We start from the raw sequence: 115,343 nt of genomic DNA, 5'->3' as shown, positions 1-115,343 counted from the left end.
GACGGTCCGATACCCGAGGTCACGCCTTGGGTATTGGATCAGCTCGATGAGTTAGGGATCAAGGCCACGTTCTTCTGCGTGGCGGATAATGTGCGACGCTACCCCGAGCTCTTCGAGGAGATACGTCGCCGTGGTCACACGGTAGGCAATCACACCTACCATCATATCCAGGGTATCTTCCACTCGACGAAGGAGTACATGCGCGACGTGTATGATGCGCATGAGCTCATCCACTCACGCTACTTCCGTCCGCCACACGGGCACCTGCGCTTCTCGCAGAATAGGGAGCTTAGTCATAGCTTCGAGATCGTGATGTGGGACGTGGTGACGCGCGACTACAATGCCGAGCTCAGCCCGGAGACCATCGTCGGCTACGTGAAGCGCTATGCGCGCAACGGCTCGATCATCGTCTTCCACGACTCGCTCAAGGCGGAGAAGAATATGCGCGTAGCGATGCCCGAAGCCGTGCGCTGGCTCCAAAGTGAGGGCTATCACTTCCTGCGTATCGGCGATGCCCCTTGATATATGGCATGGGATGAAGATCGTAGAAGGTCTTGGTATGGGTATAAAAAAAGCGGAGCTGACTTCCCAGCCAGCTCCAACCTATTAACCAAAACCTTAACTATGAAAAATCTTACATTTTCATTGCAAATATACAGATAAATATATTATCTCCAACTGCGGGAGAAGTCCCTTCTTAAGAAGGTCTACGCACCTCCCACCATCACTTAAGCAATTCATATAGTTCATGACCAAGATCGAGCCCGCCCAGAGCGCTCAGCCTTCGACCGCCACCGCCCGCCGCGTCTATATAGAGACCTATGGCTGCCAGATGAATGTCGCCGACAGCGAAGTCGTCGCATCCATCATGCAGATGGACGGCTTTCACCTGACCGAAGACCCTGAGTTGGCCGATGCTATCTTCCTCAATACCTGCTCCGTGCGCGACAATGCCGAGCAGAAAGTCCTCAACCGCATCGCGTACTATCACTCCATCCGCCGCAAGAAGCGCCGCCGTATCATCATCGGCGTCCTCGGCTGTATGGCAGAGCGTGCCAAGGGGGAGCTGATCGAGAAGCACCACGTCGACCTCGTCGTCGGCCCCGATAGCTACCTCGACCTGCCGAATCTCGTCGGCGCTGTCGAGCGCGGGGAGAAGGCGATCAACGTACAGCTCTCCACCACCGAGACCTACAAGGATGTCCTCCCGCTGAAGATCGGCGGGCTCAATCTCTCGGGCTTCGTCTCCATCATGCGTGGGTGCAATAACTTCTGCTCCTACTGCATCGTGCCCTACACTCGTGGTCGCGAGCGTAGCCGTGAGTTGGAGAGCATCATCCGTGAGGTGAAGGACCTCGAGGCCAAGGGCTATCGTGAGATCACGCTGCTCGGGCAGAATGTGAATTCTTACCGCTTTGTGGACGGGGATCGCACGTATGACTTCGGTGACCTCCTCGAGCAGGTGGCCCTCGCTGTGCCTAAGATCCGTATCCGCTTCACCTCGCCTCACCCCAAGGATATGGACGACAAGGCCATCGCTGTGATGGCGAAGTACCCGAATATCTGCAAGCATATCCACCTGCCAGCACAGTCGGGCAACGACCGCATCCTCAAGCTCATGAAGCGCAACTACACCCGTGAGTGGTACCTCGAGCGTGTCGCGGCTATCCGCCGTGCTATGCCCGACTGTGCCATCACGTCGGATATCTTCTGCGGCTTCCACGACGAGAGCGAGGAGGACTTCCAGGATACGCTGAGCCTCATGCGTGAGGTGGTCTACGACAATGCCTTCCTCTTCAAGTACTCCGAGCGCCCAGGGACGTATGCTGCCAAGTACCTCATCGACAACATCCCTGAGGACGAGAAGATCCGCCGCCTCAACGAGATGATCGAGCTGCAGACCCAGCTCTCGCTCGAGAGCAACCTGCGTGACGTGGGGAAGACCTTCGAGGTCCTCATCGAGGGCTTCAGCAAGCGCTCTCGCGAACAGCTCTTTGGCCGTAGCCAGCAGAATAAGGTCGTCGTCTTCGACAAGCAAGGCTACCGCGTCGGTCAGTACGTGGACGTACGCATCGAGTCCGCCACGGCAGCGACCCTCATCGGGAAGCCTGTGCGCCCTGCCGAAGGCTATACGCCCGAAGCCGAGTAAGCGCCTCCAGCTTCTCCCCGAAGCAAAGAATCAAGCATCGCCCCCACAGATTCCGCCGAATCTGTGGGGGCGATGTCGCTTTACTCCCGTAGTGCAAGCGGCTTCGCTTGACTATTCGGACTACTCCCAGCGAGCGCAGGAAAACTTCCCGCGCACCTCGTGGAAAACTGCATACCACTACAGAGAAACCTTTGTCTACGTACGTGGTCGTTAAATCTACGTACGTGGATTATAGGATTTACGTGCATAGACTTTATGACCACGTGCGTGGATGGAGGATTAGGCGTAGTGCTGGACGCCTTTTCTTCGGCTCTATGGCAAGAAGTCCTGTGCTGGTCTCGAGTCGAGCGACCGCAGGAATGGACAGCGTCGCCGTAGGAAGTGGACGGCTAAATATGGCTAATCTTCAGGCTGATTATATCTTTGCAGAGGAATAGTCGGCTCCATTAATGCAGCCTATCGATCCAAGTTAATTATGGCGAAGAAAGAAGCACAAACAGATATATGGGTACACGAGCTACTCAAGTCAGCTCAGATCACGCTTTCCTATCAAGGCTCAGATATCTCTGATCTGGACAAGGCACTGAAAACCGCCTCTAAGGCGGACACAGGGAAGGTGGGCAAGCCTGAGTTTATCGGTGTCGTGAAGGACTTTGTCCTCGTCATCGAGAACAAAGCAGAGACCTCTCAGCATGCATCTCGAGACAAGGATGGTAACTTGCTGGAAGATACTGCAAGCAAACAAGCCTATGCTCTGAATGGTGCACTGCATTATGCGCGGCATATTATCAAGCATACAAGTTATAGGAAGGTCTTCGCTATCGGTGTTTCGGGAGATGAGAAGCGCCATTTGATTACTCCTATTTTTATTGATGATAGCCTCTATTCAAGGGAGCTTCCAAATGTAGAGACCTTTGTCTCCTTCAATGAAGCCAATATTGATTACTACTACCACCGTGAGGTGCTTAAAGAAACCAGTGCGGAAGAAAAGACCACTGCCGAGATTCTCAAAGATGCAAAGACTTTGCACGAGATGCTGTGGAAGGGCGGGCTGACCAATCAAGGGAAGCCCCTTGTTGTGTCGGGAATCTTGCTTGCTCTGCGAGAGGAGAGCTTTAAGGGGTTTTCTGTTGACGACTTGACTGGAGATACTATCAAGTCTGATGGGCAGAAGATTTATGATGCGATTAAGGCTAATCTGATGCGTGCCGATGTGTCGCCTGAAACGAAGCGTGATAAGATTCTCGCTAAGTTTGCTGTGATACGCGATACGCCTAAGATTAATTACAAAGACCCGAAGACTCAGCGTACACTCTTGAGAGAGTACACGGAGTTCTTACGCACGAGTATTCATGGCTCTATCCGATATGCTCAGTCTGCGGATGATTACCTCGGCATGTTCTACGGAGAGTTTATGTCCTACTCGGGGGAAGATGGACAGAGCTTGGGCATCATCCTTACACCAAAGCATATCACCGAGCTCTTCTGTGATCTCATTAGCCTAAAGCCAACAGACCGAGTGCTTGACCCGTGCTGCGGGACTGCTGGCTTCCTGATCGCAGCGATGCACTCAATGCTTAAGCAAACCGATGATGAGGTGGAGCAGCGAGCCATACGCAAGAAGCGTCTTATGGGCATTGAGTTGCAGGACTACATGTTTACCATTGCCACGACCAATATGATTTTGCGAGGCGATGGCAAGAGTAACCTACATAACTTCGACTTTCTTGCCGAGCCTGCATCTAAGATCCAGAAGGATATGCCTTGCACCGTGGGGATGATGAATCCCCCCTATTCGCAAGGGAGCAAGGAGGATCCTGATAAATATGAGATTGCCTTTACGGAGCACTTGCTGGATTCGCTCTGTGAAGATGCACGAGCTGTTGTCATTATACCCCAGTCTGCCGTTACGGGGAAGACTACTAAGGAGAAGGAGATTAAGAAGAATATCCTCAAGAAGCATACACTTGAGGGAGTGATCACCCTCAATACGAATACCTTCTATGGTGTCGGGACGAATCCCTGTATAGCCATTTTTACCGCCCATGTTCCCCATCCACCGCAGAAGAAGTGTAAGTTTATCAACTTTGAGGATGATGGATTTGTCGTAGCTAAGCACGTTGGGCTGGTCGATAATGGGACGGCTACCGACCGCAAGCAGCACCTGCTCGATGTGTGGCATGGACGCACTGAGAGTGAAAGTAAGTTCTGTGTAGAGACCACCATTGAAGCGGAGGATGAATGGCTTCATTCATTCTATTATTTCAATGATGAAATCCCCAGTGAGGAAGACTTCCGTAAGACGATGGCGGACTATCTTACCTTCCAGTTCAATATGATTACCCACGGAAGAGGCTATCTCTTCGACAACGAGAAATGATGAGTAAGGAGTTAAAGCTGACGGATAGGGAGTGGGGAGAGTTCTTTGTTAAAGATCTGTTTAGAGGTATTTCAAGAGGTAGTAGACTAAACCAAAGAGATCGAGAAGAAGGGGATATTCCCTTGATTACAGCCGGAGAAGAGTTTAATGGGATCTCTTCATTTATATCTAATGTAGCACAGAGAGAATTTTGTCCAGCAATCACGCTTGATATGTTCGCAAATGCCTTTTATCAAGGATATAAGTTTAAGTGTGATGACAATATCTCTGTGTTAAACTTAGATAACTCGGTTTCCCAATCTAAGTATATCTATCTTTTTCTTGTTGTAGCTTTATCTCGTCTGAAGGAGAAGTATTCGTATGCTAAGCAAGTTAGGCCTCATCGCTTAACCCGAGAGCGCCTGCTCCTCCCCATTCAATCAGATGGCACGCCTGACTGGGAGTTTATGTCAGCCTTTATGCAGCGAGTGGAGCATGAGACTCTCAGCAAAGCCGTAGCATTCTTCAGACTGAAGGAGTGTGATAATATGTTAATGGGGGGGGGGGTAAATGTTGCCCTTCTACATAGGAGATGTTCTATCTATTGAGAATGGCGTACGCCTCACCAAGGCCGATATGCGCGAGGGTATAAGACCTTTCATTGGGGCTTCTGAATCCAATAATGGAGTGACGGGCTTCATTGATAATACGAACTCCAGTCAGGCAAGCAATGTCCTTGGGGTGAATTATAATGGTAGTGTTGGCTTCTCCTTCTACCATCCTTACGAGGCTCTCTTCTCGGATGACGTGAAGCGTGTGCGCTGGAAGGATGAAGAGGCAAACAATAAGTACACCTTACTCTATCTGTCCACAGCGATCTCACAGCAGAAAGGGAAGTATGCGTACGGCTACAAGTTCAATGCGCAGCGGATGAAGCGCCAACTTATTCTACTTCCAGTCCTTGATGATGGTACCCTTGATTATGCTCTGATGGAGCATACAATGAGGGTAATGGAGTATGAGGCGCTCCGTAAATATATGAGCCAAATGGCAGTGTGATGAAGGTCTTGCTCTCGAGAAGGTGCTGTATAGTATCGGGAATACTGTTCTAATAAATCGTAGCCATCTACGCCGATTTCGGGGTGATAGCCCTCCTTCTTGTGCGATCAGCAGAGGAGGCTTTTCCCAGAATAACGAAGCTACGTGGGATGGCGAAGCCTACGAGTAAGCCCGCATGATGAGCGTCCTATGAATACAAATAAGCTGACCATCCTCGAGCGCTTTGCTGAGAAGCCCGAGCCGTCCCCTCGCGTGTGGGAGTGCTATGGTAGAGAGCAGGTCGCTCTGGAGATGCAGGCACGCTTTTGTCGGCAAGAAATGTCCCGAGAGGAGGCGGATCGCTTGCGGTCCTATCCATACGCTGGGACTACCTTGTCCTATCCCCTCCCCAATCAAGGGGTTACTGAGCTTTGCGGCCCTGCGGCTATTGCCTACGATCTGATGCTCACGGATCCAGTGGCTTATATATCCGCTATGCTCTCCCTCTACGAGACGGGGATATGTGCTGTCGGGGACCTCTATCTGCAGGCAAGCAAGGGACTGCGAGGGAGTTCCCGTGAAGGGATCTCGGGCATCGACTGGATGTTCTTAGGCGCGATGCGAGAGGGGCGGAATATGCTCTTCGGGGTGGATGGCAAGGCTGGGCCGTTAGCGCTATTTAGTCCGCCGAAGGATATGCTGTATTGGCTGAGGAGCATCTACCCGAATGAGCACTTTGTACAGAGGTTGAGCTTCGTGGGGTGGGGCTCCGAGAGAGCGCATCGCAAAGCCATTATCGAAGCGCTGAGGAAGCCGACCCGATCGTTTCTGCTCATTGACTCGAAGCTGATCAAGGCGGACTCCAAAGGCAACCGCATCGCTCGCCTTCATTGGATCGTCATCAAGCCCGGGACGGCGGTATGGTCAGACGACGGGGAGCGTGTATCGTTCACCTACTTTACTTGGGGAGCCGAGCGGGTAGGGCGCTTCCGCATGAAGGACCTCATCAAGTATCTATACGTCACGATCGTGAGGGAGTAGCCTTCTCCCAATCATATACACGCCAAGAGGCTGGAGAGTGGATGCTCTCCAGCCTCTTGGCTATTCGTGTGTCGGGGCGATAGGGTCGGCTACGACCTCGCTCTGCGATTGCGGGGGTGATAGCGCTCGACCTGCTCGCGGAGCTTGGTGCGGTCGATGTGGGTGTAGATCTCCGTCGTCGCTACATCCTCGTGACCGAGGAGGAGCTGAATAGCTTGGAGGTTCGCGCCGCCCTCGAGGAGCGCTGTGGCGAAGCTGTGACGGAAGGTGTGGGGGCTGATCTTCTTCTCTACGCCCGCCATCTCGGCGGCTTCGCGCACCATGACGAAGACGGTGATGCGGGAGATGGCTTGCCCACGACGGCTGAGGAAGACGTAGTCCTCTTGCCCACGCTTTGGGGTGGCACGGTCGGGATCACGGAGGTAGCGGGTAACCTCGGCGATGGCGGAGTCACTCAGCGGGACGAGGCGCTGCTTGCTCCCCTTGCCCTGTATGCGCAGATAGCCCTCGTCGAGGAAGAGGTCGGGGAAGGTCAGGTGGCACAGCTCGCTCACACGTAGCCCGCAGCTGAAGAGCACCTCGATGATGGCACGATTGCGCTGGCCCTCGACACCGCCCTTGCTCCCTGCGGCCTCGATGATGCGGTCGACCTCGGCGGTCGTCAGCACGGTCGGCAGATAGCGCCCCTTGCGTGGCACCTCGAGGAGTGCTGTGGGGTCGCTATCTACATAGCCCTCGAGGAGGAGATAGCGCCCGAAGGAGCGGATACCCGAGATGATGCGCGAGATCGACGTCGGGCCGATGCCCAGATCATGGAGCGTGGCGATGAAGTGCTGCAGTCGTGGATAGTCGATGGCTTCGATGCTAAGACCTTCGACGTCCATGTAGCTGAGGAGTTTATCGACGTCGCTGAGGTAAGCCTCACACGTATTCTCTGAGAGGCCGAGCTCGAAGCGTAGGTGCGAGAGGAACTGCGTGCGTATATCGTCAGGGAGCATTCAAAAAGTGAGAATTTTAATTTATCTTTGCAAAGGTAAGAAGACAATAGGAATACCCCCGAAATAACGAATGTGGATAGAGATCATTAACGGGCCGAACCTTGCTCGGATCGGCCAGCGTGAGCCCAGCATCTACGGCACGATGTCGATGGACACTTGCCTGGAGCAGCTGCACCAGCGCTATGATCACCAGCTTCGTCTGACCTATTTCCAGTCGAACCATGAGGGGGCGCTCCTTGACAGGCTCTATGAGCTGCACGATGCCGGTGCTGACGCCATCATCCTCAATGCCGGTGCCTATACCCATACCTCCTTGGCCTTGGCCGATGCCCTCCGGGCTATCACTCCCCCCACTATCGAAGTCCATATATCCAATATCTATAAGCGTGAGCCTATCCGCCAGCGCTCCCTCATCGCAGAGGCCTGCCGAGGGACGATCTCGGGCTTCGGTCTCGATGGATACCGCTTAGCCATCGAAGCCGTGTGTGGGGGCTTACCTCTACCGACCCACGAATAAATTACTCCAATTAAGCATTATGAAGAAAACTAAGATTGTAGCTACTATCTCGGATCTGCGCTGCGACGTAGAATTCATCCGTCCGCTCGTCGAAGCTGGCGTGAACGTCGTACGTATGAACACCGCCCACATGACGAAGGAGGGTATCACCCAGGTCATCAACAATACGCGTACTGTATCGCCCAGCGTCGCTGTCCTCCTGGACACGAAGGGTCCCGAAGTCCGCACGACGGTCCTCGAAGGTGACGCAGAAGTCAAGCGCGAATTCCACGCTGGTGACAAGGTCATCTTCCAGGCTAACCCCGAAGCAAAGACCAACAACGAAGTCATCAACGTGAACTACGTGAACTTCGTCCACGACGTACCCGTAGGTGCTCGCATCCTCCTCGACGACGGTGCTCTTGCCTTCGACGTAGAGAAGAAGGAAGGCGACAAGCTCTTCACGACCTGTCAGAACAACGGTAAGCTCGGTAGCCGCAAGAGCGTCAATGTCCCTGGCGTACGCATCGACCTGCCCTCACTCACCGAGAAGGACCGTGGCAACATCCTGCACTCTATCCCCCAGAAGATCGAGTTCATCGCTCACTCTTTCGTCCGTAACAAGAAGGACATCGAGGAGATCCAGACGATCCTCGACGAGCACAAGAGCGACATCAAGATCATCGCTAAGATCGAGAACCAGGAAGGTGTCGACAACATCGACGAGATCATCGACTCTTGCTATGGTATCATGATCGCTCGTGGTGACCTCGCTATCGAAGTCCCCGCTGAGAAGGTCCCCTCCATCCAGCGTATGATCATCAAGAAGTGTATCGCTGCTAAGAAGCCCGTCATCGTCGCTACGCAGATGCTCCACACGATGATCGACAACCCCCTGCCTACGCGTGCAGAGGTCAGCGACATCGCTAACGCTGTCTACTACCGCACCGACGCAGTCATGCTCTCTGGTGAGACGGCTAATGGTAAGTACCCCCTCGAGGCTGTCCAGACGATGGCAAGCATCATCCGTGAGGCTGAGAAGACCCTCGAGCGCGAATACAACGACGAAGTGCCTTACTCTAAGGAAGTGAGCACCACGACGGCCTTCCTCTCTAAGCAGGCTGTACGTAGCGTCGAGCAGATCGACACGCAGGCTATCATCACCGATAGCTTCACCGGTCGTACGGCTCGCTACCTCTCTTCCTTCCGTGCTACGGTCCCCGTCTGCGCTGTCTGCTATGATCCTACTCTGGCTCGTCAGCTGGCTCTCAGCTACGGTGTGACGGCTCACTACGCTGAAGACGCTGCTTGCCCAGGCTCACGTCTGGCTGCAGGTATCAAGAGCTTCATCGAGTCAGGCCTCATCAGCGAAGACACGCAGGCTGCTTATATGAGCGGTACGATCGGTCAGTCGGGTGCTGCTCACTCGCTCGAGATCGACACGGTCAAGGAGATCCTCGCTAAGAACGCTAAGTAATTCGGCACTTCGCTGAATACCTCTTTACGGGGCCACTACCGAAAGATATCGGTAGTGGCCTCGTCGCTTTCTCCTCCTGTGAGTAGCCGCGTTCCCACCGCATCCCTCGTGCTGTGGATAGCTCCATGGTCCGCTTTAGGGGAGGCCGTAGGCACTATGCCCCGATGTATTCAAGTATGTACTATATTTGCGTCGAGAAAAGTAGAGTTATGCCTTCCCTATGAGGAGCTGCCTCGCCTGTCCAATACGTATATATATTAAGTCCCCCCATTTCATAGAGATGAAAGCACTAAGGAACTCCTCCTATTTGGCTTTGGTTGCCTTGATGGCTCTCAGCATTAGCTCCTGTAAGGAGAAGGATGATCCAGACCATCCATCACCAGATCGGAAGATCGCATCCGAGGGTACTTACCCCAAATTCACGTACCTCCGTGCGGTAGAGCCTAAGACCTTGCCAGCAGAGCGCTATCTGGGGCAGTGCTTCGACCTTGTAGGACATACGGCTAATGATGCTGGGGGCTTTACGCGGCGGAGTGTCTTGGATGAGAAGCGCATCGCTTCTAATGATCCATGGTCTCCTTTTGGTCGGGCTATTACCCCTACACTTCGTGTGCCACGGCATACCGAGCTTAATGTCCTGCCTGAGGAGCGCTCCTTTAAGCGGACTTATCAGTCCTCCGCGGATAAGCCATTCAGTGACTCAATGGTCGTAGCGGTAGGTCCGGGCTACGAGAAGGTGACTTGCTCTTATGGCAATAGGAGATACTCTGTAGGGAGCCTGCAGCGGTATGTCTATCGCTATACTACGGGGTATAAATATCTCTACGAGCGATATGAAGTAGCAGATCCGATGGACTATGAGTTCTATCTGAGTAAGCGTTTCGTGAGAGATCTTAAAGTGCTTTCGGCAGCTGAACTGGTGGAGAAATATGGGACGCATGTCGTGACTTCATATTCCACGGGTGCCTCTCAAGACTTGGCCGTGGCTGCTAACTCATCACTATTCACTGAGAGTGAAGTCATGGCTATTCATGGTGCGCTTTGGGTAGGAGGGGGGATTCTATCTCCTGAGCTCCAGAAGAAGGTGAGCAACAACTATTCGCAGTTGGGGGTAACCTATCTACAGTCTGGCAGTAAGTACGAGCCAAACCTCAGCTCACTCATAGATCCAGGCTATACGGTGGGGCAGTATGATCAGCGTCTCTTCCAAGAGCAGATCAATGCCAATGCGCACACGACGTTCTTAGAGCTTGAAGAAGGGAATCCTTCGATCCCCTCGCTTATCTCAGATATTCCGCTGAAGGTAAAGTACTTCTCTGGGATCTTAGACTTGGTGCGACCTAGCAAACTGAGGAGTACGATGTATGTCTTATCTAACCCCGAGACCTATGAGACGATCCCTTACCAGTCGACCAGTCTGAATGTAATGCTCCCTCGCTATGAGAGTACTCAGGCCTATATCTACATCGGCCCGGACTCCCATCGTACTTTAGATGAGCCTGATCAAACACCAATTAGATGGAGGGCTACCCTCCAGCAGTCGGGCTTGTGGACCTTCCAGAGTCTTAAGTCCTCGAAGTATCTGTGCCGAGACTTCGTCCAGCGAACGGAGCAGGAAGATACAGGTAATTTGCGCTTCTGGGGGCTTAACCCTATAGTTTCTACTGGTGCAAAGAGCTGGGTTTCTTTGGCAAATCTCCTCATTCGTAAGAGCTGATTATTCACTCCTAAATAGTGCTTCACCCCCCTATTGCTATGCTTGCTATAGGGGGGTGAAGTGCATCTAATAGCAGAGGGAGAGTGGGTGTTGGTATTGCCTTGGCGGCACAGCGAATGCGGCGGCTCGAGAGGAAGCCGCGGCATTGTCGTATCTTTGATAAGATTATTACATTTGGATAAGTAGCCTCCGTGCCGAAGCTAAGCCCAGTAAAAGCCCTCGGTACGTGAGCCCTAAGATGCATAGATGAAAGATATATTCATGTTGATCCGCCGCTTCATCGCTCCTTATTATAAGGGGTACTTGAGCCTTGCGGTGCTCTTCAACATCCTGAGCGCTCTGCTCAATCTGGTGGCCTTCGCCCTCGTGATGCCCATCCTCAATATCCTCTTCCAGATCGAGGAGCGGGTGACGACTTATATCCCCTTCAGCTCGCTTGACCTCACCACTCAAGCGGGTTGGTCGCAGATGAAGGAGGTGGTGACGAATAACTTCGGCTACTTCGTCTCTCAGCTCATCGAGACCGAGGGAGCCTCCTACACGCTCATCATCCTCGGTATCTATCTGGTGCTGATGACGCTCCTGAAGGTCGGTGCTACCTACCTCGGGGGCTTCTTCCTGGTGCCTATCCGTACGGGGGTCGTCCGTGACCTGCGCAATCAGCTCAATGCAAAGATCTTGGCTCTGCCACTGGGCTTCTTCAGCGAAGAGCGCAAGGGTGACGTGCTGGCTCGTATCACGGGGGACGTCGGGGAGGTGGAGAACTCCGTGATGAGTTCGCTCGATCTCCTTCTGAAGAACCCTATCCTCATCTTTGTCTACCTCGGCTCGATGCTCGTCATCAGCTGGCAGCTCACCCTCTTCGTCTTCCTCGTCCTGCCCATCGCGGGCTTCGTCATGGGACGCGTAGGGAAGTCGCTCAAGCGCACCAGCCTCGAGGCACAGAACCAGTGGGGGCAGCTCATCAGTCAGGTCGAAGAGACACTCGGCGGGCTGCGTATCGTCAAGGCCTTCACTGCGGAGGAGTTCGTCGACAAGCGCTTCCGTGACTCCAACGAGGAGTACCGCCAGACGGTCATCGGTGTGAACCGCCGTCAGCTCCTCGCGCACCCCGTGAGTGAGCTCCTCGGTACAGCGACCATCGCTATCGTGCTGTGGTATGGCGGCTCGCTCATTCTCAATCGTGATAGCAGCATCGATGCCTCGACCTTCATCTACTATCTCGTCATCTTCTACAGCCTCATCAACCCGCTGAAGGACCTCAGCAAGGGTGCCTATGCTATACGCCGTGGTATGGGCTCGATGGAGCGTGTCGACCGCATCCTCCAGGCCGAGAGCACGATCACAGACCCCGCTCAGCCTAAGCCCGTCGTCTTCAACGATGCGATCCGCCTGGAGAAGGTCTCCTTCCGCTACGCTGAGGAGTGGGTGCTACGTGACGTAGACCTCACGATCCGCAAGGGGCAGACCGTCGCACTCGTCGGGCATTCGGGCTCGGGGAAGAGCACGCTCGTGGACCTCATCCCGCGCTTCTACGATGTCGTCGAGGGGCGCATCACCATCGATGGTACGGATATTCGTGAGGTCGCGGTAGCTGATCTGCGCCGCCTCATGGGGAACGTCAATCAGGAGCCCATCCTCTTCAATGCTTCGGTCTTTGAGAATATCGCCTTCGGTGTCGAGGGCGCTACCCTCGAGAAGGTGCGTCAGGCTGCCGAGGTCGCGCATGCCGATGAGTTCATCAATGAGATGCCCGCAGGCTATGATACCAATATCGGCGACCGTGGGGGTAAGCTCTCCGGTGGCCAGCGTCAGCGCCTCTCTATCGCCCGTGCCGTCTACAAGAATCCCCCGATCCTCATCCTCGACGAAGCTACTTCGGCCCTCGATACCAAGAGCGAGCGCCTTGTGCAGAGTGCCTTGGATCACCTCATGGAGGGCCGTACGACCATCGTCATCGCCCACCGCCTCTCGACGATCATCCATGCCGACGTCATCTGCGTCGTCGATGACGGACGTATCGTCGAGCAGGGTACGCACGACGAGCTCCTCGCCCTCGGAGGGCACTACGCCAAGCTGCATGCTATCCAAGTCAAATCCTAAGCGGACACAGAGATGAAGCGTAATCCTGTCAAGTACAACTATACCGATACCTTCCGCGCGGCCCTCGAGCTCGCTGCCGAGCACGCCAAGGAGCTGCGCTGTGGTGAGATCACGAATGACCTCCTCCTGTGGGGGGTGCTCAGCGAAGGCACCAGCGCCGCTATCCGCTTCCTGATGGATCGTAATATCTCCGTGAAGGAGGTGCTACGCGAGGTGGACGAGCATATCCAGTCCGACGATAAGGAAGATCCCGCACACGTCTTCTACAGCATCGAAGCGCATAGCACGCTGGCGCGTGCGGCGCAGATCTCCACGCTCCTCGGGGCGCAGGCCATCAGTGCGCTGCACCTCCTCTATAGCCTATACTTCTGTTCGCCCCCGACGCTCCTCACGCATTACCTCGTCGCCCACCGCATCAACGAGCATACCGACCCCCAGCTCCATCGTGTCGCTATGCTCCTTGAGGGCAGTAAGACTACCGCTGAGGAGAGTGCTCCAAAGCTCGTAGAGCCCAAGCCAAGCCAGCCCGCCTCGGATAAACCTTCAGCGCAGGCCCAGGCGATCGTCTTATCCCAAGACCGCGTCCGCCGTATCCCCATCCGCATAGATCTGGCGCAGATGAAGGGATCCTCACTCGGTGGCGATGGCGAACTGCCACCCAGCGACGAACTCCTGCAGGCACTCGCTGAGAGCATCAGCACGCAGGTCGACCGCATGCTCGGTAAGCTCCCTGAGGGCGAAGAAACCCCGAAGGATGGGAGCTTCCCCTACGCTGACTTCGGTCGCCGTGTGACGAGCACTGCCCCCACGACCCATGAGGGGAAGGTGGAGCCGATGCCCTACGACGATGAAGCGCGTGACCTCATACAGATACTCTCCCGCGAGAGCTACCCCTCGGTGGTCTTGGTGCACGAGCTCCATGACAGCCCCGAGCCTATCATCAAGGCGCTCGTTCGCCATATGGACCGCCGTGCTGAGCTGGATGCTAAGGGTGGCAGTGCGAGTGTAGCCGATAAGCTGAGTGCCACGCCACAGGGCTTCCGCTACCAGTCGGTGCTGGAGCTTGACCCGCTGCGCTTAGCCTCTGCGAGCCAGATGATGGGTGGGGCAGAGCAGTACCTGCAGTCACTCTTTGAGCGACTCAAGGCCGATCCCTCTGTACTCCTATATATCGGTGATCTCAGCCTCCTGAAGCCCCTCGGTCGTACGGGTGGTGAAGTCTTGGAGGCCCTCTTTGTGGGGCTTGCGAAGCGTCGTATGCAGTGTATCGCTCACGCTACTCCCGCTACCTACAGTCAGTCGGTCGAGCGCAGTGAAGCTGCTTCGCTTAGTACGGCGAAGTATATCATCAAGCCCCTCGAGGGTGAGGCACTCCGTAAGGCCTACGAGCGACGCCGTGCCTTCCTCGCGGATTACCACTCGGTGAGCTATCAGACGCCCTATGAGGAACTGCTGGCACTCGCTCAGCGCTACTTCCCGCAGGAGCCAGCGCTCTACGTCCTCGGAGAGATCCTTGATGCTGCTGCCAGCGAGACGCGTCGCCGTCTGCATCGCCACTTCTATGGCATGACGAGCGGCACGCGAAGCAAGGGGACTGTCAGCCGTGATGACCTCTTGCAGGGCCTGGCTCGTCGCCTCAATATCCCCGTGGAGCAGATCGAGGACAAGACCGAGCTTCAGCGCCTACGTGAGCTCCCCGCGAAGCTCCGCAGCCGCATCATCGGGCAGGATAATGCTGTGGCGGTCGTCAGCCGTGCCGTGCAGCGTGCCCGTCTTGGGCTGCGTGACGGACAGCATCCCATCGCTTCCTTCCTCTTCCTTGGCCCGACGGGCGTAGGGAAGACCTATCTGGCGAAGGCGCTGGCGAAGGAAGTCTTCGGCAGTGAAGAGGCGCTGGTGCGTATCGATATGAGTGAGTTCGCTGAGCGTCATAGCGTCTCCCGACTCATCGGCCCTCCTCCTGGCTACATCGGCTACGGCAATGGTGGCGAGCTCACGGAGCCCGTGCGTACCCGCCCCCATCGCTTGGTCCTCCTCGACGAGATCGAGAAGGCCCATCCCGATATCTATAACCTCCTCCTGCAGGTCCTCGACGATGGCCGTCTGACGGACTCGGAGGGGCGTACGGCGGACTTCCGCAATACGATCATCATCATGACGAGCAATGTCGGTTCGCGCGAAGCGAAGGACTTTGCCCGCTCCGTCGGCTTCTCCGGCCTTAGCAATGGGCAGGAGCGTAGCGAAGGCATTGTCCGCAAGGCGCTGGAGCGCACCTTCAGCCCCGAGTTCTTGGGTCGTCTGGACGGTACGATCGCCTTCGAGAGCCTCTCAGATGAGTCCCTCCTGCAGATCGTCTCGCTGGAGCTGAAGCCTATCGTAGAGCGCCTCGCTGCCTCGGGCTATGGCCTGACGCTCACTGAGGAGGCCAAGCGCTTCGTCGGTATCGATGAGGCGCATCGCGCTCTCGGAGCCCGCCTCGTGCGCCGTCGTCTGCAGCAGCTCGTGGAGGATCCCTGCGTCGAGCACATCCTCGAGGAGAAGCTCCATGCGGGTGAGACCTTCGTCGTCAGCCTCGGGAAGGACGGCGAGCTCGTCTACGCGATCCAGCCCAGCCGTACTGCCGACGCCCCGACGCGAGCAAAGAAAGCTCCTGCTACCCTGAAGTCAAAGAAATCTTGACGATGCCCCAAACACTTGTCACTGAAGAGGAGCTCCAGCGTGCGCTGGCTGACCCGGAGCGCCGGCGAAGCGCCTTCACCACGGTCGTGCGCCTCTACTCGCAGCAGATCTACTGGCAGATACGCCGTATGGTCTACAACCACGACGATACCGATGACCTCGTGCAGAACGTCTTCATCAAGGCCTGGGTGGCTATCGAAGGCTTCCGTGGCGAGGCGAAGATCTCCACGTGGCTCTACCGAATCGCCCTCTACGAAGCCCTGAACTTCCTCAAGAAGCGTCGTCACGAAGAGGAGAACGTCATCTCCCCCTCGGAGGAGGGTGACTCGCTCTACCTGCTGGATCGCCTCACGGCCGACGAGTACTTCGATGCCGATGAGGCAGAGGTGCGCCTGCAGAAGGCTATATTGAGCCTACCTGCCAAGCAGCAGTTGGTCTTCCGCCTGCGCTACTACGACGAGATGCCCTACGACCAGATGGCCGCACTTACCGGCACGTCTGAGGGCGCGCTCAAGGCCTCCTACCACCACGCGATGAAGAAGGTAACCGAAGAACTTCAACGCAGCGAATAAACCTTTTCCCCTACCAGTTGTCACACAGAGTGAAGCCCCGATAAGGGCGCATGTATTTAGAGATGAATAAGCAAACCAACCTACCTACTCCCGCCGAGAGTCGTGGGCACTATAGCGTCCCCGAGGGCTACTTTGATAGCCTCGAGGAGCGTATCATGGCGAAGATCCCCGAGGAGACCCCCGAGGAAGTCGCCGAAGCTCCTCGCGTCAGTCTATGGATGCGCCTGCGCCCCATCGCTTATCTGGCGGCGATGTTTGTCTCGATGAACCTCATCTTCCGTGCCTTCGCACCGAAGACTGCCGAGGATAAGTCCGTCGCTACGGCCCAGACTGAGGTCAGTAGCGAAGATGAGTATGCCAACTACTACGCTGACTACGGTGAGCGCATGACGGCCGTAGCAGGCTATGACTCCTACTACAATTCGCTCCTCTCCGACTTCGGGACGATGACGAATACCTCCTTTACTACCACCCGCTAACCCCTACGAAGACAATGAAGCGAATCCTTTATATCCTTTGCTCCATCCTCCTCCTGACGGGTGGGCTGTCCGCGCAAGCCAAGAAGAAGGGCGCCGACCATCATAAGGATATGCGCGAGAAGGTGCGTGCTGAGAAGCGTGCCTTCCTGATGCGTGAGCTCTCCCTCACCGCTGGCGAAGTCGATGCACTGATGCCCGTGCTAAACGAACTTGACGATAAGCGCTTCGCTCTATGGCGCTCGACCGAAACCCTCGGCCGCCGTGTACGTCAGGGCGACAAGACGCTGACCGAAGCCGAGCTGAATACCTTCCTCGAGCAGATGCTGGACTTCCACGTCCGCGAAGCCGAGCTGGAGCGCACCTATTACCTGCGCTGTCGCTCCTCACTCCCCGCAGACAAGCTCGTGCGCCTACCGATGGTCTGCAAGGACTTCGCCCGCCGCTTCTTCGAGCGTCACAAGCGATAGCACCCGCCTCGCTCCCTCCTTTATTGTATATAGAGAAGTTGGCACCCATCTGCGGGTGCCAACTTTTTTTGTGGCCGTGTGCAAGCTGTGCACTTCCCTCATGGGGTGGTGCGAACCTATATGAGACTGTTGCGGCAGAGTCCTACCCTCTATTTTTATTGTGCTAAGGCATCGCACGCCCAGCTCCCCGATATGCCTCTCTGAAGTGATACGCAAGCCCTTCGCCTTATCGCGAGTATTCCTCTTATCCAGCGGAGGGAAAAGTGTCCTTCTTGTGAAGAAAAAAGCGCCTTCCCGTAGTGTTTTTTTCGCATCTACGTACGTAGTCTTAAAGACCAGGCACGTCAGTCCAAATATCCACGCACGTAGATTTATCGTCCACGTACGTAGTCCAAACTTATCTGCTACTCGTCCACAACTTTTATCCCTACGCGGAGTAGCAGCCTAATATAGGTCACTTCACAATGCTATATAGCTTGCTGCGCCATCCTATATAGGTCGGTGATGCAACCAATATAGGTTCACTCACTGACCTATATAGGTTCACACCACCCACCACTATTGGTTAGTATCCGCTCCTTGCAAACTAGCTGATGCTGAGGAGGGCTTATTCTCTTCTTCTGAAGCTCACTGCTTGACGGCAATGGTGGATAAGTTTGCAAACTCCCTCACGAAGCGATCCCGTGAGCTGTCGGAGGTGGTGCGAGTGACGAGGGATATACCTTGAGTAAAAAGCCCCACGTTATTAAGGTGAATGCGCCCAACACCTGAAGCTCGGAAGGGCAGAAAGTAGGTCGGGGACTGCACAGATACTGCGCGCTTGTGCAGTGTTGGCGTTTGTATCTATTTGGTTATCTTTGCATTTGTCGCATGGTGTATGCTTTGCATCCGTGCACACCGACGGGAGGCGCGCTCCCGCCAGGTATTATCATTAATGTAGTATCAAAAGCTGGTATGACAAGAAAAAGAATGCGACTGTTATGCGCATCTCTGTGTCTGGCTGCCACGACACTCCCTGCCTGGGCTGCAACGCCCCCCTCAGGGAAGGCCCAGACACCGAAGAAGGAGACACGCACGACAGCCGGTCAGCAGGCAAGCACCACTGGTGAACACCTGCTCCTGGCCGACCGACTCGAGATCAAGAATCGTCTCTCCAAGGAGAAGCAGCGTCGCGAGGCTGATCTGAAAGCTAAGAAGCAAAACGAAGATCTCGAGGCACCGGCCTCCGAGCTCTACGGCGAAGAGTCCTGGGGAAGTCACGTAAACCCCTTCGCAGGTATGTCGGTCAACATCCCCGACCGCCAAGACATCGACCTGCAGGAATTCGTGATGCCCATCGCCACCCACCAAGTCACCTCGAACTACGGCTATCGCCATAGCTTCGGGCGTATGCACTACGGGACGGACCTCAAGCTGAGCCACGGGGACACGATACGTGCAGCCTTCTCTGGGAAGGTGCGTATCAAGTCCTACGAAGGTGGAGGCTACGGCAACTACGTCGTCATCCGCCACCCCAATGGTCTGGAGACGGTCTACGGACACATGAGCCGCTCCATCGTCCGCGAAGGGACAGTCGTCCGCGCTGGTGACCCCATCGGTCTCGGCGGTAGCACGGGCCGCTCTACTGGGCCCCACCTCCACTTCGAAGCACGCTTCATGGGTATCCCCATCGACCCATCGGACCTCTTCGACTTCCAGGCAGGTGTCCCACGCTACGACATCTTCGCCTTCGTCAAGGGTGCCTATCGCACGCCTCGCTCTTTCGCAGTAGCTAAGGCAGCTGCCAAGCCTAAGAAGAGTGGCGAGGCGAACGAAGAGCAGTTCAAGACGCACCGCATCAAGAAGGGCGAGACCGTCCGCGCTATCGCAGCTCAGTATGGCGTCTCGGTAAGCAAGCTCTGCCGCACCAACGGCATCTCCGCCCGCGCCAAGCTCTCCACAGGGCGTACCCTCCGCATCCCGAGCTAAAGCCTACCGCACCGTCGTAAGCTATGCTCGCCGACACACTACAAGGCCTCACCGCTTAGAGCCCCCGGCTCTGGGCAGTGAGGCCTTGCCTTTTTCCGTATCTTTGCTCATAGGAATGGGGCTCCGTGCCCCAGCTCCCTCTGCTTCGATCTCCTCAGGATCACATCCCTCTTACGACAATATTTATAGTCTCCGAATGATTACTCTCTTTAGGAAGCACAGCTCCCCCGTGCTTTATGTCGTGGAGAGCACGGCGCCCTTGGCTGCCGAAGCCCTCGATCGCCTCACCTGGCTCTTTGGTGGGGCTACTTTGCTTGATACCCCTGCCCTCAAGGGCTTCTTCGTCGGGACGCGCCGTGAGCTCGTCACGCCCTGGAGCACCAATGCGGTGGAGATCGTGCGCAATATGAACATCCCCACGGTCACGCGCATCGAGGAGTTCTGCGAGGTCTCGGGGCCCGATGCGTCCTTCGACCCCATGCTGCAGGCCCTCTATGAGGGGATCGATGCTACGGTCTTCGACACGCACATCACGGCAGCGCCTATCGAGCATATCACGGACCTGCGTGCCTACAATGACGCCCACGGTCTGGCTCTCAGCGATGAGGAGATCTCCTACCTCGAGGGGCTCAGCGAGCGTCTCGGGCGTCCACTCACCGACAGCGAGCTCTTCGGCTTCTCGCAGGTCAATAGCGAGCACTGCCGTCACAAGATCTTCGGTGGTACCTTCGTCCTCGATGGGGAGGAAGAAGAGCGTAGCCTCTTCTCGATGATCAAGGACACGAGTGCTGCGAACCCCAATCACTTAGTCTCGGCTTATAAGGACAATGTGGCCTTCATCGACGGCCCCAGCGACCTTGAGCAGTTCGCCCCCGCTACGGGTGACAAGCCCGACTTCTTCGTCCGTAAGTCCATCGACAGCGTGCTGAGCCTCAAGGCTGAGACGCACAACTTCCCCACGACCGTCGAGCCCTTCAACGGCGCTGCTACCGGTACTGGTGGTGAGATCCGTGACCGTATGGCTGGTGGTCGTGCCAGCGTGCCTCTGGCTGGGACGGCCGTCTACATGACGAGCTATCCCCGCACAGCAGCCGATCGCCCCTGGGAGCAGCACAGTGCTGCCCGCCCTTGGCTCTACCAGACGCCCCGCCAGATCCTCACGAAGGCATCCAATGGTGCGAGCGACTTTGGGAATAAGTTCGGTCAGCCACTCATCTGTGGCTCGGTGCTGACCTTCGAGCACGAAGGCAAGGCCGACGAACCTACCTACGGCTTCGACAAGGTCATCATGCTCGCTGGTGGTGTCGGCTACGCCCGCCGCAGCGATGCACAGAAGGGCACTCCCGAGCCTGGCGAAGAGGTCGTCCTGCTCGGTGGTGACAACTACCGCATCGGTATGGGCGGTGGTGCCGTCAGCTCTGTGAATACGGGGCAGTATGCTGGCGCTATCGAGCTCAACGCCGTACAGCGCTCTAACCCCGAGATGCAGAAGCGTGTCGAGAACGTCATCCGCACGCTCTCGGAGAGTGAAGACAATCCCATCATCTCCATCCACGACCACGGGGCAGGGGGGCACCTGAACTGCCTCTCCGAGCTCGTCGAGACGACGGGTGGACACTTTGACCTCAGCACCTTCCCCATCGGTGATGAGACCCTTTCGTCGAAGGAAATCATCGGCAACGAGAGCCAGGAGCGTATGGGCCTTCTGGTCAAGGGCGACGCCGTAGAGCGTATCGCCCGTATCGCCGAGCGTGAGCGCGCTCCGATGTACGTCGTCGGTCGCACCACGGACGATATGCACCTGACCTTCGAAGAGGCAGGTGGTGATAAGCCCATTGACCTGGCGCTGTCGGATATGTTCGGCTCGGCGCCCAAGACCTACATGGTCGACAAGCATATCGACAAGACTTATCCCGCCCTCAGCTATGACGCTGCTCGCTTCGAGCACTACCTCGATGAGGTGCTGCAGCAGGAGGGGGTCGCTTGTAAGGACTGGCTGACGAACAAGGTCGACCGCTCCGTCACGGGCCGTGTAGCTCGCCAGCAGTGTCAGGGTGAGATCCAGCTGCCCTTGAGCGACTGCGGTGCTATGGCCGTCGACTTCCGTGGCCGTGCTGGTATCGCTACCTCTATCGGTCACGCTCCCGTAGCAGCGCTGGTAGACCCCGTCGCTGGTAGCCAGCTCGCCATCGCAGAGGCACTGACGAACATTGTCTTCGCGCCCCTTACCTACGGCCTCGAGGGTGTTTCCCTCAGCGCCAACTGGATGTGGCCCTGCCGCAATGAGGGCGAAGATGCTCGTCTCTACGACGCGGTAGAGGCTGCTTCGGACCTCGCCATCTCGCTCGGTATCAATATCCCCACGGGTAAGGACTCGCTCTCTATGACGCAGAAGTACCCCAACGGTGAGAAGGTCCTGAGCCCAGGCACCGTCATCATCAGCGCTATCGGTGAGGTCTCTGACGTGAAGAAGATCCTCTCCCCTGTGCTCGTCGCGAACCCCGCATACCCTGTCTATCATATTGACTTCAGCTTCTCTCCGCTGGCGCTCGGTGGCTCTGCTCTGGCACAGGCCCTCGGTCAGCTCGGTGATGAGACGCCCCGCATCGAGGAGCCCGAATACTTCCGCGAAGCCTTCACGGCTGTGCAGGAGCTCATCCAGCGCGGTGTGCTGACGGCTGGTCACGATATCTCGGGCGGTGGTCTCATCACGGCGCTCTTAGAGATGTGCTTCCCCTCTACGAAGGGTGGGCTGTCAGTTGACCTCACGGCCTTCCCTGAGGACGATATCGTCAAGCTCCTCTTTGCCGAGAACCCAGGTGTGCTCGTGCAGACCTCGCATCCCGAAGTCCTCGAAGAGGTACTGCGTGATGCCAGCATCGGCTTCGCTCGCATCGCCACGCCTACGGCCGACGGGCGCACGCTCTCAGTAAGCTACGGCAAGAAGTCTACGCTCACGCTCGACATCGATGCCAAGCGCGACCTCTGGTATCGCTCCTCTTATCTGATGGACAAGTATCAGAGCGGCGAAGAGCTGGCTAAGGCTCGCTACGAAGGCTATAAGAATCAGCCCCTCCGCCTCACGGCTCCTAAGGGCTTCACGGGTAAGCTCGCTGACCTCGGTCTCGATCCCGATCGCACAGCGAAGGCGCCTGTCCGTGCTGCCATCCTCCGTGACAAGGGGACGAATGGTGAGCGTGAGATGGCTTATGCCCTCTATCTCGCTGGCTTCGACGTCAAGGACGTGCATCTGACCGATCTCATCTCGGGTCGTGAGACGCTCGATGATGTACAGCTCATCGTCTTCTGCGGTGGCTTCTCGAACTCAGACGTCCTCGGCTCGGCTAAGGGCTGGGCAGCAGGTATCCTCTTCAATGAGCAGGCGAAGGCTACGCTCGACCGCTTCTACGCTCGCCCCGACACGCTGAGCCTCGGTATCTGTAATGGCTGTCAGCTGATGGCCGAGCTGGAGCTCCTCTATCCTGAGCACGAGCTGAAGCATAAGATGGCGCACAACGACTCACACAAGTTCGAGAGCTCGTTCGTCAGCCTCACGATCCCCGAGAACCATTCGGTGATGCTCCGTGATCTGGCTGGTGCGTCGCTCGGTGTGTGGGTAGCTCACGGCGAAGGGAAGTTCGACCTCCCCTACGACAGCGACCGCTACCACGTCATCGCACGCTACGCCTATGATGCGTACCCCGCGAACCCCAACGGCTCGCCCGACGCTATCGCAGGGCTGTGCAGCTCTGATGGCCGTCATCTGGCCCTCATGCCTCACCCCGAGCGTGCGATCTTCCCCTGGCAGTGCGCTTACTACCCCGAGGCTGACCGCCGTGAGCACGAGGTGACTCCATGGATGAAGGCCTTCCGCAATGCCTACGACTGGTGCTGTGAGCACAGCCGTTAGGCTACGGTAGCTACCAAACGACCGAGCCCCGATCTCCCACGTGGGAGATCGGGGCTCGGTCGTTTAGCGGGACTCGCTCGGCCTTAGAGCGTGTAGTCGAGGCCGATGGAGAAGATCTGATTCTTGCGCGAAAAGACCTCGCTACCAGGGAGGGCGATGCCAAGGGCGGGCTGAGCCGCGTAGGTGCTGACAGCCTTCTTGTGATCGCCGTAGCTGGAGATCATGTAGGCGAGGTTCAGCTGGGCTTCCTTCGTGAGGTGCAGGCCGACGCCGAGACCGTAGGATGTGGAGCTCATGTCGAAGTGGATGTTGCTCTGATAAGCATCGCTCACCCCCTTGCGCGTGATCTGCACACCACCGCTGACGTCGAGCCAGTCGAGGGCGTTCCACTCGACGCCGAAGAGGTATTCGTTCGTGTTGCCCTTGAGGGTCTTCTGCTTGTCACCAGCCATATTCGCAGACTTCTCGAAGAAGTGATTGTAGCTGACTGCAGCCGTCAGCGTGGGGAGGATGCGGTACGAAGCCCCTACACCGAGTACAGCGGGCAGATCATTGGCGACCTTAGCACCGTCGGCGAACTGCTCCATGCCGGAGTCATTGGCCTTAGTCGTGTTCTTCACGCGGATGGCGGTGCGGAACTCATAGCGTGCCCCTACGTTCAGCCCTTCGTAGTTGAAGTTCAGCCCGACGATAGGCGCCAGACCGATACCCGTCTGCTTGACCTCGATGCGCTTGTCGAGGGTCGTCTGTGCCAGCTGACCAGGGACGGCGAGGACAGGCTGTACCTGTTGCTTGAGCCCTTCGGGCAGGTTGTTGACGATAGGCTCGGCAGCCTTAGCCCCTACGGCGATAGCGCCGAAGTAGGTAGGAGCGTGGTGCATAGTGCCGTCAGCACCGCTGACCTGGATGTTACGGATGTAGCCCGTGTAGGTGTTGTAGGCATAGCTCAGACGCGCACCGAGGTAGGCACTCAGATGCTGGTTGATCTTGTAGCTTGCACCAGCCTGCAGGCCGAAGACGTACTGGAGCCCCTCGAGCTTGCTATCTACGGAGTACTTGTTGGCAGCCTTGATCGGGTCAATGAACTTGGCAAAGCCTGCCTGAGCTTGTGGGGAGAGAGCCCCTGCGGGGAGGGTAGCGATCATGGCGGTAGCCTTCTGAGCGATGGCCTGCGTGATCGTGGGGACGAGTGCTACGTTCGCCTCGAACTGAGGGAGCCCGCTCGTGAAGCTGGCCTTACCACCACCGCCGAAGATGCCTGCGACAGCTGAGAATGCCCAGTCACCCTTCTTATACGAAGCCATGATCGTGGGGACGATGGGCGCGGTGGCCTTCCCCTCGAAGCGCTTGGTCGCTACGGTCTCCTGACTGGAGTAGGGACCCGTGTAGTTGGCTGAGTAGGCGAAGGGTGCGAAGGAGGCTGTGATGTCACGGCGCTGGAGTACGGTCTGGCTGTTGACCGAGAAGCGCCAGCCGTCGGGTGTGAAGACAAGACCTGCGGGATTGTAGTAGGTCGCGTCGATAGCGAGCGAGGCATTCCGCGCGAGGCTACGCAGGTAGAGGGCGTGGAGACTGGTATTGTTCAGCAGACCCCCAGCGTGTGCTGCGGGGGCGGCGGTGAGGGCGATGAGGCCCAGGAGTAGCGTTTTCTTCATTGCTATATAGGATGATTTGTCGCCCCGTAGTGGGGGGCTTGCCTCACGGGAGGCAGGACAAAGATAGAGAAATATGCACACTTCGCTCAGATGTGTGCGTATTTCTCGGTGTGTTCATCGTATCAAGGCAAAGAAAAAGGGCTCCCGTAGTGCGCACTACGGGAGCCCTCTAAGGGGTAGGTCAGTGACCTAAATGCAAGAGGCTTGGCCTAGTACTCGTCAGAGACACTCAGCTTAGCACGGCCCTTGGCACGGCGAGCAGCCAGTACGCGACGACCGTTAGCCGTAGCCATACGTGCACGGAAACCGTGCTTGTTCTTTCTCTTGCGGTTCGATGGTTGGAACGTTCTTTTCATCTCGTTTGTCTAATATATTAGTTGCTTATACTTTGCTATGTTCTGCAATTTGAGCCACAAAGATAGGGAATTTTATCCAACCATAATTCGCGGGGGGCGTCTGACCCACAATATTAGGGGGTGGTAGTGACCTATATTGGTCATCGAGTCAACCTATATCGGGGACTGTTGCCGAGAGTCCTGTTCTCTATTTGTCCTGCTAAGGCATCGTACGCCCAGCTCCACGATATACCTCTCCGAAGTGATACACAAGCCCTTCGCCTTATCGCGCGTATTCCTCTTATTCAGCGAAGGGAAAAGTATCCTTCTCGCGAAGGAAAAAGCGCCTTCACGTAGTGGTTTTCTTCTATCTACGTACGTAGTCTTAAAGACCAGGCACGTCAATCCAAATATCCACGTACGTAGATATTAAATCCACGTACGTAGACCAAGCTTATCTCCCACTCATCCACAACTTTTCTCCCTATGCGGAGCAACAACCTAATATGGGTCAAGATGCGGACCAATAATAGATTCGCCCGCTGACCCATATAGGTTGACTTAGCTCTGGGCATAGGTACGTCGTACTTCCTCCGCTAAGACACTTGCTCTAAGAGGCGCTCGATGAGTACGGGGAAGGCGTAGCTACTGCGCTCCGTGCTCGGTATATGCTGGTAGGGAAGCTCCGCACTGAGGCCCTCGGCTTCGATGAAGAAGAGGCGAGCATAGATAGCACGGTGGGAGAGCTTGTGCGAGCACTGTGCTATGGGCGTGGGGTGGAAGGTCGGGCGCTCGAGTGCTGCGATGAGGTCACCGAAGGCGGGGAGCTTCGTCAGCTCTTCGACGGTGACACCCGTCTCTCCCGTCTCGATGAGGGGGAATTCATACAGTCCCTGCCAGATGTCGCCAGCACCACGACGGCGAATGAGTAGGCCTTCGCCCCCTGATGCGAGGGGGAGGCGGATGAGGAAGTAGTCCATATGGCGGGGGAGGACCTTCGTCTTGCCCTGTTTGATAGGGAGCTGCTCCTCGATGCCGGCGCGATGGGCGAGGCAGTGCATAGCGATGGGGCACTCGTCGCAGTGCGGACGACGGGGCGTACAGCAGAGGGCACCCAGCTCGATGACGGCTTGGTTGTGGCGGCTGGGATGCGCCTTGTCGAGGAGGGCCTCCGCCAGATCCCAGTAGGAGCGTACGCCACGTGTCGTGTCGATGGGCTCGGTAGAGCCGAAGAGGCGACTCAGCACGCGGTAGACATTGCCGTCCACGGTGGGGTAAGGGAGGTTGTAGGCGAAGGAGAGGATCGCACCGCGCGTATAAGGGCCGACACCTGGTAAGCGGCTCAGCCCCTCGGGGCTGTGGGGGATCTCTCCGCCGAAGTCCGAGACGATGATCTGTGCGGCACGCAGGAGATTGCGCCCACGAGAGTAGTAGCCGAGACCCTGCCAGAGGAGGAGTACCTCGTCTTCGCTCGCTGCGGCTAAGTCTTGTACGGTGGGGAAGCGCTCGGTGAAGCGATGATAATAAGCCATCCCTTGGTCCACGCGCGTCTGCTGGAGGATGATCTCGGAGAGCATGACGTGGTAGGCCGATACATCTTCGCGCCAGGGGAGGGCACGGGCATGCTCGTCGTACCAGCTACCGAGGCGGCGCTGCACATCACGAAGGTCGATGCCTTCGGTGGATGGGGTGGGATGGGTCTTCTTCATCGGGCGCAAAGATACGCCATTACGCACGTAGCCCCTGCATCCCGAGTGATGCAGGGGCTACGCTTATATAAATACGATTAGTGAAGTGCGGGGGATTACTTCGTCTCAGCGCGGAGGACCTCGACGGCCTTCTCGATCTGTGTGTCGACGCCCTGCAGGACCTTCGTGGGATCAAGAGGCACGACGACGTCGGGCTCCATCTGGGTATTCTCCAGATAGCGACCATCGAAGAGACGGAAGCCTACGGCGGGGATACCGAAGTAGACGCTGGGGTCGAGGAGCGTCACCCAGTTCACGCTGGTCATCGTACCAGCTACGGGCATACCGACGACCTTACCGACCTTGAGGTGCTGATAGACCCAAGGCGTACCGTGGGCATTGCTGTAGTCAGCTTCGCAGGTGACGAGGACGGAGGGGCGATTCCAGCGGCGAGAGGACATCTCCGAGTACTGGCGGTCACGGACGACCTGGTCAGCGTAGTGCTTACCCGTGAAGAAGGCTTCGATATCCTCGTGGAGGCGACCACCGCCGTTGTAGCGGATGTCGATGACGATACCCTTCTTCTGGTAGTACTTGCCCATGACATCGGAGTAGACCGTGCGGAAGCTGGGGTCACCCATCGAGGGGATGTGGACGTAGCCGAGTGTGCCCTTCGATACGCGCTCTACCTCTTCGGCGCGCTGCTTGACCCAGCGCTTGTAGAGGAGGTCACTGAGGGCAGAGGAGGAGATGGGGCGGATGACTTCGTCGACCTGCTCACCTGAGGCGGTGCGGAAGGAGATGAGGAGGCGCTTGCCTACCTTATCATTCAGCAGAGGGAAGTAGTCCTTACCTGCCTCGAGCTTCTCGCCGTCGATAGCGGTGATGAGGCTGCCCTTCTGCAGCTTCGTGCGGGAGTTGTCGAAGGGACCACCTGCCACGATTTCGTCGACGTGCAGGGCACCAGAGCCTGCTACAGGTGAGACGAAGACGCCGAGCTCAGCCGTGGGGAAGGCCGACGATGAGCTGCGAGCACCAGAGCCCGTGTGGGATACGTTCAGCTCGCCGAGGAGCTCGCTCAGCATCTCGGCGAAGTCCTGATTGTTGTCGATGTAGGGGAGGAAGGTGCGGTAGTGGTCGGTGAGCTTCTTCCAGTTCACGCCGTGCATATCCTTGCGGTAGAAGCGTGCTTCTTCTTCACGGACGACTTCTTCGTACATGACCTCACGCTCGCGGATGCGGTCGATGTGGCGGTGGCCAGCCATCGTGATGGGCTTTGTGGCATCCGTCTTGGGATCGAGCGTCATGGGTGAAGCGCCGAGGATGAAGAGCTTCGTGCCCTTCTTGTCCGAAGCGAAGAAGGGAGAGGAGAGGTCCATCTTCTTCTGCAGCTGCGTCGTGTGCTTGCGCATATCATAGACCCAGAGGTCTTGGCCTGCTTCGGTAGCGGAGAAGTAGAAGAGCTTCTTGTTGTCGGACGAGAGGATGTAGTCACCGAGGCGCGAAGAGGTGGGGGTGATGCGTACGGTGCGCAGGTCAAGGTTGTCCCATTCGATGACGCCGTTGGTGCTCTTGGTGGGCTGAGCCTTCTTCGTCTTCGTGGTGTCGGCCTTGGCTTGCTTCTCGGCTTCCTCGAGGAGAGCGAGGTCTTCGTCGTTCATGCGGAACTTCTCATAGGCCGCGCGATTGAGGAAGACCGCCATAATATCATTCATAGAGCCCCACGAAGCGTGGTTGCGCATACCATACTTATCGGTAGCGTAGAGGAGGATGTTCCCATCGGTAGACCAGCGAGGGTTGCTGCTGAAGTAACCGCTGTTCGTGAGGTTCTGGATGGGTTGGCCACCCTGAGCGCTGACGATACCTACGTCGGTGTAGGGCCCACGGCCGCGGGAGACGTAGGAGAAGGCGATCCACTTCCCATTGGGTGACCATACGAAGTCGGGATCAAGCGTCTGCTTGCCGTCGGTGATCTGACGAGTCTGGCGGGTCTTGAGGTTATAGACCATGAGCTTCTCACGCTGGTAGAGGAAGGCTACCTCATTGCCATCGGGGGAGAAGGAGGGGTACATCTTCTCGCCCTTGAGCGAGGGGATGAGCTTCTCGTCACTGATAGCCATGGCGTTGGGGAAGTTCTGATCTTCGCCACGCTCGACCTTAGCGATGTAGAGATCCCATGAGCCGTCCTTGGTGCTGGCGTAGACGACGGACTTGTTGTCCGCGCCAAAGGTGACACCACGCTCGGCCTGTGAGCCCTTCGTGATCTGACGGGTCGTGGTGTAGTCGGTAGCGGTGACGAAGACGTCACCACGCGAGAGGAAGGCGATCTGCTTGCCATCGGGAGAGACAGCCGAGGAGCCGAGGCTACGACTCATCGAGAGGTGCAGCTCTTCGTCGGGAGCCTGGTCCTTGGAGATATGGATGGGTACACGCTGCTCGCTGCGACCAGGGACGAGGGTGTAGATCTCACCGGCATAGCCGAAGCAGAGCAGGCCGTCGGCTGAGCTGGAGAGGAAGCGTACGGGGTCACCCTTGAGCTGGGTGAGTGCCTTGGCTTCGGTGGCGGGGCCAGCGAGGTTGCCTTCGTAGATATTCATCGAGCCACCATTGCGCTCGCTGAGGAAGTAGAAGGACTTACCTGTGGGGGAGTAGACGGGATCGCGGTCTTCGCCATCGTGGCGGGCGACGAAGCGGTAGGTCTTCTTGTCGAAGTCGTACTCGAGGAGGTCGCGTGAAGCAGAGGAGGTGTGGTGCTTACGCCACTCGTTCTCGAAGCTCTTGATCTCCTGATAGAGGATGCGACGGCCATCACGGCTGACATTCACTGCTTCGGCGGGTGTAGCGAGGATCTGCTCGGGGCGACCACCCGTGACGGGCACACGGTAGAGCTCGGTGAGCAGGGAGTTGGGGAAGAGGGCGGAGCTGGCAGGGTCCTGGATGTGTGCCTTGAAGATCAGGTAGCGGCCATCGGGAGTGAAGGCCTGGGGAATCTCACGTCCCGAGTGGGTCGTCAGCTGACGCGCCTTACCGCCACCTGCTGGCATGATGTAGATGTTGACGCCAGAGGAATTGCGGTCGGAGGTGTAGGCGATCTGCTTGCCATCGGGTGACCAGACGGGGTAGCACTCGTAGGCTTCGGTCGAGGTCAGGCGACGGGCTTCACCACCCACGGTGGGCACGGTGTAGATGTCGCCTTGGTACGCGAAGGCGATCGTCTTGCCATCGGGGGAGATAGCAGGATAGCGCAGCCAGAGCGGGCGCTCCTGTGCAGAGGCGGAGAGTGCCGCCGCACCGAGGAGAAGCCCACAGAGAAGGGGGTTCTTTATATCCATTGCTTATAGTGATGATTGTGTATGTGGTTCGAGACCATGTATATGCTCAAAGATACGATAAATAGAGGGAAGGCGTAAAGGAGGCGAATGTGTCCATGACGCACATCCCAAGTGGTGGGCAAAGAGCACCCTGCCGAAGTGTGTGTAGAGGGGGCGCGTGGAGGGGGTAAAAGTAACCAGTACTGGTCGGCGATCGGACCAGTACTGGTCACACCGCAGAGCAGTACTGGTCACTAATGCCTACCAGTACTGGTCGATGCAGTGACCGGTACTACTTCATTTTCCCTCCTCGGTGGACAGGGGCAGTGAGCGTGGCGATTTGCTTGTGTGATAGTGGCCTAAGCAGTGGTGCCAAGGCATCGTGATTTCGGCTGCGGAAGTAGGGGAGAGGTTATGGCTTTTCAGGCTGTTTGGAGGGGCTGTTTGTCCCGCATTTGCACTGGAAAAGCGGCTTAGGTGAATGTGCGGTGCACGAATTAGGGGAAAATGTGTACTTTTGCCCGTATTTATAACGCTCGTGTGGAGGCCTTTCCTCCACCTCTAATAAGAGCTCTATTACTATAGGTGTCCGGGCTGTGGCGCTCCTTGCGATCGCAGCTCCCCGACCCAGTCCGCCCATCGCGCACTCCATGGTGAGAGCGCCCGTGAGGTGCCCGTTTCGCACTATGGGCGGATGCTTGACCGATATAAGATGAACTTACTTGAGCAGAAATTAGCATCCTTTACCGAGCCCCAGAAGGCTCAGGCTGCAGGGATTTATCCCTACTTCCGAAAGATAGAAAGCGACCAGGATACCGAGGTCGTCATCGATGGCCGTAAGGTCCTCATGTTCGGGTCGAACTCGTACCTCGGACTGACGAACCATCCCGAGATCAAGGCTGCTGCTATCGCCGCTACGGAGAAGTATGGTACGGGATGTGCAGGGAGCCGCTTCCTCAACGGTACCCTCGATACGCACCTCGAGCTGGAAAAGCAGCTGGCTGCCTTCGTCGGCAAGGAAGATGCCATCATCTTCTCCACGGGCTTCCAGGTCAACCTCGGGGTCATCTCCTGCCTCCTTGGCCGTGAAGACTATATCATCTGGGATGCACTCGATCACGCTTCGATCATCGAGGGTATCCGCCTCTCTCCCGCTAAGAGCCTCCGCTACAAGCACAATGATATGGAAGCTCTCGAGCGTCGCCTCAAGCAGTGCGACCCCGATCGCATCAAGCTCATCGTCGTCGACGGTGTCTTCAGCATGGAGGGTGACCTGTGCAATCTCCCCGAGATCGTGCGTCTGGCGAAGAAGTACAACGCCTCGGTGATGGTCGACGAAGCTCACGGCTTCGGCGTACTCGGTGACCACGGTCGCGGTACGTGTAACCACTTCGGTCTGACTGATCAGGTCGACCTCCTCATGGGTACCTTCAGTAAGAGCTTCGCCTCTCTCGGTGGCTTCATCGCTGGTAGCAAGGTACTCATCAACTATCTCCGCCACCACGCTCGCTCCTATATCTTCAGCGCCAGCTGTACGCCTGCCTCGACGGCTGCTGCCTCCAAGGCTCTGGAGATCATGCTTCGTGAGCCCGAGCGTGTAGCATCGCTCCGCGAGAAGACGGCTTACTGCCTGGATCGCTTCCGTAAGCTGGGCTTCGAGATCGGTAATACCTCGACGCCTATCATCCCCCTCTTTATCCGTGATAATGAGAAGACCTTCCGCGTGACAGCTCTGCTCTTCGAGGAAGGTGTCTTCGTCAATCCCGTCGTGGCTCCAGCTGTCGCTCCTGGCGATACGCTGATCCGCTTCTCGCTCATGGCTACCCATACCTATGAGCAGCTTGACCGCGCTATCGAGGCGCTCGTCAAGGTCTTCAAGGCCCTGGACATTCCACTCCATCCTCAGGCTTAGAAACAAGCGTCGCTCAGAAGAAAAAGATTATTACGGGTATCCTATCGAAATAAATTCGGGGGGATACCCGTTGATCTTAGTAGATAGCTCATCTATCGACGATGTATGACTACTTCAAGCGCCCACCTAACCTCCCTCTTAGCTTTTATTGCTCTTGTCCTGCTTAGCCCCAGCTGTCGAGCTGCCCACGATGGGCAGAATGGTGAAGAGGGTGATCAGGCTCGCGAGGGAGTCGTCAGCTATACCGAAGACTACTCTAAGGTCCCGCTCCCCCCGCATACTTACCGCCTGACGCTCCCACATGCCAGCCCCCTCGAGGACTTCCGAGTGGAGATCGTACCGGCTCTTCCCAATACCGACCCGACGCACACCAGCCTCGATGGGCGCTTCGTACCCAGTACCCAGGTGGATGTCTTCTCCTCCTACCGCTATCAGCATGGCGAGGGGATTATCTCAGCCTTCGACAAGCCTATCAAGGGTCTGGATCCTAAGCCCTTCCTCTATGGTGAGCCCCTCCTTCTGCCCTTCCGTGGTAATAAGGAGCTGGCTATCACGATCAATGATAGTGTGCGTGTCGTCTACCGTATCTGGCGCGCTATGGGCAAGGCGACGAAGGTCAGCCCAGACTCCGCGGCCAGTAAGCTTCCCCGCAAGCGAGGCTATACGGCCTACGTCATCACCGCTCCCGAGCGTCATAAGGGCAATAGCCCAGACTACTATATTGAGCTGATCCCGTGCATACGGAAGAAGGTCGACTGCAATATCCATGTACTGAGCGGAAAGTTCGAGCTCGATATGGAAGCTGAAGGGCTGAACCTTCCCTACATCTTCAAGAGTGATGGCAAGACCATGTCCACTCGCATGGGCTGCCCTGATGCTCGACTGGAAGAAAAACTCATCCGGCACATGGGCCTCGTGGTCCTGCGTAATGCTGGCGAATCGGTCACGGTGTATATACCCGATCGCTTCACGTTGCTCACTCGCTGCTATCGTCCAGAGGGCAAGCGCGAGCTGCTGACCAGCGACAGACAGCCACAGCGCAATCTGAGTGCGCAGATGGATGGTGATCAGAGATAATATCGTATCTTTGTAAAGGCGTTGTGCCTGACACGCGGAGATCTGTGTGCTGTGTGTCGGGCTTAAAAGGGAATCGAGTGAGAATCTCGAACAGTCCCGCTGCTGTATGTGCATCATACTGCTCCCTGCCGAGGGCTATGTCGAAGCCCTGACCACTGGAGGTTCTGTGTCTCTGGGAAGGGTGGCTGGGAGACAAGGTGCACGAGTCAGAAGACCTGCAACGCTCATTCAAAATGCTTCGAGGAAAGCTACAAGTGTGGGTCTCCATGCTTGGAATTTATTCCCCAAAGAGGATGTCCGCTCTTTTGAATAAAGTGGGCAGTGGTACTTTTGCCGTAATGATTTAGTGGATATGCCTCAGGTGGCGTCCAGGACGGTGGGGAAACTCGCGGGTCAGGACTCCTGCCTGAGGCTTATTCGTTGTGATGCCTCCGGATGCTATATCTTTGTACTATAGCAGATGTCTAATAAGTAATCATCGACGTGGTAGATTCGACTTTGCCCAAGGAATTTTCGGTAGCTCTAAAGGGAGCCCTCTCCTTGTTTATTGTAGGGACGCATATCAGCTCGCTGTGCCAGCCTGATGAGGCGCTCCTGTGGCTACGTGTGTGTAATCTCCTTACGCCGCTTGCCCTGGTCTTCTTCTTCTTCCTCTCGGGCTATGGGCTGATGACCCAGCTGCGTCTGCGTACCCTTCGTACACCTACTACGTCTCCAGCAGCTCTCTGGACGGGCTGGCTCCCCCGAAGACTCTGGGGACTCCTGAAGCCGTTCCTCTTCTTCTATGCTGTGGCACTCTTCTTCCTCTTTGCAGGGTTTGGTTTTGACCATATTCCCCAAGCGCTGGCACAGCTCAAGGTTAATTTCATTATTTGGAAGGTTGGTATTCCTGGCCCCTTGACCGCTGCTTGGTATCTCTTGGAGCTGATGGCGCTCTATGTCTTCTTCTATTTCTCCTTCCGGTATGTCCGTCGTTGGGGTAGGGCTATGCTCGTGCTCATTTTGCTTACGCTCCTTCTTGTGTTAGTTGCATGGCAAGTCGGCTTCGGGTACTACTGGATCCGCTATCCTCTTTGTTTCTCGGTGGGTGTGGCCTATGCTATCTATGAGAGGAGTCTATATAAGCAGATAAAGGCGTATCGCATCCTCTGCCTTCCTGCAGTATTACTCTTGATGGGGGTATATATATGGAGTGTGCTGATCTTCCCGAATCATCCCATCATGCTGATGCTCGCCAGCCATCTTGCTTACTTCGCCCTACCCGTGATGCTTACCGCGCTTAGCAAAGTCTGGGGGGAGACAGATCTCTTTATGCGACGTGCGCACGGCCCCGTTGGGAGTGCTCTGATGTGGCTCGGTGGTATCTCGCTTGAGACCTACCTTCTGCATATGTCCTTCGTGAACTTCTTTAGGAGCCCAGTCATCTATATTCAGTCGCCACTACTTTACCTTGTAGTGGTTTATACTGCCACTATATTCGGCGCCTATCTCATTGCTCGCTATCTCCGCGTCTTGGTGCGCGCTTGAGGTAGTCTCGTTTTTACTTTCTCCCCCTCTTTTCTCTTCGCTGATACAGCGATGTGGTTAGCTACATATAGGTAGGTAGCCACACCGTGGTGCGCCAGTTTTGTGGTGCATATACCTACTATGGGGTATGTGCAGTGGTAGGATTATGCCTTTTTTTCGCTAATGTTAGTACGGCATATACCTAATTAAGCTATCTTTGTACCGTGCATTGCATGAGGTGGTGCGTCCCGACACAGCTATGGGGCGCCCTAATGTCTTGCACGATAGCAATATATCTCTACAAGAAGGCAATAACATAGAATCAATTAAATAGCAACTTTATGTCGTGGTTAATTAAATCTTCGATCGGGCGTAAGCTGGTCATGAGCATCTCAGGCCTCGCGCTTATCCTGTTCCTGACCTTCCACATGTCGATGAACCTTGTGGCGCTCTTCTCTGAAGAAGCCTACAACGCCGTGTGTGAGTTCCTCGGGGCTAACTGGTATGCCCTGGTCGCTTCGATGGGGCTGGCAGTCCTCTTCATCGTCCACATCGTCTATGCCTTCATCCTGACGCTTCAGAATCGCAAGGCTCGCGGTAACGACCGCTATGATGTCGTCGACAAGCCTAAGGGTGTCGAGTGGGCGTCGCAGAACATGATGGCTCTCGGTGTCATCATCGTCCTCGGGATCTTCCTGCACCTCTTCAATTTCTGGGCTAAGATGCAGCTCGCAGAGATCATCGGTCAGCATGACCTCGGTATCAATGGTGTCACTGGTCCTACGGACGGCGCTGGTCTGATCCGCTACACCTTCTCTAATCCCATCTTCGTAGTCCTCTACCTCATCTGGCTCGGGTCACTGTGGTTCCACCTGTCTCACGGCTTCTGGAGCTCACTGCACACCATCGGCTTCAACAACCGCATCTGGTTCGAGCGTCTGCGTTGCATCTCCAACATCTATACGACGGTCATCGTCCTCGGCTTCGCTGTCGTCGTGATCTATTACTTCATCCAAGCCCTCTGCGGGGGCTCCTTGTGGTATTGCTAACCACAGTTCATCCCACAAGTAAGCTATCCATACCTCTAAGATTATGTCTAAGATAGATTCGAAGATCCCCGCCGGCCCATTGGCCGAGAAGTGGACCTCCTATAAGGACCATCAGAAGCTCGTCAACCCTGCAAACAAGCGCCGCCTCGACATCATCGTCGTCGGTACGGGCTTGGCTGGTGCCTCCGCTGCCGCCTCGCTCGCTGAGATGGGTTTCAACGTCTTGAACTTCTGTATCCAGGACTCTCCCCGTCGTGCACACTCGATCGCTGCTCAGGGGGGTATCAATGCCGCTAAGAACTACCAGAACGATGGTGACTCCGTCTACCGCCTCTTCTACGATACGATCAAGGGTGGTGACTACCGTGCTCGCGAAGCAAACGTCTATCGTCTGGCCGAAGTGGCTAATAGCATCATCGACCAGTGCGTCGCTCAGGGTGTGCCTTTCGCTCGCGAATACGGCGGCCTTCTCGACAACCGCTCCTTCGGGGGTGCACAGGTCTCTCGTACCTTCTACGCTCGTGGTCAGACGGGGCAGCAGCTCCTCCTCGGTGCCTACTCTGCACTGAGCCGTCAGGTCGGTAAGGGCACGGTGAAGATGTACACCCGCCATGAGATGCTCGACGTCGTCATCATCGACGGCCGTGCTCGTGGTATCATCGCCCGTAACCTCGTCACGGGTAAGATCGAGCGCTTCGCCGCTCACGCTGTCGTCATCGGTACCGGTGGCTATGGTAACGCCTTCTTCCTCTCCACGAACGCTATGGCCTCTAACGGCTCAGCAGCTTGGCAGTGCTACAAGAAGGGTGCTTACTTCGCTAACCCCTGTATGGCACAGATCCACCCCACGTGTATCCCCGTCCACGGCGAATTCCAGTCTAAGCTCACGCTGATGTCTGAGTCGCTCCGTAACGACGGCCGTATCTGGGTGCCCAAGAACCTCGAAGACGCTAAGAAGCTCCAGGCTGGTACACTTCGTCCTACCGATATCAAGGAGGAGGATCGTGACTACTACCTCGAGCGCCGCTATCCCGCCTTCGGTAACCTCGTGCCTCGTGACGTCGCCAGCCGTGCTGCTAAGGAACGCTGCGACGCTGGCTACGGTGTCAACAACACGGGTCTGGCTGTCTTCCTCGACTTCTCCAGCGCTATCAAGCGTCTGGGTAAGGATGTCGTAGAAGCTCGCTATGGTAACCTCTTCCAGATGTACGAAAAGATCACCAACGACAATCCCTACGAGACGCCGATGATGATCTATCCCGCTATCCACTACACGATGGGTGGTATCTGGGTGGACTACGAGCTCATGACCTCTATCCCTGGCCTCTTCGCTATCGGTGAAGCTAACTTCTCCGACCACGGTGCTAACCGCCTCGGTGCTTCGGCTCTGATGCAGGGTCTCGCTGACGGTTACTTCGTACTGCCCTACACGATCCAGAACTATCTGGCTGACCAGATTCAGGTGCCCCGCTTCAGCACGGACCGTCCTGAGTTTGACGAAGCTGAAAAGGGTATCCAGGATCGTATCGCTCGCCTGATGAGCATCAAGGGTAAGCAGTCCGTCGACAGCCTCCACAAGAAGCTCGGTCACATCATGTGGGACTTCGTAGGTATGGGGCGCGAGCGCGAAGGCCTCGAGAAGGCTATCGTCGAGCTCAAGGCTCTGAAGAAGGAGTTCTGGAGCGACGTCCGTATCCCTGGTAAGGCTGATGACCTCAACGTGGAGCTCGAGAAGGCTCTTCGTCTGGCTGACTTCATCGAGATCGGCGAACTTATGGCTCGTGACGCTCACGACCGTGAAGAGAGCTGCGGTGGTCACTTCCGCCTCGAGCACCAGACGCCCGAAGGTGAAGCCCTGCGCCACGATGATCAGTTCGCTTACGTCTCCTGCTGGGAGTACCAGGGCGAAGATCAGGATCCCGTCCTTCTGAAGGAACCTCTGGACTACGAGTTCGTCGTACGTCAGCAGCGTAACTATAAGAACTAACCCCAAGCCAACATCCACAATGGACAAGAATATAAATATCAAGGTTAAGGTCTGGCGTCAGCGTGGCCCCGAGGTAAAGGGTGCGTTCGAAACCTACGACCTGCAGAATATCTCTCAGGGTAGCTCCTTCCTGGAGATGCTCGATATCCTCAACGAGCAGCTCGTACGCGAAGGCAAGGAGCCCGTTGTCTTCGACCACGACTGCCGCGAAGGTATCTGCGGTATGTGCTCGCTCTACATCAATGGGCACCCCCACGGGCCCGATGATAGCATCACGACCTGTCAGCTGCACATGCGTCGCTTCAACGATGGCGACACGATCACCATCGAGCCTTGGCGCTCGGCTGGCTTCCCCATCATCCGTGACCTCATGGTAGACCGCTCGGCCTACGACAAGATCATCCAGGCTGGTGGCTTCGTGTCGGTCAATACCGGTGGTGTACCCGATGCTAACGCTATCCCCATTCCTAAGGCTAACGCCGACATGGCTATGGACGCTGCTGCTTGTATCGGTTGCGGTGCCTGCGCTGCAGCTTGTAAGAACGGCTCGGCTATGCTCTTCGTCTCTGCTAAGGTCAGCCAGCTGGCTCTCCTCCCACAGGGTCGTGTCGAAGCTGCCCGTCGTGCTAAGGCTATGGTCGCTAAGATGGATGAGCTGGGCTTCGGTAACTGTACGAACACTCGTGCTTGCGAAGTCGAATGCCCCAAGAACATCTCGATCTCCAATATCGCTCGTCTGAACCGCGAGTTCCTCGCTGCTAAGTTCAAGGACTAAGCTCCGAGGCGAATCCCTCTCTTCGGCCTCCTGTGGCGGCTTCTCCCCCTTCGCGGGAGAAGTCATACGGAGCCGACTACCATCGCTCTCTTCAGGATTCACCTCCTGGATTGAATAGGTTAGATTGGTGTAGTATCGCCCGCCCTCCTGAGCCCACGGCTCCTGAGGACGGGCGATCGCATTATAGAGCCTCCCTGCGCTTCTTCTGCGGGGAGGCTTCTTTGTTTTCTCTGAAAGGTGTTGACCGTACCCATAGAGGAGGGGGGTGCGAAGCTATATAGGTCGGTAGGCTATCATTGTGAGGTGTTAGCAGTCCGTCATATATAGTGTATGTCCTTCGCTTCGGCGCTCGGTATAGACGGAAGCGTGGACCTCTCTGAGATCTCTGCCTTTGCGCATCCGACCGTCCCTGCACACGGCTACATAGATAGTCCGAGGCCCTGCCGTGCATCGCACGGCAGGGCCTCGGACTGTATGGATAGGGCGTATCTCAGCCTCACCCACGGGGAGAGAGCAGCGGGGCCTTACTTCATGATGAGGCTCTCGGAAGAGCGGAGGAAGGCGATGACCTGCTGGACTTCGGGGCCGTCAGGTACCTGCTCTTCGATCTGCAGGATGGCGTCGTAGAGGCTGATCTTACCATTGAAGACCAGGCGGTAAGCCATCGCGAGATGGCGCTGTGTGCGCTCGTCGATACCCGCCTTGGAGAGCATACCCGCATGGATCCCAGCGTAGACGGCAGGGTTGTCCTTGACGGTGATGAAGGGCGGTACGTCCTCGCCGAAGCGGCAGCCTGTGAGGATGAACGCCAGATCGCCGATGCGACAGCGGGGCTTGGCCGTGACGCCGCTGCTGAAGATCGAGCGGCTGCCGATGGTGCAGTCGCAGGCGATCTTGACCGCGTAGCCGAAGACATTCTGATCACCCACCTGACAGTTGTGCGAGATGTGGGTACCCTCCATAAGGATGTTCCCACTGCCGATGACGGTGGAGACGTCGCTGCGGGAGGCGCGGCTGATGACCACGTTCTCACGGATCACGTTGTTGTCGCCGATGATGAGTGTGGACTTCTCGCCCTTGTAGGAGAAGTCCTGGGGCGAGGCACCGAGCACGGCATTCTGATAGATGGTGTTGCCACTACCGATGTGCGTGCCATTCATCAGGCTGACGTGCGGGTAGATGGTGCAGTCGTCACCGATGACGACGTCGTCCTCGATGTAGGCGAAGGGATAGATCGTCACACGGGCGCCGATCTGGGCGCCAGGTGCGATGAAGGCTTGTGGACTGATCATAGCGATAGGGGATTACTGGGCACCTCCGCCGAGGGCATTATAGAGGTTCACGACGGCCTGCATCTTGCTGAAGCGGTCGCGTATCTGGGAGAGCTGAGCCTGCAGGAGTGCCTGCTGGGCGGTGATGACCTCGAGATAAGAGGAGGTCTTCCCCGTCTTGAAGAGGGTCTCGACGATCTCGACATTCTTCTCGAGGCTCTCGATCTGTAGGGTCTCGGCCTTGATCTTCGCCTCGGAGGCCTCATAGAGGGCGAGGGCATTGCTTACCTCAGCACCGGCATTGTAGAGGCTTTGCTGGAACGCCAGGCGTGCCTTCTCTTCCTCAGCCTCAGCGACACGAAGGCCTGCGACGAGCTTGCCACGGGCGAAGATAGGCTGTGCCAGCGAGCCAAGAGCCGAGGCGATGAACTTCATCGGGTTCGATACGGCCTGCCCAAGAGCGCCCGTCCAGCCTGCGCTCCCCGTGATGGTGAGCGAGGGGTAGAAGGCGGCACGTGCGCCATTCGTCTGATAGTAGCAGCTGGCCAGTGCCATCTCCGCTACGCGCACATCGGGGCGTGCCGAGAGTAGCTGAGCGGGTACGCCGACGGCGAAGGTGCTGGGGAGCTGCTGTGCCTCGAGCGTGGAGCGGCTATAGGCACGGGGCGACTCACCGAGGAGGAGGGCCAGCGCATTCTCCGTCGTGGTGATCTGGCGCTCGATCTCGGGGATGGAGGCCTCTACCTGATGGAGGTTGGCACGGGCGGACTGCACGGAGGACTCCATAGCACGGCCGAAGTCCTTCTGCGCCTGCATCACCTCGAGGGTGTGGGCGGCGAGCTCGGCAGCCGAGCGGGTGAGCTGGAGCTGGCGGTCAAGCATCAGCAGCGTGTAGTAGCTATTCGCCACGCTCGCGATGACACGGCTACGGACGAGCTGCTGGTAGGCCTGAGCGCGGAGGAGCTGGGCCTGCGTCGAGCGGGAGGCATTCAGTAGCGAGCCGAAGAGATCCACCTGCCAGCTGGCTTGCACGGGCAGCGTGTAGCTGTAACTGGCGGGTACGCCCTCGGTCTTACCTGCTGAGATCGAGGGAGCGAGCGTCAGCGAGGGGAAGAAGGAGAGGCGGGCGGCCTTGAGCTGGGCCTCAGCCTGCTGGGTGGAGAGGTTCGCCGAGAGCAGGTCGACATTCTGCTGGAGGGCCTTCTCGATGAGTGCCTGCAGGGGCGCATCGGTGAAGAGCGCACGCCAGGGCGTCTGCCCGAAGGACGTGGTGTCTTGGCTCAGCGTGTCGATCTTGTCGCCACGGTAGATGGAGGTATCTACCGTGGGACGCTGATACTTCTTGTAGACGCCACAGCCTGTGAGTGTGAGGCTGAGGGCGAGGAGGGGAAGGCTATGCTTGAGCGTCATCTTGTGAGTCGGTCTTGGAGGTGTTGGAGAACTGAAGGATCTCACCCGAGGGCTTCGAGGTGATGATGTCGTCGAAGCGTAGGGGCTTGAAGCGCTCCTGCAGGCTCTGGAAGACGACGAAGAGGGTGGGGACGATGAAGATCTGCAGGATCATCCCGATGAGCATCCCGCCGACGGTGCTGGCACCGAGCGTGGAGTTCCCGTTAGCCCCGACACCACTGGCGAACATCAGCGGGAGGAGCCCCACGATCATCGCGAGCGAGGTCATCAAGATCGGGCGCAGACGAGCCACCGCCCCGAGGATCGCACTCCACGTGATCGCCATACCTGTGCGGCGGCGGTCCAGAGCGAATTCGACGATGAGGATGGCGTTCTTCGCCAAGAGACCGATGAGCATGATCAGAGCGATCTGCATATAGATATTGTTCGTGTGCCCGAAGACATTCGAGAAGATGAAGGCACCCGAGAGCCCGAAGGGGATGGAGAGGATGACCGAGAAGGGCAGGAGGTAGCTCTCGTACTGTGCACTCAGGATGAGGTAGACGAAGAGCAGACAGAGGCCGAAGATGAGCGCTGTCGTATCCGACGAGCCCTGCTCCTCACGCGTCAGACCCGAGTAGTCGTAGCCGTAGCCTGCCGAGAGCGTCGAGCTGGCGACCTCGGAGACGGCCTTCAGCACGTCCCCTGTGGCATAGCCTGGGGCGGGGGAGGCCATCACGTCGATAGAGGTGTAGAGGTTGAAGCGGTTCACGCTCGCAGGGCCGTAGACCTTCTCCGTGGTGATGAAGGAGGTGATAGGCGCCATCTCACCCGTGCCGGTACGCACATAGATATTGCTCAGGGCGTTGATGTCGAGGCGCTGCTCGGGGGCGGACTGCAGGAGTACGCGGTAGAGCTTACCGTAGCTGTTGAAGTTCGCCACGTACATCCCCCCGAAGTAACCCTGCAGGGTGGAGAGGACGGTCTGCGGTGTCGTGCCGGCACGCATCGTGGCGGCTACGTCGACGTCGATGACGTACTGGGGGAAGCTGGGGTTGTACTGCGTCATCGCATAGGCTACCTCGGGGCGTGCATTGAGTGCGGCGAGGAACTTCTGCGTCTCGGCGAAGAACTTATCCAGCTCGCCACCCGTCTTGTCGAGCATCGTCAGCGACACGCCCGAGGCCATACCATAGCCCGGGACCATCGGTGGGGTCATCGCCAGCACGGAGGCATCCTTGATGGTAGCGCCATAGGCGAAGAGCTTGCCTGCGATCTCACTCGTCGTCGTCTTACGCTCACCGAAGGGCTTCATGCGGACGAACATCGAGGCATAGTTCGAGCCCGAGCCACCTATGAGGCTGAAGCCCGAGATGCTCATGACCTGCTCCACGCCGTCCTGTGCCTTCGCGACGTCGGCGACGTCCTTGAGCACCTTCTCCGTCTTCTCGCGGCTGGTACCTGGAGGTGTGGCGACGGTGACCATCACCGTACCCGTATCTTCCTGGGGCACGAGCTCGCTACTGGTGAACTTCATCAGGACGACCATGATGACGATACTTACCAGCACGATGATGCCCGAGGTGACGCGATGGCGCACGAAGAACTCGACCCCCTTGCGGTAGGGGCGCAGGACGCGATTCTCATACACAGCGTTGAAGGCCAGATGGAAGCGGTCGATGAAGCTGAGCTTCTTCCCCTCGTGACCCTTGTGGGGCTTGAGCAGAAGGGCGCAGAGCGTGGGGCTAAGCGTCAGAGCGTTGACGGCAGAGATGACGATAGAGACGGCCATCGTGACCCCGAACTCACGGTAGAACGTACCGCTGATCCCCGAGATGAACGACACGGGCACGAAGACCGCAGCCATGACGAGCGTGATGGAGATGATAGCGCCCGAGATCTCATGCATGGCGTCCATGCTGGCTGTGCGGGCGGAGTCGTAGCCCTCGTCCAGCTTGGCGTGTACGGCCTCGACGACGACGATGGCGTCATCCACGACGATAGCGATGGCGAGCACCAGTGCCGAGAGCGTGAGGAGGTTCAGCGAGAAGCCGAAGATCTGCAGGAAGAAGAACGTACCGACGAGCGACACGGGTACCGCGATGGCGGGGATGAGCGTGCTTCGGAAGTCCTGCAGGAAGATATATACGACGATGAAGACGAGTAGGAAGGCCTCGAGGAGCGTCTGGATGACATGCCAGATGGAGGCGTAGAGGAAGTCCGTGACGTCGAGGACGTAGGTCATCTTCATGCCGGGAGGGAAGTCCTTCTCCAGCTCCTGGATCTCGGCCTTGATGGCGGTGACGATGTCGTTAGCGTTGGAGCCTGCGATCTGCGAGACCATCCCCGTGACAGCGGGGTTGCCATCGGAGAGGGAGTTGATGCTGTAGCTGAGGGAGCCCAGCTCGATTTTCGCCACATCCTTGAGGCGGATGATGTTGCCCGCGTCGTCGGACTTGATGATGATGTTCTCGTACTCGGGGATGCTCTTCAGACGGCCCTTGTAGCGGAGCGAATACTCATAGGTGCGGTCACCTGATTCGCCGAGGCTCCCTGGGGCAGCCTCGAAGTTCTGTGCCGAGAGGACGCCTGAGACGTCGCTGGGGACGAGGGAATAGGCGCGCATCTTGTCGGGGTCGAGCCAGAGGCGCATGGCGTAGGTGCCTTGGCTGAAGGTATTTGCCGAGCCGACACCAGGCACACGCTTCAGCGCGGGCAGGATGTTGATGTCGGCGTAGTTCGCGAGGAACTGCGCATCGTAGCGCCCGTCTTCGCTCGTCAGCGAGTAGACGAGGAGCATGCTTGACTGGCGCTTCTGCGTCGTCACCCCGACGCGCACGACGTCAGCGGGGAGGAGGGCCTGAGCCTGCTGTACGCGGTTCTGCACGTTCACCGCTGCCATGTCGGGGTCGGTACCTTCCTTGAAGTAGACGGTGATGGAGGCGCCGCCCGAGTTCGTGGCGGTAGAGGTCATGTAGGTCATGCCTTCGACCCCGTTGATCTGCTCTTCGAGGGGGATGATGACGGAGTTGAGCACCGTCTGGGCGTCCGCACCTGCGTAGGCTGTGGAGACCTGTACGGTGGGCGGTGCGAGGTTGGGGTACTGCTCGATAGGCAGCTGTATGAGCCCGATGACCCCGAGGATGACGATGATGATGGAGATCACCGTCGAGAGCACGGGGCGGGTAATAAATCTATCGAAATTCATTGCTCTATATGCTTCCGGTTAAGGCGGTGAGGGCTTAGTGCTTCTCAGCAGCGCCGCCCTTGCCCATCATCTGCTGGCGTATAGCCTCCTGCTGCTTGGCATAGGCTTCTTCGGTGAGGGGCTTGATGACCTCGCCCTCCTTGACGCCCGTGGTGCCGGCGACGAGGATGCGGTCGCCAGCCTTGAGGCCGCTGGTGACGGTGTAGCTCTGCCCATCATCGACGGGGCTGACGGTGATCTCGGTGAAGGTCAGCTTGCCGTCCTTGTCGACGGTGTAGACGAACTTCTTGTGGAGCAGCTCAACCGTGGCACTCTGGGGCACGAGGATAGCCCCTGCCGTCTGGGTGGGGACGAGGACCGTACCTACCGAGCCACTGCGGAGCTTGCCCTCAGCGTTGGGGAAGTCGACACGCAGCGTGATCGCACCCGTGGTCTTGTCGACGACGCCGCTGACGCCCTGGATCGTCCCTTCGGCGGGGTATTCGCTGCCGTCGGAGAGGCGCAGGCGCACCTTGGGAAGGCTCTTTGCGGTCGTGCCATCCCCCACGAGGGTCTGCATCTCACGCTCAGAGACGGAGAAGTAGACGTAGGCCTGACGCGTATTTGATACCTGCGTCAGGGGCGAAGCACTCTGGGGGCTGACGAGGTTCCCCACGCGGTAGTTGATGGAGCCGACGACGCCCGAGACGGGGCTGGTGACAGTGCAGTAGGAGAGGTTCTCGCGTGCCGAGACGAGGGCGGCCTTGGCGACGGCGACATTGGCCTCAGCGCTCTTCAGGGCGTTGGAGACCTCTTCGTAGTTGCTCTGGCTGATGATGTTCTTGGCTAAGAGATCCTGGCTATTGCGCTGGTTGAGCTGCGCCGTGGCGAGTGAGGCCTGTGCAGCGGAGAGGCTGGCGGTAGCCTGCGAGACGGCGGCGCGATAGGTGACGTCGTCAAGGTGGAAGAGGGGTTGACCTGCCTTCACGCTCTGACCTTCGGTGACGTAGACCTTGGTGATGAAGCCCGATACCTTGGGGCGGATCTCGGCATCGTCCTCGCCTCGGATGACGGCGGGGTAACTGTTGTCGGCGGAGAAGTCGCCTGCGGAGAGGGTGCGTACGGGGAGTTCCTGAGGGCCTTGAGCTTGTCCCTGCTGAGCCGACTGACTGGAGCAGGCGGGCAGGAGCGTGATCCCTGCGGTGAGGAGCAGGAGGCTAAGGCACGAGACGGTAAGGCGTTGATGCGTCATAATTCTTGTGGGGTTGTATTGTTGGTTTGTCTTTTGATGAAGAGTGCCCCGTGGGTGGGGCTGTCGAAAGGGACTTCCCGCCACTTCGTCACCGCTGGTGGTGCGGGGCAAGTAGGGCGGGATAGGGGTATGTAAAGATACTATAAATCGAGAAGATACTATAAATCGAGGCTGTGAGGTCAGCCGTCTGGCTTTTCCCTGGGCTATGAGCCTCGCTTCGGGTGGGTGTGGCGGAGCATTTGCCCGCTCTCCCTCGCGCGTACCTATTATATTATTATATTAGGAGCTTTGCTTCGCATATATATATAGAGTCCCGTCCCTCCCGAAGGTTTATTCTCCCCGCCAAATTTCTCCTGCACCCTCCTCCCGAAGGGGGTGCTATGAACCTATATTGGTCGCTGGGTGAACCTATATAGGTCGCTTCATCGACCAATATAGGTCGTCACGTGGACCTATATAGGTCAGCCCGCCGACCTATATAGGTTGCTATTCCTCCCCTCGGCGCCTCTCTTGATGCCTTGCCCATACCTATTATATGTAAAGGTATGGGGGTAGCCGTGAATCCCCTGAATAGTGGCCAAAGTAATCCCATGAAAGCAGCAAGCTAACCAAAGTGAACAGAGTTTGTCTCACCCCCGTGGCTGGGCGCTCTACCTTTGCAGTGTCCTCCAAGAGATAGGAGGGCACAAGTACGTTTTATTCACTTTTATTCGTATCCATTATGGGAACCACAAAGCAAGCTCTCGGCTACACGCTTCGCAATGCCGAGATGAAGATCGGCAAACTTGCCGGCAAGACCGTCACCATCGCTACCGCCCGCACTCGAGGCCGCGTATCCTTCATGCGCTTCTGCGATATGGTGGCAGGGCACACGACCTTCAACTATATGGAGGTAGCCTCTATCCTTAACCTCGCAGCCGATACGGCGCGTGCTCTGGTCGCAGGCGGGGAGTCTGTCGAGTTCGGGCGTCTGGGGAGCCTCTCACCCACGCTCCGCAGTAAGGCCGTAGCCCAGGGTGAGGAGTTCAATGCGATGACGCATATCTCAAGAGCACGTGTACGCCTTCGCCCCAATCCTAAGTTCTTCCGTCTGGATGATGTAGCCTTCGAGCGCATTGCTCTGGAGAAGAAGGCCAAGGGGAAGAAGGGTAAGGGCGCACAGCCGAAGGAAGGCGGCCACCCTGCCGAGGGGACTCCTGCCGAGGGGACTCCTGGCGCAGGCGGTCATGTAGGTATCTAACCTCTGCCTTCGGCGCTTAGCCGCTCCACTCACGGTGCTCCCCCGCCTTAGCTCAGCCTAAGGCGGGGGAGTCCCCTCGTATGAGGCTGTTTGTCGCAAGCGTATGGAGTAGGGGATTTGCACAAATAAAAAGTTTGCTTTACCTTTGTAGCCGAAATCAAAAGCCGTCGCTCACCAAGGCGAGGAAAAACGGCCGAGATCGGAATGACTCTGTAGCTCAGTTGGTAGAGCAAGTGACTCTTAATCACTGGGTCGTGAGTTCGAGCCTCACCGGGGTCACCAGTCAAGCGGGTATTGCTTCTCTCGAAGTGATACCCGCTTTCTTTTTGTCAGCGGAGCGCGGAGGGTACAGGCGACGTGCCTTGCACTCCTCGTGGATAAGTCCCTTTATTTATCGTATTTATCGTATTTATCGTACCTTTGCACGACAAACTAAGTAATCAATCTGTATAAGAATGAGCTCAATGATAAAAGTCACGTTCCCTGACGGCAGTCAGCGTGAGTACCCTGTGGGTACGACCTCGTGGGATATAGCTGGCAGCATCAGCCCCCGCCTGCAGCAGGATGTGCTGGCCGCTGGTGTCAATGGCCAGATCTGGGACCTTATGCGTCCCCTCAAGGAGGACACCGAGCTGAAGCTCTATAAGTGGGAAGATCCCGAAGGGAAGTATGCCTACTGGCACTCCAGTGCGCACCTCATGGCCGAAGCCCTTCAGGCGCTCTATCCTGGTGTGAAGTTCGGTATCGGTCCTGCTATTGAGAATGGCTTCTACTACGATATTGACCTGGGCGAAGGCGTGCAGCTTCGCGACGCCGACCTCGCAGCCATAGAGGCTAAGATGGCGGAGTTCGCTGCCCGCAAGGAGCCTATCATCCGCCGCGACATCACGAAGGCTGAGGTGACGAAGTTCTTCGAAGAGAAGGGCGACGAGTACAAGCTGGAGCTCATCGCAGACCTCCCCGACGGGTCGATCACGACTTATTCGCAGGGCGACTTCACGGACCTGTGCCGTGGCCCTCACGTGCCTAATACGGGCTATATCAAGGCTATCAAGCTGCTGAGCGTAGCTGGTGCCTACTGGCGCGGTGACGAGAAGCGCAAGCAGCTCACGCGTCTCTACGGGATCACCTTCCCCAAGAAGAAGATGCTCGATGAGTACCTGACGCTGCTGGAGGAAGCCAAGAAGCGCGACCACCGTAAGATCGGTAAGGAGCTCGGCCTCTTCTCCTTCTCGCAGAACGTCGGCTCAGGGCTGCCCCTGTGGCTGCCTCGCGGTACGCAGCTCCGTCTGCGTCTGGAGGACTTCCTCAAGCAGATCCAGAAGCAGTTCGGCTATCAGCAGGTCATCTCCCCACATATCGGCTCGAAGCAGCTCTACGTCACCTCCGGTCACTGGGCTAAGTACGGTGCGGACTCCTTCCGCCCCATCACTACGCCTCAGGAGGGTGAAGAGTTTATGCTTAAGCCTATGAACTGCCCTCACCACTGTGAGATCTTCAAGGCTCTCGGCCCTCACTCCTATCGTGACCTGCCCCAGCGTCTGGCTGAGTTCGGTACGGTCTATCGCTACGAGCAGAGCGGTGAACTCCACGGGCTGACGCGTGTACGTGGCTTCACGCAGGACGACGCGCACCTCTTCTGCCGCCCCGACCAGATCAAGGAGGAGTTCTGCAAGGTGATGGATATCATCTTCATCATCTTCAAGGCGCTGGACTTCGAGAACTTCGAGGCTCAGATCTCCCTACGCGATCAGGTGAACCGCGAGAAGTACATCGGTAGCGAAGAGAACTGGGAGCGCGCCGAGCAGGCCATCATCGAGGCTTGTGCTGAGAAGGGCCTTCCCGCCAAGATCGAGTACGGTGAAGCAGCCTTCTACGGGCCTAAGCTGGACTTCATGGTCAAGGACGCCCTCGGCCGCCGCTGGCAGCTCGGTACGATCCAGGTAGACTACAACCTGCCTGAGCGCTTCGACCTCGAGTACACGGGTGCCGACAACAAGAAGCACCGCCCAGTGATGATCCACCGTGCACCCTTCGGCTCTATGGAGCGCTTCGTCGCTGTCCTCATCGAGCACACCGCAGGGCACTTCCCCCTCTGGCTCACGCCTGACCAGGTCGTCGTGCTGCCTATCAGTGAGAAGTTCAACGACTACGCTCACGAGGTAGCCGCCACGCTCAACGCTCAGGATATCCGTACGCAGGTCGACGACCGCAACGAGAAGATCGGCCGTAAGATCCGTGACAATGAGCTCAAGCGTATCCCCTACATGCTCATCGTCGGGGAAAAGGAAGCCCAGGAAGGCGAAGTATCTGTACGCGTGCAAGGTGAGGGTGATAAGGGTTCAGTGAAAATTGCTACCTTTGCCGAGCAAATTGCCGAGGAGGTACATCGCCAGATCAACGCCTGGCAGGCCGAAGCTAAGTAGTCCACCTCACTCGCTAAGCATACAATCAACACATACTGAATGGCAGTAGACAACAAACAAAAGTTCCAGTACCGCATCAACGAGGCTATCCGCGTAAAGGAAGTACGCCTCGTCGGGGACAATGTAGAGCAGGGAGTATATACGATACAGCAAGCTCTCCGTATCGCTAACGACCAAGAGCTTGACCTCGTGGAGATCTCTCCCAATGTCAATCCTCCAGTATGTCGCGTCGTCGACTACCAGAAGTTCATCTTCCAGCTTAAGAAGAAGCAGAAGGAACAGAAGGCTAAGAGCGTCAAGGTCGTCGTCAAGGAGATCCGCTTCGGACCTCAGACCGATGACCACGACTACAACTTCAAGCTCAAGCACGCTAAGGGCTTCCTCAGCGAAGGCTCGAAGGTCAAGGCTTATGTCTTCTTCCGTGGTCGATCCATCCTCTTCAAGGATCAGGGTGAAGTGCTCCTCCTGCGCTTCGCTAATGACCTCGAGGACTACGGTCGCGTAGAGAGTATGCCCGTCCTCGAAGGGAAGCGCATGACCATCATGCTCGCCCCTAAGAAGGCCGCTGCCCCCGCCCCTAAGAAGGGCGCTAAGGAAGAGGCTTCGGAAGATGCCTCCGACGAAGACTAATCAACGTATCCCCCATCCCAGCACCTCGCGCATAGGCTGCGTCAGTGGAGCTGGGTCAATGAAATAACTTATATAAACAAGAAAGAAAATGCCTAAGCTGAAGACAAACTCCAGTGCTAAGAAGCGTTTCGCGCTCACTGGCTCTGGTAAGATCAAGCGCAAACATGCCTTCAAGAGTCACATCCTCACGAAGAAGACGAAGAAGCAGAAGCGTAACCTCACCTACTTCACCACTGTGGACAAGGTAGACGTACGCGAAGTCAAGGAACTTCTCCGCCTCCGCTAAACGGCAAGTTAGCACAACGATTATTTCAGTAACAGAGAGGTAAGCCAATCAAGTATCTGCTCTCCGCTCTCTCGGGAGAGAGGCAGATCGCTACCAATCACAAAGAAGAAACATCATGCCAAGATCAGTCAATCATGTAGCTTCTCGCGCTAAGCGCAAGCGCATCCTTAAGCTCACGCGTGGGTACTATGGTGCTCGCAAGAACGTCTGGACCGTAGCCAAGAACACTTGGGAAAAGGGTCTGACCTACGCCTTCCGCGATCGTAAGAACAAGAAGCGTAACTTCCGTGCTCTGTGGATCCAGCGTATCAACGCTGCTGCTCGTCTAGAGGGTCTCTCTTACTCTCGCCTGATGGGTGCCCTCCACGCTCAGGGTATCGAGATCAACCGCAAGGTCCTCGCTGACCTCGCTGTCAACCATCCCGAAGCCTTCAAGGCTATCGTCGCTAAGGTAAAGTAAGGCGCTCTCCAGCGTAACTACTTAAGCGCATAAACAGAAGCCCTACCTGATGAGGTCATTACCTCTCAGGTAGGGCTTCTTGCATTTGGCGTGCTCCTTGTGTCAAGTGCCTGGGGCGAGTAGTGGGGGGATTGTCAGCTCGCTCGTCGCTTGTCACCAGTCGTCTGCGTGATTTTCTATCCGTATCTTTGTTGAGCTAATGAATGCGGAACATTCTCCCACTTAGCTTGTTGTAGTTTCACAAGTCTAATTATTCTTATCCATCCGAATATATGCCCACCGAGATTACGAAAGAAGCCGCGCTGCGCTACCACGAAGAGGGACGCCCCGGCAAGATCGCTATCGTCCCTACCAAGCCGCACAGCTCGGCCTATGACCTCTCTCTGGCTTACTCCCCTGGGGTAGCTGAGCCTTGCTTGGCTATCGCCGAAGACGCCAGCGCTGCCTATCGCTACACGGCGAAAGGTAACCTCGTCGGCGTCATCTCCAACGGGACTGCCGTCCTCGGACTGGGCAATATCGGTGCCGACGCCAGCAAGCCCGTCATGGAGGGTAAGGCGCTGCTCTTCAAGATTTATTCGGGTGTAGACGCCTTCGATATAGAGGTCGATGCTACCGAGCCCGAGGCGTTCATCGCTGCGGTCAAGGCTATCGCCCCCACCTTCGGCGCTATCAACCTCGAGGATATCAAGGCGCCTGAGTGCTTTGAGATCGAGCGCCGTCTGAAGGCTGAGCTCTCTATCCCCGTGATGCACGACGACCAGCACGGTACGGCTATCATCTCGGGTGCAGGCCTGCTGAATGCGCTGGAGCTCGTCGGCAAGCCCATCGAAGACGTGCGTATCGTCGTCAGCGGTGCTGGTGCTGCCGCCATCGCTTGCGCTAAGCTCTACTGCGATCTGGGTGCCAAGCACGAGAACATCGTGATGACTGACTCGAAGGGTGTCATCACGGTTGACCGCACCGACCTCAATGATATGAAGCGTGAGTTCGCTACCACACGCACCGAGCTCCATACGCTCGCCGATGCGATGCGCGGGGCTGACGTACTCGTCGGGCTCTCCAAGGGCGGTATGGTCTCGCAGGAGATGGTACGCTCGATGGCTGCACGCCCTATTATCTTCGCGCTGGCTAATCCCACGCCTGAGATCTCCTACGAGGAGGCGAAGGCAGCTAACCCCGAGGTGCTGATGAGCACGGGGCGTACCGACTACCCCAATCAGATCAACAACGTGCTGGCCTTCCCCTACATCTTCCGTGGGGCACTCGACACGCACGCTACGGCTATCAACGGCGCTATGGAGCTGGCCGCTACGCGCGCTATCGCTGCGCTGGCTAAGCAGCCCGTGCCCGACTATGTGAACGAAGCCTACGGGACGACGGGCCTCACTTTCGGTCCAGACTACTTCATCCCGAAGCCCGTCGACCGTCGTCTCATCGTCGAGGTCTCTACGGCTGTGGCTCGCGCCGCTATCGAGAGTGGGGTAGCGCGCCACACGATCACCGACTGGGACGCTTACGCGGAGCACCTCACCTCGCTTCTCGACTAAGGCGCCAGCATATATAAGGATACAAAAGATCCCGCCCCGACTTCTCTTGATGGGAGAAGTCGGGGCGGGATCTTTATTGCTGTAAGGGCGAAGGGGTGCGCTTAGGCTTCCTTCACACGACCTACGTACGAGCCATCACGCGTGTCGATGGTGATGAGTTCGCCTTCGTTGATGAAGAGGGGTACGCGTACCTCTGCACCCGTCTCGACGGTAGCGGGCTTGAGGGTGTTGGTAGCGGTGTCACCCTTGAGGCCGGGCTCGGTGTAGGTGACGCGCAGGTCGACGTGAGCGGGGAGCTCGCACGTCAGCACCGTCTCGGAGGCTGCATGCACCATTGCTTCGACGATATCGCCTTCCTTGAGGAACTGGACGCCATCAATGACAGCTTCGGGGATGGAGATCTGCTCGAAGGTCTCAGGGTGCATGAAGTTCAGGCCCATCTCGTCCTTGTAGAGGTACTGATAGGGACGACGCTCGATGCGTACTTCTTCGACCTTCACCCCGCTATTCCATGTCTTATCGAGCACGCGACCCGTAGCGACGTTCTTGAGCTTTGAGCGAACGAAAGCGGGACCCTTACCGGGCTTTACGTGGAGGAATTCGACGATGAAGTAGTACTGCCCGTCGATGTCGAGGCACATACCATTACGGAAGTCTGCTGTAGTAGCCATATAAAATGATTGATTAGAGATTGTTTTTGCTTGAGTACAAAAATAGGAAAATATGGGGAGATGCCTCAGGCTAAAGGCCGTACTTCTGGTGCAGGGCATCGAAGCGTGCCAGAGCGGCCTCCCCGTGCTTGCTGAATCCACTACGCACGCGCTCCAGCGCCTTGCGCTGCCCCAGCTTGGTCTTGGAGTAGAACTTATCCGCGTAGCAGATCAGCTCCTCCTCGGGGCACTGCGGTGTGTAGATGCCTGGGGGGAGGGGGATGGCGCGTGCGGCGATCTCCTCGGGAGTAAGTCCGCTACCCGTATGGCGCTCAGCGACCCAAGCGTGACGGGGTAGGCCCAGCGAGCGCAGGAGCTCGGCACCGAGGTAGCCGTGCAGGATGTAGGGAGCTTTGCCCGTGCAGAAGATCTCGGGTGCACTGGTCTGATAGATCCCGATGTCGTGGAGCATCGCCGCCTCTGCGACGAACTCGCGGTCGAGCCCCATCTCGGGGTGCGCATCGACGAGCTCGAGGGCCAGGCCCGTGACGTCCTCGGCGTGCTGGCGCAGTACGCGCTCGATGTCGCTACCCTCGGGGTAGTAGCGATGGATAATGGCGAGGGTGTCTATCATTTGCTTGCGGGGGTGGCTTCTGCGGGAGCTTCGGTGTCGGTGGTCTTGCTGTCGTCGCCTCCGAAGAGGAGGGACTTAGCATGACGAATATCCTCTACCGACTGCATGAGGCGGGGGTAGAGGTAGGAGGACTGGCGTGTCGTCGGGGGCGTGGAGCTGCTGGCGTTGTACTGCTCCATGGGGAAGATGCCCTCGAAGAGCAGGCAGGCATAGCCCATGAGGTAGACCCCGACGAGGAGGCCCAGCACGAGGCCGACGATGCGGTCAATGACGGAGAGGAACGTGCCCTTGGTGAGCGAGCTGAACCAGTTTCCCACGAGGCGGATACCGATATATATAAGGGCGAAGGCGATGAGGGGGACGATGAAGCCCCAGCCACCGATGCTCTGCCCGTCACCTCCGCCCAGCACGCTCTCGACCCAAGGGGCCAAGCGCCACGCTTCGCGGAAGGCGATGATGAGTGCAGCTATCTGGATGACGCGGCGTACAGCGCCACCGAAGAGTCCCCCGAGGGCGAAGAGCAGGACGACTGCCCCCAGGAAGAGATCAAGTTGATTCATATATTGCTTCTGTCTTTTCCTGCAAAGGTACTGCATCCCGCCCTATTCCCTCCCACAGGCTTTTCTCCTCGATTCTGAGTGGGCTTTGTACGTAGTCCACTCTTGGGCCTATATAGAGGGGTGGTATGAACCTATATTGGTCAGCGGGCGAACCTATATAGGTTGACGCCCCGACCAATATAGGTCACGATGACGACCAATATAGGTTCGCCCGCTGACCAATATAGGTCGCTATCCCGACCTCAGGGCTGACGCATCATACACAGTTGGAATTCACCAGAGCTCAAGGGCGGATAACAGCATCGGGATGAGCTGCACTCGCGGTATTCTATGCGAGAGGAGAAAATCAACCAGTACTGGTCGCCGATGTGACCAGTACTGGTCAGTGGTAGTAACCAGTACTGGTCGAAGGCGCGACCAGTACTGCTCCGATCGGTGACCAGTACTGGTTCGTTTTAGCTCCCCTTGCGAGAGGTTTTTTGTAAGTCCTCTTGAAGGGGGCTATCTTGCTATGCAATCGGTCGTTGCTCCTCTGTGTGAGGCGGTGCTCTTCGGCTGACGTTTGTGGGGAGTTGTACGGGCTTCGGTGGCGGAAAGCTGCTCCTTTTAGGCTAATTGAATTTGTTTTATATCTTTGCAGGCCGAAGGGCGGATTCTCCTTGAGGCATATCTTGGGAGCCCAGCCCAAATCGCTATAACAAATAAAACAAAGAATGAAAACAACTAGACTCGTATGGGGATTGATGGTGGTTCTATCTGCCATTTCTTCTTGTCGAAAGGAGCAAGATGTATTTGGGCCTTCGGTCGATGTACATGGTGGTAGCGGGCGGGAGTCCGTGGATCTGCTTGTGTTCCAGAACAAAGAACAGCTTGAACTAGCTGTCAAACAAGGGAAGGGCATCGATTCCCGAGGCCGAAGCCTAGCACATCCTGCGGATCAGCTTAAATCTAATCAACCAAGGACTTTGAGTGGGGACTCTATCTCGAGCTTGTCCTACTCAGTGATGGTGCCAGAAACGGCATTCCGAAAGCTCCTAAATGAGCGTGGTGAAATTCAGGTAGGGGATACAATTTATTGTATTACACCTGCGGGAACCTTCTATGCACCGAAGAAGGCTTTGCAAGAGCTTAGAGCCGTAGCTAAGGACTATAAGCCTGGAGCAGGTGAGCTTGTTCGTGAGCATTTGTTCAAGGTTGGACAAGTATACTTGTATGAGACTTTTGCAAATGCCGAATTCTCTAAGGATGACGTAGATGCTCCTGATTCTCAGGAAGAAGTCGGAGATAATGAGGCGAGGAGTATCGGTCCTGTTTTGGCGGGGAATATACCACTTCCAGACTTAAACTCATTTCCCAAAGAACGAGGTCGAAGAATAACTTGGGCAGGAAAGATATTTCAGAGTATATCCGTTCGAAAATCACACGTGGCAACTTTCCCTGCGAATCCCCGTCGTCGTGTGAACTGTGCTGTATATGACTTTGATTATCTTGTGTATCACTCGATAGGTATCACTGCGAAAGTACAGAAGAAGATGTTTTATCCAGGATGGGCGAAAATGAAGTATTGGCCTAAAAATACGATCCTTGTGGGTTATCGATATGCCTTGGTCAAGTATCCATATCCAGATAATACTATGTATGCGGCGCTCAAGGAGGCATTTGCAAAGATTCCTAATCCATCTCCCTATGAGCTCTATGCGGCAAGCCAGAGTGACTATTTATCTCGTCTTCCCTATCCATCATGGTTTAAGACGGAACTAGGTCTCACGGAGCCACTGCTGGGCTTATTTAAGGCAAAGCTCACCTATCAAGATGTTCTTTCAATAGCTGGGGATAAGATTAAAAGTCTTATTCGCTCTCAGGCTGGGGCATCGTGGGAGCGTCAGAGATTTGCAGATCATGATATCTTCACCTCGAAGAAAGATAAAGCGGAGCTGGAGAGAACGATACAAGCTCTAAAGATGGATGATTTCGTCCCTGGTGCAGTTCCTATTTATGCCCAAGATGGTATCTATATATTCTATTCAGGTGGCTGGATGACAAATCGTCAAGAAGACCAGCCGGAAGTAGACTTTAAATTAGATGGTGGATATGGGAATTTCAAGATCGAGTATCAGGGGCAACTAAACAAGTTCGGCTTTGACTTCTCTAGACCCCACTTTGATCCCAATGTCAGCTTCAACTTCCATACGTTTACGCCATCAGTAGAAGGTGTGAATATGGGAGCTGGTAATATGAATCTCTCAATTACCTCAAGTAAAAGAGCTGGTACTCTCGTTGGTGGAGACTTCTATGCCATCGCATATAATGGCAGCTGGGAAGGGTACAACTTGTCATGGTAACTCTTATATGAACATAATGAAGAAGCTGGTATTTCTATCTATGGCCCTCTTCCTTGTTGGGGTGGGCACGGCAACAGCTCAGGTGCGTCAGCGCTCCTTGGGTATCGAATTGGGTTCGCATAATGCGGCGGTCTATGACCTGACTCTTGGTCGACATTTCTCTGTCACGGCTAAGGCGGGGCTGGTCCTTGAGGCTGGTTTTAGTGGCAAGAAGGATGTAAATGGCAAGCGCTTCAGCTTCGGTGGGTTTACTCCCTTCGCGAGTCTGGAGCCCCGCTGGCACTTCTCAGGAGAGTCCGCGAGTGATCTCTTCCACACGGGCGGCTACTTAGGCGTCCGCCTGAATGGCGCTTGGGATCGTGCGACGATCTTCGGGCCGTCCTATCCCAAGGGGTATGATCGCCCACTGTACACGCTGGGCTTTAGCCCACGCTTCGGCTGGGTCTTTGGTGTGAATGAGAACTCTTACATCGGACTCTCCGCTGGCCTGGAGTTCTTCCGTACCAAGATGTCCTATAATGAAGGGGGGAGCCCCTGGCGTACACCCAGAACGGAGGGTGTGATCCCTGTGAGCTTGGAGATGACCTACGGGATTCGCTTTTAGAGCAACTCATTCGGTGAAGTAGGGGATGCCCCGCTCATCGATCTCCCCAAGTGTGGGGCAGTATCCAAGCGCTTGGATACTGCCCCACACTCTTTTTATTCGCCAGCTACTTTATTGATTCGCGCTGGCGGGTGGCTTGCCTCGGGTGCTTTTTATTTTTGCTCGTCTGCTTCATGTGGGGGGATCCGTGTGGGGTGGGGTGTGTACCAATCGGAGGCGGTCGTCCGTTCATCTATTGGCTCGTGCCCTGGACTTTATGGGTTCAGCGTCAGAGGACTATAGGGTGGTGACGCATCCGCATAGTGCTTCGCACCTGCTCGGTGCGCCTCTTCTTCCCCCATTCTTCTCATACGATTTGTGCCAAATGCGCCCATTTACTCCACGCCTCTTTGGGTGTAGTGGTAGGGAACTGTGATAATTCGGAATGAAGTGTGAATGTGTGAAAAAATGATATTGCGTATCTTTGCACCCAATTTGGTATGACTCCTGAGCTATCCATCCTCTTGGAAGTAGCTCACTCCCAATGAAATTTTATCAGAACGTTCAGCAAATGATCAGACGAATAGCCCTCCTACTCGTCCTCGCCTTCGTGGGTGCGACTGAGGGATTACATGCACAGCGCTTCGCCGTGAGCGCCAACCTCCCCGCCCTACTTACGGGGACCATCAGTGTGGAGCCGTCGGTGGCGCTCGGTGATCGCACTTCGCTCCAGCTCTCCTTCTCGGCTCGCCCAGGCCTCTTCAAGCTCCCCATGCCCGTCGGGCTTATCAATACCCTCTACGGTCATCTGGGTAATGTCGGCTTCAGCGAGCGCCTGAAGTGGGGCTCGGTAGAGCACGCCGAGATGGCGGCCTTCAGCCCAGCCCTGCGCTATTGGACGAAGGGCGTCTACAACCGTGGCTTCTTCGTCTCGGGGCATGCTCTCGGGATGGTCTACCGCTTTGGCGGGGGCAGTCTCTCCAGGACGTACTCTGAGGGCTTCCTCGTCGGGGCTGGGGGCTCTATCGGCTACAGCTATGAGCTTGCGCCCCACTGGAACCTCGAGGCAGAGGTCGGTCTGGCTGGTGTATGGACCCACTACGATGAGCGCTACAGCGCTAAGCAGGTGCGTACGGCAGATAAGAGCCGCGTCATGGTCCTGCCCTCACGTATCGGCCTGAGCCTGGCCTATGTCTTCTAACGCAATCTCCAGATAGATGAATCGAACGAAAATATATACCCTTGCCTCCGTCCTCTTGGCGGGGCTCGTCCTCGGCTCGTGTGCTCAGCCGCTGACGAAGAAAGTTTACTTCACCTCGGCACGCCCCCATGCCTACCTGCCTACCGACAAGGAAGAGAAGGCCGGCCGTACAGGTATGCTCTCCGAGATCGTCACCTATTCGCAGAAGGCCGACACGATACGCCGTGCCACCAAGGGCGATGAGAAGCCCAAGGAAGACGGCATCAAGACACAGGTCATCGAGGCGGTGACCGTCACCGCTGAGCGCCCCCGTGTGAAGATCTCCACCCTGCGTAAGGGTCGTATCAACCTCACCTTCCTCGTCACCGTGCCTCGTGCGCTGATGGACGAGCGCTACCAGGTCGTCCTCTCCCCACGCCTCCTCACCGAGGACACGACGATGACGCTACCCCCTGTCGTGCTGAAGGGACGTGAATTTAAGGCGGCTCAGGACAAGGAGCAGAAGGCTCTGCTAGCCTTCCAAGAGAGCATCGTCGATCCCTCGAAGTATGATAGCGTCTTCTTCAATCGCAAGGCCCATCGCTCCTTCATGGGACGCCTGCAGCAGGACTACTATTCGGCTTACCGCCGTCAGTTCTCCCTGCAGCTGGCTTATGAGCGCTGGCGCCGTATCATGGAGGAGCGCTACCTCAATGCGAATGCCGCTCGTGCAGGGGCTTATGACACCAAGTACCACGCGAAGGCCCTCGATATGCTCGGGGCGGCCTACCGCGACGAACTCTCAGGTCGCGACAGCGTCGGCCAGCGTAAGGGCTTCGATATGCTCTATAGTCCCGAGCGCCGTGCCGCCTATCTGGCACGTGGCGAGCGTCAACTCGACAGCACGAACGTCCCTGGGAAGTTCCGTATGCTCTTCGAGCGTGGCTGGACGATGGACTCCATCGAGAATAAGTCTTTCACCGAGAAGGACTCCCTTGAGGTAGCCCAGCATACGTACAACTTCCGTGCTATCGCTCACAACGAGAGCCGCCGCACGAACGCCGATACCTACCGTCGCCACATCGTCCACTTCCCCCTCATCGAGGAGACGCAGTATGAAGCTGGCGTCACCCCTGACAAGGACTTCGTCTATCTCTATAGCCGTGACCTTGAGGTGACTCCACAGATGAAGAAGCGTATGAAGGTCATCGTCGACTCGCGTATCTCAGCTATCGACCAGAGCACGTGGATGCAGCGTGGTGTCGATACCCTGACCTTCGTCATCTCGGGGATCAATGACCTCGTCGATGCTACCCTCATCGATCGCCTCAACGAGAAGCCCGAGGCGGCTGCCGAGTACAAGCTCGGTCTGGAGCGTATGGCCGCCCGTGACTACCGTGGTGCCCTCGAGTACCTCCGTAAGTACCCCGACTATAATGGCGCACTGGCGCTGGCTGGTATGGAGGAAGATGAGCGTGCCCTGATGGTGCTCAATCAGCTCGGTGCCAACGGCAAGGTCGAGTACCTCAAGGCGATCTGTCTCACCCGTCTCTCACGTCACGAAGAGGCGAAGGCTGCCCTCCTGCGCGCAGTGAAGCTCCAGAGCTTCCTCGTCTACAAGGCGGAGACTGAGGCGGCATTGGCTCCGCTGATGACGGATCCCGCCTTCGTCCGAGAGCTCAAGAGTGGAGCCGAAGAGCTGGACGAATAAGCCCGCCCTTCCCCTCCCACAAGACTACGACGAAGCACCATGCACCCTCTCCCGGCTGCATGGTGCTTCGTTGTATAGGGGGAGAGATACGTGCGAGTTCACTACTTTTGCAGGCAATGAAGAAGCTAAAGATCACGGAGATGGAGCGCCTCACGACAGAGGCCTTCCGTCGTGAAACGAAGCTCCCCATCGTCGTCGTCCTCGATGATGTGCGGAGCATGAATAATGTCGGGTCGGTCTTTCGCACCGCTGATGCCTTCCGTCTGGAGGGACTCGTCCTCTGCGGGATCACGGCTCGTCCTCCCCATCCTGATATTCACAAGACTGCCCTCGGTGCCGAGGATTCGGTCGCTTGGACTTATGCTGCCGACAGCGTCGAGGCGGTCCGCGAGCTTCGTGCTGCGGGCTACGAAGTCCTGGCGCTGGAGCAGGTCCACGACAGCGTATCGCTGGAGACCTTCGTCCCTCAGCCTGGGGTGCGCTATGCTCTGGTCTTAGGCAACGAGGTGCGCGGTGTGCGTGATGAGGTGATGGCTGAGGTCATGACCTCGCTGGAGATCCCCCAGCACGGCACGAAGCACTCCCTGAATGTCAGCGTCGCAGCAGGTATCGCCCTCTGGCAGCTCGCTGCGCCTTTGCTCCCCACACTCAGCCGATGAGCCACGACGCTACGCCCCTTGTCGAGACGACCGAGGACGGGAGCCTCACGCTCTTTGCTCCGACCTTTGGCGAACACTATCACTCGACGCATGGCGCCGTGCAGGAGAGCCTACATATATATATAGGTATGGCACTCGAGGAGCGTCTCCGTGCGGAGCGAGGTGCGACGGAGCCCCTCAGACTCTTCGAGGTCGGCTTCGGCACGGGGCTTAATGCGCTCCTCACTTGGCAGCGAGCCGAGGCAGAGCGCAGGCCCGTACATTACTATTCCATAGAGAAATATCCCGTCGGCCCCGAGGTCTACGAAGCCCTCCACTATGAGGGTGTGACGGGGCCACTGGATCCGGGCGAAGCCCTCGGCGCACTCCATACCGCTCCGTGGGGCGAGGCGGTGGCGCTTAGCCCCTTCTTCACCATCGAGAAGCTCCACAGCGACCTCACCGAATGCACCTTCCCCGAGGGGCTGTCGGTCATCTATTACGATGCCTTCTCCCCCGATAGCCAGCCGGAGCTATGGGCAGAGGAGCTCTTCGCTCGCCTCTTTGCTGTCGCCCTCCCCGAAGCTGTCCTCACGACCTACTGCGCCAAGGGCGAGGTGCGCCGTCGCCTCCAGCGTGCGGGCTTCCTCGTTGAGCGTCTCCCTGGCCCTCCGGGGAAGCGTGAGGTGCTCCGTGCTCGTGTGCCGAGGTAGCCTCTCATATCATTCTCTCTTACTATCCCTCCGCTTGTCCTGCGTATGTTCCTACTTATCTCCCCCGCCAAGACTTTTGCGACAAAGGCTAAAGTACCTCGTGACCTCACGATGACCTCGCCCCGCTTCCTTGAGGAGGCGTGTACGATCATGGCCTCTGTCCTTCGCCTCAGCCGTGAGGAGCTTGCCTCGATGCTCCAGCTCAGCCCCAAGCTCCGTGACGAGGTCTATGCCCGTCTGCGCACCTTCTTCGATCCCGAGGTCACCGAGATGCCCGCAGCGCTGAGCTACACGGGGATGGTCTTCCGTAAGCTCTCGCCCCCTACGTTCACAGCGGAGGACTGGGCTTATGCGGCCGAGCATCTGCGCATTACCTCCTTCGTCTACGGGCTGCTCTCGCCCGAAACAGCTATTCGCTACGACCGTATGGAGGGTGCGGTACAGCTCCCTGATCTCTTCGATGGGCGGCTCTTCGACTACTGGCGTGACCGCCTGACGCCCTACCTCATTGAGGAGGTGAAGCGTGCTGGCGGTACGCTCCTCTTCCTGGCGAGTGACGAGATGCGTGGGCTCTTCCACTGGGCGGAGGTCGAGCGTGCCGTGCGTGTCATCACGCCGTCCTTCCTCGTGCGCCAGCCTACGGGACGCCTCAAGCAAATCGTCGTCTACACGAAGATGGCGCGTGGGGCGATGGCGGGCGAAGTCATTCGTCAGCGCCTCGAGGATGAGGAAGCCCTGCGTGCGCTCACTCCCGAGGGCTTTGTCTTCGCGCCCGAGGAGTCGACCGATCGCGACTGGACATTTGTCTTAGGCTAAGCCCTTCGCCTCGCATATCCATAGGAGAAATAAAAAGTACCCAGCAGTAGACTACTATGAGGTCTATCTGCTGGGTGCTTTTATTTATGCCTGTCGGGTGCGTGTGTCGAGCTATGTAGGATGGTGAAGAATGCTATATAGCTTTGTGAAGTGATCTGTATTTAGATTGTTGCTCCGCGTAGGGATAAAAGTTGTGGACGCGTGGCAGATAAGTTTGGGCTACGTGCGTGGACGATAAATCTACGTACGTGGATATTTGGATTTACATGCCTGGTCTTTAAGACTACGTGCATAGACAGATGAAAAGCACTACGTGAAGGCGCTTTTTCCTTCACGGGAACAGCACTTTTCTCTCCGCTGGATAAGGAATACTCGCGATAAGGAGAAGGGCTTATGTATCACTTCGGAGAGGCATATCGGGGAGCTGGGCGTGCGATGCCTTAGCACCCTAAGTAGAGGGCAGGACTCGCGGCAACAGTCTCAAGTGGCTCGAAGGGCCGAACTAAGGGCGCGAAGAAGGGGGCGGTTGATGCGATCAGCCGACTTCGCTTCGTGCGAAAGTGAGCTGCCGAGAGGGGGGTGTTCTCTGTCGTTTGTCTTGATTTGTAGGTGCGATATGGGGATAGGGTAGCGCTTATCCTGTCAATATCACACACCGAAGTGGCAGGGAAGGAGGGTGCGAGTGCGCATCATTAAGTATTTTATTAAGCTATCTTCTAATGCTTTATCTGAGGCACTTCCGAAGGGGTAAATAAAAGCTAAGCGAAGGGCTTGCTATTCATCTTTTTATTGATAACTTTGCTACGAGCAGAGGCGATGATCGCAGCGTGCAGGTCGCCAGCTGCTCGCATATAGATGCTCCTATAAATATTCATCCACAAATATCTGCTCTTATGAAGAAGCACAATTTCTCGGCTGGGCCATCGATCCTCGACGAGAGCGTAATCAGAGATGCTGCTGGTGCAGTCCTTAACTACCAGGGAACTGGCCTCTCTATCCTCGAAGTTTCTCACCGTGCTAAGGAATTCTCCGCAACGATGGAGGAAGCACGTAACCTCATGAAGGAACTGCTCGATGTACCCGAGGGGTACGAAGTGCTCTTCCTCGGTGGTGGTGCCAGCCTGCAGTTTGCACAGGTTCCTATGAACCTCCTCAAGAAGAAGGCTGCCTACGTCGATTCAGGTACGTGGGCAAATAAGGCTGCTAAGGAAGCTAAGGCCTTCGGTGAGGTCATCACCTTCTCCTCTAAGGACGACAACTACATCTGGTACCCCAAGCCATGGGAAAAGAATGAGGTACCCGATGACGTGGACTACCTCCACATCACGAGCAATAACACGGTCTATGGTACGGAGCTCCGCTACGATCCCGATGTAAAGGTCCGTCTCGTAGGGGATATGTCTTCTGACATCTTCACGCGTCCTGTCGATGTATCTAAGTACGACCTCATCTATGGTGGTGCTCAGAAGAACATCGCTCCTGCTGGTGTTACCTTCGTCATCGTACGTCGCGACGCTGTAGGTCACATCGAAGACAACCGCATCATCCCCACGATGCTGAAGTACGACACGCACTTCAAGGACTCTATGTACAACACGCCTCCTGTCTTCCCCGTCTACGTAGCTCTGCAGACGATGAAGTGGTACAAGGAACTCGGTGGTGTCAAGGTCCTTGAGCAGATGAACCTCGAAAAGTCAGCTCTGCTCTACGATGAAATCGACCGCAACCGCCTCTTCCGCGGTACCGTCAATACCGAAGACCGCTCGATCATGAACGTATGCTTCGTCCTCAACGACGAGTACAAGGAGCTCGAACAGGAATTCTACGACTTCGCAGTATCTCGCGGTGCATACAGCTTCAAGGGTCACCGCTCTGTAGGTGGCTTCCGAGCTTCTCTCTACAACGCTCTGCCTAAGAGCAGTGTCCAGTTCCTCGTCGACCTGATGCAGGAATTCGAACGTAAGCACTAAGCTTCCCTCGCTTTAAGAAGATAAACGTAACGGCACAGACCACCCCGACCCTCATCGCTGTGGGCGAAGAGTGGTCTGTGCCGTCGCTTATCTCTACCCCATCTCACACGCTTCAAATACACATCTATACATCATGTCAAAGGTTCTTATTGCCACCGAAAAACCCTTCGCTGCTCCCGCAGTAGCTGGTATCAAGCAAATCCTCACCGAAGCTGGCTTCGAAGTAGTCCTCCTCGAAAAGTACACGACTAAGGCCGAGCTCCTCGCAGCTGTCGCCGACGTCGAAGCAATCATCATCCGTAGCGACATCATAGATGCCGAGGTCTTCGACGCTGCTAAGCAGCTCAAGATCGTCGTCCGCGCTGGTGCCGGCTACGACAATGTAGACCTCGAGTCCGCTACCGCTCACGGCGTATGCGTGATGAACACTCCTGGACAGAACGCTAACGCTGTAGCTGAGCTCGTCTTCGCTATGCTCCTCTTCGGCGTACGCAACCGCTTCAACGGCACCTCTGGTACTGAGCTCAAGGACAAGAAGCTTGGTCTCCTCGCTTATGGTAACACGGGCCGCAACGTAGCTCGCATCGCTAAGGGCTTCGGCATGGATATCTATGCTTACGACCCCTTCACGCCTGCCGAAGTCATCGAGAAGGAAGGTGTACACGCTGTCGCCAGCCAGAAGGAACTCTTCTCTACCTGCGACATCGTCTCCCTCCACATCCCCGCTACGCCTGAGACTAAGGGCTCTATCGGCCGCGAACTCGTGAGCCTCATGCCTAAGAAGGGTATCCTCGTGAATACCGCTCGTAAGGAAGTTATCAACGAACCCGAGCTCATCGCCCTCCTCAAGGAACGCGAAGACCTCCGCTACTTCGCTGATATCCGTCCAGGCGCTCACGAAGAATTCGAAGCTGCTGCTGGCGACCGTTACTTCTCGACCCCCAAGAAGATGGGTGCTCAGACGTCTGAAGCCAACACCAACGCTGGTCTGGCTGCTGCTCGTCAGATCGTCGGTTTCATCAAGGAAGGCAACGAACGCTTCCGTCTGAATAAGTAGTCCGACTACCTTACGTCACTATCTTCCCACCTTAGATAAGACTTAACCTCCATGGCTATCATCAAACCTTTCCGTGGTATCCGTCCTCCACAGGACCTTGTAGAGCGTGTAGCTTCTCGTCCATACGACGTACTCAACAGCGAAGAAGCCCGTGCTGAGGCTGAAGGCAATGAGATGTCTCTCTATCATATCATCCGCCCCGAGATTGACTTCCCCGTGGGCACCGATGAGCACGAAGAGAAGGTCTACCAGAAGGCTGCTGAAAACTTCCGCCTCTTCCGTGAGAAGGGCTGGCTCGTACAGGACGCTAAGGAGAACTACTACGTCTATGCCCAGACGATGAATGGCAAGACGCAGTACGGTCTCGTCGTCTGCGCCGCTGTAGAAGACTACATGAGCGGTGTGATCAAGAAGCACGAGCTTACCCGCCGCGATAAGGAAGAAGACCGCATGAAGCATGTCCGCGTGAACAACGCTAACATCGAGCCCGTCTTCTTCGCCTACCCCGCGAAGGATGAGATCAATAAGATCGTCGCTAAGTACACCAAGGAGACGCCCGTCTACAGCTTCATCGCTCCTCTCGATGGCTTCGGTCACGAGTTCTGGATCATCGATGATGCTGCCGACATCCAGCGCATCACGGAGCTCTTCGCAGAGATGCCCGCTCTCTACATCGCTGACGGCCACCACCGCTCTGCGGCTGCTGCTCTCGTAGGTGATGAGAAGCGTAAGCAGAACCCCAATCACACGGGGAACGAAGAGTACAACTACTTCATGGCTGTCTGCTTCCCTGATGACCAGCTGACGATCATCGACTACAACCGCGTAGTCAAGGATCTCAATGGCCTGACGAAGGAAGAACTCCTCCAGAAGCTGGAGAAGAACTTCATCGTCGAGGACAAGGGTACGGAGATCTACACGCCTAAGGGGCTGCACAACTTCTCCCTCTACCTCGGGGATCACTGGTATTCACTCACGGCTAAGCCCGGTACGTACGATGACAACGACCCCATCGGCGTGCTTGACGTGACGATCTCTTCTAACCTCATCCTCGATGAGATCCTCGGCATCAAGGACCTCCGCTCTGACAAGCGTATCGACTTCGTCGGCGGTATCCGTGGCCTTGGTGAGCTGAAGAAGCGCGTCGATAGCGGTGAGATGAAGTTTGCTCTCGCACTCTACCCTGTCTCTATGAAGCAGCTGATCGATATCGCTGACTCGGGCAATATCATGCCTCCTAAGACGACGTGGTTCGAGCCTAAGCTCCGCTCAGGTCTCATCATCCACGAGCTCGTCTAAGAGACTGCCCCTCCCTTTCGCACCAGCCCCCGAAGCCTTCCCTCCTGGGAGTTCTTCGGGGGCTGTTGCTTTTTCCCTTCTTTTACCACCCAACCCATCCATCATGAGCTACACATTACCCCTTGGTGCGCCTATGCGGCGTGCCCTTTCCTTGTCCCTCTCCCTTCTGCTTCTCGCTGGCTGTAGTGCCCGAGATAATGGCTTGCCTCTGCCTAAGCCCCAGCCTAAAGAAGGCTCGTCAACCCTGCACCTCTCGGTACGTGCCCCACGGAGCATTGCCCTGCGCGGACTCGACGAAGAGGATCCGATGCTCCAGATCTCCACGCTTCACTTTGCCTTCTATTCAGAGGCGACTCAGCTCTCCACCCAGCTTCGTGAAGTGAAGGTTACCTCTACCGAGCAGCTGAAGGACATCAATCTCTCCCTGCCCGAGGGGGCTTATAAGCTCGTCGTCGTGGCGAATGCCACCCGTCCCCTGCTGGAGCAGATCGCTATCGGCCGGCCGCTGAGCGCCGTCACGGGCTACATGACCCTCTTTGTAGATGGGCTCTCTACTGCTTCGGGCTCTAAGCTTACCGTCTCCCAGCTCAATGAGCAGGGGGCTATCTCGGTGCCTGCCTCCGCCTTCGGAGCGTCAACGCCTCAGCTGCAGGTGACTCTGGAGCCAGCTCTCGCACGCGTCTTCGTCTATGGTGAGCCCGAGCTCCCCTCGGGTGTCACACGGGGGAGTGCTCCTGCGGACTATCTGGTGACGGGTGTCACGCGCTATACGGCACCACTCCGTCCGCTGGGACTTCTGCGCTCGGGCGTCAAGGAGACGGCGGGCGATGGCTCGGCTGCTGCAGACCGCTATCCCTCGAGTTACCTCTATGAGAAGTGGTCGACCGCAGCTCCGACGAACTTCGGCGAGTACCTCGCTCACTATACTCAGGACATGATCCTCGGGAAGACATCGGTGGTGCTCCCACGTGCTGCCTTCCTCGCGAATGAAGCTGCCTTCGATGCGGCACGTAAGAGCCAGCCTTATTACATCCGCGAGACGACCGTGCCTCCTACGGCCTACCTCGTTGGCGGTGTCCCCACGGTCATCCTGCGCTTCCCCTATATCCCTGCGGGGCTTAGCCTGCAGGGCGATGAAGGCTGGTTCAGCTTCGATGGCTTGTACTATGCTGAGCATGAGCTACGCCAAATCATCAAGACGGGGAAGGCGGATAATGCACGTCTCCAGCAGGCTGTCCAAGAGGCTGCGCTGACGGAGGGCTCGCTGTCTGCACCCTTTGAGTCACATGGTATCAGCTTCCACCATCGTGGCTACTGCTACTATACGATCCCCATCCGCCACTTCGATGATAGCGAAGCTCCCGAGAAGACAGCGCATGGGCGCTACGGGCTGGTGCGTGGTAATGAGTACCGCATCCATCTGACACGTATCCTGCGCCCAGGCTCTGCATTGCCCCCTGACCTGTCGAAGGATCAGCGCCCACTGACTGAGGAGCGCGATCTGCGCTCGGTCGTGCATGTGAGGCCAGTCGTCACCCGTTCGCATGAGGCGCATCTGTAGCTGCTCGTATTCATCCGAGTAAAGTATAAGCCCCGCACCACAACTGATGCTGAGTGCGGGGCTTCTCTCTATGAGAGGTGGGGATGGATCAGATGATGAGTATGGACGTTATAGATAGAAAGCGGCCTCAGCTCGGAAGGAGGAAGAGCTGAGGCCGTACAATCCATGTGTATTTGTCAGGCGCTGGTCCGGTGAGGTGACCGTTAGATTTGAGGCACGATAAGATTGCTTCGAATTGGTAAAACAAAGGTGTGAAGTTTCTTGCGCAAAAGCAAGCAATTTCGCGCCGCGGAAAAACTTTAATCTCCCTTTACATGTGTCCCCGCGGATAACCAGTAAAAGGCGGGTTTAATAGTAAAAAGGATGGGGTATCTCCATCCTTTTTTACGCTTTGCATCAGCGAGATAGAGCGATGTTTTGCCCAGAGAATACTAAAATATTTAGCGAAGGGTGTCCCGGCTTCATCGATTGGATGGAGTTGGGCTTTTCTATTGTGAAGGGATGGGAGCTCCTTGGAGTCCCCCCTTCTCACTCGTGCTTTTCTAAGGGTAAATAGCCCTTGTTTTCGGGGCTCTATGCGATGGAGGTATATGCCTTTGTGTAGGGGAGTAGGAGTAACCTATATTGGTCAGCGGGTGAACCTATATAGGTCCGCGCGCGAAGCAATATAGCTTACTATTGGTGACCTATATAGGTTCGCTCATCGACCAATATAGGTCGCACCGCGCCCTTCTCGAGGGGCGGTGTGAAGCGTATGTATGTGGGGGGATTGTGCGTGGCGCTTTGCGCTGGTAGGCTGGGCGCAGAGCTGGTGGTGTTCTCGGGGGAGAGGATTGGGGATGCGGGGCTATTTCTTCAGCCCCTTGATGCGGGAGGGATTCTGCTTGACGAAGTCTGCCCAGTTCTTCGTGGCGCCTGCAGAGGCGGAGCGTAGGGGAGAGGAGGTGAGGAAGTGGTGGCAGAGGGCGGCGGCGAGGCCGTCGGTGGCGTCAAGTTCGCGGGGCATCTGATCCTGCGGGATCTTCAGATAGCGCTGTACCATGCCCGCGACTTGCTCCTTGGAGGCGGCGCCGTTCCCTGTGATGGCCTGCTTGATGCGCATAGGGACGTATTCGGTGATGGGGATGTCGCGCGTGAGAGCTGCTGCCATTGCCACACCTTGGGCGCGGCCGAGCTTGAGCATACTCTGGACGTTCTTCCCGAAGAAGGGAGCTTCGATAGCCAGCTCGTCAGGGTGGAATTCATCGATGAGGCCCTGCACCCGCTCGAAGATGCGCTTGAGGCGGAGGTAATGGTCCTCGTACTTGCTGAGGCTGATGACCCCGAGAGCCAAGAGACGTGCCTCCTGCCCACGGACCTCGATGAGGCCGTAGCCCATGACGATGGTCCCGGGGTCGATGCCCATGATGATGCGCTCTGACATAGCTACTCCTTATATACGGTATAGTTCGGTGGCAGATGATTAGTCGACCACATGCATGATCGTGCTGAAGCCTAAGACCGCTTCGCCGAACTGCTTGGTGAGGAGATCGGCTAGGCGGAGCCCCGTGTTTGAGAGGATATCCTGCAGGTGCACCTCGCCCTCGGCGTAGAAGTGCAGGGCATAGGAGAGTGCCTCGGGATGCTCTTCGTGTGGGACGATGCGGTGCAGGCGGGGGTGCTGTACGAGGCTATCAGCATGGAGTGCAGGGAGGTAAACCTCACGCATGAATGCGAGGAAAGCCTGCTGAGTCTGAGGGGCAAGGACGAAGGTCGTATTGTATAGGATCATCGGAATGGTCGTGGGGAAAGAGGGTGGTGAGTGCGAGATTTTTTTCGCTCTCTTATTGGGGCAAAGATACTTTGAAATAAAATATTTACTACCTTTGCACCGACAATGAAGATCAAGCGGATCTCGTCACACTTATATATATGGGGTATTAGCTCATCTGGCTAGAGCGCGACACTGGCAGTGTCGAGGTGAGCGGTTCGAGTCCGCTATACTCCACGCAGCTCTGAGGGTGCTTCACAGCCCCCTTGTCTGTATAATACTGCGAAGGCGCACAGGAGGTTGCCTAATGAGAAAAAGGCCCTCAACGACGCTTGTCAGCGGGTGGGTAACGGAAGAAATCCCCTGCGATCACGGTAGCTCAGACGTCTTGGCTTATTGCCGAAACGGATTGTTGCCGTATATTTGCAGTGTTATTCATTACGAATTCGAAATCAATAACTAATTAACGTAAGAAAGAAAGATGAAGAAGTTTTTCGCATTCGCATTTGTAGCTGTAGCAGCTGCTTTTGCTTCATGTGCAGGTAACAACGAGCAGAACGCTCAGGACTCTACGGCTATGGACAGCGCTACGATGGTTGAAAGCGTAGTTTCTACGGTTGACAGCGCTGCTGCTACTGTAGACTCTGCAGCTAAGGCTGTTGTTGACTCTATCGCTAAGTAAGCAATAGGTCCGACCTACTGATTAGCCACGGGCACGATGTCTCCCTCGGAGATGTCGTGCCCGTGCGCCATTATAGGGGTTGAGGTGCCCTGCCTCTGGGTGCTCTTCTCCCTTTAGGCTATGGGCAAGATGCCGTATCTTTGTATAGCTAATTAGGATAGATATGATCACAGTAGAGCGCTACCACGATATCAGTATGGGTCACCGTGTCGTCGGGCACGAGAGCAAGTGCCGTCATCTGCACGGGCACAACTATCGTATCCACTTCGTCTGTACGGCTCCCGAGCTCGATGGGGTAGGGCGTGTCATTGACTTCTCCGAGATCAAGGAGCGTCTATGCGAGTGGCTTGAGGAGAACTGGGATCACAAGATGGTGCTCTGGAGTGAAGACCCACTGCTCGCCGAGCTGCGCCGTCTCGTACCTGAGGATCTGTGCGTCGTCCCCTTCAATCCTACGGCTGAGCAGATCGCCATGCACCTGGTCTCCGTCGTCGGTCCTCAGCAGCTCGAAGGGACGGGGATTACACTCGTGGCATGCCGCGTCGAGGAGACCCGTAAGTGCTCCGCTTCCTATCAGCTTTAGTGCCCCGGAGAAGCCGGGACATTGACTATCTTTGTAGATAGGATCGACTACTACTCACACTATAACTAAGCAATGATGAACATCCGTACGTTAGCTTTACTTGCTATGGCGACCACCACCCTCGCGGTGACTGAGCTTCCCGCGCAGGAGCAGCACCGTAGCCCCACCCTCGAAGAATATACGCTTGGCTCGCCCAAGGCGCTCCGTCGTACCTCGCTCCGCTCCCTTCGCTGGCTCGGTAGCGACTACGTGTACATCGATAGCACGCGCCTCGTGATCGGCACGCCGACAGCCGCTCACCCAGAGAAGACCCTGCTGAGTCAGGATGAGTTCCTCGCGATCATCGGCGAGGCGACAAAGGGCGCGGGGGCTAAGTACTTCACGCCCTTCTCCGTCGTAGATGAGGGGCTCCTCATCCCCTTCGGTAAGAAGCATTACCTCATCGATCCACAGACGAAGAAGCAGCTCGCAGCCTTCGAGCGCGCTGGCCGTGCTGAGCAGGCCTTCGCTCTGGCTCCTCGTGCTAAGCACGCTGTGGCTGTACGAGACAACAACCTCTTCCTCCTCCTCCCCGATGGCTCGTCGAAGCAGCTGACGACCGATGGCACGCCCACCCTCGTCTACGGGCAGAGCGTGCATCAGAATGAGTTCGGGATCAATGGCGGGCTCTTCTGGAGCCCCGACGGGAGCCGCCTGGCCTTCTATCGCATGGACCAGAGCATGGTGACTCCTTATCCCCTCGTTCATATCAATACCCGCAAGGCTACCGAGGAGAAGCTCTATTACCCCATGGCTGGTATGCCCAGCCACCACGTGACCCTCGGGATCTATGACGTGGCTTCGGGGAAGACCACTTACATCAAGACGGGTGAGCCTAAGGAGAAGTACCTGACGAATATCTCTTGGGCTCCCGACAGTAAGACGGTCTATATCGCAGAGGTCAACCGTGAGCAGAATCACATGGACCTCAAGGCCTACGACCCTGCTACGGGTGACTACATCAAGACCCTCTTCTCGGAGCACAACGATAAGTACATCGAGCCCCAGTGGCCCATGCGCTTCATCCCTGGGCGTGATAAGGAGTTCGTCTGGCAGACGCGCCGTGACGGCTACACGCACCTCTATCGCTACAATGTCGATGGGAAGCTCCTCGGGCAGATCACCCGTGGCGAGTGGGAGATCACTGACTTCCTCGGCTTCGCTGACGGCGGTAAGACCATCGTCTACAGCTCCACGCAGCTGAGCCCCATTGACCGTGTCATCGCCTCGGTCAGCATCGACGGTCGCAAGATGCGCATCCTCACCCCACAGGCAGGCTGGCACGTCGGGCAGCTCTCTTCGGATGGGAAGTACCTCCTCGACACGTATGAGTCGCTGAAGAACCCTACGGAGAACCGCCTCCTCTCTGTGGCTACGGGCAAGCCTATCGCTACCCTCTACCAGTCGAAGGATCCCGAAGCTGGCTTCATCAATCCTGAGATCACCTTCGGTACGATCAAGGCTGCTGACGGCGTGACAGACCTCCACTACCGCCTCCTCAAGCCTACGAACTTTGATCCTGCGAAGAAGTATCCCACGATCGTCTACGTCTACAATGGCCCTCACGCTCAGCTCGTGCAGAACCGCTTCCACGCAGGTTGCCTCGGCTGGGATCTCTATATGGCTACCAAGGGCTTCGTCATCTTCACCGTTGATGGCCGAGGCTCAGCCCACCGCGGGGCAGCCTTTGAGCAGGTCATCCACCGCCACCTCGGGAAGAATGAGATGGCCGACCAGATGAAGGGCGTAGACTTCCTCAAGAGCCTGCCCTACGTCGATGCCGACCGCATCGGGGTCGCTGGCTGGAGCTATGGTGGCTTCATGACGACGAACCTCATGCTGACCTACCCCGATGTCTTCAAGGTAGGCTCTGCTGGTGGTGCTGTCACCGACTGGGCTCGCTACGAGATCATGTACGGGGAGCGCTATATGGATAGCCCACAGGACAACCCCGAGGGCTACAAGGAGACGAACCTCTCCCTGCGTGCGGGCAACCTCAAGGGCCGCCTGCTCCTCATCCATGGTACCATTGACCCCACGGTCGTCTGGCAGCACACGCAGCTCTTCGTTGATGCCTGTGTCAAGGCTGGGACGTATCCAGACTACATGATTTACCCCGAACATAAGCATAACGTCCTCGGGGTCGATCGTGTCCACCTCAATTATACGATGGCGCGCTACTTCATGGACCACCTGTAGTCGCCCACTCGCCATCATCCTACTTATTATCTTATCAGTTGTATGAACATTCTTCTATTGGGCTCGGGGGGGCGTGAGCATGCCCTGGCATGGCGCATCGCTCGCAGTCCCCGTCTCTCGCAGCTCTTCATTGCGCCGGGCAACCCGGGGATGTCACTCTACGGTACGTGTATGCCGCGTATCGGGGTGACGGACTTCGCTGCCATCGCGGCCCTCATCCGTCGGGAGCATATTGAGCTCCTCGTCGTAGGGCCCGAGGTCCCCTTGGTCGAGGGGATCGTCGATTATCTGCATGGCGAAGCAGGTCTGACGGACCTCCTTATTGTGGGGCCCGATGCCAAGGGAGCTCAGCTCGAGGGAAGTAAGGACTTTAGCAAGGCGTTCATGCAGCGCTACGGTATCCCCACAGCGGCTTACCGTACCTTTGATAAGTCTACTCTTAGTGAGGCCATCGATTACCTCAAGACCCTCCAGCCTCCCTACGTATTGAAGGCTGACGGTCTGGCGGCTGGTAAGGGCGTCATCATCAGCGAGAGCCTCGAGGAAGCCGAGCACGAGCTGCGTGGGCTCCTCTCGGGGCGCTTTGGATCTGCCAGCACGCGTGTCGTCATCGAGGAGTACCTCCATGGTATCGAGTGCTCGGTCTTCATCGCTACGGACGGTAGTGACTGGCGCGTGCTCCCTGTTGCTAAGGACTACAAGCGTATTGGCGAGGGAGATACGGGCTTGAATACCGGTGGTATGGGCTCAGTCTCTCCCGTGGTCTTCGCTGACGAAGCCTTCATGCAGCGTGTCGAGGAGCGTGTCATCCGCCCCACTATCGAAGGCCTGCGTGCCGAAGGGATCGACTATCGTGGCTTCATCTTCGCTGGGCTGATGAACGTAGGTGGTGACCCCTACGTCATCGAGTACAACTGCCGTATGGGCGATCCCGAGACCGAGTCGGTGATGCTGCGTATTGACTCCGACTTTGTCGAGCTCCTGGAGCGTATGGCTCGTGGCCATCTCGGCGACTACCATCTCGAGGAGTCCTCTCAGTATGCTGCTACCGTCGTCCTCGTCTCCGAGGGCTATCCCGAGAGCTATGCTAAGGGGATCCCCATCAGTTATCCCCACGCACCGACCTTCGACTCGCTGCTCTTCCATGCCGGTACCTCGTGCGATGATTCGGGTCATCTCGTTACCTCGGGTGGGCGTGTCCTCACTGCCAGCTGTCTTGGCTCAACCCTTGCCGAAGCGTTGGAGCGCTGCTACAAACTCGCTGATCGCGTGCAGTACACCGGTAAGACGCTTCGTCGTGATATCGGTCAAGACCTCCTGAAGCTTTCGTAGCTCCCACAGATGAAGATGCCTATGAGAAGGGTGACTACTAACGGGTAGCCCCTTCTCGTAGGCATTTCTTTTCCCTCTCCTCGTGAGGGCTTCCCCGCCCTCCCACCAGCTATCCCCTCGATATGTCTCGCTTCACCTCTTCGCGACAGCGTACCAATTGGCTGGAGTTCACTCTATGGCTCCTCACCTTCCTCCTTGTGTACCTCCTCCCACCTGCTACGGGTGAGGTGAGCGAAGGGGCGGGTGTCCTCGCGCCGCTACTCCCCGTAGCGACGTCGTGGACCTATCGTCTCTCTGGGCTCTTGGTACTGGCTGGCTTCTCTGCCTTTGCTATCTATATCGGGGAATACTTCCTGCTCATCGAGCGTGTGGAGCGGCCACTGCTGGTGCTCTTCATGTTGGCGATCTTCACGACGACGCCCTCTATAGGTATCCTTTCGGCAGGGGCACTTATCTTCCAGCTCCTCATCCTGCTCTTGAGCTTCGGCACGTATCAGGATACGCACCAGCCACGCGTCAGCCTCTTCATCGGGCTTCTTGTGGGTGTCCTCTCGCTGGTCTCTCCCGTCTACCTCCTGCTGGTCCCCGTCATCATCTGGGGCCAATACCATCTGCGCTCCATCGCTTGGCGACCCATCATTGCGCTCCTCATCGGGGTGATCCTCCCGCTGTGGCTCTTCGTGCCCGTCCTTCTCTTGATGGGGAATGGGGCACTACAGGCCTATGGGGCTTTTGCGCTGAGAGCCTTCCCGCTCCCGATGCCTCAGGAGCTGAAGAGCTTTGAGGCTGTGCCTCTCGCCTCGTACGCCGTGGTGCTCGTCACTTTCTTCGTCGGCTACCTGCTCTATCGTCGCCGCTACTATCGGGAGAGTGTACGTCACCGTGACCTCTTCTCGACGATGCAGCTCTATCCGCTCGTCCTCCTTCTCGCTGTGCCCTTCGTGGCTGGCGAATCGGCTGCACTCCTCCAGCTCACCCTGCTACCCATCGCCTTCCTCATCGCGCGAGGGATGGGGCTGCTCCCGCAGCGTATGGCACTCGTCCTGCGCTCTATCCTTCTCGTCCTGCTCCTCAGCCAGTATCTCTATGCGCTGGGGTTCTTTGAGCTCTTTCGCCGAGTAGGCTAAGGCGCTCTGTCATTTCTGCTATTCCTCTCCTCTATGCATAACCCTAACAATGTACAGGTAGGGAGCCAAGTGCGCTTCCTCAATACGGTCGGGGGCGGGCGTGTAGCTCGCATCACCGCTGATACAGCTTGGGTCGAAGATGCCGACGGCTTCGAGATCCCCACACCGCTCAAGGACTGCGTCGTCGTCGAAGCGGGCGACACCTTCATCCCTGAGATTCGCCCTCCGAAGATCATTCAGGAGAAGCTCCGTCAGGGGCGCACGGAGCCCGCTGCTCCTGCCCCCAGCGAAGTGCGTCGCCCCGTAGCTCCTGCTCCTCGCCCTGCTCGTCCTCTGCGTGCTGGTGAGGATGAGCTGACTGTACAGCTGGCTTTCCTCCCACAGGATCGGGCTAAGCTCGGGCTGACGAACTACGAAGCCTACCTTGTCAACTACAGCGGCTTCACCCTCTACTACGTCTATCTGAGTGCCGTGGGTACGGGCTATAAGGTGCGCTCTACGGGTACGATCGAGCCTCACAGCGATGCCTTCTTAGAGGAGTTCGCCCCAGCTGATCTCAATGACCTCGAGCAGCTCGCCATCCAGATACTTCCCTTCCACGACGGGGGGATCACGAAGCTACAGAATCCACTTTCGGTGCGCCTCAAGCTCGATGTGACGAAGTTCTTCAAGCTCCATTCCTTCCGCCCCAACGACTACTTCACCGACGATGCGCTGATGCTCCCTATCGTAGAGCGTGGCGCTGAGCAGGCGCAGCCCGAGGTGGACGCATCTGCTTTGGCCTCTGCCCTGCAGACGAAGAAGGAGGACAAGCAGCCTGCTTCAAAGGCTGCGCCCTCTTCTCCTCGCCGTGGTGAGCCTCTCGTCGTCGACCTCCATGCTTCAGAGATCCTCGAGACGACGGCAGGTATGTCGAGCGCAGATATCCATGACTATCAGCGTGACTACTTCCACCGTACGATGCAGGAGCATATACGGGAGCGTGGGCGTAAGATCGTCTTCATCCATGGGAAGGGGGATGGCGTCCTCAGAGCCTCTATCGAGCGTGAGCTACGACGCAAGTATCCTACGTGCCGCTTCCAGGATGCGTCCTTCCAGGAGTACGGCTACGGCGCTACGCAAGTGACTATCGGCTAAGAGGCGGCTATGAAAGAGATCGAACGTAAATTCCTCGTGACCTCGCTGGCTTTCCTCGCCGAGGCTACCGATGCGCTGCATATTGATCAGGGCTACCTCCACTCGACACGCCCCACGGTGCGCGTGCGTCGCCGTGGTGATCAGGGCTTCCTCACGCTGAAGACGCCCTCCGATACCAAGGGGCTGGTGCGTGATGAGTACGAATATGAGATACCTCTGGCGGATGCCGAGGCACTTCTCGAGCTGTGCGGAGGGCACCGTCTGAAGAAGACGCGCTACCTCGTCCCCTACCACGGGCATACGTGGGAGGTCGACCTCTTTGCGGGTCATCTCGAGGGATTCTGCCTGGCGGAGCTGGAGCTGAAGAGCGAAGACGAGACCTTCGACCTACCGCCCTGGGTGGGCAAAGAGGTGACGGGCGACCCCCGCTACTACAATAGTGCGCTGGCCCGAAGCAAACAATAATGGACTTAATTGGGTTAGTTCAGTATAGGACAGGGCGAATGCCCTCCCTCATTTGTCCGATTTAATCACACCCAATAAACAATTACACAGATGAAGTACGAACTCATCCAACTCCCTTATGCTCCCAATGCCCTCGAGCCTGCTATCAGCGCTGAGACTCTCTCTTTCCACCACGGTAAGCACCTCGCTGGCTATGTCAATACGCTGAACGGCCTCATCGAAGGCACGGAATATGCTGAGCTCCCTCTTGAAGAACTCGTTCGCAAGAGCGAAGGCCCTATCTTCAACAACGCAGGTCAGCTCCTGAATCACAACCTCTACTTCACGCAGTTCGGCCCCAACAAGGGTGGCCAGCCTACGGGTAAGCTCCTCGACGCTATCGTAGCTAAGTGGGGTAGCTTCGAGGCTTTCCAGCAGGAATTCCTCACGGCTTGCACCACGCTCTTCGGCTCGGGCTGGGCTTGGCTCGCTGCTAAGGCTGACGGCGAACTCGTCATCACGAAGGAGCCTAACGGTAGCAACCCTGTCGTCCAGGGCCTCCGTCCTCTCTTCGGTGTCGACGTATGGGAGCACGCTTACTACCTGAGCTACCAGAACCGTCGTGCTGATCACGTCAAGGATCTCTGGGCTATCGTCGACTGGGATGTCGTAGCCAGCCGCTACTAATCGTAGACGCTTCTTTTAATTCTCAATACTTCGCCCTCCGCTCGCCTCTTTGGGTGAGCGGGGGGCGAAGCCTTTTTATCGCGGGGAGAGGGCGGCAGTGCGGGAGAATTGTCGTAGCTTTGCCCGTGCAACAATTAATAGACACACTATGCAGCTGATCAAGAAGATTATCATCGGGCTCATCATCCTCGTCATCATCGCAGCGGTCGTCTCGCTCTTCTTCCTTAATGAGGCACAGCGTATGATCGTCGGTATGGCAGCAGGCCTCGGCGTCATCAATCTCCTCGGCGTCCTCTACTTCGTGCAGAAGAATGCCGATGGGCGGAGCGAGAAGCCCAAGCACTAAGGGATAGCCCCGACTGACAAAAGACAAGCCCCAGACGGCTCATCGCACCTCCGAGAGAGGTGGGAGAGCCGTCTGGGGCTTTTTCGTGTAGCCCGCATCCCGTGCAGGCTAAGTGAAGGACGAGCTTAGTCGACGAGGCGCATAGGGGGCTTGACGACTTCGGCAGCGAGCTTACGGCCACGTACTACGATGTAGATAGGCGTGCCGATAGCGGAGAATTCCTTCTTCACATAGCCCATACCGATACCCGTCTTGAGGGTGGGGGACATCGTGCCGGAGGTTACTTCGCCGATGATGTTGCCGTCTGCGTCAGCGATCTCATAGTGTGAGCGGGGTACGCCCTTGTCAGAGAGCTTGAAGGCGACGAGCTTGCGCTTGATGCCCTCGGCCTTCTGCTGCTCGAAGAATGCCTTGCTGGGGAAGTTCTTCTCGGGGATGAGCTTCGTGATCCAGCCGAGACCAGCTTCGAGGGGAGAGGTGGTGTCGCAGATATCGTTGCCGTAGAGGCAGAAGCCGACTTCGAGACGGAGCGTGTCGCGAGCGCCGAGGCCGATGGGGCGGATGCCTTCGGGCTTACCTGCTTCGAAGATAGCGTTCCAGATCTTCTCACCGTACTGGGGGTAGAAGTAGATCTCGAAGCCACCAGCACCGGTGTAGCCCGTGTTGGAGAGGATGACCTCAGGACAGCCAGCGAAGGTGCCGACTTTGAAGGTGTAGTAGGGGATGGTAGAGAGGTCTACATCCGTCAGGCGCTGCAGGACCTGCTGTGCCAGAGGACCCTGGATGGCGAGCTGACCGACGTTGTCGCAGCTGTTCTCGAGGATAGCGCCAGCGGCATTGTGCGACTGACACCAAGCCCAGTCCTTCTCGATATTAGCGGCATTGACGACGAGGAGGTACTTCTCATCTTCGTAGTGGTAGACGAGGAGGTCGTCGACGATACCCCCCTGTTCGTTGGGGAAGCAGGTGTACTGGATGTCACCGACCTTGAGCTTAGAGGCGTCGTTGGTGGTGATATCTTGGATGAACCGGAGTGCATTGGGTCCCTTGACCCAGAATTCCCCCATGTGTGAGACGTCGAATACGCCGACACCCTTGATGACGGTCATGTGCTCCTCGATGATCCCCGTAGGATACTCGATGGGCATATCATAGCCTGCGAACTCATGCATCTTGGCACCTAAGGCCTTGTGGATCTCGGTGAATGGAGTTGTCTTCATGTTGGTTGCTTTAATGTAGTTTGTGAGCTGTACTTGCACATCAAAGGTAAGGAGTTCTACGGAACTAACCTATACAGCTTGACATCCTAAAATATTATAGAAAAGGAGGGCGTTTCAGCCCACTTCGGTGGGGGTCGAAGCGCTGTCTGTCGAGCCCTCTTCGTGTGGTCTCTTTGTGTCTCTTGCTGAGAGCAAATTGCCGTGTCGTATAAGGTCGTTTGCCCTTCCTCCGTGAGGGGGTGGTGCGAACCTATATTGGTCGGCGGGCTGACCTATATAGGTCGATGGTATGTACCTATATTGGTCGCGATGCGAACCTATATAGGTCAGCCCGCCGACCAATATAGGTTGCTCTCGAAGAGGTGCGGTGGGGCATTTCTCCCTCCTCCGTGAGGGGAGACTGAGCCCTCTCGGCTTGGGGGATTAGTCGTTGTAGTAAGGGGATTGTTCCGAAGTAAAGGCGTCTTCTTAGGGGCTATCTCTTCGCTGTGTGCCGCAGGGGGCAAATGCGACCAGTACTGGTCACGACGTGAAGTAGTACTGGTCACTTCACCGACCAGTACTGGTCGAAAAACCGACCTTGTAGAAGGCTGTCGTACAGACTCTTGCGAGGGCCTTATTATATATGGTAGATTATCCTTTCCTTTACATAGCATAAGTACTTCAGTACTTCACGCGGGAGGCCCCGTCCTCTCTATCAACTAAACCCACACGCAGCCCACACTCCACGTGGGAAAGAGAATTAAGCAAAGAGAAGATAAGCCTATGAGACACATCCTACTTCTCCTCCTCGTCCTTGCCTTCGGAGGAGTCCTCAGAGCCCAAAGCCCCGATGAGGCGTGGCTGGAGGGGACGGTTGTCAGCAAGACGGACAAGACGCCCCTCGTGAATGCCTTCGTCGTACTGCGTACTGCCGACGGAGTGGACACGCCCTTCAGTGCGCTCACCGATGAGAAGGGGTACTTCCTCCTCAAGGCCCCGACGGGCAAGTATCGCCTTGCTGCCACCTTCGTCCAGCAGACCATCATCCTTCGCCCTTCGCTGGAGCTACCTGCGGGGCGGCTCCAGCTGGGTACGCTTCCCGTAGAGCTGACCCGCGAGCTGGAGGCGGTCGTCGTAGCGGGGAAGACTCCCCTTGTGCGCTACGAAGGCTCAACGCTCATCTTCGGTGAAGCCGCCTTCGCCAAAGCCCGTGGCGGTAGTGTGCTGGATGGGCTGACACTCATCCCAGGCCTGCAGCTCGAAGGTGCCAATAAGCTCAAGCTCTACGGCCTCTCCACGCTGGCTGTCTACATCGATGGTCGCCCGCAGCGTATGTCACAAGACGAAGTCATCGCCCTCCTGCAGGGGATGTCTGTGAGCGAAATCGCTCAGGTCGAGCTCATCCGTGAGCCGGGTGTCGAGTACAGTGGTGTGACGACGCCGATCCTGAATATCAAGCGTAAGACGCGAGCCGACGAGGGTATCAAGGGCTTCACCAGCCTTGTCGGTACTTACCATCAGCTCTTCTCCGAGCAGCTCTCCACTCGGGTCAATCTCAACTATGGGCGCAGCCGCTCCTACGTCTCCTACACGCTGGGGAATAAGCGCTATCGTGAGACCACGACCCTCTCCTCGGGAGTCGTCGATGACCTGCGTGTCGATCCCAGAGTCTCCCATCAGGTCGGTCTGGGTACGGACCTCACGCTGGGCAAGGGGCATTCCCTCGGGGTGCAATTCCTCGGGAACTATGCCGACGAGCGTCTCCGCTTCTCGCAGGGGATGAGCAATCGCATAAAGTGGTCGAACCTCTACGCCACGCTCTTCCATACCTTCCGCGAGACGACCGCCGAGGGCTCGCGTGGGAGCTCCGACCTGCGCCGAGATCAGGGGGCTATGGATGTAGCGACCAAGGATGACAACCGCTTCGCGCGTATTGCCCTGGACTTTGCGCATCGCCTCTCGAGCATCTTCACACTCTACGCTGGTGCCGAGGTCAGCCGTGTAGCAGTGGACTCTCGCCTCACCAGTAGAGCGGACGAGCTGATGCTAAGAGAATGGAATATCGAGGGCTATACGAAGTTGGGCTTCCGTCTGTCGAAGGTCTCTGGCTTTGTGGGGCTACGCATCGCAGGCGAAGACCGCAAGGGGAGCTTGGGCAGTGGCTTGGGCGACTTCTTCCGCTCAGGCACTGAGCTTCTCACCTCCGCCTCCCTCCGCTACGCACCCGCTCGCGACCATGAGCTCTCCCTGACCCACTCCTCCAGCTATACCCGCCCGAGCTACCGTGACCTCCTCGGATATACCAGCGTAGCCTCGGCAGCCTTCCTGCGCAAGGGGAATTCCGAGCTGCGGACAGCATATCGCAGGGGGCTCAGCCTGAACTATACCTATATGCGTGCGGCTCAGCTGGAGCTCAGCTACACCGATACCGAGGATCCCATCGTAGAAGCTATACCCCCGATGTATGGGGGTGGAATCACCCTGCGTCGGTACAACCTCGACTATAGCCGTACGCTACGTGCACTGCTGGTCCTACCCCTCCCGCTGGTTAGTCAGAAGAAGTTCAGCTGGCTGGCGCTCACCATCCTCGCAGCCCAGCGCCAGTGGGATGCGGGGCATATCGAGATGACGGACTACAGCGCTGCGCTCAATACCCAGTTCGTCCAGCACCGCCATAGCTTCAGCCTCCCCTCGGATTGGACGGTCGACCTCGGTGTGACCTATTATAGTGGAGTGCTCTATGAGCTCTATCGCATCCAGCGCCAGTGGTGGATCGATGCTTCGGTGAGCAAGCGTATGGGCAACCTACGTGCTACGCTCTCCGCCCGCGACCCCTTCAATACGAATATCGCGCGCGGGAGCTATAATCCGGAGGTCAACGGCCTGGCCTTCGAGCGTAATTGGCACAGCCCACGCCTGGAGCTTACCATCTCCTACAGCTGGGGGAAGAAGAGCGTCAAGGCGCAGGATACGCGTGTGCGGTATGATGACCTGAAGCGCCTCACTACGGGGGCAAGCGAAGGGATGAATACCCCCGCTCAGTAGTCTATTAGCCGTATAAATACGCCCTTACACTCCCATCTAAATAGAGCCGAGGGGATAGCGAAGCCTGCTCGCTATCCCCTCGCTCGCTATCGCGAAGTCCCCCGCATATCGTGAGGCGGCGCAGGATATTAAGGAGATTGAGTGGAGCCTCAATAACCGCCCGGGAAAGAAGTTAGGTTGCCACACGCCACACGAGGTTTTCTACCTGAATTTGCAACCAAAGTGTTGCGCTTCATAGTGGAAAATACATTGTCATTTCTACTGTTAGAGTTGCCATAAAACATACTGTCTCGACCATACCTATATTCCGATGGTGCATTGTCCGAGAGGAATTGAGTCGCATAGTGCCGATTATTTATTGAAAGGTCTTTGCCCTGATTGCCGAAACAAGCGACACGACTGACTTTGCAACTTGGTAGCAGTTTTTATTCCGTACTTTTGCAGCGGATTAAATGATTAGTTATGGAAAAAGAACAAAAAATCAAAGTGATACGCATCATTGCGAGCATCGTTTTGCTAATGGCGACATATATTCTGGCTATTCCGGAAGAGATTCGCATCGGATTATGTGCCATCGCCTATGTCATAATCGGTGCGGACATCGTTTATGCCGCCTTGCGTAATTTGTGCAAAGGGCAGTTTTTGGGTGAGAGTTTCCTTATGACTATTGCGACCGTCGGAGCATTTGTCATCGGAGAATACCCCGAAGCAGTGGCAGTGATGATGTTCTATCAGATTGGGGAACTTTTCTCCGATATAGCGGTGGAACGAAGCCGGGCTTCGATTGCGGCATTGATGGATATCCGTCCGGATTATGCTAATATTGAGAAAGAGGGAAGTCTAACACGGGTGTCTCCATCGGATGTCCCGGTCGGTAGTATCATCGTAGTGAAACCGGGAGAGAAAATACCATTGGACGGAAAGGTAATCTCCGGAAGTACGACTCTCGACACGGCGGCGTTGACAGGTGAAAGCCTTCCGCGTGAGGTTTCCGAAGGTGATACCGTTATCAGCGGAAGCCTGAATCTCACAGGTGTTCTGCATATCCGTACGTCGGCGACATTTGGAGAATCGACCGTTGCGAAAATCCTCGATTTGGTAGAAAACGCGGATACAGGCAAGGCGAAGAGTGAAAAGTTCATAACCCGTTTCGCACGCTATTATACCCCTGCTGTCGTAGCTGTGGCTGCATTGCTCGCCTTGGTTCCTCCGCTGATTGTGGGCGGCGAATGGCTTGTCTGGTTAAACCGCTCTCTGATTTTCCTGGTGATTTCCTGCCCCTGCGCACTGGTCGTGTCTGTCCCGCTGACGTTCTTTGGCGGAATAGGTGGAGCATCAAGAAAGGGCATTCTCGTAAAAAGCTCCAACTATCTGGAAATGATGGCGTATATAAAAACAGTCGTGTTCGACAAGACCGGGACTCTGACAGAAGGCAATTTCTCGGTCACTGCCGTATATTCCCAAATGATGTCGGAGCATGAGCTTATAGAATTGGCTGCATTGGCGGAAAGTTTTTCTGACCATCCCTTGTCGGCATCGATACGGGATGCCTACCATCTGCCATTGGACAAAACAAGAGTGACCGGTTATGAGAACATTGCAGGCGAAGGTGTCATGGCAATCATCGACAATCGTAAGGTTTATGCCGGAAACGAAAAGCTTATGTCGCGTGCCGGTGTGCCCCCCCAGTCATGTGAAAAGATAGGCACCATCGTCCATGTCGCCGTAGACAGCGTTTATATGGGACATATCGTCGTTTCCGATAACCTAAAGCCGCAATCCGCCGAGACCATCGCAAGGCTGAAAGCCTCCGGGGTTGGAAAAACAATCATGCTTACGGGCGACCGCAGTGATGTGGCTAAAGATATTGCCGGAAAAGTGAACATAGATGAGTTCCATGCCGAACTGCTGCCGATAGACAAGGTGAGATTTGTCGAAGCACTGCGCAAAGAACATGCTCGGTCTCCCATCGCTTTTGTCGGCGACGGCATCAATGATGCTCCGGTCATCAAACTTGCTGACATAGGCATTGCCATGGGGGCTGTCGGCAGTGACGCCGCTATTGAAGCGGCCGACATCGTATTGATGAATGATAATCCCATGAATATCGTCGAAGGGATGATGATAGCGCGCAAGACGTTAAGCATAGTGAAACAGAATATCGTATTCGCCATCGGCATCAAACTCCTGATGTTGCTGTTGGGAGCGTTGGGCGTTGTCAATATGTGGGCAGCCGTGTTTGCTGATGTAGGTGTTACCATGCTTGCCATACTCAATGCGTTAAGGAGCATGCGTGTCAGCAATGTGCTCCCTCATATTGGACGATCGACCTCGGTGTGACCTATTATAGTGGAGTGCTCTATGAGCTCTATCGCATCCAGCGCCAGTGGTGGATTCATGCTTCGGTGAGCAAGCGTATGGGCAACCTACGCGCTACGCTCTCCGCCCGCGACCCCTTCAATACGAATATAGCGCGCGGGGGCTACAACCTAGATGTGCCCCCCCCCCTCTCGCCTTTGAGCGTAATTGGCACAGCCCACGCCTGGAGCTTACTATCTCCTACAGCTGGGGGGAAGAAGAGCGTCAAGGCGCAGGATACGCGTGCACGGTATGATGACCTGAAGCGCCTCACTACGGGGGCAAGCGAAGGGATGAATACCCCCGCTCAGTAGTCTATTAGCCGTATAAATACCGCCCTTACACTCCATCTAAATAGAGCCGAGGGGATAGCGAAGCCTGCTCGCTATCCCCTCGCTCGCTATCGCGAAGTCTCCCCGCATATCGTGAGGCGGCGCTTTTTCCTGCATAGAGTAGCCGTTGCTCGGGGGCTTTGCGCACAGAGGGCGTGACAGGACGATATGTGCATTTTGTCTTAGCTTTGTAGTACCTATTGTATAATATGTAGGGGTGTAGCCTTTCCCCGAGAGCACCGCATCCCTATCCCAATGATGTGACCGATATGAATAGAATCATCAGCCGCCTTACCGCCCTGTCGGCAGCAGCCCTTCTGATGCTGCCCAGCTGCCTTGGTAAGGGAAAGAACACCCCCGACGTGCCATCAATCAAGCCCCTCTCCACCCTCACGGGTAAGGTAGAGAAGCGCGTCATCACCCGTCTCTCTGCAGCAGGCACCGAAGAGGAGCGGACCGAAGAGGTCTACCGCCGTAGGGGTGGCCTTCTGACGAAGGTCGTCTATGGCATCCCCGCTTCGGGGGGCAGTCTGCAGCCCATCGAGACGACGACGAATACCTACGACGAGCAGGGCTACCGCGTCAGTGAGGTCGTCGAGAAGCTCACCGCCACCGGCACGAAGGAGCGTACCGAGACGAAGTACACTTATCGCCCCTTCTCCCCGCAGGTCAGCTACGTCAGCAACTACAAGGAATATGACTCCCAAGGTCGTCTCGTCGCTGACGTGACGCATGAGCTCGAGGGCTCGCGCCTGAGCCGTGTCATCCGCACCGTCTATGACTATTCTGCTGGAGGGGCTAATCCCAAGGAGACTGTCCTGCGCACGAACTACACCTACATGGACCCCATCATCGAGTCCCGCACCTTCACCCTCGTCACCGACCCCAAGGCTGTCGGCGGTACGGGCGCGCTCTACCACGAGCAGGCGCGTATGCGTGTGGACTACTACGGGCGTAAGCTCTTCGAAGAGATCCACACCTTCGACACCTCAGTGGGCGTAGCTAAGCAGGACCTCAAGAAGCCCAATGGCGCTACCGTCTCGATCTACACCTATGGCGATACGGGCGACATCGTCCGCGAGCTTCGCGAGACCCATGGCCCCCGTACGCAGGCTGAGTATGATGCCGACAAAGAGCACAAGCTCCCCCTGCTCAAGCTCATCGACCGCTACTACTACGAGGTGAAGTACACCCAGACCAACACCGAGGGCTTCCCCACGAAGATGGAGGTCACCGTCGAGAAGGGTGTCGCTAAAACGAAGACCACCTACACGGCGAATATCAGCTATACGTACTTCGCTGATCCCGCGCCTAAGAACTAATCCCCCTTCCCTCCGTCTAACCCGATCAAATAAGTATATCCCTACGTGCGAATAGATATCCTCACCGTCGTGCCCGAGCTCCTCGAGAGCCCGCTCCAGCACTCCATCGTCGGCCGTGCCCAGCAGCAGGGCTTCCTCGAGCTTCATGTCCATAATATCCGTGACTACGCTACGAATAAGTGGCGCCGTGTCGATGACTATCCCTTCGGGGGGGAGGCAGGAATGATCCTGCAGATCGAGCCGATCGACCGCGCTATCGCCGACCTCAAGAGCCAGCGCCACTACGATGAGGTGATCTATACTTCGCCCGATGGGGAGACCTTCGATCAGGGCATTGCGAACCAGATGAGCCTGCAGGAGAACCTCATCATCCTCTGCGGCCACTACAAGGGGATCGACCAGCGCATCCGTGAGCACCTCATCACACGTGAGATCTCTGTCGGGGACTACGTCCTCACGGGCGGTGAGCTACCAGCTGCTATCATGGTAGATGCCGTGGTGCGCCTACTGCCTGGCGTCATCGGCGACGCAGAGAGTGCGCTCTCTGACACCTTCCAGGACGACCTCCTCGCGCCACCTATCTACACCCGCCCCGCCGACTACAAGGGGTGGAAGGTGCCCGACGTCCTCCTCAGTGGGCACGCCGCCCGTATCGAAGCGTGGAAGATGGAGTGCGCCCTCGAGCGTACAAAGCGCCTGAGACCCGACCTCTACAAGAAGCACTTGGGTCACGAGAAATAGCGAATTAATTCCTAAATTTGCCCTTAGGATGGGTCACTACGGAGGGACCTTGGGTAGGAAGCCCGCGGCCGCACCCTCTCGTGTGCCCGTCGCTTCGCTTTGGATAAGTCACTAAATAACACACTATAATCGAAGAATCATGGCTTTGAAGTTTATCACAGCTGACGAAGCAGCCGCACTCGTAAAGGACGGCGACAACATTGGTTTCAGCGGCTTTACCCCCGCAGGTTGCCCCAAGGTCGTACCTGGAGCTATCGCTAAGCGCGCCGAAGAAGAGCATGCTGCAGGCCGCCCATTCAAGGTAGGTATGTTCACTGGTGCCAGCACGGGCGACCGTCTCGACGGCGCACTGGCTCGCGCAGGTGCAGTTAAGTTCCGCACGCCCTACCAGTCGAACAAGGATATGCGCAACGGCATCAACGCCGGTGAACACCCCTACTTCGATATGCACCTCTCGATGCTCGCTCAGGAGCTCCGCTATGGCTTCCTCGGCAAGATCGACGTCGCTATCGTCGAAGCTGCTGACGTCACCGAAGACGGTGAGATCGTACCTACCTCTGGTGTCGGTATCCTCCCCACGATCTGCCGCCTGGCGGACAAGATCATCGTCGAGCTGAACGATAAGCACCCCAAGGAAATCCGCGGTATCCATGACATCGCTGAGCCTCTCGATCCTCCTCATCGCCGTGATATGCCCGTATATAGTCCCAGCGATCGCGTCGGTCAGCCCTTCGTGAAGGTCGACCCTGCTAAGATCGTCGGTGTCGTCCGTACGAGCGAGCCCAACGACGAGGGCGCCTTCGCTCCCCTCGATGATGTCACGAAGGCTATCGGTGACAACGTGGCTAAGTTCCTCGTCTCTGAGATGGAGGCTGGCCGTCTGCCTAAGGAATTCCTCCCCCTGCAGAGTGGTGTAGGTAACGTGGCTAACGCTGTCCTCGGCGCTCTCGGTGACAACAAGCAGATCCCTGCCTTCGAGGTCTACACCGAAGTTATTCAGGACGCTGTCATCGAGCTGATGAAAAAGGGTCGCGTGAAGTTCGCCAGTGGCTGCTCACTCTCTGTGACGCGCCCCATCATCCAGGAGATCTACGGCAACCTCGACTTCTTCAAGGACAAGCTCCTGCTGCGTCCTCAGGAATACTCTAACAATCCTGAGATCGTCCGCCGTCTCGGTGTCATCACCATCAATACGGCTCTCGAAGCTGATATCTTCGGTAACATCAACTCGACGCACGTCAACGGTACGCGTATGATGAATGGTCTCGGTGGCTCAGGCGACTTCGCTCGCAATGGCTATCTCTCGATCTTCACCACGCCTTCTACCGCTAAGGACGGCAAGATCTCGGCCTTCGTACCTATGGTCTCGCACCTCGATCACAGCGAGCACTCTGTGAAGATCATCATCACCGAGTACGGTATCGCTGACCTCCGTGGCAAGAGCCCCCGCCAGCGTGCTGAGGAGATCATCGAGAAGTGCGTACACCCCGACTACAAGCAGCTGCTGCGTGACTACCTCAACCTCGGTGTGAAGGGTCAGACGCCTCAGTGCCTCGATGCTTGCTTTGCCTTCCATCAGGAGATCGCAGCCTCGGGTGATATGCGCAACGTCGACTGGTCTAAGTACAAGAAGAACTAAGCCCACCCGCATAGCTCTAAGCTAAAAGCGCCGCCGCCTCGGTGCTCCTCTTGACGGAGGAGTGCCGGGGCGGCGGTCGTTTTGTCTGTATGTAGGGTGGGGTAGCGAGCGGTGCTACGGATGCTTAGTCGCGGATGAGCGGCATCGTCGAGCAGCGCAGGAGGCCACCCATCTTCGAGATCTCCTGATAGGGCACCTCTTCGACGGTCATACCCCACGCCTCACGCAGGTGGGCATTGAGTCGGGTGAAGTGACGGTCGCTGATGAGGGCATTGGGCGAGAGGGAGACGACGTTCGTACTCATATAGTAAGCTTCTTCGGGGGTGACGCCGAAGAGGTTGTCACGGCCGAAGATCTCCTCGACGAGGGCGACATCGCGCTCATGGAGGAAGCCCTCACGATAGATGAGTGCGCGGCCACGGCTCACGGGCTGGAAGGCGCAGTCGAGGTGGAGGACGGACTTAGCAGGCTCGCGGTCGTGCTTGCGTAGCTCGATGGGTACGACACGCTTGTGGGGGAAGCGCTCGCGGAAGAAGTCGATAGCGTAGCTGTTCGTGCGGGCGGTCTTGAAGCTGGAGTAGTCATCGCCGAAGTACGCCCCGACGAAGAGGATATCGTCATAGAGGAGTACGTCGCCACCCTCAGTGTGGACGGCCTCGGGGAGGGACTCGATATGTGCGGGGTCGATGAGGGGGAAGATCGAGCTGGCAAAGGCTTCGGTCTCCCGCTCGCGGTCGGGTATGAGATTGGAGATGAAGAGGGTGTCGTCGATGGTGAAGGCTACGTCACGGGCGAAGACCTGGTTGTAGTCGATGAGTGGGGCGGGGCGCAGCGTGCGGACACCGTAGCGATCGAGGACGTCGAGGACGCACTGCATCTCGTGCCGTACATCGGCTTCGCTGGGGAAGATCCCTCGGCTTACGGCTTCATAGCTCTTGGCATCATAGGTCTCTTGGAGGGTGGGGATGGGGCCCAGACTGTCGGGGAGCCCGAGGACGACAGCTCGGAGGCGAGCCGTCTCGTTGGTGACATGGGGGATGATCCGTTCCATAGGTATTTGTTTGATAGTCGGGGAGGCTGGGCGTCAGCTTCCCCTCGTTGTTACAAATATAACGATTCTACGCTGGATTCCCTTGCTCCGTCAGGTGACCGCATCGGTGGGGTAAGGCGTGGGTACTCGGCACGGCTTTTCAGTTGGTATTCGTGGGGGCGGTGGAGCGAAGTCGTAGAGAGGGAAGTCGAAAGCAATAGCCATTCGCAAGCAGACCACTATTCGTCCGATTGCAAACGAATAGTGGTTTGCCCCTGATACCAATAGTGGTTTGGATGCGGACCAGTAGTTGTTTCAGCACGGCCTTATAATGCTTCGCCTGTGCACCGCTATAAATAGGGACTCCTGCCTTGCGCTGTCTCGGGGCTTAGCCTCTCTCGAAGTGTAGTCCACTATCCCCACCATTTCCTCACTTTTTGTCCTCCTTTGCATTGCGCTCTCCGTGAGGCAGATAGTAGGATGCTTTGGGGGCGGTATTACGACCTGTATTGGCCGCTGGGCGAAGCTATATAGGTCGACGCGTGGACCAATATAGGTCGCAGCACGAACCAATATGAGACTATTGCTCCGCGTATGGATAAAAGTTGTGGACGAGTGGCAGATAAGTTTGGACTACGCACGTGGCTCTAACATCTACGTACGTGGATATTTGGATTTACGTACCTGGTCTTTAAGACTACGTACGTAGATGCGGAAAAGCCACTGCGGGAAGGCGCTTTTTTCTTCACGAGAAGGACACTTTTCCCTCCGCTGAATAAGAGGAATACGCGCGATAAGGCGAAGGGAAAAGCGTATCACTTCGGAGAGGCATATCGGGGAGCTGGATGCGCGATGCCTTAGCACAATAAATAGAGCGCAGGACTCTGCCACAACAGTCTCAATATAGGTTGACACAGTGACCAATATAGGTCGCCACGCAAACCAATATGGGTTACTTTCCCGCCCTTGTGATCTCACTCCGATAGCAGTATAGAGAGGTATCGCCCCATCGCCTGCGGGTAGCCCCCTCCGATCTCCACAGGAAGGGCACTCGGAGTAGTGCAACGGGATTTCCTGATCCTGCGCATACGTATTGCGCATAGGTGTGAAATGTTAAAAGATTTTAATTGCCTTTGTGCGAATTTTCCCTTAGGACTACTCCTCGACTTTGTATACTATATGATGTCGCTGTACTCCGTGCGAGCTCTCTACTTATCGGCTCAGCAAGGTGCAGGCGAGGCGGGTCCTTCTCACATTATTCATAAGACTACCGTATGAACGTAAACAAAAAGCTCCCCTACGAAGCCCCCGTGGCTGATGCCTTCCAGCTGTCCGCAGCTCCTCTCAACATCTGTATCCAGTTCTCTGGTGAAGCCGGCTTCGAAGACTTCGAAGAAGGTGAAGCTCTCTAAGCTACTCTAATCAAAACCTAAGTATTAGATCTACTTAACGCGCAATCAATGAAGCTAAATTTACTCACTGTTACCTCGCTCCTCTGCAGCCTCTTCCTCCTCGGCTCGTGTGCCAAGGATGAGCCTCAGGGTAATACGAAGAAGGAGCAATCCGTCGCTGGCGGTCCTCTTGTCAGCATCGATCTCAACATGGATGTCGCTGTGGCCGAATTCAACGAGCCTGAAGCTAAGGCTCAGGAAGGTCGTGCCTTTACCTCCCCTCAGACGCCCGTCACGGTAAAGGAGGGGGCGAAGGAAGAGCTGGATGATAATCTCGACCCCATATCTGGCAAGCAGCAGAAGATCCTCTCGCTGCTCCGTGATAAGTTCATCGAGAATAATCAGACGATCGATGTCGTCATGCACTTTGAGTGTGGCACGAAGATGGCTAACGTAGTCACTAAGATGAGCTATGACAATAGCATCGGGCGCTACCGTCATGGTCTTGTTGGTGATCGCAATATCAACGTCCCCCAGGAGATCCTGATAGAGATGGGTACGACCAAGACTGCCAAGGTCACCATCTACACGGGTGGCTCCAGCTACGATGCAGGGAGTGAGCGCTTCACGGTTGATCCCGTGATGAAGGAAGTCAACCTTTCTTCGCTCGCTTCTACGCCTATCAATATCCCCGTCCTCTATGTCTCTACGGGTACGGAGCTGAAGGTGGAGAATGGTAAGCTCGTTCCTGCTCTTCCTTCGGTCGACAAGCTCAAGCCCCAGGGCTCACTCCTCCTGGTGACCTTCCGTAACAACATGGATCAGGATGTTACCTTCGACGGGATTACCGCGGTGTCGAACAACTACTTCGGTCCTAACGACCAGTCGAAGAAGACCTTCCTCAAGGTCAAGGGCTCAAAGAATACGGCTACGGAGCTGATGACGGAGGCTCCCAGGTACACCAGTAATTACAGCACGGCCGTCCATGGCGGTAAGGACTTTACTTACTTTGCTAAGGATTTCTCCACCCCTCAGTTCTCTATCGCTAAGGGCGGTGCTCGCTCTGATAAGGCTGTGGTCTTCTGGGGAATCAAGGGTGATGCTGCCGCAGTATCTTCTCCTGCTGCCAATGGACTTGGTGATAATGGCTATCTCGTTAACCCTTCTACGGGTTTGATCCATGTCTATGCTCAGAATGCACAGATCGGTGGTCAGGCGATCACTTATCCTAACTACAGTGTGGCTCCTATTGGTGGTGCGCACTTCTCGCCTGAGTCGGGTAAGGCTTACACGCTGAACTGCGAATTCTACACGCAGCCCCGTCAGGCCCTCGGTTACCTCGATAAGGGCTATCTCTATAAGGATGGTACGTGGAAGCACCATGATGTCGATGCTGGTGGTCAAACTAATGACCCGAAGTACTACAACAGCCCCACTCTTCGTAACGTGCCTTTGGTATCTTCTGCTGAGGCTAGTGAAGTGCTGGCTGGCAATGTCACAACCTCTAAGGGTAAGATGTATGTTCCCAATCAGGCTTAGCTCAATCTGATGAGCCTCCTCTACCCTATAGAGTTTTCTGAGGCTTCAGGTGTCTCGCGCTTCAAGGATTTCACGAATCATTTTGCCAAGGGCGCTAGCGGCTATGACTATCGCGCATATATCTACAAGGAGCTTCTCCCCTATAAGAGTGTGAATGATGATACGTCTGAGTTCTCAGAAGGGGAGTTCATTTGCGCAGACTATGCTAGGAAGGATCAGGGTGCAGCAAATGAAGCGGTAGGCTATGCTTATCGTCATCTGTATATCGCCCCGCGTACAGCTACAGGGGCTCAGCCTCGTAGCAAGTACCAGACGCTCGTTCGCTGCCTCACTCGTTCGAAGGTTGTTGACTCTAGTCCGTATGTAACCTCTATCGTCATGGAGTCGGTCTATCTCGGGAAGTACTTTGTGGGGACTCTTGTCACGACGCCTCTCTATGTCGAGCGCAATGCTATCAAGCCCTTTACCTATCTCCAAGAGTCCAGTCTCTTCGGTGTAGGCGCAGAGCCTACTCGCAGTATGGTCACACGTATATTGATCAATGCTAATGAGGTCAGAGGTGTGTTCAAGTATGATAAGTACCTGAAGCCTTACTCCGAGGTGAAGACCTTTGATACCGTTGATGGGATTAAGCTGCTGCACTGGGGGACAGTCCCAGGTCAGTGGGAGTATGAGGCGATGCAGATTGGGAATAATGAGACCCGCCTCAAGAAGCTGATAGAGGAAGTCAATAAGGTTTCGCGTGCCCCGATACTAAATCGCTTCTACGGCTATAATTCCTTTAAGGGTGGTATCTATTATTCCCGGAATGAGGGGAGGGCTGGCGATGATGTTCGTGGTCTCTTTAGTGATAATACCTACCAGCCCATGCGTGCGTACTCCACGACCTATCAGGGTGATGATGGTAAAAAGCCCCAGCAGGGCCTGTAATCCCTCTCCAATAATCTCCCTTATATTATAGCGGTATAAGGTCGCAGGCCCCGCCCCTCTCGAAGGGTGCGGGGCCTGCTGCATACTTATAGATAGGTAAAATACTTAACTTTGTGTGAGGGAATTTTTCTCTCTCCCGTATTTGTCATAGAACGATAAGCTATGAGTAAGCATCCCTTCCGCGGGATGGGTGTGGCGCTGGTCACGCCCTTCACCGAATCGCAAGAGGTCGACTATAAGAGCCTGGAGCGCCTCCTCGAACATCTGCTCCGTGATGGGGCTACGGACTTCATCGTCATCCACGGGACGACGGGTGAGTCACCCTGCCTTACGCGCGAGGAGCGCCAGCGAGTCACCAACCATGTCGTCGAGCAGGTCGCAGGACGCTGCCCGCTGATGATAGGCCTTGGGGGTAACAATACCCGCGAGACGGCAGAGCGCCTTCGTGAGCTTGACCCCCGCGGTCTCTCCGGTGTCCTCTCGGTAGTGCCCTACTACAACAAGCCTTCGCAGGAGGGGATGTACCGCCACTTCGCCCACTTGGCCGAGGCGAGCCCGCTTCCGCTGGTGCTCTACAATGTGCCAGGGCGTGTCGGGGTGAATATGGCGCCCGACACCGCCGTGCGCTTGGCGCGAGACTTCGATAATATCATTGGGATCAAGGAGGCTTCGGGCTATCCCCAGCAGGCGGCACAGATCACTGCGTGCGAGCTGCCCGAGGACTTCGTCGTCCTCTCAGGCGATGATGCGCTCACCGTGCCCTTCATCCAGAATGGAGCCGTGGGTGTCATCTCCGTCGTGGGCAACGCCTATCCCCGCCTCTTCTCCCACCTGACGCACCTGGCTATGGAGGGGCATATCAATGAGGCCGACATGATCCAGACGGAGATGCGTGCCATCAATACCCAGCTCTTCCAGGAGGGGAATCCCGTCGGGATCAAGGCCCTGCTCTATCTCATGCGTCTCATCGACAGTAATAGCCTGCGCCTACCCTTGGTCGCTGCGAGCCCTGAGCTCTCCGAGCACCTCAATGCTACGCGCAAAGCCCTCGATATCTACGCCTCCCACCTCTTTGCCTAAGTGAGCTCGACGACAGAGATCAGCGACAGCTATTGGACGCTCGCCGAGCCCAGCGAAGGCGAGTACTTAGAGAAGAGAAGTAAGTTCCTCGCCTACGCCTATCCCGTGACGACCGAGGAGGAGGCGCTGGAGCGTGTGCGCGAAGTACGTACTCGCTACTACGATGCCCGCCACGTGTGCTGGGCTTATCGTCTGGGCCCTACGGGTGAGCCCTATCGTGCGAATGACGATGGCGAGCCCTCGGGGACGGCAGGTAAGCCCATTCATGGTATCCTTGTCTCGCTGGGGCTGACGGAGGTCATCGTCCTTGTCGTGCGCTACTTCGGTGGCGTGAAGCTCGGCACGAGTGGCCTCATCGAGGCTTATCGCGAAGCAGCCTTGGCGGCTCTCACCGATACGCCCCGCCGTGAGTGCATCCTCACCGAGCGCCTTTGCCTGACCTTCAGCTATGAGCTGATGGGGCCCGTGATGCGTATAGTCAAGGAGACCGAGGCCCGCGTCGTCGTGCAGGACTTTAGAGAGTCCTGCTTCCTCGAGCTCGAGCAGCGCCAGGGCTGTGCCGCTGAGCTACGCTCGCGTCTGGAGCAACTCTATGGGGTGACCCTTCTCCCCGAAGCCCCCGACTCCACCCATTCCGAAGAATAGTATATCCTAATTAATAGATGGAAGAGAATATACCCACTCCTGAGCCGGAGGCTATAGGCCAACTCACTGACGACGTCTCGGAGCTCAAGGCGAAGTCTGTCTCAGGCTTCGGCTGGTCAACAATCCAGCAGATCGTCGGGCGTGTGACCACCTTCATGGTGAACCTCGCTCTGGCGCGCCTGCTCGTGCCGGAGGACTTCGGTACACTCGCCGTACTGGGGATCTTCCTCGCTATCTCCTCCCAGCTCGCTGACATCGGCTTCGGGAGCTCGCTGACGCGCTCGGAGCGTGTCGATGATGCCGACCTCTCGACGATCTTCTACTACAATATCGGGATGAGTTGCCTGCTTTACCTCATCCTCTTCATCGCAGCACCATGGATCGCGGACTACTTCCGCAATCCTATCCTAGTCTCCGTCCTGCGTGTGATCTCGCTGAGCGTGGTCATCAACTCGCTGTGCAGTATCCAGGCGATCTTGGTCTGGAGGCAGATGGAGTTCCGCAAGGACATGCTTATTCAGCTTGCTACGGGCGTGCTGTCTGGGCTGACGGGTATCGTGATGGCTTACTTCGGCTATGGCTACTGGGCACTGGTGGGTATGGGACTTGCCAACTCGATCGTGCGTCTCATCGGCTACTGGTGCTCTTCGTCTTGGCGACCTAAGCTGATCTTCAGCATGGAGAAGCTCAAGCTCCACTTTGGTTACGGCTCTCGTATGGTCGGGGCTGGGATGATCACCACGCTGTACAACAACCTGATGACGATCCTCATCGGGCGCTACTTCTCGCTGTCGACCCTGGGGCTCTATGGCAATGCTAATGCCCTGTATATCGTCCCTGTCTCGGTCATCGCTGACCCCATCAACAAGGTGACTTTCCCCGTCTTTGTGCGCTTCCAGAATGACAAGGAGCGCCTGCGTGCAGGCTATCGCCGTGTGATGCGCCTCCTATTCCAGCTCTCTTGTCCGCTGATGATGGCGCTGGTCGTGCTGGCTAATCCCCTCTATCACTTCTTCTACGGGGATAAATGGATGGCGGCTGCACCTTACTTCCAGATCCTCTGTATCTGCGGGATTCTTTTCCCCATCAACTCCTATAATATCAATCTCCTTGAGGCCAAGGGCCGAAGTGATCTGCACCTGCGTCTGGAGATTATCCGCCGTATCATCGGGGTCGCTGCGGCCTTCATTGGCTTGCAGTTCGGTATCTATGGGCTACTGTGGAGTACGGCGATCACGCAGGTGATCTTCCTCTTCATCAATAGCCATTACTCGGGTCGATTCATTGACTTTCCCCTCGGTCAGCAGCTCGGTGAACTCTTCCCCTTTGCGCTGATGAGTGCGGCTGCCGGAGGCCTTCTTTGGGGATTAGATACCTATGCATTATCATCACTTGCCGACTTTTGGCGTTTATCCATAGGGAGTGCAGTACTGGGGCTGACCTACATCCTCTTGGTCTACCTCTTTGCCCGTGAAGACTACCTCTATGTGTGGGGCCTCGTGCACCACTATGTGCTGCGTCGCCCCGCTACCCAGTCCTGACAAATTGTTATCTTTGTAGACATTGGTCTACAATACATTGTATCACGTCCATAACCATAGAATGAGAATTATGAAGAAGATCATCTTGGCCTCTCTGGCACTTGTGGCAGTTGCTTCGCTGAGCTCCTGCGGTGCGAAGAAGAGCGCTTATCGTAAGGCCTACGAGCAGGCTAAGCAGCGTGAGGTCGCTACTCAGAGCACCACGCCAGCCGTACAGTATGAGGCTCCTGCAGCCGCTCCTGCTGTCCCCGTGACCGTACGCAAGGAGCGTGTCACGACTTACCAGGGCGAAGATGCTACCCGTCTGAAGCGCTATAGCGTAGTCGTAGGTAGCTTCCAGAATCCTACGAATGCTCGCAATCTCAAGGATCGTATGGTCCAGGCTGGCTACAGCGCCGTCCTCGCTACCAACGACGTAGGTATGCTGCGTGTCATCGTAGCCAGCTTCGATACGCGCCAAGAAGCTGTTGCAAGCCGTGACGCTATCAAGGCTCGCTTTGCTCCTGACTTCAAGGATGCATGGCTCCTGGAAAACGATAACTAATCAGACTTTATAGCCCCCGCCCCAATCCCTGGGGCGGGGCTACCTATATCTATATGGAGATACTACAGAGCTACTCGCTACGTGAGCACAATACCTTCGGTATCGATGCCCAGGCAGACTGGTTCATCCCCTTCGCCAGCATCGAGGATTTACAGCTATTGAGCCGTGACGAGTACTTCCAAGAGTGTCGCTGTATCACTATTGGTGAGGGAAGCAACCTGCTCTTCCTCACCAATTTTCATGGGATCGTACTACACTCGGTGATCCAAAGCATTGAGCGTCTCGCTGAGACGGCTGATACGGTCGACCTCCTCGTCGGCTCAGGCGTCAAGTGGGACGACTTCGTAGCCCAGATGGCCGAAGCCGAGCTCTACGGTGTCGAGAACCTCTCCCTCATCCCAGGCGAAGTCGGTGCTGCCGCTGTGCAGAATATCGGTGCCTATGGCGCTGAGATCTGCGAGGTCATCCGCGAGGTGCACACGGTGCATCGTCGTACGGGTGAGGTGCGTCACTTCGCTGTCGAGGAGTGCAACTACAGCTATCGCCATAGCTTCTTCAAGGAGCCCGAGGCGGCTGACTACATCGTCACGCACGTCCTCCTTCGCCTCTCCAAGCACCCCCATCTGAAGCTCGACTATGCTGACCTCCGTCAGCGCGTGGAGGCTCGTACGGCGACGCCTGCTGCCCGTGATGTACGTGACGAGGTCATCCGCATCCGCCAAGAGAAGCTCCCTGACCCGAAGGTCTTGGGTAACGCTGGTAGCTTCTTTATGAACCCCATCATCTCGGCCGAGGCTTTTGAGCGCCTTCGTGAGGCTTATCCCGAAGCACCGCACTACGACCTCCCCGACGGACAAGTGAAGGTCCCCGCAGGCTGGCTCATCGACCGTTGTGGTCTCAAGGGCTATCGTCTCGGACATGCCGCCGTCTATGAGCGTCAGGCACTTGTCCTCGTCAATGCTGATGGCGAAGCTACGGGGCAGGATATCGCTCGCTTGGCAGAGTATGTGCAGGAGCAGGTCGCAGAGCGCTTTGGCCTACAGATCACCCCTGAGGTGAGGTACATCTCTTAGATAGCCACCCTTCACCTCGCTGCTTATTCACCTAACTACTCGCTCTACCACGCACCCTCTCTCACTCGATAGAGAAGGTATCTCTTTGCCGTGGTAGCTCTCTCTCCTACTTACATGAAGGTAATTCTTCTCGGTACGGGCACCAGCACTGGTATCCCCGAGGTAGGCTGTGGCTGCCCTGTGTGCCATAGCTCGGATGCTCGTGACCGTCGTCTGCGCACCTCTGCCCTTATCATCACCGAGGGTGGGAAGCGTATCCTCATCGACTGTGGCCCTGACTTCCACTACCAAGCCACACGTCTCGGTATCGATCGTATCGATGCTATCCTCTTGACTCACGAGCACTACGATCACACGTTCGGTCTGGACGATGTACGTACCATCGCGTGGCGTCAGGATATCCCCATCTACGGCCAGCAGCGCGTCCTCGACTCGGTGCGTACTCGTATGCACTACGTCTTCAGTGACCATCCTTACCCAGGGACGCCTCGCTTCACCCTCTGTCCGATAGAGGAGGGGAGTGATGCTTCCTTCGAGCTCTTCGGTGAGCGTGTCACGCCCATCTCGCTGGCGCACGGCTCGCTACCTATCGTAGGCTATCGTATCGGCGAGGTGAGCTACATCACCGATATGAAGACCATCGAGCCCAGCGAATGGGCTAAGGTCAGTGGCTCACAGCTCCTCGTCATCAATGCCCTGCGCTATCAGCGTCCGCACCCCAGCCACCAGTCGGTGGAGGATGTCGAGCGCCTGCTACCTGAGCTTGCCGTTCGGCCCAAGCTGACCCTTCTCACGCACCTCTCACACCATGCCCCTTCGCATGCCCAGCTAGAGGCGATGCTCCCCGAAGATCTGCAGCCTGCTTACGACCAAGAGTATATCGTGGTCGACGAAGCGGGTCCCCGTATCCTCCCCCTCCCAGAGTATGTAGAGCCCTATAGCTACCGCGATATGGGTCGTATCGCCTATGCCGATGCGTGGGCACTGCAGAAGGAGCTCTTCGAAGCCCAGCTAAAGGCTAAGCACGAGCACCGCCCCACGGAGTCCTTCCTCCTCTTCTGTGAGCACAATCCCGTCTTCACCATGGGCCTCCATGCCGATGCGACGAATATGCTGATGAGCGAGGACTTCCTCCGTGAGAATGGCTACGACTTCTTCTCCGTCGAGCGCGGGGGGGATGTCACCTACCACGGCCCTGGGCAGATCACCGGCTATCCCATCCTTGACCTGGAGCGCTTCGGTCTCGGGCTGAAGGCTTATATCGAGCTGCTGGAGCAGTCGGTCATCGAGCTTCTCGCCTTCTTCAAGATCAAGTCGGGGCTGAAGGACGGCGCTACGGGTGTCTGGCTCGATGTCGGCGATCCCCAGCGCGAGCGTAAGATCTGTGCTATTGGTGTGAAGAGCAGCCGCTACGTCACGATGCACGGCTTCGCCCTCAATGTCAACACCGACCTCGCTCCCTTCCAGCTCATCAATCCCTGTGGCTTCAAGGAAGGCAAGGTCGCCTCTATCGCTGGCGAAGTGGGTCACGAGGTGGACTTCACCGTGGCTAAGCATCTCTTAGCTTCGATCCTCCATCGTCGTCTTGCGGCCCTCCTTCCCCCGCGTTTCTAATCCCCCCCAATCCCTCCCTTTTTACATCCCCATCACTCACATCATATCCTATGACTACTGAGTTCAATCTCTCTACACCGCCGCTCCTTTTCTCGGCGATCTCTCTCATCCTCCTGGCTTATACCAATCGCTTCCTCTCCTATGCCTCCACGGTGCGCAGCCTCAAGGAGCGCTACGAGAATAACCCCGAAGGTGAGCCTACCTCCCTCAAGCAGATCGAGAACCTCTACCGCCGTCTCGACCTCATCCGCTGGATGCAGGTGCTCGGTGCATCGAGCCTGCTGGTCTCGCTCGTGGCTATGTTCCTCTACTACCTGGAGTGGAACGTCGCTGGTGGCGTCGTCTTCGGCGTCGGTATGGTCCTTCTGGCGCTCTCGCTCTGTATCTGCATCTGGGAGATCCAGATCTCGGTGAAGGCCCTCAACCTGAGCCTCCAGTCCATCCGTCGTGAGCGCAGTGGCTCACTTCGTCAGCGCCCCGATGATGAGACCCTCCAGCGTGAGAAGTCTCGCAGCAAGCGCAAGAAGAACCGCGACAATAAGGAGGGCAAGGAAGCTTCTTCCCAGCCCGCAGCTCCTGCTCAGCCTCAGGAGAAGCAGTCCAACCAAGGTCAGCAGGGCGGTGGTCGTCAGCCCCGTCAGGAGCGTGGCGAACGCAACGAACGCAATGACCGCAATGACCGCGGTGGTGAGCAGCGTCAAGAACGTGGTGAGCGTCAAGAACGTAATGACCGCCAGGAGCGCGGCGAACGCCGTGAGCAGAATCGCCAAGAGCGTAGCAATGACCAGTCCGAGCGCCCTGCTCGCGAAGGTCGTGGCAATGGCAACAACGGCGGTAACAACAATGGTAATGGTGGCAATAACAATAACGGCAACGGAGGCAATAACAACGGCAACAACCGCCGTCAGCGCCCCGAGCGTCAGGAGCGTCCCGAGCGCAACAATGAAGCTGCCCAGCAGCCTGCCCCTGAGGTAGCACCTGCAGCTACGACGCCTGCCGAAGCACCCGCTGAGCGCCAGCCCCGTGCAGAGCGTCCCGAGCGCAATGATCGCCCCGAGCGTAGCCAGCAGCAGCCCGCCGAAGGTCAGCAGCGTGAGGATCGCCGTCCCCGTCAGCAGGAGCGCCAGCAGCGCCCCCAGCAGGAGGCGACGCCCGTAGCTCGTCCTGCCGAAGCCCCCGCAGCTACCCCTGCTCCAGCCCCACAGCCCACGCCTGCACCAGCGACTACTCCCGCTCCCGTCGTGCATGAGCAGCGCCCTGTGGCTCAGCCCGAGCGCCCCGCAGTCCAGCCTGCCGAGCGTCCTGCTCGTCCTATGAGCTACGAAGAGGCTGTTGCTCGTCAGCGTGAAGCCCAGGAGTCCGCAGCGAAGCCCGCTACGCCCTCCGTGCCCCGCACCAACGAAGAGGAGTAGTCCTTAGGGCTACTTCCCTTCCTCTCCATACGAGTCATTCGGCTCCTTCACCCAACGTAGGGTGAAGGAGCCGAATGCGTTTATAGCCCATCCTTGAAGGGGAAGATTCGTCCCCGTATGGGAGGGGGATATGAACCTATATGGGTCGGCGGGCTGACCTATATAAGACTGTTGCCGCGAGTCCTGCCCTCTATTTCGAGAGCTAAGGCATCGCGCGCCCAGCTCCCCGATATGCCTCCCCGAAGTGCTACGCAAGCCCTTCGCTTTATTGCGAGTATTCCTCTTATCCAGCGGAGGAAAAGTGTCCTTCTCGTGAAGGAAAAAGCGCCTTCACGTAGAGGTTTTCCTCCATCTACGCACGTGGTCTTAAAGACCAGGTATGTAAATCCAAAGATCCACGTACGTAGATATTAGAGCCACGTACGTAGCCCAAACTTATCTGCTACTCGTCCTCGACTTTTCCCCCTACGCAGAGCAACAACCTAATAGAGATTCACCCGCCGACCAATATAGGTTCGTTCTTACAGATCGTAGGGAGCTGTCCTCACGCCTCCGTGGGCTTCCCCTTAGATATCGCTATCTTTGCCCTATAGACCAATAAGCTTTCCACAAGAAATATATGACTTGGCAGCAGATCAAAGACTCCCTGCGCGTCCAGCTTTGGATGCTTCTGAAGGGGCGTAAGTATAGCCAGCAGTATCGAGCTACGGCCGACCGCCGTCGTGCCCTACGTGTGCATGACTCGTGGGAGACCCTTGATGAGATCCTTCGTACGGGCGCCTCGGTGAGCCGCTTTGGTGACGGTGAGCTGCAGATCATGCAGCGCTACCTCGACGAACTCGAGCGCCCTTCGTCTGCCGAAGAGGTGGATACCTTCCAGCACTACGATGCTTCGCTCGGTAAGCGCCTCTATGAGGTGTGGCAGGTGCCCTCGTCGGAGCGCCATCTGAACTGCGTGCCCTACGCCTTCAAGGACTCCTCCCCCCACCGCGGGTACAACCGTATCTTCTTCGAACGTGAGGCTCTGATGCGCCTTCCCGCACTGGAGAAGCTCGCTCGCGAACACGACTTCTACGATACGAACTTCACCCGCTTCTACATGGGGCGCTACGATATCCGCGACTATCCTGCGTACATCGAGCGTATGAAGGCGATCTGGAAGGATCGTGACCTACTCTTCGTCGAGGGCGAGAAGTCGCGCCTCGGTGTCGGCAATGACCTCTTCGATGGCGCACGTAGCGTGAAGCGCGTCCTCTGTCCTGCGACGGATGCTTGGGGTAGCTATCCCGAGATCCTCCGTTTGGCGAAGGAGCATGGAGAGGGACGCCTCGTCCTCATTGCCCTCGGTCAGACGGCGACCGTCCTCGCCTATGACCTCTCCGAAGTAGGGCTGCAGGCTATCGACCTCGGTCACGTGGATGTGGAGTATGAATGGTATCGTATGGGGGCGAAGACCAAGGTGCCCATCCCAGGGAAGTACGTCAATGAAGCCCCTGGCGGGCGTACCGTCGCAGAGCACCCTGCACAAGCCACTTACCTCCAGCAGGTCGTAGCCCGTGTAGGCGAAGCGAAGCCCACTTCGACTGCCGCTCTGACGACTGCCGTCTATCCTATCGAGGGGCTGAGCTGCGGGCACTGCGTCGCACATGCTACTGAAGCCCTCAAGGCGGTGGCGGGCGTTAGCTCCGTCACCATTTCGCTGGAGGCTGGCGAGGCAAGTGTCACCTATGATGCTGAGCACTGCACGCCCGAGGCCCTGCGTTCTGCGGTAGAGGCCGCTGGCTACACGCTCCGCATCGACGCACCCAAAGCATAGCAAAACAAGCCTGCCAGCTTCGGCTTGACCGAACGAATAGGCGGTACGAGTTGTTTTATCCATACCACATCGATCATCGGTGAGGGGTACATCTGCAGACGGCAGGCGTACCCCTTGCCCGTACTAATAGTTATATTCATTCCATATGGTCAAGAGATCTTTCCCCCTCCTGGGACTTAACTGCGCAGCCTGCGCCGCTCATTCGACGAAGGCCCTGGAGAGTACGCCTGGCGTGCAGTCTGCCACCGTCAACCTCGCCTCCGCTACGACCTTTGTCGTCTATGATGAGACGCAGTGTACCCCCGAGATGCTCCGTGCAGCTGTGGCTGCCATGGGCTATGACCTGCGCATCGATGAGCCCGAGGTGGGCGAGCTGGAGGCACTTCGTCAGCGGGAAGAGCGAGCCCTGCAGCGCAAGACGCTGGTGGCAGTCATCCTCTCGCTCATCGTGATGGTGCTGATGATGTGGCCACCGATGACGCTCCCGAAGTCGCTCATCTCCGCTGTCCTCACTGCCGTGACCCTCATCTGGGCAGGCTCGGGCTTCTTCGTGCGTGGCTGGCGTCAGCTACGTGCTGGGGCGGCGGGCATGGATCTGCTGGTGATGCTCTCGACCTCGGTAGCCTTCGTCTACAGCCTCTATCATCTGGGCGAATACCTCTTCATCGCGCCAGAAGCGCACCACCTGCACCACCTTTATTTCGAAGCCGCCTCAACGACGGTCGCCTTCGTGCTCCTGGGCAAGGTGCTCGAGGCTCGGGCACAGCGTCGCACGTCGTCGGCTCTGCGTCGCCTCATGGGCGGTCAGCCGAAGACTGTGCATCAGCTCCTCCCCTCGGGCGAAGTCATCACGCTGCCCGTCAGTGAGGTCGAGCCCGGTATGGAGCTACGCGCCCTGCCGCACGAACTCTTCGCCGTCGATGGCGAGGTCATCTCGGGCGAGTCCTATGCCGACGAGCAGCTCATCAGTGGCGAACCCATTCCTGTGGCGAAGGTCGCTGGCTCCGAAGTCTACGCTGGTACGCTCAATGGCTCGGGGACGCTCGTCTACCGTGCCCGTGAGGTAGGTCGTGCGACGGTACTCTCCCGCATCATCCGTCTTGTGGAGGAGGCACAGTCGTCACGCGCACCGATTCAGCAGGTCGTGGATCGAATGGCTCGAGTCTTCGTGCCCGTGATCGTCCTTATCGCCGTCTTGACCTTCGTCGCGTGGGGCTTCCTTAGCCCTGCAGATGGCTGGGAGCACGGCTTTGTTGCTGCCGTCACGGTGCTCATCATCGCTTGCCCCTGCGCTTTGGGGCTGGCTACCCCTACCGCTATCATGGTGGGTATCGGCCGTGGTGCCGAAGAAGGCCTCTTGGTGCGCAATGCCGAGGCGCTGGAGGCTGCAGGCCATGTCGATACCTTGGTCTTGGATAAGACGGGGACGATCACCGAGGGGCGCCCTGAGGTGAAGGCTATACGCTGGTGTTCTGCTGAGGAGGATACTTCCTTAGCTACCATCTTGGCCGCCCTCGAAGAGCGCTCGTCGCACCCCTTGGCTGGGGCGATCGTTCGAGCCCTTGGCGTACCTACGCAGGGCGTAGCCGAGCCTACGAGCTTCCGCGAAGAGGCAGGGCGTGGGCTGGAAGGTGTCGTCGATGGGGTGACCTATCGTGTCGGGCAGCGTGCCTTCGTGGAAGAGATCTCGGGGGCACTCAGTGCCGAAGCCTTGAAGGTCTTAGAGGACGGCGAGCGCTCGGGAGCTACGTGTAGCCTCTTTGCCCGTAGTGGGGAGGTGCTGGCCGTCATTCTTATCGCTGATACGATACGTGCCACCTCGGCCGAAGCTATCGCATCACTGCGTGCTCGTGGGCTGGAGGTCATTATGCTCACGGGTGACGGGCCGAGTGCTGCCCGTGCCGTCGGCGAAGCTGTCGGGGTAAGCCGTGTCGTAGACAGTGTACGCCCCGAGGAGAAAGCAGCCTTCGTTGAAGGTCTGCAGAAGGAAGGACGTCGTGTGGCGATGGTCGGCGACGGCATCAATGATGCTGCGGCCTTGGCACGTGCCGACCTCTCGATAGCGATGGGCAGTGGGAGTGATCTGGCGATGGAGACTGCGATGGTGACGCTTCGTAGCTCCGACCTCAAGGCCTTGGAGCGCTTCTTCCATCTGGCACGCACGACCCTCAGGACCATTCATCAGAACCTCTTCTGGGCGTGCATCTACAACCTTATCGCCATCCCCGTGGCGGCAGGTGTGCTCTATCCCTTCACGGGCTACCTGCTCAATCCGATGCTCGCTGGTGGGCTGATGATGCTCAGTAGCCTCAGCGTCGTCACCAACAGCCTCCTCAGCGCACGCCGCCATAGCTAAATAGCGCTCCCGTGATATTTAGGTATCTTTGTACCCTATCGTAAAGGATAATAGATACTGATACTCCTAAAGTATACACAGCATTATGTCAGATATGCCTAACAGCGTAGCCCCAACAGAGAGTGGGGAAGAGAAGAAGAGCCTGAACTTCGTCGAGCAGATCGTCGAGGGCGATCTTCGTGCCGGGAAGAATGATGGACGCATCCAGACGCGCTTCCCACCAGAGCCCAACGGCTACCTCCACATCGGGCACGCCAAGGCCATCTGCATGGACTTCGGTATCGCAGAGAACTACGGCGGGGTGTGTAACCTCCGCTTTGACGATACGAACCCCACGAAGGAAGACATCGAGTACGTCGATGCTATCCGCGAGGATATCGAGTGGCTCGGCTTCCACTGGGGCAATATCTACTATGCTTCGGACTACTTCGAGCGTCTGTACCAGTTTGCCGAAGAGCTGATCCGCGCTGGCCATGCCTACGTCGATGAGCAGACTGCCGAGGAGATCGCAGCGCAGAAGGGTACGCCTACGACCCCTGGTGTCGCCAGCCCCTATCGCGACCGCCCCATCGAGGAGAGCCTCGATCTCTTCCGCCGTATGAACGCTGGGGAGTTCCCCGAAGGTGCGATGATCCTGCGTGCGAAGATCGATATGGCTTCGTCGAACATGCACTTCCGCGACCCCATCATCTACCGCATTATCAAGGTGCCTCACCACCGTACGGGTACGAAGTGGGGCGTCTATCCTATGTATGACTTTGCCCATGGGCAGAGTGACTTCTTCGAAGGGGTGACGCACTCGATCTGTACGCTGGAGTTCGAGGTGCACCGTCCGCTATACGATTACTTCGTAGACCTCCTGAAGAAGGTCGAGCCCAATCACCCCGAGGGTTACCGCCCACGACAGATTGAGTTCAACCGTCTGAACCTCACCTACACGATGATGAGCAAGCGTAAGCTCCTCCAGCTCGTGCAGGAGGGCCATGTGGCAGGCTGGGATGACCCCCGTATGCCTACTATCTGCGGGCTGCGTCGTCGTGGCTATACGCCCGAGTCCATCCGTAGCTTCATCGATAAGATCGGCTACACGAAGTACGATGGTATCATCGATATGGCGCTCCTTGAGCACGCTGTCCGTGAGGACCTCAACCGCCATGCCCTGCGTGGCTCGGCCGTCCTCGACCCCGTGCGCCTCGTTATCACGAACTACCCCGAGGGGCAGACGGAGGATATGAGCTTCCTCAATAACCCCGAAGATCCCAACTCAGATAGCCACATCATCCGCTTCTCGCGCGAGCTCTTCATCGAGCGCGAGGACTTCATGGAGGATGCTCCGAAGAAGTACTTCCGTATGACCCCTGGTCAGGAGGTGCGTCTCAAGAGCGCCTACATCGTGCGCTGCACGGGCTGTAAGAAGGATGAGAACGGCCATGTCATCGAGGTCTATGCTGAGTATGACCCCGAGACGCTCAGCGGTCGCCCCGAGAGCAACCGCAAGGTCAAGGGCACGATCCACTGGGTATCTGCCACGGATAGCGTCCCTGCCGAAGTGCGTCTCTACGACCGTCTCTTCCTCGATGAGAACCCCTCTGAGGCGGCTAAGGACAAGGAACTCGCTGAGCTCCTCAATCCTGAGTCCCTCACCATCGTGCGCGAAGCACGTGTCGAGCCCTTCCTCGCTCAGGCTAAGTGTGGCGAGTACTATCAGTTCCAGCGCGTCGGCTACTTCTGCGTAGACCCCGATAGCCGCCCTGATCACCTCGTCTTCAACCGCACGGTATCGCTCAAGGATACGTGGAAGAAGGTCAATAAGTAGTCCCCTCCCACAGATATGATCGAGTCCTTAGGCTTCATCCAAGATATCCTCCATCACCTGAACTACTTCTGGGTGACGGTGCTTATGGCGATCGAATCGTCATTCATCCCCTTCCCTTCTGAGGTCGTCGTACCCCCTGCTGCCTACAAGGCGGCTACGGGTGAGATGAATATCTTCCTCGTCGTGCTCTTCGCTACGCTCGGCTCGGATATAGGTGCGCTTATCAACTACTATCTGGCGCGCTATCTCGGCCGCCCGATCGTGTATAAGTTCGCCAACTCCCGCATCGGTCGCCTCTGCCTGCTGAGTCAGGAGAAGATCGAGAAGGCCGAAGCTTACTTCGTGAAGAACGGCATCAGCTCCACGCTCATCGGGCGTCTTGTCCCAGGGATCCGTCAGCTCATCTCTATCCCTGCGGGGCTGGCAGGTATGCCTCTCAGTCGCTTCCTCCTCTACACCACCATCGGTGCTGGAGCATGGAACGTCGTCCTGGCTCTCCTCGGCTACTTCATCGGTAAGACCGTACCGCCCGAGCTCTTCGCCGAGACCATCCAGCGCTATAGCTCGATCATCGGCCTCATCATCCTCGGCCTTGTCGTCGTCGGTGGTGTCGGCTACTACCTCTACAAGCGCCGTCAGAAGGCTGCCTAATCCAAGGGCGCATCACTACCACCTCTAAGGGTAGGTCCCCATCGCCACCTGTGCTATGGGGGCGCACCCTTAGAGGTTTCTTTTTTGCCGTACCTCTCTTTATCCCGTCTTCCTGTGACCACCCTCTCTCTTACGCTGAGTCCCTATCAGGCGTCTTCGGATGCTACGCTGCGCGAGGTCGTGGCGCGTGAGCTCGCCCTGCCACTGGAGTCCATCACCTCGGTCGTGGTGCGCCGCCGCAATATCGATGCTCGTCAGCGCCGTATCCTCGTCAACCTCTCCGTCGAAGTCTATCTCGATGGCGAGCAGCCTGCCGTGGATGACTTCTCCGACCTCGTCTATCCCGATGTCTCGTCGGCGCCTTCGGCAGTCGTCGTCGGTGCTGGGCCCTGCGGGCTCTTCGCTGCGCTAAGGCTCATCGAGCTGGGCGTGCGCCCCATCGTCGTAGAGCGTGGGCAGGATGTGATGCAGCGCCGTCGTGACCTCGTCCAGCTGGAGAAGTCGGGCGTCGTCGATCCCGAGTCGAACTATAGCTTTGGCGAAGGCGGTGCGGGTGCCTTCTCGGACGGCAAGCTCTATACGCGTAGCAAGAAGCGTGGGAGCGTGGAGAAGATCCTTCGTGTCTTCTGTTGCTTCGGTGCCGACCCGAAGATCCTCATCGATGCCCACCCACATATCGGCACGGACAAGCTCCCCATCATCATCCGTCGTATGCGCGAGCAGATCATCGCCTCGGGGGGTGAGGTGCACTTCGCGTGCCGTATGGAGGAGCTGATCCTCGAGCGAGGGGAGGTGCGTGGTGTCGTCTGTTCGGGGGATCGTACCTTCCACGGCCCTGTCCTGCTGGCTACGGGGCACTCGGCACGTGACGTCTACCGCTACCTGCATCGTGCGGAGATCCTTATCGAGGCCAAGCCCATCGCTGTCGGGGTACGTCTTGAGCACCCGCAGTCGCTCATCGATGAGATCCGCTACCACAGCCCCGAGGGGCGAGGGAAGTACCTTCCAGCTGCCGAATATGTCTACAAGGCGCAGGCCGAGGGTAGGGGAGTGTATAGCTTCTGCATGTGTCCTGGGGGCTTCGTCGTCCCTGCCTCCACGGGGCCAGAGGAGACTGTCGTCAATGGGATGTCGCCTGCTAACCGCGGCTCACGCTGGGCGAACTCAGGCCTTGTCGTAGAGCTTCACCCCGAGGATATCCCTGCTACGGGCATTCGAGTCGAGGATTCCACATCGCCCCTTGCCCTGATGCAGTGGTGCGAAGCCTTTGAGCATAAGAGCTATCTGGCGGCTAACCGATCGCTCCGTGCACCTGCTCAGCGTATGACGGACTTCGTCGCACGCCGCCATTCGTCCACGCTGCCCTCGTCGTCCTATACGATGGGGCTTACCTCGAGCGACCTGCACGAGTGGATGCCCGACTTCATCACACGCCGTCTGTCGGCTGGCTTCCGTGCCTTCGACCGCACGACACGTGGCTTCCTCACGGGCGAAGCTCAGCTCATCGGAGTGGAGTCACGTACCTCATCGCCCGTGCGTATTCCCCGTGACCGTATGACCTATGCGCACCCTGTCGTCGCAGGCCTCTATCCTGCAGGCGAAGGTGCTGGCTTCGCTGGTGGTATCGTCTCGGCGGCTATCGATGGGGAGAATGCTGCTCAGCAGATCGCTCTCGCCCTCGGTCGGTAGTTCGCCCCTCCACTGAGCGCCTCGCTACGCTCTTCGTACCCCTTCTCTCTACCCCTTTTCGGGCAGGAAGAAGGGGCTCTTTTTTGTCCTTCACTTTGCGTCTCTTGGGCAGGGGTGCTACGAACCTATATTGGTCACTGAGCTGACCTATATGGAAGGTTGTTGCTCTGCGCATGGAGAAAAGTTGCGGACGAGTGGCAGAAAAGTTTGGGCTACGTACGTGGCTCTAATATCTACGTGCGTGGATATTTGAATTTACGTGCCTGGTCTTTAAGACTACGTACATAGACAAAGAAAACCACCACGTGAAGGCGCTTTTTTCTTCACGAGGAGGATGCTCATCCCTCCGCTGGATAAGAGGAATACTTGCGATAAGGCGAAGGACTTGTGTATCACTTCGGAGAGGCATATCGGGGAGCTGGGCGTGCGCTCTAAACCTCTCTCGCGAGTGAGGGGGCTATGACCCCTCCGGAAGTGCGCCTTTGAGTTGCCTTTCTCGAGGGTGAGAGCGCGGGTGGATAGCGACGATACGGGAGCGGCGGCCCCTTATCTAATTCTTAGCTATCTTTGCAAGCGTACCGAGCGTGGCAAATGGGCGAGCAGAGATACTGGCCCTATGTCACTCGGGCGTTATCTCATAGATGCGTAGACAGACAGAATTCGGACAGAAGGTAGCGTTGGGGGTCGTAGCCCTCATGATCCTCGCTGCCTGCGGTACGCGACATAAGGCTCCCAAGCGTGAGACCAAGGTACAGCAGAAGACCTTGGCAGGGGGGCGTGTGTCTTCGTCTGCCGACACGACGAGTACGCTCACGCAGCTCAGCTCCTTCCTCCCCGACTCTTCCCTGTCAGATAGCCTCAAGGGCGCTGGTGGTGTGCGTCTTGATAGCCTTCAGAAGAAGGCCGACACGCTCATGACTCGCCCCGATAGCCTCGACAGCCTTAGCTCGCTTCGCCTCGATACCCTCAGCCTGACGGCCGAGGAAGCCGAGCGCCGTGAGCGCCGTCGCCGTCAGCGTGAGAGCTTCGATGATATCATCGCCTACAAGGCGCAGGACTCGATGGTCCTCATCGGGCAGAGCTTGACCTACCTCTTCGGGCCCAGTACCGTGGACTATAAGGACAAGGGGATGGATGCGAACTTCATGCGCCTCAACCTCGACAGCAACCTCGTCTACGCACACTATATCCTCGATAGCACGGGGAAGGCTACGGCCTACCCGAAGTTCCGCGACGGCGGGGAGAGCTATGAGGCTAAGAGCCTGAACTACAACTTCAAGACAAGTAAGGGCTTCATCACGGGCGCTGTCACCCAGCAGGGCGAAGGCTATATCACGGCCGAGCGTACGAAGATGGTCAGCAACAACTGCCTCTACATGGAGAACGGGCGCTATAGCACCTGTGACAACCACGAGCATCCGCACTTCTACTTCATGCTGACCAAGGGGAAGGCGCGCCCGCAGAAGAATGTCGTCGCCGGGCCTTCGTACCTCGTCATCGCTGACGTGCCGATGCCTATCGGTCTGCCCTTCGGCTTCTTCCCATTCAATAAGAGCTATTCCTCGGGGATCATCATGCCGAAGTACGGGGAAGAGACGCAGCGTGGCTTCTACCTGCGCGAAGGGGGGTATTACTTCGCCTTCAACGACTACGTCGACCTGGCCCTCACGGGGGACTGGTATAGCCTCGGCTCATGGGGCGTCAATGCCCGCTCGAACTACCGCAAGCGCTACCGCTTCGGGGGGAGCGTCAACCTCAGCTACCTCACGACCAAGACGGGGGAGCGTGACGTCGTCGGGGACTTCTCCGAGAGCCGTGACTTCCGCATCAACTGGACGCATACACAGGACTCTAAGGCCAACCCCAACGAGACCTTCTCAGCGAGCGTGAACTACTCGACGAGCTCCTTCAACCACAACTCGCTCGCCACGCTCTACAACCCCAGCATCGCGGCGCAGAATACGAAGAACTCCTCGGTCAACTATAGCCGCAACTTCCCTGGTACGCCCTTCCGCATCTCCGCCTCTATCGAAGCGACGCAGACCTCTGCCGACTCGATGGTCACGATGAGCCTGCCGAATATCGCTATCAGTATGAACCGTATCTACCCCTTCAAGCGCAAGAAGCGTGTCGGGGCAGAGCGCTGGTACGAGAAGATCAGCATCAGCTACTCGGGACAGTTCCGCAATAGCATCTCCACGAAGGAGAACCGCCTCTTCCAGGCGAACATCATCAAGGACTGGAACAATGGCTTCTCCCACAACATACCCATCTCGGCGTCGTACAAGCTCTTCAGCTACATCGACCTCACGCTGAGTGCGAACTACAACGAGCGCTGGTACACCTACAAGTCGGTCAAGGAGTATAATGCGACGACCGACCGCACGGAGTACCGCCGTATCTATGGCTTCAACCGCGTGTACGACTTCTCCACGTCGGCGAGCCTGAATACCACGCTCTACGGCTTCTTCCAGCCGTGGAAGATCTTCGGCGATAAGGTGCAGATGATCCGTCACCGCATCACGCCACGTGTCGGTATCAGCTACACGCCAGACTTCGGCGACAAGATGTGGGGCTACTATGACCGCCTGCAGTACATCGACAATGCCGGTGTCGCCCACTCGGAGGAATATGCCCGCTTCGGCGATGGTCATATCTTCGGTATGCCTGGGCGTGGGAAGACTGCCGCGATCAACTTCGGCATCGACAACAACCTTGAGATGAAGGTGCGCACGAAGACCGACAGCACCGAGACCACGAAGAAGATCAGCCTCATCGACAACCTCTCGCTGAGCTCGAGCTACAACCTCGCTGCTGACTCCTTCCAGCTCGCCGACATCAACGCCAGCATTATGCTGCGCTTCTCGCCCTCGCTCCAACTCTCCCTCAGTGGTGCCTTCGACCCCTATATGTACGGGCACACCACGGATGCTGCGACGGGGCGTGTCAGCGAGTACCGCGTGAATAAGCTCCGTATCTTCAATGGTAAGGGCTTCGGTAGCCTCCGTGGTACGGGTACCTCCTTCAGCTACACGCTGAGCAACGATACCTTCCGCAAGCTGCGTGAGTTCTTCTCGGGTAAGAAGGACAAGAAGCCCAAGGATAAGGACAAGCCCGAGGGCGAAGACCCCAACCTCACAGGTGCTCCTGCCGATGGGCGTGACACGTCGCTGGCAGATATGGCTGCCAAGGGGCAGAAGAATAAGAGCCTCTTCGACACCAACGACAGCGAAGGCGAGTACGACGAAGACGGCTACCTCAAGGTCAGCATCCCCTGGAGCCTCTCGCTTAGCTATGGGGTGAACCTCCAGCGCACGACCTTCGACCCCCGCCGCGATGAGTACAACTACGGGCTGATGCACAGCTTGATGTTCTCAGGTAGCATCCAGCCTACGAAGAACTGGTCCTTCAACGTCAATGCCAGCTACGACTTCATCGCCAAGCGCATTGCGAATATGACCATCGGGATTAGCCGCGACCTCCACTGCTGGAGCCTCACTGCCAATGCGATCCCCTTCGGCCCCTACCGCAGCTACAGCATCTCTATCGGCGTGAAGAGCTCGCTCCTGCACGACGTCAAGTGGGACAAGCACGGCTACTCCTCAGCTAATAGCTGGTAGCCCGTACCACCTCTCTCATAGCACATCGCCCCCGCCTCTCTCCAACGAAGAGGCGGGGGCGATGGCTTTTCGCTGGGTGGGTGAGATCTGGATAGGAGACGGGTCTATGCGGGCGCTTCCCAAGGAAAGAAGCGGGTAATTCCGTATCTTTGCCAGCGTATAATACTGATATAGACAGCATATGAATATAGAGCACGACGACGAAGAGGAGAAGATCCCCGAGGTGACGCCCGAGACGATTATCGAGGACGAAGAGCCCCCCGCCTACCAGCCGGCAGAGGGCTTGCCTTACCGCCCGGAGCTGAGCAACCTGTCGAAGATGTACCAGACATGGTTCCTCGACTACGCCTCCTACGTCATCCTCGAGCGTGCTGTACCCCATATCGATGACGGGCTCAAGCCCGTGCAGCGCCGTATCCTCTACAACCTCAAGCGGATGGATAGCGGCAAGCTCATCAAGGTAGCTAACATCGTCGGGGAGACGATGAAGTACCACCCCCACGGTGACGCCTCGATCAATGATGCCCTCGTCCAGCTCGGACAGAAGGGCTTCCTCATCGATACGCAGGGGAACTGGGGGAATATCCTCACCGGTGACCCCGCTGCTGCAGGCCGATACATCGAGGCGAAGCTCTCGGCTTTCGCCCACGAAGCTGTCTACAGCGACCGCGTCACTCCGTGGAAGAAGACCTACGACGGCACGACCGATGAGCCCGTAGCACTGCCCGTGAAGTTCCCACTGCTCTTGGCGCAGGGTGCTGAGGGTATCGCTGTCGGCTTGTCCTCCAAGATCCTTTCGCACAACTTCGTCGAGCTGGCAGAGGCGGCTTGTGCCTACCTGCGCAGCGAGGAGTTCACGCTCTATCCCGACTTCCCCACGGGGGGGCTTATCGACGTCTCCCGCTACAATGACGGCGAGCGTGGTGGTAGCCTCAAGTCCCGTGCGAAGATCGATAAGATTGACTCCAAGACGCTGAGCATCTCCGAGCTCCCTGCTGGGAAGACCACGACGACGCTCATCGAGTCCATCCTCAAGGCCGTAGAGAAGGGGAAGATCCGTATCCGCCGTGTCGACGATATGACGGCTGCCACGACGGATATCCGCCTGACGCTCGCCGCTGGTGTGTCGTCAGACAAGGCCATCGATGCCCTCTATGCCTTCACTGACTGCGAAGTCAGTATCTCACCCAACTGCTGCGTCATCTACGAGGAGAAGCCTCTCTTCACGACCGTCAGCGAGCTCCTGCGCTACAGCGTAGAGCGCACGAAGTTCCTCTTCGGCGAAGAGCTGAAGATCCTCCTCTCGGAGAAGGAAGAGCAGTACCTCGGTGCTTCGCTCGAGCGCATCTTCATCGAGGAGCGCATCTATAAGGATAAGGCCTTCGAAGAAGCTGCCGACGAAGCCACGGCTCTCGCACATATCGCTAAGCGTATCGAGCCCTTCGCCGATCGCTTCCTCCGCCCAGTGACGACGGATG

The 115,343-nt window shown here is 57.0% G+C and carries 85 protein-coding genes, 2 tRNA genes, 3 pseudogenes and 1 riboswitch (2 of these 91 cut by a window edge); of the genes and pseudogenes, 74 read left to right on the top strand and 16 right to left on the bottom strand.

Annotated features, from left to right (window positions below):
- The 6 genes from HMPREF1121_RS08050 to HMPREF1121_RS08025 all read left to right on the top strand — a co-directional run.
- Positions 1-522 carry the 3' portion of a polysaccharide deacetylase family protein gene (locus tag HMPREF1121_RS08050; RefSeq protein WP_044115737.1) on the top strand. It extends 111 nt beyond the left edge of the window, so 522 of the gene's 633 nt are visible here — the last part of the coding sequence; the start codon falls outside the window, past its left edge; it ends in the stop codon at positions 520-522.
- A gap of 226 nt (positions 523-748) precedes the next feature.
- The gene (miaB, locus tag HMPREF1121_RS08045) at positions 749-2,149 is read left to right on the top strand and encodes a tRNA (N6-isopentenyl adenosine(37)-C2)-methylthiotransferase MiaB (RefSeq protein WP_044115736.1); all 1,401 of its coding nucleotides are present in this window, start codon (positions 749-751) and stop codon (positions 2,147-2,149) included.
- Positions 2,150-2,624: 475 nt separating this feature from the next.
- Complete coding sequence (locus tag HMPREF1121_RS08040) at positions 2,625-4,529, top strand: HsdM family class I SAM-dependent methyltransferase (protein WP_044115735.1); 1,905 nt, start codon at positions 2,625-2,627, stop codon at positions 4,527-4,529.
- Positions 4,526-5,116, top strand: a complete 591-nt coding sequence (locus tag HMPREF1121_RS08035; RefSeq protein ID WP_044115734.1) for a restriction endonuclease subunit S — start codon at positions 4,526-4,528, stop codon at positions 5,114-5,116. Before HMPREF1121_RS08040 ends, HMPREF1121_RS08035 begins: the two co-directional genes overlap by 4 nt.
- Before the next feature lie 28 nt (positions 5,117-5,144).
- Positions 5,145-5,567, top strand: coding sequence for a restriction endonuclease subunit S (locus tag HMPREF1121_RS08030; RefSeq protein ID WP_232223771.1), 423 nt, complete (start codon positions 5,145-5,147; stop codon positions 5,565-5,567).
- A 189-nt stretch (positions 5,568-5,756) separates the two neighbouring features.
- Positions 5,757-6,587: a hypothetical protein gene (locus tag HMPREF1121_RS08025; RefSeq protein WP_044115732.1), complete on the top strand. Its 831-nt coding sequence runs from the start codon at positions 5,757-5,759 to the stop codon at positions 6,585-6,587.
- Between the two features lie 89 nt (positions 6,588-6,676).
- Here HMPREF1121_RS08025 and HMPREF1121_RS08020 read toward each other — a convergent pair whose 3' ends face one another.
- Complete coding sequence (locus HMPREF1121_RS08020) at positions 6,677-7,585, bottom strand: site-specific tyrosine recombinase (protein WP_044115731.1); 909 nt, start codon at positions 7,583-7,585, stop codon at positions 6,677-6,679.
- Positions 7,586-7,655: 70 nt separating this feature from the next.
- On the opposite strand from HMPREF1121_RS08020, the gene HMPREF1121_RS08015 reads away from it, so the two are divergent.
- The 10 genes from HMPREF1121_RS08015 (at position 7,656) to purL (ending at position 23,453) form a co-directional block, all read left to right on the top strand.
- Positions 7,656-8,102 carry a type II 3-dehydroquinate dehydratase gene (locus HMPREF1121_RS08015; RefSeq protein WP_009432697.1) on the top strand — a complete coding sequence of 149 codons (447 nt, stop codon included), beginning with the start codon at positions 7,656-7,658 and terminating at the stop codon, positions 8,100-8,102.
- A 19-nt stretch (positions 8,103-8,121) separates the two neighbouring features.
- A complete protein-coding gene (pyk, locus tag HMPREF1121_RS08010) occupies positions 8,122-9,558 on the top strand; it encodes a pyruvate kinase (protein ID WP_044115730.1) in 1,437 nt (478 codons plus the stop codon).
- 280 nt (positions 9,559-9,838) lie between these two features.
- Complete coding sequence (locus HMPREF1121_RS08005; RefSeq protein WP_044115729.1) at positions 9,839-11,275, top strand: MACPF domain-containing protein; 1,437 nt, start codon at positions 9,839-9,841, stop codon at positions 11,273-11,275.
- A gap of 246 nt (positions 11,276-11,521) precedes the next feature.
- A complete protein-coding gene (locus HMPREF1121_RS08000) occupies positions 11,522-13,378 on the top strand; it encodes an ABC transporter ATP-binding protein (RefSeq protein ID WP_044115728.1) in 1,857 nt (618 codons plus the stop codon).
- Between the two features lie 12 nt (positions 13,379-13,390).
- Positions 13,391-16,057: an AAA family ATPase gene (locus tag HMPREF1121_RS07995; RefSeq protein WP_044115727.1), complete on the top strand. Its 2,667-nt coding sequence runs from the start codon at positions 13,391-13,393 to the stop codon at positions 16,055-16,057.
- Positions 16,058-16,059: 2 nt separating this feature from the next.
- Positions 16,060-16,629 (top strand): RNA polymerase sigma factor, encoded by a 570-nt coding sequence (locus tag HMPREF1121_RS07990; protein WP_044115726.1) that lies wholly within the window; start codon positions 16,060-16,062, stop codon positions 16,627-16,629.
- A 62-nt stretch (positions 16,630-16,691) separates the two neighbouring features.
- Positions 16,692-17,108, top strand: a complete 417-nt coding sequence (locus tag HMPREF1121_RS07985) for a hypothetical protein (protein ID WP_052353655.1) — start codon at positions 16,692-16,694, stop codon at positions 17,106-17,108.
- 14 nt (positions 17,109-17,122) lie between these two features.
- Positions 17,123-17,575 carry a hypothetical protein gene (locus HMPREF1121_RS07980; RefSeq protein ID WP_044115725.1) on the top strand — a complete coding sequence of 151 codons (453 nt, stop codon included), beginning with the start codon at positions 17,123-17,125 and terminating at the stop codon, positions 17,573-17,575.
- Positions 17,576-18,544: 969 nt separating this feature from the next.
- Complete coding sequence (locus HMPREF1121_RS07975) at positions 18,545-19,543, top strand: peptidoglycan DD-metalloendopeptidase family protein (protein WP_084152035.1); 999 nt, start codon at positions 18,545-18,547, stop codon at positions 19,541-19,543.
- 196 nt (positions 19,544-19,739) lie between these two features.
- Positions 19,740-23,453: a phosphoribosylformylglycinamidine synthase gene (gene purL, locus HMPREF1121_RS07970; RefSeq protein WP_044115724.1), complete on the top strand. Its 3,714-nt coding sequence runs from the start codon at positions 19,740-19,742 to the stop codon at positions 23,451-23,453.
- Positions 23,454-23,536: 83 nt separating this feature from the next.
- Here the strand turns inward: purL and HMPREF1121_RS07965 are convergent, their stop codons facing one another.
- The 4 genes from HMPREF1121_RS07965 to HMPREF1121_RS07950 form a co-directional block, all read right to left on the bottom strand.
- Complete coding sequence (locus tag HMPREF1121_RS07965) at positions 23,537-25,108, bottom strand: protein transporter (protein ID WP_044115723.1); 1,572 nt, start codon at positions 25,106-25,108, stop codon at positions 23,537-23,539.
- Between the two features lie 209 nt (positions 25,109-25,317).
- Positions 25,318-25,464 (bottom strand): 50S ribosomal protein L34, encoded by a 147-nt coding sequence (gene rpmH, locus HMPREF1121_RS07960; protein WP_009432805.1) that lies wholly within the window; start codon positions 25,462-25,464, stop codon positions 25,318-25,320.
- A 575-nt stretch (positions 25,465-26,039) separates the two neighbouring features.
- Positions 26,040-27,152, bottom strand: coding sequence for an A/G-specific adenine glycosylase (gene mutY / locus HMPREF1121_RS07955; protein WP_232223770.1), 1,113 nt, complete (start codon positions 27,150-27,152; stop codon positions 26,040-26,042).
- 95 nt (positions 27,153-27,247) lie between these two features.
- Complete coding sequence (locus tag HMPREF1121_RS07950; RefSeq protein ID WP_044115722.1) at positions 27,248-30,463, bottom strand: S41 family peptidase; 3,216 nt, start codon at positions 30,461-30,463, stop codon at positions 27,248-27,250.
- 691 nt (positions 30,464-31,154) lie between these two features.
- On the opposite strand from HMPREF1121_RS07950, the gene HMPREF1121_RS07945 reads away from it, so the two are divergent.
- The 6 genes from HMPREF1121_RS07945 (at position 31,155) to HMPREF1121_RS07920 (ending at position 38,748) form a co-directional block, all read left to right on the top strand.
- Positions 31,155-32,354, top strand: a complete 1,200-nt coding sequence (locus tag HMPREF1121_RS07945; RefSeq protein ID WP_044115721.1) for a serine palmitoyltransferase — start codon at positions 31,155-31,157, stop codon at positions 32,352-32,354.
- Between the two features lie 105 nt (positions 32,355-32,459).
- Positions 32,460-33,431: an ecotin family protein gene (locus HMPREF1121_RS08695; RefSeq protein WP_009432794.1), complete on the top strand. Its 972-nt coding sequence runs from the start codon at positions 32,460-32,462 to the stop codon at positions 33,429-33,431.
- A 4-nt stretch (positions 33,432-33,435) separates the two neighbouring features.
- Positions 33,436-33,669, top strand: a riboswitch (cobalamin riboswitch).
- A gap of 260 nt (positions 33,670-33,929) precedes the next feature.
- Entirely contained in the window at positions 33,930-34,958 is a 1,029-nt protein-coding gene (locus HMPREF1121_RS07935) for an acyltransferase family protein (protein ID WP_044115720.1), read from the top strand.
- 320 nt (positions 34,959-35,278) lie between these two features.
- On the top strand, positions 35,279-35,986 hold the full coding sequence (locus HMPREF1121_RS07930) for a fumarate reductase (RefSeq protein ID WP_044115719.1): 708 nt from the start codon (positions 35,279-35,281) through the stop codon (positions 35,984-35,986).
- Positions 35,987-36,029: 43 nt separating this feature from the next.
- Positions 36,030-37,973 carry a fumarate reductase/succinate dehydrogenase flavoprotein subunit gene (locus HMPREF1121_RS07925; RefSeq protein ID WP_044115718.1) on the top strand — a complete coding sequence of 648 codons (1,944 nt, stop codon included), beginning with the start codon at positions 36,030-36,032 and terminating at the stop codon, positions 37,971-37,973.
- 19 nt (positions 37,974-37,992) lie between these two features.
- Positions 37,993-38,748, top strand: coding sequence for a succinate dehydrogenase/fumarate reductase iron-sulfur subunit (locus HMPREF1121_RS07920; protein WP_009432722.1), 756 nt, complete (start codon positions 37,993-37,995; stop codon positions 38,746-38,748).
- 524 nt (positions 38,749-39,272) lie between these two features.
- Here the strand turns inward: HMPREF1121_RS07920 and lpxA are convergent.
- Genes lpxA through HMPREF1121_RS07900 form a run of 4 tightly spaced genes read right to left on the bottom strand, consistent with a single transcriptional unit; the run spans position 39,273 to position 45,847 of the window.
- Positions 39,273-40,040: an acyl-ACP--UDP-N-acetylglucosamine O-acyltransferase gene (gene lpxA / locus HMPREF1121_RS07915; RefSeq protein ID WP_044115717.1), complete on the bottom strand. Its 768-nt coding sequence runs from the start codon at positions 40,038-40,040 to the stop codon at positions 39,273-39,275.
- Positions 40,041-40,052: 12 nt separating this feature from the next.
- Complete coding sequence (locus HMPREF1121_RS07910; protein ID WP_044115716.1) at positions 40,053-41,429, bottom strand: efflux transporter outer membrane subunit; 1,377 nt, start codon at positions 41,427-41,429, stop codon at positions 40,053-40,055.
- Positions 41,413-44,616, bottom strand: a complete 3,204-nt coding sequence (locus HMPREF1121_RS07905) for an efflux RND transporter permease subunit (protein ID WP_044115715.1) — start codon at positions 44,614-44,616, stop codon at positions 41,413-41,415. Before HMPREF1121_RS07905 ends, HMPREF1121_RS07910 begins: the two co-directional genes overlap by 17 nt.
- A gap of 34 nt (positions 44,617-44,650) precedes the next feature.
- On the bottom strand, positions 44,651-45,847 hold the full coding sequence (locus HMPREF1121_RS07900; RefSeq protein WP_044115714.1) for an efflux RND transporter periplasmic adaptor subunit: 1,197 nt from the start codon (positions 45,845-45,847) through the stop codon (positions 44,651-44,653).
- Positions 45,848-46,568: 721 nt separating this feature from the next.
- Between HMPREF1121_RS07900 and HMPREF1121_RS07895 the strand changes: the two genes are divergently transcribed.
- The 7 genes and pseudogenes from HMPREF1121_RS07895 to HMPREF1121_RS07865 form a co-directional block, all read left to right on the top strand.
- Positions 46,569-47,087, top strand: a complete 519-nt coding sequence (locus HMPREF1121_RS07895) for an HU family DNA-binding protein (RefSeq protein ID WP_044115713.1) — start codon at positions 46,569-46,571, stop codon at positions 47,085-47,087.
- Between the two features lie 206 nt (positions 47,088-47,293).
- Positions 47,294-47,369: transfer RNA gene (locus tag HMPREF1121_RS07890), tRNA-Lys, on the top strand.
- Positions 47,370-47,551: 182 nt separating this feature from the next.
- On the top strand, positions 47,552-49,513 hold the full coding sequence (gene thrS, locus HMPREF1121_RS07885) for a threonine--tRNA ligase (protein ID WP_044115712.1): 1,962 nt from the start codon (positions 47,552-47,554) through the stop codon (positions 49,511-49,513).
- A 39-nt stretch (positions 49,514-49,552) separates the two neighbouring features.
- A complete protein-coding gene (infC, locus tag HMPREF1121_RS07880) occupies positions 49,553-50,143 on the top strand; it encodes a translation initiation factor IF-3 (protein ID WP_044115711.1) in 591 nt (196 codons plus the stop codon).
- 88 nt (positions 50,144-50,231) lie between these two features.
- Entirely contained in the window at positions 50,232-50,429 is a 198-nt protein-coding gene (gene rpmI / locus HMPREF1121_RS07875) for a 50S ribosomal protein L35 (protein WP_009432744.1), read from the top strand.
- A gap of 115 nt (positions 50,430-50,544) precedes the next feature.
- Entirely contained in the window at positions 50,545-50,889 is a 345-nt protein-coding gene (gene rplT / locus HMPREF1121_RS07870; RefSeq protein ID WP_009432755.1) for a 50S ribosomal protein L20, read from the top strand.
- 272 nt (positions 50,890-51,161) lie between these two features.
- Positions 51,162-52,433: pseudogene (locus HMPREF1121_RS07865) on the top strand (malic enzyme-like NAD(P)-binding protein); the annotation flags it as partial.
- Positions 52,434-52,540: 107 nt separating this feature from the next.
- On the opposite strand, the gene efp reads toward HMPREF1121_RS07865, so the two are convergent.
- From efp to HMPREF1121_RS07850, 3 genes are all read right to left on the bottom strand, one after another.
- Entirely contained in the window at positions 52,541-53,110 is a 570-nt protein-coding gene (efp, locus tag HMPREF1121_RS07860; protein ID WP_009432739.1) for an elongation factor P, read from the bottom strand.
- 70 nt (positions 53,111-53,180) lie between these two features.
- Entirely contained in the window at positions 53,181-53,723 is a 543-nt protein-coding gene (locus HMPREF1121_RS07855) for an HDIG domain-containing metalloprotein (RefSeq protein ID WP_044115709.1), read from the bottom strand.
- Positions 53,720-54,283, bottom strand: a complete 564-nt coding sequence (locus HMPREF1121_RS07850) for a CvpA family protein (RefSeq protein WP_044115708.1) — start codon at positions 54,281-54,283, stop codon at positions 53,720-53,722. Before HMPREF1121_RS07850 ends, HMPREF1121_RS07855 begins: the two co-directional genes overlap by 4 nt.
- Before the next feature lie 713 nt (positions 54,284-54,996).
- On the opposite strand from HMPREF1121_RS07850, the gene HMPREF1121_RS07845 reads away from it, so the two are divergent.
- The 11 genes from HMPREF1121_RS07845 to HMPREF1121_RS07795 all read left to right on the top strand — a co-directional run bounded on the left by HMPREF1121_RS07845 (position 54,997) and on the right by HMPREF1121_RS07795 (position 68,153).
- On the top strand, positions 54,997-56,625 hold the full coding sequence (locus HMPREF1121_RS07845; RefSeq protein ID WP_044115707.1) for a hypothetical protein: 1,629 nt from the start codon (positions 54,997-54,999) through the stop codon (positions 56,623-56,625).
- A 7-nt stretch (positions 56,626-56,632) separates the two neighbouring features.
- Positions 56,633-57,229, top strand: coding sequence for a hypothetical protein (locus HMPREF1121_RS07840; RefSeq protein ID WP_156946067.1), 597 nt, complete (start codon positions 56,633-56,635; stop codon positions 57,227-57,229).
- Between the two features lie 550 nt (positions 57,230-57,779).
- On the top strand, positions 57,780-58,409 hold the full coding sequence (locus HMPREF1121_RS08690) for a DUF3575 domain-containing protein (RefSeq protein ID WP_052353653.1): 630 nt from the start codon (positions 57,780-57,782) through the stop codon (positions 58,407-58,409).
- Between the two features lie 16 nt (positions 58,410-58,425).
- A complete protein-coding gene (locus HMPREF1121_RS07830) occupies positions 58,426-60,099 on the top strand; it encodes a hypothetical protein (RefSeq protein WP_044115705.1) in 1,674 nt (557 codons plus the stop codon).
- A gap of 116 nt (positions 60,100-60,215) precedes the next feature.
- A complete protein-coding gene (locus HMPREF1121_RS07825; RefSeq protein ID WP_044115704.1) occupies positions 60,216-60,758 on the top strand; it encodes an RNA methyltransferase in 543 nt (180 codons plus the stop codon).
- Positions 60,755-61,450 (top strand): tRNA (5-methylaminomethyl-2-thiouridine)(34)-methyltransferase MnmC2, encoded by a 696-nt coding sequence (gene mnmD / locus HMPREF1121_RS07820; protein ID WP_044115703.1) that lies wholly within the window; start codon positions 60,755-60,757, stop codon positions 61,448-61,450. The genes HMPREF1121_RS07825 and mnmD overlap by 4 nt, the downstream gene beginning before the upstream one ends.
- A 45-nt stretch (positions 61,451-61,495) precedes the next feature.
- Entirely contained in the window at positions 61,496-62,266 is a 771-nt protein-coding gene (locus HMPREF1121_RS07815; RefSeq protein WP_044115702.1) for a YaaA family protein, read from the top strand.
- A gap of 893 nt (positions 62,267-63,159) precedes the next feature.
- Positions 63,160-64,236 carry a 3-phosphoserine/phosphohydroxythreonine transaminase gene (gene serC / locus HMPREF1121_RS07810; protein ID WP_044115701.1) on the top strand — a complete coding sequence of 359 codons (1,077 nt, stop codon included), beginning with the start codon at positions 63,160-63,162 and terminating at the stop codon, positions 64,234-64,236.
- A gap of 133 nt (positions 64,237-64,369) precedes the next feature.
- Positions 64,370-65,293 carry an NAD(P)-dependent oxidoreductase gene (locus tag HMPREF1121_RS07805; protein ID WP_044115700.1) on the top strand — a complete coding sequence of 308 codons (924 nt, stop codon included), beginning with the start codon at positions 64,370-64,372 and terminating at the stop codon, positions 65,291-65,293.
- Positions 65,294-65,344: 51 nt separating this feature from the next.
- The gene (locus HMPREF1121_RS07800; protein WP_044115699.1) at positions 65,345-66,592 is read left to right on the top strand and encodes a DUF1015 domain-containing protein; all 1,248 of its coding nucleotides are present in this window, start codon (positions 65,345-65,347) and stop codon (positions 66,590-66,592) included.
- Between the two features lie 103 nt (positions 66,593-66,695).
- Positions 66,696-68,153 (top strand): fimbria major subunit, encoded by a 1,458-nt coding sequence (locus tag HMPREF1121_RS07795; RefSeq protein ID WP_084152027.1) that lies wholly within the window; start codon positions 66,696-66,698, stop codon positions 68,151-68,153.
- A gap of 847 nt (positions 68,154-69,000) precedes the next feature.
- Here HMPREF1121_RS07795 and ruvC read toward each other — a convergent pair.
- Positions 69,001-69,576 carry a crossover junction endodeoxyribonuclease RuvC gene (gene ruvC, locus HMPREF1121_RS07790; RefSeq protein WP_009432818.1) on the bottom strand — a complete coding sequence of 192 codons (576 nt, stop codon included), beginning with the start codon at positions 69,574-69,576 and terminating at the stop codon, positions 69,001-69,003.
- A gap of 39 nt (positions 69,577-69,615) precedes the next feature.
- Positions 69,616-69,924 carry a DUF4286 family protein gene (locus HMPREF1121_RS07785; protein WP_009432713.1) on the bottom strand — a complete coding sequence of 103 codons (309 nt, stop codon included), beginning with the start codon at positions 69,922-69,924 and terminating at the stop codon, positions 69,616-69,618.
- Positions 69,925-70,066: 142 nt separating this feature from the next.
- Between HMPREF1121_RS07785 and HMPREF1121_RS07780 the strand changes: the two genes are divergently transcribed.
- The 10 genes from HMPREF1121_RS07780 (at position 70,067) to HMPREF1121_RS07735 (ending at position 78,479) form a co-directional block, all read left to right on the top strand.
- A tRNA-Ala gene (locus HMPREF1121_RS07780) sits at positions 70,067-70,140 on the top strand.
- A gap of 244 nt (positions 70,141-70,384) precedes the next feature.
- Positions 70,385-70,585, top strand: a complete 201-nt coding sequence (locus tag HMPREF1121_RS07775; RefSeq protein WP_044115697.1) for a PG1828 family lipoprotein — start codon at positions 70,385-70,387, stop codon at positions 70,583-70,585.
- 163 nt (positions 70,586-70,748) lie between these two features.
- Positions 70,749-71,168, top strand: a complete 420-nt coding sequence (locus tag HMPREF1121_RS07770; protein WP_044115696.1) for a 6-pyruvoyl trahydropterin synthase family protein — start codon at positions 70,749-70,751, stop codon at positions 71,166-71,168.
- Positions 71,169-71,243: 75 nt separating this feature from the next.
- The gene (locus HMPREF1121_RS07765) at positions 71,244-73,406 is read left to right on the top strand and encodes a S9 family peptidase (RefSeq protein WP_044115764.1); all 2,163 of its coding nucleotides are present in this window, start codon (positions 71,244-71,246) and stop codon (positions 73,404-73,406) included.
- Positions 73,407-73,448: 42 nt separating this feature from the next.
- Positions 73,449-74,738, top strand: coding sequence for a phosphoribosylamine--glycine ligase (gene purD / locus HMPREF1121_RS07760; protein ID WP_044115695.1), 1,290 nt, complete (start codon positions 73,449-73,451; stop codon positions 74,736-74,738).
- A 122-nt stretch (positions 74,739-74,860) separates the two neighbouring features.
- A complete protein-coding gene (locus HMPREF1121_RS07755; protein ID WP_044115694.1) occupies positions 74,861-75,865 on the top strand; it encodes a DUF6427 family protein in 1,005 nt (334 codons plus the stop codon).
- A gap of 33 nt (positions 75,866-75,898) precedes the next feature.
- Entirely contained in the window at positions 75,899-77,002 is a 1,104-nt protein-coding gene (locus tag HMPREF1121_RS07750) for a DUF2027 domain-containing protein (protein WP_044115693.1), read from the top strand.
- Between the two features lie 9 nt (positions 77,003-77,011).
- Entirely contained in the window at positions 77,012-77,467 is a 456-nt protein-coding gene (locus HMPREF1121_RS07745; RefSeq protein ID WP_044115692.1) for a CYTH domain-containing protein, read from the top strand.
- 90 nt (positions 77,468-77,557) lie between these two features.
- Entirely contained in the window at positions 77,558-78,133 is a 576-nt protein-coding gene (locus tag HMPREF1121_RS07740; protein ID WP_009432751.1) for a superoxide dismutase, read from the top strand.
- A gap of 148 nt (positions 78,134-78,281) precedes the next feature.
- On the top strand, positions 78,282-78,479 hold the full coding sequence (locus HMPREF1121_RS07735) for a hypothetical protein (RefSeq protein WP_044115691.1): 198 nt from the start codon (positions 78,282-78,284) through the stop codon (positions 78,477-78,479).
- Between the two features lie 125 nt (positions 78,480-78,604).
- Here the strand turns inward: HMPREF1121_RS07735 and gcvT are convergent, their stop codons facing one another.
- Positions 78,605-79,699 carry a glycine cleavage system aminomethyltransferase GcvT gene (gcvT, locus tag HMPREF1121_RS07730; protein WP_044115690.1) on the bottom strand — a complete coding sequence of 365 codons (1,095 nt, stop codon included), beginning with the start codon at positions 79,697-79,699 and terminating at the stop codon, positions 78,605-78,607.
- Positions 79,700-80,464: 765 nt separating this feature from the next.
- Between gcvT and HMPREF1121_RS07725 the strand changes: the two genes are divergently transcribed.
- The 6 genes from HMPREF1121_RS07725 (at position 80,465) to HMPREF1121_RS07700 (ending at position 89,118) form a co-directional block, all read left to right on the top strand.
- Complete coding sequence (locus HMPREF1121_RS07725) at positions 80,465-82,726, top strand: outer membrane beta-barrel protein (RefSeq protein ID WP_044115689.1); 2,262 nt, start codon at positions 80,465-80,467, stop codon at positions 82,724-82,726.
- 462 nt (positions 82,727-83,188) lie between these two features.
- The gene (locus HMPREF1121_RS07720) at positions 83,189-85,066 is read left to right on the top strand and encodes a heavy metal translocating P-type ATPase (RefSeq protein ID WP_044115688.1); all 1,878 of its coding nucleotides are present in this window, start codon (positions 83,189-83,191) and stop codon (positions 85,064-85,066) included.
- The gene (locus HMPREF1121_RS07715) at positions 85,063-85,398 is read left to right on the top strand and encodes a hypothetical protein (protein WP_198019171.1); all 336 of its coding nucleotides are present in this window, start codon (positions 85,063-85,065) and stop codon (positions 85,396-85,398) included. The genes HMPREF1121_RS07720 and HMPREF1121_RS07715 overlap by 4 nt, the downstream gene beginning before the upstream one ends.
- 287 nt (positions 85,399-85,685) lie before the next feature.
- Positions 85,686-86,738 carry a hypothetical protein gene (locus HMPREF1121_RS07710; protein ID WP_044115686.1) on the top strand — a complete coding sequence of 351 codons (1,053 nt, stop codon included), beginning with the start codon at positions 85,686-85,688 and terminating at the stop codon, positions 86,736-86,738.
- 45 nt (positions 86,739-86,783) lie between these two features.
- Complete coding sequence (trmD, locus tag HMPREF1121_RS07705; protein WP_009432815.1) at positions 86,784-87,479, top strand: tRNA (guanosine(37)-N1)-methyltransferase TrmD; 696 nt, start codon at positions 86,784-86,786, stop codon at positions 87,477-87,479.
- 139 nt (positions 87,480-87,618) lie between these two features.
- Complete coding sequence (locus tag HMPREF1121_RS07700) at positions 87,619-89,118, top strand: acetyl-CoA hydrolase/transferase family protein (protein ID WP_044115685.1); 1,500 nt, start codon at positions 87,619-87,621, stop codon at positions 89,116-89,118.
- A 124-nt stretch (positions 89,119-89,242) separates the two neighbouring features.
- Here the strand turns inward: HMPREF1121_RS07700 and HMPREF1121_RS07695 are convergent, their stop codons facing one another.
- Positions 89,243-90,169, bottom strand: coding sequence for a dimethylarginine dimethylaminohydrolase family protein (locus tag HMPREF1121_RS07695; RefSeq protein ID WP_044115684.1), 927 nt, complete (start codon positions 90,167-90,169; stop codon positions 89,243-89,245).
- Positions 90,170-91,422: 1,253 nt separating this feature from the next.
- Here HMPREF1121_RS07695 and HMPREF1121_RS08825 point away from each other — a divergent pair.
- The 18 genes and pseudogenes from HMPREF1121_RS08825 to HMPREF1121_RS07615 all read left to right on the top strand — a co-directional run.
- Positions 91,423-91,560 carry a hypothetical protein gene (locus HMPREF1121_RS08825; protein WP_156946066.1) on the top strand — a complete coding sequence of 46 codons (138 nt, stop codon included), beginning with the start codon at positions 91,423-91,425 and terminating at the stop codon, positions 91,558-91,560.
- Between the two features lie 48 nt (positions 91,561-91,608).
- On the top strand, positions 91,609-93,078 hold the full coding sequence (locus tag HMPREF1121_RS07690) for a hypothetical protein (RefSeq protein WP_044115683.1): 1,470 nt from the start codon (positions 91,609-91,611) through the stop codon (positions 93,076-93,078).
- Positions 93,079-93,087: 9 nt separating this feature from the next.
- Entirely contained in the window at positions 93,088-94,008 is a 921-nt protein-coding gene (locus HMPREF1121_RS07685) for a hypothetical protein (RefSeq protein WP_044115682.1), read from the top strand.
- Positions 94,009-94,170: 162 nt separating this feature from the next.
- On the top strand, positions 94,171-95,088 hold the full coding sequence (gene dapA / locus HMPREF1121_RS07680; RefSeq protein ID WP_044115681.1) for a 4-hydroxy-tetrahydrodipicolinate synthase: 918 nt from the start codon (positions 94,171-94,173) through the stop codon (positions 95,086-95,088).
- Positions 95,089-95,733, top strand: a complete 645-nt coding sequence (locus tag HMPREF1121_RS07675) for an IMPACT family protein (protein ID WP_084152025.1) — start codon at positions 95,089-95,091, stop codon at positions 95,731-95,733.
- A gap of 17 nt (positions 95,734-95,750) precedes the next feature.
- Entirely contained in the window at positions 95,751-97,274 is a 1,524-nt protein-coding gene (locus tag HMPREF1121_RS07670) for a lipopolysaccharide biosynthesis protein (protein WP_044115680.1), read from the top strand.
- A 70-nt stretch (positions 97,275-97,344) separates the two neighbouring features.
- Positions 97,345-97,818 (top strand): SPOR domain-containing protein, encoded by a 474-nt coding sequence (locus tag HMPREF1121_RS07665; RefSeq protein ID WP_044115679.1) that lies wholly within the window; start codon positions 97,345-97,347, stop codon positions 97,816-97,818.
- Between the two features lie 53 nt (positions 97,819-97,871).
- Positions 97,872-98,891: a UDP-N-acetylmuramate dehydrogenase gene (gene murB / locus HMPREF1121_RS07660; protein WP_044115678.1), complete on the top strand. Its 1,020-nt coding sequence runs from the start codon at positions 97,872-97,874 to the stop codon at positions 98,889-98,891.
- 114 nt (positions 98,892-99,005) lie between these two features.
- Positions 99,006-99,677 (top strand): annotated as a pseudogene (locus HMPREF1121_RS08950) (MBL fold metallo-hydrolase); the annotation flags it as partial.
- Positions 99,678-99,842: 165 nt separating this feature from the next.
- Entirely contained in the window at positions 99,843-100,505 is a 663-nt protein-coding gene (gene lipB, locus HMPREF1121_RS08945) for a lipoyl(octanoyl) transferase LipB (RefSeq protein ID WP_052353657.1), read from the top strand.
- A 50-nt stretch (positions 100,506-100,555) separates the two neighbouring features.
- A pseudogene (locus tag HMPREF1121_RS08885) lies at positions 100,556-100,948 on the top strand (DUF2721 domain-containing protein); the annotation flags it as partial.
- A 1,588-nt stretch (positions 100,949-102,536) separates the two neighbouring features.
- The gene (locus tag HMPREF1121_RS07645; RefSeq protein WP_052353652.1) at positions 102,537-103,733 is read left to right on the top strand and encodes a GT-D fold domain-containing glycosyltransferase; all 1,197 of its coding nucleotides are present in this window, start codon (positions 102,537-102,539) and stop codon (positions 103,731-103,733) included.
- Between the two features lie 145 nt (positions 103,734-103,878).
- Complete coding sequence (locus tag HMPREF1121_RS07640; protein WP_044115676.1) at positions 103,879-106,089, top strand: heavy metal translocating P-type ATPase; 2,211 nt, start codon at positions 103,879-103,881, stop codon at positions 106,087-106,089.
- 85 nt (positions 106,090-106,174) lie between these two features.
- Positions 106,175-107,905: a glutamine--tRNA ligase/YqeY domain fusion protein gene (locus HMPREF1121_RS07635; protein WP_044115675.1), complete on the top strand. Its 1,731-nt coding sequence runs from the start codon at positions 106,175-106,177 to the stop codon at positions 107,903-107,905.
- Between the two features lie 18 nt (positions 107,906-107,923).
- Positions 107,924-108,556 (top strand): DedA family protein, encoded by a 633-nt coding sequence (locus HMPREF1121_RS07630; protein ID WP_044115760.1) that lies wholly within the window; start codon positions 107,924-107,926, stop codon positions 108,554-108,556.
- A gap of 114 nt (positions 108,557-108,670) precedes the next feature.
- Positions 108,671-110,245, top strand: a complete 1,575-nt coding sequence (locus tag HMPREF1121_RS07625; protein WP_044115674.1) for an NAD(P)/FAD-dependent oxidoreductase — start codon at positions 108,671-108,673, stop codon at positions 110,243-110,245.
- A 641-nt stretch (positions 110,246-110,886) separates the two neighbouring features.
- Positions 110,887-113,865: a putative LPS assembly protein LptD gene (locus HMPREF1121_RS07620; RefSeq protein ID WP_052353651.1), complete on the top strand. Its 2,979-nt coding sequence runs from the start codon at positions 110,887-110,889 to the stop codon at positions 113,863-113,865.
- Positions 113,866-114,046: 181 nt separating this feature from the next.
- Positions 114,047-115,343, top strand: the start of a protein-coding gene (locus HMPREF1121_RS07615; protein ID WP_044115673.1) for a DNA gyrase/topoisomerase IV subunit A. The gene runs 1,376 nt beyond the window's last position; the window shows 1,297 of its 2,673 coding nt (coding positions 1-1,297); its start codon is at positions 114,047-114,049; its stop codon lies beyond the right edge, outside the window.

It is taken from the genome of Porphyromonas sp. KLE 1280, assembly GCF_000700805.1.
Taxonomy (GTDB): domain Bacteria; phylum Bacteroidota; class Bacteroidia; order Bacteroidales; family Porphyromonadaceae; genus Porphyromonas; species Porphyromonas pasteri.
This window is presented reverse-complemented; position numbering and strand designations above follow the sequence as displayed.

Coding starts and splice junctions, on each gene's coding strand:
- miaB (WP_044115736.1), top strand. CDS start 749: ATGACCAAGATCGAGCCCGCCCAGAGCGCTCAGCCTTCGACCGCCACC.
- HMPREF1121_RS08040 (WP_044115735.1), top strand. CDS start 2,625: ATGGCGAAGAAAGAAGCACAAACAGATATATGGGTACACGAGCTACTC.
- HMPREF1121_RS08035 (WP_044115734.1), top strand. CDS start 4,526: ATGATGAGTAAGGAGTTAAAGCTGACGGATAGGGAGTGGGGAGAGTTC.
- HMPREF1121_RS08030 (WP_232223771.1), top strand. CDS start 5,145: ATGCGCGAGGGTATAAGACCTTTCATTGGGGCTTCTGAATCCAATAAT.
- HMPREF1121_RS08025 (WP_044115732.1), top strand. CDS start 5,757: ATGAATACAAATAAGCTGACCATCCTCGAGCGCTTTGCTGAGAAGCCC.
- HMPREF1121_RS08020 (WP_044115731.1), bottom strand. CDS start 7,585: ATGCTCCCTGACGATATACGCACGCAGTTCCTCTCGCACCTACGCTTC.
- HMPREF1121_RS08015 (WP_009432697.1), top strand. CDS start 7,656: ATGTGGATAGAGATCATTAACGGGCCGAACCTTGCTCGGATCGGCCAG.
- pyk (WP_044115730.1), top strand. CDS start 8,122: ATGAAGAAAACTAAGATTGTAGCTACTATCTCGGATCTGCGCTGCGAC.
- HMPREF1121_RS08005 (WP_044115729.1), top strand. CDS start 9,839: ATGAAAGCACTAAGGAACTCCTCCTATTTGGCTTTGGTTGCCTTGATG.
- HMPREF1121_RS08000 (WP_044115728.1), top strand. CDS start 11,522: ATGAAAGATATATTCATGTTGATCCGCCGCTTCATCGCTCCTTATTAT.
- HMPREF1121_RS07995 (WP_044115727.1), top strand. CDS start 13,391: ATGAAGCGTAATCCTGTCAAGTACAACTATACCGATACCTTCCGCGCG.
- HMPREF1121_RS07990 (WP_044115726.1), top strand. CDS start 16,060: ATGCCCCAAACACTTGTCACTGAAGAGGAGCTCCAGCGTGCGCTGGCT.
- HMPREF1121_RS07985 (WP_052353655.1), top strand. CDS start 16,692: ATGAATAAGCAAACCAACCTACCTACTCCCGCCGAGAGTCGTGGGCAC.
- HMPREF1121_RS07980 (WP_044115725.1), top strand. CDS start 17,123: ATGAAGCGAATCCTTTATATCCTTTGCTCCATCCTCCTCCTGACGGGT.
- HMPREF1121_RS07975 (WP_084152035.1), top strand. CDS start 18,545: ATGCGACTGTTATGCGCATCTCTGTGTCTGGCTGCCACGACACTCCCT.
- purL (WP_044115724.1), top strand. CDS start 19,740: ATGATTACTCTCTTTAGGAAGCACAGCTCCCCCGTGCTTTATGTCGTG.
- HMPREF1121_RS07965 (WP_044115723.1), bottom strand. CDS start 25,108: ATGAAGAAAACGCTACTCCTGGGCCTCATCGCCCTCACCGCCGCCCCC.
- rpmH (WP_009432805.1), bottom strand. CDS start 25,464: ATGAAAAGAACGTTCCAACCATCGAACCGCAAGAGAAAGAACAAGCAC.
- mutY (WP_232223770.1), bottom strand. CDS start 27,152: ATGAAGAAGACCCATCCCACCCCATCCACCGAAGGCATCGACCTTCGT.
- HMPREF1121_RS07950 (WP_044115722.1), bottom strand. CDS start 30,463: ATGGATATAAAGAACCCCCTTCTCTGTGGGCTTCTCCTCGGTGCGGCG.
- HMPREF1121_RS07945 (WP_044115721.1), top strand. CDS start 31,155: ATGAACTTACTTGAGCAGAAATTAGCATCCTTTACCGAGCCCCAGAAG.
- HMPREF1121_RS08695 (WP_009432794.1), top strand. CDS start 32,460: ATGACTACTTCAAGCGCCCACCTAACCTCCCTCTTAGCTTTTATTGCT.
- HMPREF1121_RS07930 (WP_044115719.1), top strand. CDS start 35,279: ATGTCGTGGTTAATTAAATCTTCGATCGGGCGTAAGCTGGTCATGAGC.
- HMPREF1121_RS07925 (WP_044115718.1), top strand. CDS start 36,030: ATGTCTAAGATAGATTCGAAGATCCCCGCCGGCCCATTGGCCGAGAAG.
- HMPREF1121_RS07920 (WP_009432722.1), top strand. CDS start 37,993: ATGGACAAGAATATAAATATCAAGGTTAAGGTCTGGCGTCAGCGTGGC.
- lpxA (WP_044115717.1), bottom strand. CDS start 40,040: ATGATCAGTCCACAAGCCTTCATCGCACCTGGCGCCCAGATCGGCGCC.
- HMPREF1121_RS07910 (WP_044115716.1), bottom strand. CDS start 41,429: ATGACGCTCAAGCATAGCCTTCCCCTCCTCGCCCTCAGCCTCACACTC.
- HMPREF1121_RS07905 (WP_044115715.1), bottom strand. CDS start 44,616: ATGAATTTCGATAGATTTATTACCCGCCCCGTGCTCTCGACGGTGATC.
- HMPREF1121_RS07900 (WP_044115714.1), bottom strand. CDS start 45,847: ATGACGCATCAACGCCTTACCGTCTCGTGCCTTAGCCTCCTGCTCCTC.
- HMPREF1121_RS07895 (WP_044115713.1), top strand. CDS start 46,569: ATGGGAACCACAAAGCAAGCTCTCGGCTACACGCTTCGCAATGCCGAG.
- thrS (WP_044115712.1), top strand. CDS start 47,552: ATGATAAAAGTCACGTTCCCTGACGGCAGTCAGCGTGAGTACCCTGTG.
- infC (WP_044115711.1), top strand. CDS start 49,553: ATGGCAGTAGACAACAAACAAAAGTTCCAGTACCGCATCAACGAGGCT.
- rpmI (WP_009432744.1), top strand. CDS start 50,232: ATGCCTAAGCTGAAGACAAACTCCAGTGCTAAGAAGCGTTTCGCGCTC.
- rplT (WP_009432755.1), top strand. CDS start 50,545: ATGCCAAGATCAGTCAATCATGTAGCTTCTCGCGCTAAGCGCAAGCGC.
- efp (WP_009432739.1), bottom strand. CDS start 53,110: ATGGCTACTACAGCAGACTTCCGTAATGGTATGTGCCTCGACATCGAC.
- HMPREF1121_RS07855 (WP_044115709.1), bottom strand. CDS start 53,723: ATGATAGACACCCTCGCCATTATCCATCGCTACTACCCCGAGGGTAGC.
- HMPREF1121_RS07850 (WP_044115708.1), bottom strand. CDS start 54,283: ATGAATCAACTTGATCTCTTCCTGGGGGCAGTCGTCCTGCTCTTCGCC.
- HMPREF1121_RS07845 (WP_044115707.1), top strand. CDS start 54,997: ATGAAAACAACTAGACTCGTATGGGGATTGATGGTGGTTCTATCTGCC.
- HMPREF1121_RS07840 (WP_156946067.1), top strand. CDS start 56,633: ATGAACATAATGAAGAAGCTGGTATTTCTATCTATGGCCCTCTTCCTT.
- HMPREF1121_RS08690 (WP_052353653.1), top strand. CDS start 57,780: ATGATCAGACGAATAGCCCTCCTACTCGTCCTCGCCTTCGTGGGTGCG.
- HMPREF1121_RS07830 (WP_044115705.1), top strand. CDS start 58,426: ATGAATCGAACGAAAATATATACCCTTGCCTCCGTCCTCTTGGCGGGG.
- HMPREF1121_RS07825 (WP_044115704.1), top strand. CDS start 60,216: ATGAAGAAGCTAAAGATCACGGAGATGGAGCGCCTCACGACAGAGGCC.
- mnmD (WP_044115703.1), top strand. CDS start 60,755: ATGAGCCACGACGCTACGCCCCTTGTCGAGACGACCGAGGACGGGAGC.
- HMPREF1121_RS07815 (WP_044115702.1), top strand. CDS start 61,496: ATGTTCCTACTTATCTCCCCCGCCAAGACTTTTGCGACAAAGGCTAAA.
- serC (WP_044115701.1), top strand. CDS start 63,160: ATGAAGAAGCACAATTTCTCGGCTGGGCCATCGATCCTCGACGAGAGC.
- HMPREF1121_RS07805 (WP_044115700.1), top strand. CDS start 64,370: ATGTCAAAGGTTCTTATTGCCACCGAAAAACCCTTCGCTGCTCCCGCA.
- HMPREF1121_RS07800 (WP_044115699.1), top strand. CDS start 65,345: ATGGCTATCATCAAACCTTTCCGTGGTATCCGTCCTCCACAGGACCTT.
- HMPREF1121_RS07795 (WP_084152027.1), top strand. CDS start 66,696: ATGAGCTACACATTACCCCTTGGTGCGCCTATGCGGCGTGCCCTTTCC.
- ruvC (WP_009432818.1), bottom strand. CDS start 69,576: ATGTCAGAGCGCATCATCATGGGCATCGACCCCGGGACCATCGTCATG.
- HMPREF1121_RS07785 (WP_009432713.1), bottom strand. CDS start 69,924: ATGATCCTATACAATACGACCTTCGTCCTTGCCCCTCAGACTCAGCAG.
- HMPREF1121_RS07775 (WP_044115697.1), top strand. CDS start 70,385: ATGAAGAAGTTTTTCGCATTCGCATTTGTAGCTGTAGCAGCTGCTTTT.
- HMPREF1121_RS07770 (WP_044115696.1), top strand. CDS start 70,749: ATGATCACAGTAGAGCGCTACCACGATATCAGTATGGGTCACCGTGTC.
- HMPREF1121_RS07765 (WP_044115764.1), top strand. CDS start 71,244: ATGAACATCCGTACGTTAGCTTTACTTGCTATGGCGACCACCACCCTC.
- purD (WP_044115695.1), top strand. CDS start 73,449: ATGAACATTCTTCTATTGGGCTCGGGGGGGCGTGAGCATGCCCTGGCA.
- HMPREF1121_RS07755 (WP_044115694.1), top strand. CDS start 74,861: ATGTCTCGCTTCACCTCTTCGCGACAGCGTACCAATTGGCTGGAGTTC.
- HMPREF1121_RS07750 (WP_044115693.1), top strand. CDS start 75,899: ATGCATAACCCTAACAATGTACAGGTAGGGAGCCAAGTGCGCTTCCTC.
- HMPREF1121_RS07745 (WP_044115692.1), top strand. CDS start 77,012: ATGAAAGAGATCGAACGTAAATTCCTCGTGACCTCGCTGGCTTTCCTC.
- HMPREF1121_RS07740 (WP_009432751.1), top strand. CDS start 77,558: ATGAAGTACGAACTCATCCAACTCCCTTATGCTCCCAATGCCCTCGAG.
- HMPREF1121_RS07735 (WP_044115691.1), top strand. CDS start 78,282: ATGCAGCTGATCAAGAAGATTATCATCGGGCTCATCATCCTCGTCATC.
- gcvT (WP_044115690.1), bottom strand. CDS start 79,699: ATGAAGACAACTCCATTCACCGAGATCCACAAGGCCTTAGGTGCCAAG.
- HMPREF1121_RS07725 (WP_044115689.1), top strand. CDS start 80,465: ATGAGACACATCCTACTTCTCCTCCTCGTCCTTGCCTTCGGAGGAGTC.
- HMPREF1121_RS07720 (WP_044115688.1), top strand. CDS start 83,189: ATGGAAAAAGAACAAAAAATCAAAGTGATACGCATCATTGCGAGCATC.
- HMPREF1121_RS07710 (WP_044115686.1), top strand. CDS start 85,686: ATGAATAGAATCATCAGCCGCCTTACCGCCCTGTCGGCAGCAGCCCTT.
- HMPREF1121_RS07700 (WP_044115685.1), top strand. CDS start 87,619: ATGGCTTTGAAGTTTATCACAGCTGACGAAGCAGCCGCACTCGTAAAG.
- HMPREF1121_RS07695 (WP_044115684.1), bottom strand. CDS start 90,169: ATGGAACGGATCATCCCCCATGTCACCAACGAGACGGCTCGCCTCCGA.
- HMPREF1121_RS08825 (WP_156946066.1), top strand. CDS start 91,423: ATGAACGTAAACAAAAAGCTCCCCTACGAAGCCCCCGTGGCTGATGCC.
- HMPREF1121_RS07690 (WP_044115683.1), top strand. CDS start 91,609: ATGAAGCTAAATTTACTCACTGTTACCTCGCTCCTCTGCAGCCTCTTC.
- HMPREF1121_RS07685 (WP_044115682.1), top strand. CDS start 93,088: ATGAGCCTCCTCTACCCTATAGAGTTTTCTGAGGCTTCAGGTGTCTCG.
- dapA (WP_044115681.1), top strand. CDS start 94,171: ATGAGTAAGCATCCCTTCCGCGGGATGGGTGTGGCGCTGGTCACGCCC.
- HMPREF1121_RS07670 (WP_044115680.1), top strand. CDS start 95,751: ATGGAAGAGAATATACCCACTCCTGAGCCGGAGGCTATAGGCCAACTC.
- HMPREF1121_RS07665 (WP_044115679.1), top strand. CDS start 97,345: ATGAAGAAGATCATCTTGGCCTCTCTGGCACTTGTGGCAGTTGCTTCG.
- murB (WP_044115678.1), top strand. CDS start 97,872: ATGGAGATACTACAGAGCTACTCGCTACGTGAGCACAATACCTTCGGT.
- lipB (WP_052353657.1), top strand. CDS start 99,843: ATGGGTCGTATCGCCTATGCCGATGCGTGGGCACTGCAGAAGGAGCTC.
- HMPREF1121_RS07645 (WP_052353652.1), top strand. CDS start 102,537: ATGACTTGGCAGCAGATCAAAGACTCCCTGCGCGTCCAGCTTTGGATG.
- HMPREF1121_RS07640 (WP_044115676.1), top strand. CDS start 103,879: ATGGTCAAGAGATCTTTCCCCCTCCTGGGACTTAACTGCGCAGCCTGC.
- HMPREF1121_RS07635 (WP_044115675.1), top strand. CDS start 106,175: ATGTCAGATATGCCTAACAGCGTAGCCCCAACAGAGAGTGGGGAAGAG.
- HMPREF1121_RS07620 (WP_052353651.1), top strand. CDS start 110,887: ATGCGTAGACAGACAGAATTCGGACAGAAGGTAGCGTTGGGGGTCGTA.